Origin of the sequence: Nocardioides sp. LHD-245 (assembly GCF_030929495.1) — a bacterium.
Taxonomy (GTDB): domain Bacteria; phylum Actinomycetota; class Actinomycetes; order Propionibacteriales; family Nocardioidaceae; genus Nocardioides.
This window is the reverse complement of record NZ_JAVFWN010000007.1, coordinates 1-115,343: the sequence shown is the minus strand read 5'-3', so window position 1 is coordinate 115,343 and position 115,343 is coordinate 1. Positions and strand designations below refer to the sequence as shown.

The following is a 115,343-nucleotide window of genomic DNA, read 5'->3' as shown; positions in this document are numbered from 1 at the left end:
GGGACGCGTGCCGGTCGACTCCCGAAGGCCTGTTCTCCTGGTGCGTCGCCGCGCTCTCCTCCGCAGCGGCCGCCGGCGTGACGACCGTGCGTGACTGCGGTAGCCCGACCGGCGTCCTCGTCGAGGTGCGCAGGGCGCTGGAGCGGGGCACGATCCGTGGTCCCCGACTGGTCGTGTCCGGGCCGTGCATCACGACGACCGCTGGCCACGCGGACTTCATCGGCATGACGGCGGACGATGTCGCTGACGTCGTACGAACGGTCCGCGGCCTCTGCGCCCTGGGAGTCGACCACATCAAGGTGATGGCCGCGGGCGGCGACATGGATCCCCACACCAACCGCCGGATGCCCCAGTACTCCACGGCGGAGCTACAGGCACTGGTCGCGGAGGCGAGCCGCCTGTCCCTACCTGTTACGGCGCACGCCACCTGTACCGAGGCGATCCGGCGCAGCGTCGAGGCCGGTGTCCATACCCTCGCGCACTGCAACTGGCTCGGCGCCGAGATCGGAACCATCGACTACTCCCCCGCAGTCGCCCAGCTGATCCTCGACCAAGGGACCTACATCGACCTCGACCTGCCCAACTCGTTCGCCGACTACGCCGAGCGGGACGGCGAGGAGTTCGTCCGAACCGGCTCACCGGGCCTCGCGCGAAGTCGGTGGCAGCTGCACCGGGAGATCCGGGATCGGGGAGGCCGGATCTTCTTCTCCAGCGACGAGTTCGGCCGCAAGATCGGGAGCTTCCCAGCGCTGCTCCTCGGCGCGGTCCGGACCGGTGAGGTGTCGGTGACCGAAGCGATCCACCGGGCGACGGCAGTGCCTGCCGGAGCGGTGATGCCGTCCCTCGACATCGGCACCGTCAGCGTCGGCCAGGTCGCGGACCTGGCCCTCTTCTCCGGTGATCTCGCCGCGGATCCAACAGGTTTGATCGACTGCGAGGCTTCCTGGAGCGGCGGCCACCGGCTCCAGGTGACCGACGAGCTGACGGCACGCACCACCACCACTCGGCCGACCGGGCGACCGGTCAGTCCAGCAGGCGCGCCGCACGGATCCTCCGAGAGGCCGTGAGCAGCAGGCCCGAGAGCCGCTCCACGTCGGCGCGGCAGGAAGGCACCGTGAGCGAGAGAGCGCGCCGAGCACGAGGTCGCTGCCGCCGTGCAGCGGAACCGTGACGGTACGGCGGGATCGGCATGGACACACCACTCGTGGCGGCCTACGACGGCTGAGCCACGGGGCGCGCTCCGTGGAAGCCGACACCCGGCTTGCCGTGATCAATTCTGGATATGTGTTATCCCGTTATTCGGATGAGTCGACGTGGCGCCCGGGCGCGACCACCGATCACAGGCGGCACGCGGGTTCCGTCACCGACGGTAGGAACGTTCCATGACCGTCACGCAGACCAACCCCGAATGGCTCCACGACCCCGTCCCGTTCGGCTACAGCCACATCGCCGACACGGGCAGAGGAACCGTCTTCATCGCGGGCCGGTACGGATCGGGCCCCGACGGGCAGGTCACCTCCGACAGTTTCGAGACCCAGGCCGACCGGCTCGACACCTATGTCGCCAGGCACTCCGAGGAGCCACTCCACGTCGTCGGTGCGGCCCTGGCCCGGGTCTGGGGCGACCAGCCACCGGCCAGACGATGATCGGCGTCGCCGCCCTCACCCTCCCCGGCATGCCGTCCGAGGTCGACGGGTCGCCGTCCGCGACTGACAGGATCCTCCTCGCGGCGTAGCGCAGTCAGTCCGCCGAGATCTCCCGCAGGACCACGTCACACACCCAGGCGCGCCAAGCTTCGACGCTCCAGCCGCGCTGCGTCACCAGCAAGGCATGGCTCTCCACCGACTCGACCGCGTAGATGACGTCGGCCAAGCGCGCCCGGTCGAGCCCCTCTCCTCCCGGACAGGCCGCGACCTGCTCGGCCAGCAGCCGGCTGAACTCAGCGCGCTGGGCACGCATCGCGACCAGCAGACCGGCGACATCCGGATCGGCCTCCGCGGCCAGCATGGCCGCATAGAGCGGAGCCACCCGCGCCGTGCCGAGGTGGAGGGCGGCCAGCGCCTCCTGCCACGCCGCGGCCGGCGACGGCGCGTCACGGAGCGCGAGGAACCATGCACGCTCGGCCAGAGCCACCGGGTCGTCGTCGCCAGCCAGCGCGACATCGTGAGCAGCCCCGAGCAGCCCGACCTTCGATCCGTAGGCCTGGTAGATCGTCTGCACGGCGACGCCGGCCTCCGCGGCGATGTCCACGATCGTCGTCCCCACGAAGCCGCGTTGCTCGAACAGCGCGGACGCGGCCCCCACGATCCGCTGTCGCGCCGCGTCGTCACGCGGCCTACCCCGTCGTGCCGCCACCGTCGCCCCTCTCGCTTGCCCACGCGCAGTCTTCCAGATAGATTTCTGAATCTCATTCTAGAATCTCGTTTGGAGAATCTCATGTCTCGTATCGCTGTCATCTACTACTCCTCCACCGGCTCGGTCCACGCCCTGGCGGAGGCTTACGCGGCCGGTGCCCGGGAGACCGGGGCGGAGGTCCGCCTGCGCCGTGCCGCCGAGCTCGTACCCACCGCCGTGATCGAGAGGAACGGCGACTGGCGCGACCACCTCGCCGCCACCGCCCACATCCCGGAGGCCACCGTCGAGGACCTGGTCTGGGCCGACGGCTTCGCCCTCGGCACCCCCACCCGCTTCGGACAGCCCGCCGCCCAGCTCAAGCAGCTGCTCGACTCGACGAGTGCGGCCTGGCAGGCCGGACACCTGGCCGACAAGCCCGCGACCGGCTTCACCAGCGCCTTCGAGCGTCACGGCGGCCACGAGTCGACCCTGCTCGCGCTCTACCACACCTTCTGCCACTGGGGATCGATCGTCGTGCCGACGGGGTATGTCGACTACGACGCGGCCCACGCCGCCGGCGGCAACCCCTACGGCGTCAGCAGCGTCGGCGGGGACGGGCCTCCGGACGAGCACGTCCTGACCCGGGCCCGGCACCAGGGCCGGCGGCTCGCGGCGCTGGCCGACACCCTGGGCGGCGCGCGGACGGACCGGGCGGCATGACCGTGTCCGAGGGACCCGGGACATCCGGTGGCGCGCAGCAAGCCGGGAGGCCGGGGCGGCGTGGGCCGGACGGACGAGACATCGGCCGGTGGTGGGCGCTCGCCGCCCTGACCGGAGCCAACATGCTGGTCTTCGCCTCGGTGACGATCTTGAACGTGGCCCTGCCCGACCTCCGTACGGACCTCTCGCTCACCGCCGGCACCACCCGATGGGTGGTCACGCTCTACTCGCTCGTCTTCGGCATGCTCATCCTGCTGGGCGGGCGACTCGGCGACGTCCTCGGCCTGCGCTCCTGCCTGGTCGGCGGCCTCGTGGGCTTCAGCGCGGCGTCCGTGCTCGGCGGGCTCGCCGCGAACGCCGAGCTCCTCCTGCTCGCCCGGGCTCTCCAGGGCGGCGCGGGTGCCCTGGTCGCGGCCACGGCCGTGAGCCTGATGTCGGTCACCTTCCCGGCCGGACGCGACCGTGCCCTGGCCTTCGCTGTCCTCGGCGTCGTCATGGGCGTGGGCACACCCGGCTCCCTGCTCCTCGGCGGCCTGCTCGTCGACCTGCTGTCGTGGCGCTGGTGCCTGCTGGTCAACGTCCCGCTCGCGCTGCTCGCCGCGGTCGGCGTACAGCTCTTCGCACCGCCGGGCGAACGGCGGGCGGGGGCGCGCGTCGATGTCGCCGGAGCCGCCCTGGCCGGCCTCGGCCTGGCCGCGGTGGTGGGCGGCCTCGACCGGGCGACGGCGTGGGGCTGGTCGGACGCACGCACCCTGGGCCTCCTGCTCGGCGGTGCCGTCGCGCTGGCCGGCTTCGCGCTCGCCCTGCGCCGGGCGACCGACCCGCTGATCCCGCCGCATCTCCTGCGGCGACGGACGCGGAGCCTGGGCTATCTGGCCGCGTTCTTCGTCGGCGTGGCCATGTTCGCCGGCATGTTCGTGCTCACCGTCTTCCTGCAGGTGGCCCACGATCGCTCACCCACCGAGATCGGCATCGCATTCGTCCCGTTCATGCTCGGCGCGGTCGCGATCACGTGGGTGCTGCCCGCACTGCGCGCCTCCGTGAGCTCGAGCTCCGTGCTCGCCCTGGGGCTGGCGGCGGCCGGCGGCGCCGTGCTGACACTCGCGCTACTGTCGGCCCGGTCGACGTACGCGACCGGCGTCCTGCCCGCGATGGTGCTGCTCGGCGTCGGCGGCACCATCGTGATGATCACCGCGGCGGACCTGGCCACCGCCGATGCCGGAGGCGACAGTGGAGTCGCGGGATCGATGGTCAACTCGGCCCAGCAGCTCGGCGCCGGACTCGGCACCGCGCTCCTCACCTCCGTCATGACCACCACCACGCACGCCGAGCTCACCGGTGGCGCCGAGCCCGTGGCCGCCGCCGTCGCGGGCTATGCCCGATCGGGCCTGGTGGGAGGGACGATCGTGATCCTGGCCGCCTGCCTGGTCTGGGCGATGCGGGCACAGCCCCGCCCCGGAGCCGCCACCCGGCCCGGTGCATGACACCCCCGTCGAACCCCGGAGAGGACGCACCCATGTCCGCGTACTGGATCAACACTTTCACCGCGCTCCGCGACCACGAGCGCCTCGAACGCTACGCCGCGATCGCCGGGCCCGCCATGATCGCCGCCGGAGGGCGGTTCCTCGCCCGCGGCAACCCCGCGTTCGTGTTCGAGGACGCCACCCCTCTGCGCACCACGCTCATCGAGTTCCCCTGCGTGGAAGCGGCCCGCAGTGCCTACGAATCGCCGCGGTATCGCGAGGCTCTGGCTGTTCTCGGCGATGCCGCAACGCGCGAGATCCGGATCATCGACGGGATCTGAGCACCGCTCAGGCACGCTGGATCGCGACCACGGGTGCGGCAAGGGAGACGACGACATGACCGACGAGCTCGAACGGGTGAGCGCGCTGTTCCGCTACCCCGTGAAGTCGATGGCCGGCGAGTCGCTCGCCGCCGCCGAGGTCGGCTGGCACGGGTTGGCCGGCGACCGGCGTTGGGGGTTCGTCCGCCCCGACCACGAGGCGCACGGCTTCCCGTGGCACACGCCGCGACAGGAACCGCGGATGGTGCTCTTCACCCCACGACTCCGCGATCCGGATCGGCCGGATGCGTCCGCTGTCGACGTACGCACCCCCGAGGGCAACGAGTTCTCCCTGTCGGATCCCGCGCTGCCCGACCGGCTCGGCGCGGGCCTTCGCCTGATGCGATTGCATCGGGGCACGTTCGACTCGATGCCGGTTTCGCTGATCGGCACGGCGACGGTGGCCGAGATCTGCTCCCGCGCGGGCGTCGCCCCCGCTCCGGCCAGGTTCCGCCCGAACCTGTTGGTGACGACGCGTGTCCCGTTCATCGAGGACTCCTGGGTCGGCAACACGGTGCGGATCGGACCCGTCCGGCTGCGCGTGGACCGGCCGAACTCCCGCTGCGTGGTCATCGACATCGATCCCGCGTCCGGACACCGAACCCCGGGGCTCCTGCGTACAGTCACCGCCGAGCGCGGCGCGTGCGCGGGGGTGTACGCCACCGTCGTCACCCCCGGCCCGGTGCGGGTCGGGGACCTCGTCCACCCCGGAGACCGACCTGGGGTAGCCGGGAACAGCAACAGGGCCTGATCTGCGTTGCGCAGATCAGGGATGGATAGATGATGGATCGCCATGGCGACCTCCAAAACCAGATCGAGGCCAGACGATGTCTGACCTCGATCTCTTTGTAGCGGGGGGGAGGATTTGAACCTGCGACCTCTGGCGATCCCAGGGTCGATTCGTGCTCGCTGCCGATGATCGTGGTCAGCACCGGATAGCCGGGTTGACGTGGGCAAACGGTTGTCTTGCGACTTCTCCATGGTGCCTGACGACTCGGCGCTCTGCCACTCGTCTTGGCTTCAAAGTGGTGGATCGATGAGGACTCAGGCCCAGGTGCCGACGCCTATCCGCCCGCCTAAGATCCATCCATGTTCGTGCCCGGAACCTCACCCAACGCGCAGCTCGGGGAGCTCGAAGGAGCGCTCGGGTTGTTCTGGGACGACCAGGACTGGGGCATCGTCAATGCCGAGGGCGCCCGCCTCCACGAGTTCCTCCAGTTCTTCTCCGAGCGCTACGACGAGACCTGGTCCGTCTGGACCGTCGGAGAGTACGTCGACCTCGTCCTCGAGTCCGCTTGCGACGCCCTCCGGGCGGATCCCGACCTGGATGTCTCATGCGTCGACGACTTCGTCCGCAAGACAGCGGGCATTGCGCCGGACCGGGTCGCCTACTGGACCAAGCGCGACTGGGCCATCACCGCTCATCTGCGTCACCTCGGCGTTGACGGCCCTGACGCTTCACCTGCCTAGTCGCCAGTCTTCAGATCGGCGGCAATCGCGAGTCGGTCCAATGCTGGCTCGGCGTTGGGCACATCGAGCAGCGCTGCCCGGTCGGCGCGGATAGCCTTCACCATTGCGGTGAGCCGCTGGCGGTCCTTTTTGCTCACCGTCTCGTTCCGGAAGTCACGGGCCGTCAGCAGGGTCGCCAAGACGGCGAAGTCGCGGCGATGTCGGCCACGCCCCGCATCGCCGACATTGGACAGCGCCGCAGCTTTCCCGACGAGAGCGCCCACGAGGTTCGGTCGCCGCACGAAGCCGTCTCGACCGTCGACCCGCACCGCCACTGTCTCGGTGCGCTGGAGCGCCTGCGTGCCACCAGCCGTCGGCAGAGTCGGACTGCCCGTGACTCCCCGGCGGGAGCTGGCACGCTCGCCGATCCCGTCAGGCAGGAGTACGTCGATGGATGCGGAGTCGCGAACCCACCGGTGTTGCAACCCTTCGGCCGAGATGCCGGCCGACTCGAAACCGAGATCGGTCAGCGCCTCGGTGAATCGCGCGAGCATCTGTGGATCGGCGCGCACGTCGATCACAGTGTCAACGTCGTTGGTCGGCCTGATCGGGAACCGTCCACGCTCGGCACAGTGGAGATGGACGAGCTGACCGCCGACCAGCGTCCAACCGTCGTCGAGCTGCTCATAAAGGTCGAGCAGGCCGATCCACGACGCGGTCTGTTCGGCTGGCATCGCAGGGAGTTCGATCATCGATCGCTCCGGCCCTGGGCGAGCTCGTGCAGGAGCCCCGCGGCACGAGCTTCCTCACGCGGACCTCGATGCTCAGCGAGGTCCGCAGCCAACCTCAGACGCGAGGAGGGATAAGGATCCTGGCCGTCCGGGACCACGTGCACCACGACATTCGCTTCATCGTCGGCCGGGACGAGCAGGTAGTCCTTGATCAGGCTCTCAACGTCGGCAACCGCTAGGTAGCCCTCGACGTCGCTGGAGGCGATGCCGCTCGCGGCCGCGTCGATGACGGCTTGCCACCGCTGGTCGACTCGAAGGTCCTCCAGGTCCGTCGGCGCGGCCCGGAACAGCCGTCGCTCAGCGCGGTTGCGGAACATGGACCGCAGCACGATCGAGATATCACGCGCGGCCTCCTCGTCGACGACTCGCACGTTCCCCCGGTCGAGCAGGCTCCGTAGGCGCATTGCGGCTCGTGAACGCTCGGCGGGGGCCAGCGAACTCAGAGCAAAATCGTCGCCCTCGGACGCCGCGATCACCGCCCAGGCGGACCGGACGGACAGTGGCCGGCCGGCCCTGCGTCGCTCCGCGACCTCGAGCAGCGACCGCTCATCGACCACCCACTGGGCACCGATGCGTCGAGCGCGCAGCGAACCGTCCGCGATCCGTTGATGGATGCGCGGCACGTTCACTCCAAGGCGGTCGGCCGCCTCGGACACGCTGACCAGAGCCACTACACAATCCTAGAAGGATTTCTAGGATTGTGAAAGCCCAGAGTCCTCCTGCGAGTTCCAGTAGGCGACATGGGACCTGTGCAACCAGTCGTCGACCCACTGCCGATCCGGCTCGTCCGGAACAGCCGCGTCAGCACCTGCTGACACAAGCGCGGCCTCAGATTCGCCGATTGCCTCGAGCACATCAGGCAGTGAGACCTCGCCGCGCCGTACCGCTCGCAGGAAGGACAGGTCCGGCTCCGGCACCGGCAGCGTGATCCGTCCAGTGCGCAGCAGTTCGACACCCTGGACGCCGAGACGCAGAGCGTGCATCGCGAACTTGGTGTCGTAGCCGTGCTCGGCCACGAGTTCAGGTCGATTGGTGTGTGCACCGGTCTCACCGAGCATCGCTGCCTTCTGGCTCTGCAGGTAGCCGAGGAACCGGCCAGCCGCGAGCTTGGAGACGAAGCGGTGCGCGTTGTCGACGAGCTCCGCGCCGACGGCGTTCCGAAAGACGACCTCCTCATCCGGAACGAACAGCGCGAGCAGGACCGTCGGGTTGCCCGCGAGCGCGAGCCGGCACCACTTGCGCGCCGAGTAGATGACGACGTCGAGGTCGCCTGCGCCGGATCGGTTCGCGAGTCCGCCAGGCTTGTCCCAGACGGTGTGGCGTTGGTACTGCTCGAACTCGACTTCCGCTTCGCCATTGATGCCGCGCGGCACGCGAGCGAGGCCGGTGACGAACTCACGAGGCTCAAGACAGATCCCCATCTCGTCGCGGTCGTCCTGGCCGCTGATGGACGTGCCGTGTACTCCCGAGCCGACCTGGACCCGCAGGATCATGCCCGCCTCGGCGATCGCACGCGCTTGCTCCGAGGCGTGCGGGTGCGCGAACCCAGGCGGCAGCGACCTGTCGCCGGAGACCACTCGCACTGAAACCATGCAGCGAACCGTAGCCGCGGGACATCAGGCCGAGCGATGACTTTTCACCGGACGCCCCGCGTTGACTTCCGTCTTCTCGCGTCGCGTTGGCAGCGCTTTGACACGGTCGTGCATGCGGCGCACCGTGGCTGTATGCGCCGCTCAGGAACTCCCGTCGCACCCAAGGTTCACGAGGGACAACCCCGGCTCCGGTGACTCACCGGGACCGTGAGCGTTCGGAGCGAGGCCGACCGGCCCCGGGGAATCCCCGAGACCGTGCGATCACCGACACCTGCCGGGTCTTGCCGTCGCCGTCGCGATAGCGGGTCCGCACCTCCACGCGACCGTCCGGCAGCACCAGCGAGGTGATCGTGCCGTGCGTGCCGATCGGCAGCCGCGGCCTAGCCACGTCGTACTCCGGCCTCGTGGTGCTGCTCGAGCCACTCGGCGACATCAGTGACGGCGAACTTCAGCCGCTTGCCGAACTTGAAGGCTCGCGGCGCCGTACCAGCGCACCGCCAGTCGTAGATCGTCTGGATCGGGACGCCGAGGTAGGCAGCAAGCTCCTCGACGCCGATCAGGCGCTCCAGGCCCAGCTCGTTCATGTCCGTGACACCCAGGTACGCGCTGCCAACCAGCAGCGAGCCGAGTGGTCGCGATACGCCCGCTCGGGCCTCGCGGGCTGCTCGACCAGCGACAGGGTCGAAAGCGTTGGGTTCTTGATGGATCGCCATGGCGACCTCCAAAACCAGATCGAGGCCAGACGATGTCTGACCTCGATCTTTTGGTAGCGGGGGCAGGATTTGAACCTGCGACCTCTGGACGAGATCGGGGGTCCTGCGACAACTACTGAGTCGAGACGAGTCCTACCGGGTTCCTCGGTTTCACGAGGGAATCCTCAGTGCTTCGAGTCTCAGGGTACCCGTTGGCTACCGACTCGGGCGGAGTCAATCTGGACAGTTGATGGACACGGCTCGAATCCGTGTTCGTCAACAACTCGGTACGCCTCGGCGTAGGCGTGCGGGAGGATTGCAGGGTGGCCATCGATGAGACCTCAGCCGAGCAGCGGTTGTACGACGCCGCTTGCCGGTGGTCCGATGCGCCCGGGTACGACGCCAAGGATCTGATCGAAGGCGCCGTGCAGGCGCTCGTGGACGGGCTCGACTCGTCGGCTCTGCGCGAGTTGGCCGGGGCGTCACCGTCGGATCGGTCGGACGAGATCCAGTCGCTCTTGGACGACTCGCTCGATGAGTTGCACATCCCCCACCCGGGTGGCATCGATCCGTGGAAGCGGGTCATGAGTGGCGGCCGTATCTTCTCCCGCCTGCCGAAGGAGTCGATCCGCTTCGAAGTCGCTTCCGCTGGCAAGGAGGTAAGCGGGCACCAGCTCCTGGTGTACGTCGATGGAGTCGAAATGACGTCAAAGGGCGCTGGCATGGGCATGGACCCGTTCGATGTGCTCATCCCCGAGAACCGCCTTGAGGCCACCACGACGACCCACCGGGTACCCATTGCTCGATGCGAGTGCGGCGAGTACGGCTGCGGCGTGACCGACGTGAACATCGTCCGTGACGGGGGCGTCGTCCACTGGGACTGACTGCACGAGGTTCCGATGCGTCACGGAGTGACCTTCAACGCGGAGCAGTACGACGCTGAGGTAGCGCGTGTCGCCGCAGACCACAGCTGGGAACGACCCCAAGACACGACGGCTCGGCTCGTGATCGAAGGGGCTGAGGCTGCCGCACTCGCAGACCGAGGGCATCGTATCTCCTGGGCGGCCGCGGACTATCGCGACCCTTCGCTGTTCGTCGTCTCGTTCATGACCACGGACAACAACTTCCAGGTTTTCGTCCGAGTGCCCAGAGATGGCAGGGATCCCGACTCGGTCGCGAAGGACGTTTTCGGCCTACTTAGGAAGCAGCCTTCAAAGTGGCCGGCAACCTTCCACTCGATTCAGCCGAAGGTGACTGCGCGGCCGTCGATGGCGGGCTGGCGCTGGAAGCGAGAGCATATCGGGATCCGGTGAAGCTCAGCGGACCTGGCGCTCCCGCCCGCTCATTCCCGCCGGTCGTGACGCGAGAGCGCGGCGAATCCGAGAGGCGTCCACGGCATCGGCGAGCTCGCCGTCGAGCGCGAGGCGGCACCGGCCCCGGCCGAGCGCCCCCGTGCACGCCCGCATGGTGTCGAGAAGTGCGGCTGCGGCCACCCGAGCCGCCGCATGTGCTCCGATATCGACGGCGAGCCGCGTCTTCACCCGGCCCGGAACGGGCGCCTTCGCCACGACGAGTATCGTCGTCATCGCCCGACCTCACGGGTGATGACGAGCACGCGGAGGAAGTCCCGGGCCGCGCGCAGGGTTCCCACGAACGAGCCCGACACCTTCGAACGAGTACCGGGCGTTCGCGGGTGATAGGTCACCTCGCGCTCCACGATGCGCCAACCGGCCCTCGCGGCGCGATGGACGAGCTCGACCGGGTACCCGAAGCGCCGGTCCTCGACGCCGAGACCGAGCAGACCTTCCCGGCGCGCGACCCGCAGCGGTCCGAGGTCCTGCAACGCGATGCCGGTCCGTCGCCGCAGGGTCGCGAGCACCAGCCGGTTGCCGAGGCGGGCCGGCCAGGGTGGCTGCTCCCTGACCGCCCGCCCGCGCCGCCCCATCGCAAGGTCGGCCTCACCGTCGCGGACCAGAGCGAGCAGCGGGAGGACATCGGACGGGTCGAACGAGCCGTCGCCGTCCATGACGGCGACGTAGGTCGCCGTCGCGGCCGTCACCCCGGCGTGTACGGCGGCGCCGTAGCCCGGTCGCGGTTCGTCGACCACCACGGCTCCCGCCCCGGCCGCGACCGTCGCCGTCGCGTCGGACGAGCCGTTGTCCACCACCACGACGCCCAGCCCTGCCGGGATCCGGGGCAGGAGCAACCGGAGCGCTGCCTCCTCATCACGACAGGGCAGGATCAGCTGACAGTCGAGCACCTCTCCAACCTAGGGACTGCACAGCTCCGCCGGACCCTCCAGTCCTTACGGTCCGGTGACGACACGCCTCCGGGGCGGCGGGCCGACCTAGGGTCGCAGTCATGGCGGAGAGGGGTCCGACAGGTGTTCGGCGGGCGGCCCTGTGTGGCGCCGGGGGCGCGCTCCTGCTGGTAGCAGCGTCCGTGCTGGTGCCCCTGCTCACCGGATGGGACGTGCGGGAGCGCGCCGACGAGATCGCCGGCGTTCCGCCCTTGCATGGCTACCTTGACGTCAAGGTCGGTCCCGGAACGCCGCTGGCCGTGCTGGTCGGTGCCATGGCGGTGATGATCGGGCCAGCCGTGGCAGAGCGCCTCGGCTGGCGGCGACTGCTTGTGGTGAGCTGGGTGGTTTCGCTGGCCTGGCTGCTCGGGCTCGCGCTCGTCGACGGCGCCTCGGGCCTGTCCCGGGTCCTCGGCAACCGGCACGAGTACCTTCCGACCGCACGTGCCGTGGCCTCGGTGCCCGACCTGCTGGCGTCGTACGTCGAGCACATCCCCTACACCTCGCCGGACAACTGGCCGACCCATGTCGCCGGTCACCCGCCGGGGATGCTGCTGTTCTTCGTGCTCCTCGTGCGTCTCGGGCTGGGTGGGGACCTGGCTGCGGGCGTCGTCGTCACCGTCGTCGCCGCGACTCTGCCGGCCGCCGTGCTCGTGACCGTACGTGCACTGGGGCGCGAAGACCTCGCACGCCGGGCGGCGCCGTACCTCGTGGTCACGCCTGCCGCCGTCTTCCTCGCCGTCTCCGCCGATGCGGTGGTCGCTGCCGTGGTGGCGTGGGGGTTGGCTGCCCTGGCTCTCGCGTCCCGGGACTCGCTCCGAGCCGGCTGGCCCTGGGCCGTAGCGGCCGGCCTGCTGCTGGGATACGCGGTGCAGATGTCCTACGGCATGCCGCTGGCCGGCCTTCTCGCGCTCGCCGTGCTGGGGGCCAACCACCGCTGGTGGCCGGTCCCCGTCGCAGCGCTGGCCGCGCTCGCTGTCGACCTCGTGTTCGCCGCACTGGGATTCTCGTGGCGGGCGGCCCTTCCGGTCCTGCGGGAGAGGTACTGGGACGGCATCGCGGCCGAGCGGCCAGCGGCGTACTGGCTCTGGGCCGATCTCGGCGCGCTGCTGCTCTCCGGCGGCCTGCTCCTCGGGAGCGCGGTGGGAGCGGCCTGGGCGGCCCGCCGCTCCGAGCCGGTCGTCGCGTTGGTGGCAGGAGGAGCGCTCCTGGCAGTTCTGGCCGCGGATGCGACGTTGATGAGCAAGGCCGAGGTAGAACGGATCTGGTTGCCGTTCATGCCCTGGCTGACCCTCGGTCTCGCGGTCCTGCCGGCCCCCTGGCACCGACCTGCGCTCGCCGTGCAGGTGCTCACCGCGCTGGTGGTGCAGCACCTTCTGTACACGACCTGGTGAGCTCGTCAGGGACGCAACGGCGCGGAAGCGAACTCCGGCAGGCCCTCCTGGGGACTGGTCGCTGCACGGAAGCCCAGGTCCCTGGCTGCCCGCTGCGCAGAGGCGACGACATGGCGCACGTCGCCCAGGCGGTACTCCCCCGTCACCTCGGGTGCGAGGGGACGCCCGGTCCCCTGTGCCACTAGACGGGCCACCTCCGCCACGGTCACCGGATATCCGGATGCGACGTTGTAGGGCTGGAACGATCCGGGCGGCGCGGTCGTGACGGCGGTCGCCGCGAGCAGGTTGGCGCGGGCGACATCATCGACGTGCACGAAATCCCGCCGCTGCCCGCCGTCTTCGAAGACCCGCGGCGCCTCGCCGCGCTCGAGCGCGGAGCGGAACATCGCCGCCACCCCCGAGTAGGGCGTATCGCGAGGCATGCCCGGGCCATACACGTTGTGGTAGCGCAGCGCGACGACGGCGGCGCCCGCCTGGCGCGCCCAGGCCGAGGCGTAGTGCTCCTGCGCGGCCTTGCTGGCGGCATAGGCGCTGCGGGGGGCCGCGGGCGCGTCCTCATCGACCAGGAGCGGAGCGAGCGTCTGACCGCAGGACGGACAATGCGCCTCGAAGTCTCCGGCTGCGAGGGCCTGCGGGATGCGCGCAGATGGCACGACCCGTCCGTGCTCGGCACACGCGTAGGCACCATCACCGTAGACGACCATCGACGAGGCGAGGACCAATCGCTCGATCCCCACCTCGGTGGCCGCGGCCAGGACGGCCGCCGTCCCGAGATCGTTGTGGGCGGCGTAGAGCGGCAGGTCACCGGTCGTCGTACCGGCTCCGACCACGGCCGCCTGGTGGCACACCACGTCGACGTCCGCCATCAGGTTCCGCCAGCGTCCAGCGTCGCGGACGTCGAGGACGTGCGTGTCGCATCGCGGGACCGGATCACGGTGCGCCGTCGCCAGCAGCACATCAACCCGGACCACCTCGTGACCGGCCGCGAGAGTGCGCGATCCACGGCGGACCCGATGAAGCCGGCCGAGCCGGTGAGCAGGACCCGCACGCTCAGCCCGGCACGTCGTAGGTCAGCACGACCTGGTCGGCCCAGGTCGAGCACGAGCGCTCCGAGGGACGACACTGCCGTCGTCAGCAGCTCCCCGAGCCGCGCCACGTTGTCCTCGAACCGCGCGAAGACCTCCGCCTGCCCGACCCCTTGACCGTTCTCGACGCCGGCGTCCCTGTCGGTCACGAGGGCCAGGGCGCCATAGCAGATCAGCATCTCACGCGCGAGGACCGCCTCGGGATGACCTGTCATGTTGATCAACGTGCCGCCGCCGGCAGCGTACGCACGTGACTCCGCTCGGGTCGAGAACCGCGGCCCCTCGATGACGACCATCGTCCCTCCGTCCTGCACCGAGTCGTCGGCGGCGAGGAGGGCCCTGCGCACGCGTGGGCAGTACGGGTCGGCGAACGGCACGTGGACGGCACCGGACTCGACGTAGCTCTGCACGCGCCCGTGGGTGCGGTCGACGAGTTGGTCGGGCACCACCAGGTCGCCCGGCGCCAGCCGCGGGTCCAGGCCACCGACCGCACACGGCGCGAGGACCTGGCGCACGCCGAGCGAGCGCAGCGCCCACAGATTGGCCCGGTGGTTGATCGCGTGCGGCGGGAACCGATGCGCGAGGCCGTGCCGCGGCAGGAAGGCGACCCGACGGTCGCCGACCACCCCCAGAGTGATCGGCGCCGACGGGTCACCGTACGGCGTGGGGATCTCGCGCTGCGCACCGTCGTCGATGAACGAGTAGAAGCCGGTGCCACCGATCACCGCCACCTCGGCCATCGCCCGCGATGCGACATCACGTGAAGAGGTTGCCGTCATGGTCTCCACGCTGGCAGCGCCCGCGCCACGGAGCCACCGAAACCCGCATCCGTCACAGAATGTTAAGAAGGTCGCGGCACTGACCTGCTCATCGGTTGCGCCTGTGCATATCGCGAGAACGTCTGCAGGACTCGCCGACCAGTGGTAGACACGAGTGGATGCTCGACGAAGACGACCTGCCCGAGACGTTGCCGCCCGGCTCGAAGCTCCTGCACATCGGGATGCCCAAGACGGGCACGTCCGCCGTACAGCGGGCGATGTGGCTCGCACGCGAGGATCTGGCGATGCTCGGCATCCGCCAGGTGGCAGAACACCCCCACGAGAGAGACGTGGGGCTGACCGCCGTCGGTAGCGGTCGCGAGTTCTACCGGCGCCGTCCTCGCCGGTGGAACCGACTCGCGACCGACTTCCGGGCGTCGCAGGCACGGTTGACGACCTGGTCGAGCGAAGCACTGTCCTTGGCATCGCCCGAGCGTGTCGAACAGTTGCACCGGGAGCTCGGTCCTGCCTACATCGTGACGACGTTGAGACCATTCGCTTCTCAGCTCGCGTCGCGATGGCAGCAAGGCGTGCGGCGCGGCGCGCGACTGCCCTTGGACGACTGGTTGCGGCACAGACTGACGCGTCCTCCGCGTCCCGACTGGACAGAGCCCCATCGGCGAGGCGACGTCCTGCATCGCAACGACCCTCGGCGTATCGTGGAGCATTGGGGCCGCGTCTTCGGGGAGGATCGACTCGTCTTCGTGATCCAGGATCCGCGGGACCGCAGCCTCCTTCTGCGGCGCTTCGAGGCCCTGCTCGGGGCGCCCGGGGCGCTGCCCGCCCTGGAGCAGACCAACGCATCACTTCCCTATCCCGCAGCCGAGGCTCTCCGGCACTACTCCATCGCCCATCACGCGGCAGGGCGGACTCGGCGTCGGTGGATGACCACGATCGGCGACCCACGGCGGCTGCACACACGCGCTGTCGGCCAGCAGGCGCCCACCTTCCCGGTACGTGTGCCCCGCTGGGCGGCTCAGCGAGCCAACGAGCACGCTGCGGCCTGGGCCGATGGGCTCCGGAGCTCCGACGCGACCGTCGTCGGCGACCTGGACCATCTCGTCGTCGATACCGCTTCGCATCCGGTCTCCGATGAGCGCCCCACGACGATCGACACCGCCTCCGCGGGTCTTCTCATCCAGGCTTGCGTCGACGCATCCGTCTCCCGCGACCTTCTTGACCCGGCTGATGGATCGATGGGGCGCTTCGCCGCCCAGGCCACCACGGCCGCGACGCCCGACCTGACGACCTGCTCGGACCGGCTGCTTGCCCGTGAGCTCGGCCGGCGCCTGATCGGTCGCCTCACGCGGCACCGCGACCGGGACGAGGACGAGGACTAGGACTAGGCAGGAGAGCACTTCTGGTGCTGCACGACCGACTCCTTCGGCGCCGCCGTACCCGACGATTTCGGGGGCGGAGTGGTGGGCGGCTCGCGCATGACGGCGAACGAGAGCGGAAGGCGGCCAATCCTGTCGATCGCCGGCCACCGCCGTGCACTCGGCCTACGGTGGTGGCATGGATCGCGACGCACTGACTCACTCCGCAACCGCTGATCGTCCGCATTCTCCTTGGTCGCATGCAGATTCGACTCCGCGACCGAGGCTGCTCGTCGGAGCCCTGCTCGTGGGACTCCTCCTCACAGGCATCTCTCCCGCGGCAGCTCGGGCGAAGGAGCCCGCAGGAACGGTCTCGACTGCCGTCTCGACATTTCACGGCGGTCGTACCACCACCGCCGACAGCGGTCCGGTGCTCGCGGTCGACCACCGACAGCGCCCGCTCGTCGCGACGACCTCCGGACCGTTCCTCGCGCTGGCGCGGTACACGAAGAAGGCCAAGCTCGACAGGAAGTTCTCCGGCGACGGCGTCGCCCGTGTGAAGATCCGCAAGAACCTCTCCGTGTCCGACATCGCGATCGACTCGCGCCGCCGCATCCTCCTGGTCGGCTCTTCCAACGCGAGCAGCGGCGAGCGGGCTCGGCTGATCGTGGTGCGCCTCACCAAGAAGGGAAAGCCGGACAAGTCCTTCGGGCGTCGCGGCATCGTGACCGTCGACCACGCCTCAGGCACAGCGATCACGATCGATCCCGCGGGACGACTCATCGTGTCGGGACGGAGCAGGGCTCCCTCGGCCGCGCTCGTGACCCGGCTGGGCGAGTCGGGCAGCCCGGACACCAGTTTCGGCATCGGCGGCAGCGTTCGGCTCTCCGTGTACGGCCCCCAGGAGACGGCTTCCGTCGGCACGTCCGCCGGGGAGGTGGTCATCGACGCGGCCAACAGGGTCATTGTCGAGTTGCGGGTGTTCCGCGGGATCGGTCAGCCCTCGGAGACCGGGCTGGCACGCTTCACTCCCGGAGGAGTCCTCGACGACACGTTCGGCGCCGCGGGCGGCTACACCTCGAGCACCCTCGGCCTTCCCGCGACCGGTGCGGTGAGCCGCGGGATCGTGGCGCGGTCGGACGGCGGCTTCGCCGTGGCCGGCACCACTCACGGCCAGTTCTTCCTGCAGCGTTTCGACATCGACGGCCTTCCCTCGAGTGCGCCCGTCCTGACGGACGTGACCAGCGGCTATCTGGAGGGCGGCAATGCCATGACGGCGGACTCGCACGGCCGGGTGCTCAGTGTCGGAGACAGCTTCCCGACTCTGGCAGCGTTGCGCTACCGCAGCGACGGCAGCCTCGACACGGGGTTCGCCGCCAACGGCGTCTATCGAGCGACGAAGCTGAAGGGCACCCGAACCATGTCCGCGACCGACGTGACTGTCGATGCCCGCGGCCGCATCTGGGTGACCGGCTTGGCGACGGCGAAGGGCGCACGCAGCGATCGGGTCGTGATCCTGCGCCTGACCGATGACGGCCGCCCCGACCGCACGTGGAGGTCCCGGACCCGGGACTGACGCGCGCCACGGGCGACGCCCGACGGTCCCGCACGGATACCTCGCGCTCTCCCCACGGGTTCGACTTGTCGGGCGATCCCGATGAGTAGTAGTTGCTCAGAGACCACTACTCGCCACCGGTGACATGGTCGCCGCCATGACACGCACACGACTCCCGTCACTGGCGTCCGCCGCGGTCCTCGTCGCCGCGCTCGCCTGCCTGTCCGGCTGCGGCACCGACGAGGACGGTCCCCAGGAGGCCGTCTCCAGCAACAACTCCACCGGCGGTGCGGACGGCAGCCAGAGCCTCGGCGAGGACATCGAGGATGCTCTCGACGCCGTCGGCGAGGATGGCGTCCTCGAGATCACCGCAGAGCAACTGGTAGGCGTCTTCGGTCTGACGGACTACGAGATCGACGACGGCCGATTGGTCATGCTCTCCGAGCAGGACAAGGACCAGGCCGAGGCTCAGTGCCTGCAGGCCGGGTTGGTGCTCGACGGCGTCGGCTCGGACGCCCCTCTGTCGATCAGGTATGACGACACGACCGTGAACTGCGAGGACTTCTCATGACCGCCTTCGGCTCCCTCCTCCCCCGCCTGCGCCGCGCCTCGATCGGCGGCGGCATCGCCCTCGCCGCCTTGACTGCTCCGCTGCTCGCCGTGCTCCCCGGCCAGGCGCAGGCCGCCGAGGTGACCACGACTGTGCAGTTCGCCGGCTGTGAGGTCCGGGACACCCCTTACGGCCACAACACCCAGGTCGGACCGGAGCGGACGTGGAGCCCGAGTCTCAGCTTCGCGATGCCGACCCCGATCGCCTCACACGACGAGATCACGGTCGACGTGGATCTGGGAGACCTGCCCGCGAACGTCCTGCCCGAGGATCTGACCGAGGTCTGGGTCTCCGTCTGGAAGCTGCAGTTCATCAGCGAGCATTGGAACCCGTTGAACTTCTACGACGAGTTCTACGTGGCCAGCCTGGACAAGGACGTTCCCCTGGCGTTCCCCGCCCTGGAGTACGAGACCGACTACGTCGATCCAGGCGTCTACCACCACCGGGTGAAGAGCGTCGAGCTCCTGTTCACCGGCAAGGACACGAACGGCGACTTCGCCGAGTACTCCTTCGAGTGCGACCAGGTCGTGAATCCGCAGCCGATCTTGACGACCGCTGTGTACGACCTCTCCGCGACCCCCGAACTGGTCCTCGACCGAGCCACCGCACAGAGCGGCCAGTCGGTCTCCTTCACCGGTACGAACCTGCTTGCGGCCGCACCTGCGATGCCGCGCGCCCAGGCGAGCCTGACAGTGGGCGGCATCCCCGTCGGCTCCGTCGAAGTCGACGACTCGGGCGGTGTCGCGGGCAGCTTCGCGGTGCCGGTCGGCCTCAGCGGCACGGTCGAGGTGCGGGTGAGCAACGGCCCGAAGTCAGCCAGCCAGATGCTGCAGCTCTCCGCCGGCGGATCCGGGCCAGGCGGCGTGGACGTCAACAATCCGGCCACCTGGCATCCCAACGCGCAAGGGGACGTCATCGACAATCAGGCGAGGCTCAAGGCGGCGACCAAGAAGGTCCGCTCCGGCAAGAAGGTCAAACTCGGCGGTTCCGGATTCGCACCGGGCGAGGCGGTCATCATCAAGGCGAGGACCTCGAAGGGCAAGGGCACCCGGCTCTTCACCAAGGTCGTCTACGCGAACGCCTCCGGCGCCATCAAGGCCGGCCTGAGGCTCAAGCGAGCCGCGAAGGGCAGCTGGCGGGTCACGGCGATCGGAGTCGCGAGCGGCCACGGTGGCGCGACGAAGGTCGAGGTGCGGTGAGCCGCCGCTTCCTGGCGTAGCCGCCGCGAGGGTGGTCGGTTCGGTTCTGGGGGGAGGAACGATCCCTGAACCGGCCACCCTCGGCTTCGTCGCTCACTAAGGTCGGTGGGTGCTGTTCGGACGCCAGGTGCTGCTGGAGAGGATCGTCGACCGGGCGCGGGACCGCCGCTCGACGCTGCTCGTCAGCGTCCCCGGAGCCGGCGGGTCTGCCGTGCTCACCGCTGTCGCCGCATCCCTCGGCACCTCTGTGGTGCACGGCAGCGACGCGGTCGAGGGTGTTCCCTTCGTGCCGTTCGCCAAGCTCCTCGCGTCCTCCGGTATCGATGCCAGCGACGCCCGGACGGTGTACGCGCAGCTCGCGCCATGGCTGGCTGACCAGTTCGTGGTGGTCGACGACGCGGAGTGCCTCGATCTCGCCTCGAGCGTTCTCCTCAGCCATGCCATCCGTGCCGGAGCGACGGTCGTCGCCGGGGTAGGCGACCTGGCGGCTGTGGCACCTGCCTTCCTCGACCTGACCACGACCTGGGACCGCGACGACCTCGGACCGCTGGACGACGACGCCCTGCTCGGGCTGGCCGCGCACCGCCTCGGCACCGAGCCGGACCCGTCCTGGGCCGCCGGTCTGCTCTCCCGGGCGGCCGGCCTGCCCGCCGTGGCAGCAGATCTGGTCGCCCAGGCACTCGACCACGGCCTCGTTCTCCACAGGTTCCGTCCCGGGCCGCGGTCACTGGCGTTGCGCGGCCACCGCTTCGACGCACTGGCGCCGACCGGGGCGGAGCTCCTCGCCGTGCTGGTCCTCGCCGGCCGCCTGCCACTCTCGTCGGCGGCGGCCACGGACCCCGTACTCGCTGATCTCACCGGTCGCGGTCTGGCGCGCGTCGACGATGAATCTCTGACGCCCGGCGGCGATTTGGTGATCGACGTCGTTCTGCCGCAGCTGGTCCCGGAGCGGTGGCCGCACCTGGCGGGGCTGGGGCTGACCGGCCTGCCCGACACCCGCTCCTGGGACGACGTACGGCGGCGTCTGTGCCTCCTCTCGGGGCAGGAGGACGACATGCAAGCCATCCTCGAGACCGGCTCCTGGTTCCTGCAGTGGGGTCGACCGGATCTGTGCCGTCACCTCGTCGCCGAGCGGACCGAACCCGTCTGCCTGCTCCTGCGTGCCCGAGCATACTCGGCCGCGGACGGCGACGCGGCCGAGGCGCTCGCCCTCCTGGATCGTGCCGCGACAAGCACCGACGATCCCGAACTGCTCACCTCGGTCGCGCAGGAGTGGGGTTTGCTGCTGCGCGAGCGGATGTCCGACCAGACAGCGCTGCGCACACGCATTGCCGCGGTCGCCGATCGCCTGCCCGACGGTGCAGCGCGAGCCCGGGTGCTGGCGGTCATCGAGCGAAGGCGAGCCTTCGTCGGTGAGCCGCAGCGTCCGGGCGGGGACCTGGAGACCCACGACGCGAGCACCCGCGCGCTGAGCACCGTGATGGCCGGCGAGCTGCAACGCGCTCGGCAGATCGTCGCTGAGACCCCGGCGGAGCCGGTGGGTCCGGACCCTGCCTTCGAGCGGACGATGCGCGCGCTCGTCGAGTTCCTACCCGTCGTCTACGACGGTCAGATGGCGCTGGCCCGGTCGATGGCCGAGGAGGAGTACCGCCGGGCGCGCAACGAAGGGGGCTCCGGCGCCGGCCTGTGGGGCTACAACCGCGCCAAGATCTCGCTGCACTCGGGGCAGTATCACCACACCGTCGAGTTGGCCATCGCCGCCGGGAAGCATCTGGCCTGGCGCGACGGTACCGGTCTGGCGATGCCGTGTCTCGCCCTCCAGGTGGCCGGCCTAGCTCGTCTCGGCCGTCTCGGGGAAGCCGATCGCCTGGTGGCGCGGTTCACGCCTGAGGAACGACGACTGCCGCGGATCGCGGTCGGCATCGCACGGGTCGAGGCGGAGCGCCACCGCTGGTCAGGTCACCGGGCCGCGGCGGCCGACGCGATGGCTCGGGTCGGACGTCAGGCGATCACCGACGGCGAGGCCTATTCGGGGGTTCTCGCTCTGGACGAGGCGTTCATGCTCGACCCGCGTGCCGACATCGCGGCCGATCTGGCGGCCCATGCGGATCGATCGCGCCTGCTGACCCTCTGCGCGGCGCGGGCGGATGCGATCCTCAGAGGCGATCGGCGCGCCGTGACGGCGGCGGCCGAGCAGTTGGAGTCGCTTCCGATGCCCGGGAGGGCAGCGCATCTGTGGCGGACCGCTGCGCGACTCCAGCGTGAGGCGGGCCGCGAGGCGGCGAGTCGAGCATCTCTGCGGCGAGCCGAGGCGCTGATGGAACAGTGGAGCCTGCCGCTCTGGCCCGAACCCACAACTGTATCGGCAGATCGACTGACCCAGCGCGAGTGGCAGGTGGCCCGTCGCGCCGCGAGCCGGATGCGGAGTCGCGAGATCGCCGAGGAGCTGGGACTGTCGGTGCGTACCGTCGACAATCACCTGGCTGCGTGCTTCCGCAAGCTGGGGGTCACCCGTCGCGACCAGCTGGAGGGCGTCCTGGACGTGTCAGTGGCTCCGGTCGATGTCGAGGAAGACATGCTCGACCTCTGACCTGCGGGCCAACCCCAGCTTGCGCAGGATCCGGCCGACGTGGTTGTCGACGGTGCGCACCGACAGGCCGAGTCGCGCGGCGATCTCCCTGCTGCGCATGCGCGCGGCGATGAGGCGCGCGATCTCGACCTCTCGCGTGGTGAGGGCAGCGGGATCGCCGTCGCCGGGCCACGAGCTGCATCCGGTATCAGCCAGGAGCACGGCGCCGGCGCGGCGGGCGCGGCCGGCGGCGTCCAGGTCTCCGCGCTCACTGTGCAACACCGCGGCCAAGGACCGCGCCTGCACGGCGCGCGACAGGAACCCGGCGGCCGCGAAAGTCCGGGCGGCCTGCTCCAGCGCTGAGGACTCCCGCCGGTGCCACGCATGCGCTCGCTGGGCGAACAGTGCCGCGAGCGGGCCGCCCGACGCATGGGTGTCGAGCAGATCGACCAGAGCGAGATCAGGAGACAGCATCCACGCCTCATCAATGGCCAGCACACCGAGGTGTCGATGCGACTGGGAGACGGCACGGCGTCCCGCGTCCGCCAGCACAGCGGCCGCATCATCCGGCCTGGCGGCCCGCCTGTGCCGCTCGGCGTGAACCCGGGCGACGTGGAGTGCGACCTTGACATCTGCATCGGCCTCGGCCGACAGGTCGCCGAGAGTCCGCAGGGCCGCGTCGAGAGCTCCACGGCGAGCGTCGAGCGCGGCGTGGAGGGCTCTTGCCGGCGCGCGCAGTCCGGTGAAGTCCTGCCAGGCGAGGTGGCGCCCCGCCCGACCGGCCATGCCCTGCGCCCAGTCCAGCCGTCCGGAGTGCAGACCGAGTTCCGCCGCCGCGAACTCCCACATCCCCAGCGACGGGTCCGCGGCACGGGCCGCTCGATCCCGCCGGGTGACCGCCCATTCCTCAGCAATGGCGAGCTGTCCGTCGAAGGCCAGCGCCAGGTAGTGGGACAGCCCGAGAAGCTCGACGGAATGCCCGGGAGCGTCGATCTGTTCGGCGAGCGCGAGCCCGTCGGCGACCTTCGTCAGGGCAGCATCGGGCCGTCCGTCCAGCGACGAGACCATCGCCGAGATCACCGCGACGCCCAACTGGCCATCGAGATCCGCGGCGCGCTCGGCACCCGGGAGGGGCGGCGGCTCGCGCCCTGCCATCAGGTGCCATTTGACGAGGTCCGCGTCGAGAGCGGCACGGTCGGCGCCGGTCAGTCTGTCCGCCACGACTTCGACGGCCGCGATCGCGGCACCGGGGTCCCCACGTCTCACTGCGTGCAGCAGGCCGAGCTCGAGACCGACCCGGAGCAGTACCTCCGGCGCAGCGCGGGGGTGCCGTGCGGCCGACTGGAGGAAGCGGGCAGCCGCCTCGTACTCTCCACCTCCGGACAGGGTCGCACCGCGCAGGAGCGCGAGAACCGGCTCGTCCGCAGACGTGATCGACGCGGACTCGATACCGGCGAGCAGGTCGGAGGCATCGGCCCATCGCTGGCCCTTCACGGCAGCCTGGACCGCAACGATTCCCGCGCGGGATTCGAGCACCTCGCCCGCGCGCACCCGCAGCAGGCAGGCGAGGCCGGACCACTCCGGACCGTGCGCGGCCAACTCGACGGCGAGGGAGGAGCAGGCGAGGCGCCACGACTCCACCGACAGGTCCTCGCGGACCACATCGGCGAGCAGTCGGCCGGCGATCGCGACTCGATCCCCCGTGCGCGTCGCGAGCTCAGCAGCGACGAGATGATCGAGCGCCGCGGGAGGCAGCATCGCGGCAGGCAGTTGCTCGGCGAGCGCCAGCCGGACCAGCCATGGGTGGTCGGCGGGGTCGAGAGCGCGGATCGCCGGCTCATGCAGCTCGACCAGCCGTGCGGTCACCTCCGGATGCCCGATCTCCACGCCGCCCGGACCGTGACGCAAGCTCGCTGCGGCACTGCCGAGGAGCTCGACCACGATCCCGGGTACGCCCTGACCGCGATCAAGCAGGTATGCGGCCGACTCGGCGCACAGATCGTCCCCCAGCACATCGGCCGCGAGGGCGAGGATGGCGTCATCGGGCAGTGGCGTCAGTCGGTGTACCGGCCAGTTGGCACGGACGGCCTCGTCACAGAGCGGCGCGGGCAGGTGGTGGGTCTCGGACGCCGCCACGACGAGCCGCACCCCGGCCCGCGCGAGCTGGACGAGCAGCACCCCGCCGGCGTGATCCACCCCGTCGGCGTCATCGACCAGCACGAGTGCACCTTCCGCGCCCAGATCGCCGGGGATACGGGTGTACGCGGCGATCCCGCGGGTGTCGTAGCCGAGCTGGGCGCTGACCGGTACCGCCAACCCGCCGCTCACCCGCCGTACCGAGCCGTCGATGCGGTCGGCCAACGCGTCGAGAACAGCTGTCCTTCCGCTGCCTCTCGGTCCGATCAGACACCCCGCGCCTCCGGCGCCGAGCATCTCCTCCACATGGTGCAGCAGGGACTCCCGACCGTGCAGACGCGTCATGGCGTCGACTCGACCTCCGACACCGTGTACGACACGAGCGTGTCGCCGTCGTCGACCGAGAACACCACCTGCACCACATAGGTGTCGCTGGCGTAGCCGAGAACAGCACCGTCATCGGAGCCGAAGCGACTGGCCTGCACCAGGCCAGCGCCGTCGAGCTGCGCAGCGACGAGGTCGACGGACTCCTTCACGGACGCCTCGTGGTGGATCACGACGACCCACCCGGCCGCGTCCCCAGTCGCGATCGCACTGCCCTGGCTCACCCTGCCGTCCACGAGCGGGATGTCGCTGGGGAAGTCAGCCGGCAACTCCCGAGTGACGGACAACTGGTTCTGACCATCGTCGAAGGAGACCTCGGAACCGTCACGTTCGATCGACAGGTCGTCCTCACCATCGCCGTCGGTGTCCACAGACCCCTCGCCGTCAACGATGTCGAGCACCTCTCCCGCCGAGGGAGCGCCCCCTCCCCCGCAGCCAGTCAACGACAACGCCGCGACCAAGACCGCTCCCGGGACGGCCGCGAGCCGCCGACGGCGGCTGAGGATGATCGACATGGCTGGACCTCCACGGTCGTTCCGGTGAGACCCGAACCATGCCAGCTCGGACCTGCCCCGGTCATGAGTAACAAGTACTCCGGCGCCGAGCAGCGCGGACACCCTCGCATCCGATCGTGGGTCCCTCGTCCTCTCGCGTCGAGTCCGACCCCGTCGGACGCTTCGACCGCCGGATAGGCAGAGCCGTAGCCAGCGTGGGCGGTCGCTAGCCACCGGACGTGGTTGCGGTCAGGGTTGCCGCTTCAGACTTCGCGACTCAAGGAGGCGCAGCGACGACCAATAGTCCGGCTACGCGCAGCTCGCGGCCTGCTGAGCGAGCGCGGTGCTCTGTGCTTGCGACGCGCTGCTGACAGCGAACTTGGCCTTCTTCTTCCTGACCTTCGCCTTGGCGGTCTTGGCGTTGTTGTGGGTCTTCTTGGCCTTCTTGAGCTTCTTCTTCGCCTTCTGCAACTTGGCCTTGGAAAGTTCAAGTTCGGCGGCAGCAACTGCGACGGCTGTCTGAGCGTTCACGCAAGCAGCACTGGGCGCCGCAGGGGCGACTGGGCCGACCGAACTGGAGAACGCCACGCTGCTGGTGTGGTCGGTCTTGGCGGCGTTCACCCGAACCCGGATCGACTTGTTGGCGTAGGCATTAGTGAGATTCAGCGTCGGTCCGGTCGCGCCGGGGATGTCGATCCCGTTGGCCTGCCACTGGATCGTGGTGGCGCTGTCGGACGGATCCCAGGTGCCGGGGGTAGCAGTCAAGGTCTGGCCGACCATCACGACGCCCGTGATTTGCGGGATCGTGATGTTCTCGATCGCCGGCTGCTCGCCGCTGCCGGACACTGTCAGGCCCGCGTCGATCCCCGTGACCGACTGGTCGGTGGTGGGCGTGATGTCGGCAGCTTGGTCGACGGCGGGCTTGTCGTCGTAGAACTCTTCGCCGTCGCCGTCGGGGCCTCGGAACCCGACGCGGTAGGTCCCGGCGGGGAGATTGGCCAGAGTGTAGGCGCCGTTCTCATCGGTGAAGGCAGCGTCGGGCAGCGCCAACCATTGGCCGCCGCCGGCCTGAGCCCAGACATAGGCGGTCACTTCGGCATCAGGGAGTGGGCTTCCTGTCTGGTTGGTGACGGTTCCGGAGATGGTGGCATCGAGGCCGAGTACACCGTTGACGTCTGGAGTGTCCTGACCGGCCACGACGACGACATCGCCTGCGGATTCAAGGGACGCGGCAGCAGGGTAGAACTCGTCTGCATACTGGGCCCATTCTTCTTGCCAGTAGGGCATCTCGTACTTCACCCGGTAGGTCCCGGCGGGAACGCCATAGGCCGCCCACTCGCCGTCCCCGGACATGCTGTCGAACCAGACCTCTTCCCAATCCTGGGACTGATCGTCCCAGTGCCAGATCCTGATCGAGTACGAGGGCAGCGGGTTACCAGCCTCGTTCGCGATCGTGCCGGAGATCGAACCTCCAAGTTCGAGTTCGGCATTGACGCCAGCGCGCTGCTCAAGGGCCGTCAGGGTGATCGCGCCATCAGGTCCGCCCTGCAGGGTGGTGTTCAGAACCTGATCGGGGTAGCACTCGCCGACGTAGTTTCCGCCGAGCGACCCGGCGGGGTCCCTGAAGCACACCTGGAAGGAGCCCTCCTTCACCCCGCCGACGGTGTAGCTGCCGTCGGCGCCCGTGAGGTCGCGGTTGAAGAAGTCCCAATAGCCCCCACCGAAGCCGTTGTCCTCCCACCGGTAGAGGTCAACCTCGATGCCGGCCAAAGGCGTGCTGGACTCGTCGGTGACCGTTCCAGAGATCGTAGCGCTGGGATCGAGTTCGGCGTCGAGGCCGGTGAGGGCATGGCCCGCGTCGATCGTGATCAAGGGACTGTCATTGAGGACCGCGTGGCCCCCATAGAACTCTTGGAGATGACGGTTGCTCTTGAACCCCAGGCGATAGTTGCCGGGCGCAAGCTCCCCGTCAGCCGAGCTGGAGAACAGATACGTTCCGTCGGGCTCAGTCGTGGCGTTCCAAGCCTCGTCCCACGACGTTTCATCCGGCAGATACACGTAGAGCGTCACCGTGGCGCCGGCGATGGGAGTGCCTGAACTGTCGGTAACTGTGCCGCTGATCGACTGCTCCGGATCAGCCGCATGCGCCGTTGAGATCGACAGGGTCGCCAGACAGACCGCGACCAGCAGGGCCAAGCACTTCTTCATCGCAATACCCCCCATGGCATTGACCTCAGCTCGCCATCTGGCGAGCCAGACGCCGGCACTATACCGACGCCAGCGTCGCTCGTGGGCTGCGACCATCGAGCATCACCGAGATTCACGGCCCCTGGGATGACGACGGAAGCGGTCGGCGAACGTAGCGACGAGCCTCGACACTCGAGCGCCAACCCGTCGGCGCTCGACGTCTCCTCCAGCATGTCTGGCGCGGCCCCAACGAAGGGGCAATGGGCCGGACCCGTCAGGGCTTCATCCTCGCGCTACGGGCAATGCCGGCTGCCGGCGGGTTAGATCAAGCAGATCCAGGGCCGGCCAACAGGTGACGATCCGAGGGCTCCTCAGTGCAGTTCGGCTTCGAGGTCGGCAAACGGGTAGTCCTCGGGCGCGAGGAACTCTGTTCCAGGCAGAACGCGGCCGTTGGGATCGGCGGAGTTGACGTAGTTGGCGAGGCTGCGCGGCGCCTGTCGGTAGATGAGGTCGACCTGGTCGGCGTACTTCTCTGCGAGGGCAGGGTCGTCCCAGACGATGATGTTCTGCTCGTCGGAGTGCCAGCCGAGCTGGGTCCAGTTCTCGCTGCTCGACAGGACGGCGTTGCCGTCCTTGCGTCCGTCCAGGTTGCCCTGGACGGAGAGCCCTTTGAGGTGGACGTAGCGGTCTTTGAACTTGTTGGCGGTTGCGCCGGTGATGTAGACCATCTGCTTGGCGGGAAGGCCCGCGAGGATGTTGCGGATCTTGAGCGGCATCATCATGAACACGATCCGCACATCGCAGCCCTGGTCGCGCAGTTGGCGGACCTTGCGGGCGACCTGGACACCGCGCTCGTCGCCCCACACCGCGTTGGCGATACGGACTTTGGTTCGACCAGATGGGGTGTTCGCGGCGCCCGTGCACTGCACCTTGTTGAGGACCTTCAGCGCAGGGTCGATCTCACGCCGGTGGGGCGCGAACATCGAGGTGATCGTGGCGCCCGGCGTGGTAGTGCTGGGCACGGTGAACCGCAGCGGCTTGGCGTTCTTGTCCTTCTTGGCCTGGTTCCACATCGTCATCCAGCCGTCGTAGAGCGACTGGTTCTCGGTGATCGTGGTCCAGTCGTTGAACTGCTGGACCGCGGCCGCGCCGGTGAAATTGCCGGACCCTTGCATCGCGATCCAGCTCGTCGCCCCCGACCGGCTGACCAGCATCAGCTTGGAGTGCATCGCGCCGCCCTTGCCTCGGCACGTAGCACTGCATGTGCGGATCCAGCTGCGCAGTTCCTTCGGCCGGTCCGCGTTGCCATTCTTCAGGGCGCTGCGCAACGTCGGGTAGGAGCGGCCTGGGCCCTGCCCGCGGGCAAGACCGCGGGCCATGATGATCTGCACGGACACGCCGCGCTTGTGCGCGGCGATGAACTTGCGAGTGAATAGCGGGGAGTCGAAGTTCCAGGTCATGAGCCGGACGGTCTGGCCCGCGGGGACGTTCTTCAGGGTCTTGATGATCTTGCGTTGGATCTTCCCGCGCTTCTTCCCCCGGAAGGGGTGGTTGAAGACGATGCCCGGAGTCACGACGTAGTTCGGATTCGGCGCACGCTGCGCGATCGCACGACCAGCCAGATCCTGCGTCATCGGAGCAGTGGCGGGCGCGGCTGTCGCCACAGACACCTGGGCAGTCACGACGCCCGGGTCCGGCACATTCTCGGCTTCCGCAGGAGGCGATGCCCAGGGTGCAGCGATAGCAATGGTGGTTGCGAACACGACCGTGACAAACCTCCGGCCCAGGTACGTCACCCGGCCATCCTGCGATGGATTCATCCGGTCTCGATGAAGAAGGTTCATGAACGAGGCCCCCAGTTCGACGTCACGATGTCCAAGCTCCTTCAGCCAAGTGCCGCGATGATCTTCCAACTCACCCAGTTCGTGGCGTTGCTCCCGGGTGGATCCAGCAGCGTACCCACGACCGAGCCCCGCCGTCGGGTTGTCTGACAATGCCACCGTTCCCTTCTAGAGGAGGTTCTGGGACGAGCCCGGCTCCGCTCAAGGGGACGCGCGCCGTCGAGGCGGCCGCGGGAGCGACCCGTGAGGTGATGAGGTGATGAGGTGATGAACTGACGCCGCCTCGCCGGATCCTCAGCGATAGCGTTCGACGGGTCTACAGTCGTGCGGACACCTGCCGAGTGCGCGGCGTGACGTTGGCCCGCCCCGGGGCGATTCCGACAAAGGCGCCCGAAGAACGTCGGGAATGGCCTAGGTTCGCCAGAGGCAGCGGTCGTTGTCCGGCCGGCTGCGCATCGCGCCGTGATCGATTCGTGGGGGAAGTCTGTGCGCCGAGGTGTTGTCGTTGGCTTGTTCGCGTTCTGCGTTGCGTTCGGGGGGCTGACAGTTGCCTCGGCTCCGATCGCGGCTACCACTGGTTCCGGTTCGACGATCGGGCTGATCGCTGGTCAGGTCACTGAGGAGCAGACCGGGCAGGGCTTGCCGGGGATCGCAGTCGACGTCTACCACCGCGAAGTGGCCGTCGTTGATGGCGCGGAGCGTGAGCATTGGGCGTGGTCGGCCAGCGTCGAGACCGACGGCTCCGGCCAGTACTCGGTCGAGCTCGATGCAGGCGACTATCGACTGCGTTTTGCTGACGGCGGGGACAACTCCGGGTACCTGCCCACGTGGACCGGCGGCCAGGATCTGGAGACCGCTGCGACGGTCATGGTCGGTGCTGGCGAAACCCAAACCGTTGATGTCGCGTTGACAGCGGCCGTGTCCATCACGGGCACGGTGACTGATGCTGGAGCCACGGGGACGGCGATCGCTGGTTTGACGGTGGCAGCGTGGATCCAGGACCCGGAGGAGGTCGATGGTGTCAGTCGTTTGGTCTGGCGCTATGCCGAGACGGCCGCGACTGACCGCGATGGGCATTACGAGCTCAGGGTGGCGCCTGGGGTGTATCGGGTGGGTGTCAGCGACGATGCCGGCCGCTGGGAGCCCGTGTTCTTCGGGCAGCAGGTAAGTGTGGCGGACGCATCTTCGGTCACTGTCGACGGTGCAGGTGCGACCGGCGTCGATATGGCGGTCGATGAGCTGCCGGCCATCCACGGAATCGTCACAGATGGCAGCGGGCCCGAGGAAGCAAGGCCGCTTGCCGGCATCGATGTGGTGGCTTATCAGGAGGTCCAGGGCCACGACGGTCCTACGTGGCTGAGCACACGCTCAGCCACGACGAACACGGACGGGTCGTATGACCTCTACGCACCCGCCGGGACCTACCGAATCGGGTTCCACGACCCCAAGGGCATGTGGCGACCCGAGTACGCCTCGGGAGCCGACACCTTGACGGATGCCGCCGACATCGAGGTTTCCGAGACAGGCTACGGCGACCTCGATGCCCAACTGGCGCCCGCAGCCGCGCTTCAGGGAGTCGTACGGGGCGACGGCGCTCCGCTGCCCGGGATCATTGTGGTCGGCTTCGCCCAGCAGCACAACGACCAGGACAGCACCCACAACGACGATCGGGTTGAGATCGTCGAGGGCCGCACCGACGCAGAGGGGCGCTACCGGTTGCCTGCAACTCCCGGAGCGACCTACCGCGTCGGGGCGATCGATCCGACGGGGGCGTGGGCGGACGGCTATTACGGACCGTCGGCCAGTCTCGATGAGGCAGCCGATGTGCCGGTCAGTGATCAGCCGGTGACCGGAGTCGACGTTGAGCTCGCACCGGCGCAGGTCGCCACCGTGAGCGGCATCGTCCTGCATGACGGTCTCGCAACGGCGAATGTCACCGTCACCGCGTACCGATTCTATCCAGACACGGAGAATCCGGTTTGGGCAGCCGTGCGCAGTGCGGTGACGGGGACGGGGACGGACGGGCGGTACGTGCTGCGGGTGCCCGACGGTCTGTACCGATTCGTGTTCGCCGAGGAGGACGCGACCTACCTCCCGTCCTGGTACAACGATGGGGCGACGATGGCAGACGCCCTCGACGTTGCCGTGGCAGCACCCGACGCATTGGCCGGGATCGACGCTGACCTCGTCGCCCGCGACTCCGGGCAACCGGAGGTGCTCAACCAGACACCGCCGAGCATCCCGACGGCTGCGACCGTCGGAGCTGAACTGGCCATCGACCCAGGCCAGTGGAATCCGAGCGATGCCACGCTGACATTCCAGTGGTACGCCGACGAGACACCGATCTCCGGAGCCACCCAGAGCTCCTTCACACCGACCTCCGAACAGGTGGGCCAGCAGTTGTCTGTACTGGTCGAGGCATCCAAGGACGGCTACATCAGTGCGGCAGTCGCTTCCAACGCCACGTCCGCGGTAGTGACGGGCGCCACGCCTACAGACGACCCCACGATGCCCAGCACTGGACCCGGCACACCGGCCTGTCAGAACACCACCGACAACGCCATGGTCGCAGCCGCAGCGGTCACCAAAGCTGAGAAGAAGCTGGCCAAGCTCAAGAAGAAGCTCCGCAAGGCCAAGAAGGCGAACCAGCAGGGCAAGGTTGGGAAACTCAAGAAGAAGGTCAAGCACGCGAAATCGGCACTCACAACAGTCCGGAGCGCCCAGGCGATGACGCAGGCACAACAGAAATCGGCCTGCTCGAACACAGCGAAGAGGCGATCCAGCAGGATGACGCTTCCGCCGGACACCCCCGAGACATGGGCCAACACCACTGGCTCGACAGAAGATCAAACACCAGCCGGAGAAACCACGCTGCCGGACGGTTGGATTTCGGTGGTGCAGCTCCAGCACGTTCTCTCCGCCCCATGCCAAGACATCGTGTTCGTCGGTGCTCGAGGCTCCGGTGAGGCCAGCGACAGTGCCGACGGATTCGGCACCCGCGTAGCCAACGTCTGGGAAGGCTTCAAGACGAGTCTCTCCGCCCGCCGTGTTGGCTACTACGCAGTGACTTACCCCGCTCAAGCCGTCGACGCGATCGCCGTCGACGTTGGCGATACCTACTTCGCCGGTCTACGCACCGGCGTCGAGGACGCCCGCAACTTCCTCTACCACCGCAGCCGACTGTGCCCGAGCGAGAGATATGTCCTGTCTGGCTACTCCCAGGGCGCGATGGTCGTCCACCGAGTGATGTGGGACACCGGCCTCCAGGACACTCGCCAGCTCCTCGCCGTCCTCGCGATTGCTGACGGTGACCGGCTCGCATTCGAAGGCTCGCAGAACTGGGGCACCGCGTCGCCGTCGAACGGCATCACCTGGTACCCACTCGCAGGCGTCGGCCGCGGGTCACGCGACTACGCCCGCCGGGCAGCGATCCCGGACTACATCCGCCCACGATTCATCTCAGTCTGCGATCACGGCGACTCGGTCTGCGACCCCGGCGCCATGCCCATAGACGGCGGAATGGCGATCCACGGCGACCACTACCAGAACGTCCACGATGACGCCTGGCTGGCCGGCTACGTCGCCGGTGGATGGGCCAACCAGAACACTCAACCCGGGGCGCCCATGCAGATCACCAACCAGACCACCATCAACGCGGCCACCGGCCTCGACTACGAAACCACCCTCGGCGCCCGCGGCGGCGTACCCCCGTACCGGTTCGCAGTCACCACAGGCAGGTCCGAACTGGGACTGGCTGGCATCTACGTCACCACCAGCGGCAAACTCTACGGTCGGCCAAACGCGGCAGGCACCTACGACTTCACACTCCAGGTGCGCGACGTCAACGGTCAACTCGCCCAGGTCGCGATGCGGCTGCACGTAGAGGATCCGCCCTGGGGATCAGGGACGTCAATGAGCCAAGGGCTTCCCTCGGTGAACTTCAGTGGCCGCTACATCGCCCACCGCTCGTATGAATACGTCAACGGAAATGTGCTGGCAACCATCGAGCTATGGGACCGCTCAACGGGCGCAGTCCAGCGCATCAGCTCCGCAATCGACGGGGGTTACCCGAACGCCGACTCGTGGCTGACCACAATCAGCAGCGACGCCCGATACATCGCATTCGCATCGACCGCAAGCAACCTCGTCGCCGGCGACGAGGCCGGCACCACGGACATCTTCATCTGGGATCGATACGGAACAGGAAACCGACTCACCCGAATGAACCCAGGCCCGCTCCCGCTCGTCGACGGCCCGGCACGGCTCTCCATGAGTGGCAGTGGCCGCTACCTCACTTATCCCATCAACCAACCCGACCCCGAAGACCCCAGCCACAGCCGAAGCCAAGTCGTCCGGTGGGATCGAGTCACCGGTCAGCATGTTGTGGTCTCGCAGCAGTGCGCCGACGGCTATGCCGGAGGCTGGTCCGGCCCGGACGCGATCAGCAACGACGGACGATACGTCGCCTACACGACCGGCAAGATCATCGATGGCGGGGGTAGCGTTCAAGCTATCTGTGTCTGGGACGCCACAACCGGTCAATCCACCAAAATCACCTCCGGCCTCAACGGCGCCGAACTCGACTACCCCGACGCAAGCCGGCCGGCGATCAGCGGAGACGGCAACTTCGTCGCCTTCGAGTCCTCAGCCAGCAATATCGTCGAAGGTGACGACGGCTCCAGCTGGGACGTCTTCGTCTGGCATCGAGCCGACAACACCTTCGAACGCGATCCCTACGAGGACGGCAACTGGTGCAGTCCGGAAGGCCCCGTCACCGCGACACCCACCATCAGCGACGACGGACAACACGTCGCCTGCAACGGCACCACGCTCGTGTGGGACCGCACCGAAGGAACCATCGCGCCAATCGTCACGCCTCCCGACGGATGGTTCGCACACCCCACTGACCCAGGCGGCTGGACATCCATCAGCGGCAACGGCAGCGTTCTTGCCTTCGCGTCGACCTACCTTGAGCCGAACACCTACCAGCCGCGCCTCTACGCGGGGATATCTGCCACCCACACCGCGGAGTCCCGGCCCCAGAATTAGACGGTATGTAGCGACCCGGTCGATGGAGCGTGTTGCGGACCGGGGCCCCTCGCTCACGAGATTGGACCTGCTGCACGAACGGGTGCCAGGTTGACCTGGCACCCGTTCGTGCAGCAGTGAATCGCCCCGGGTTTCGTGGGGATTCTGGTGTGTCCCGGGTTCCGCGTAGTCGAGATTCTTGGGGCCTCCACCAGACCCGGGGGCGATTCAGCAGTCCCTACCGACGCTCGGCACCGGCCAGGGACTGTGGCGGATCAAGAACCGCTCCTTCGTCGTCCAGCACCAGATGCCCGCGCCGAGCTTGAACTCTTCGACACCACCGGACGCATGACAGGAGCTCTTTAGAAGTTCCCGCGAATATCGACGGTTCGTCGCGGAACCTGAGTGTCCACTGGAGACTGCCAGTCTGCACGTGCGCTCATGTTCGCTTGAACGTCGGTCCCTCACGAGGACTCAATAGCGTCGGTCGCGCGGACGGGACGGTCCCACCGGGAGGCTCTGACGTGGCTGTGCACAGAAGTCCAAGGTGGCGTACAAGGCGTCGAGTTCGGTCGAGGGCCGGCGGATCGCGGAGAAGGTCCCCGCGTCGCTGCCGACCTGCCCAATGCCAGAGATCCGCCGGCTCGGGAAGACGCTCAAGCAGTGGCGCGAGGCCTTCCTGGCCTACTCCGACGCCGGCAGAGCCAGCAACGGCCGTCAGGTCGTCCCCGCCCGTGTAGCCCTGCGGTCGATGAGGACGAGGGGGACTGTGATGGTAGCGAGCCCGGCGCCGATCCAGGCCACGATCGTGATGGACGCACCAGCGTTGAGGACGACGCCGGCCAGGAGAGGCACGAAGCTGATTCCCAGCTGGAACGCAGACACGGTGGTGGCTCCGGCCAGGGTCGGCGCGCTGGCGGCGAGGGCGAAGACACGGCTGTAGAGGGCGGGGTTGATCAAGAAGCCGGATACTCCGAGCAGGAACACGAGCGGGATGACGGCCAGCGCCTGCGTGGCGAGGGATGCGATCAGCACCGAACAGATGGCGATCCCCGTAGATCCGATGATCAGCGTGAAGTGGGGGTGCCGATCGGAGATCCGGCCCCCGATAGCGAGTCCTAGGTAGGCGCCGATGCCGAAGAGGACGAGCACGGCGGCGATCCAGGCATCGGGGATTCGGGTGACCTGGGTCAGGACTTCGGCGAGGTAGTTGAAGGTGATCATGTAGGCCGCAGTAGTGAGCAAGGTGACCGCGTACACGAGCCAGAGGCGCGGTCGCCGCATTGTGCGAAGCTCTCGGCTCACCGACGGTCGCTCCACTGCAGCGGTGCGAGGCATCGCGGCGACGACGGCGACTGCTCCGATGAGTGTCAGCACTACGACCAGCCAGAACCCGCCCTGCCAGCCGGTGTTGTAGGCGATCAGAGTTCCGGCGGGACCGCCGAGGATCATCGCCAGGCTGAGCCCGCTGACGACCACACCGGATGCACGCGCGGCGCGTTCTGGCGGGACCATGCTGACGGCGGTGACTGCCGCGACGGCGAAGAATCCTGCGTAGGCGAGTCCGGCGAGGAACCGGGTGGCGAGCAGCGCGGGGTAGGTGCCGACGATGAGTCCGGCGGCGATGCAGGCGGCGAAGGCGAGCTGGGTTAGCACGAGCGCGGTCCTGCGCGGCCAATGCAAACTGATGACCGCGAAGGGTGGGCCGCCGAGGACAACGCCGATGGCGAACGCGGTGATGAGCCAGCCGACCGTGGCGATGCTGACCTCGATATCGGCAGCGACGGCGGGAAGCACTCCGGCGAGGAGGAACTCGGCGCTGCCCATGGCGAAGAGACTGAACGCGAGCAGATACACCCCCAGCGGCAGCACACTCGCCCGCGCTGGGGCAGCGACGGCAGTCATGAGCGGCCCCGTGGTGTGCTCGTGTCCGCCCGTTCTACCGCGGCTTCGATGTCCGTCTCCAGGAGCCACGACGTGATGGCGATCGCAGCAGCGGAGGCCTCGCCGGCGGCGGTGATGACCTGTGCGCGGGGATTGACCACGTTGCCGCAGGCCCAGACACCGGGAACACTCGTTGCGCCCGGCCCCTCGACCGCCACCCACCCGGTATCCGGCACAGTCGCGCAGCCCAATGCGTGAAGGATCGCGTCGTTGGGCCGGGGCTGGGGTGCGATGAACGCCGCCTCGCACTCCACCATTGTGCCGTCAACCAATTCGATGCCGATCAGGCGACCCTGGTCGCCTCGAAGCCGGGCGACGGTGCCATCCTTGATCCGCACCCCGAACGCCTCCAAGCGGCCGCGTTCGTTCTCCTGGATGTCCATGTCGTGGGGACAGAGGGTCACGCGGTCGCTGTAGCGGCGCAGCAGCGCTGCCTGGTGAAGCGTCATGGCAGGTGCCTGTCCGCCGATGACGACGAGGTTCCGGTCGGCGACTTCGTGGCCGTGGCAGTGCGGACAGTGGTGCACTGCCGATCCCCACAGTTCTCGCACCCCGGCGATGTCAGGAAGCTCATCAGTCAGGCCCGTCGCGTCCAAGACCGCACGAGTCGTCATCATTACGCCCGAGTCCAAGGTGACCACGAAGCCACCATCCGCGTGGCTCCGGGCGTCCACCACCCGGGCATGCACGAACTCGGCGCCGTACCCCACCACCTCTCGTCGACCGATCTCGAGGAACTCTGCGGGATCGACGCCGTCGCGTGAGACGAAGCCGTGCATATGAGCTGCCTGCGCGTTCCGTGGCGTCCCGTCCTCGACCACCAGCACGTTGGCACGCGCCCGCGTCAACACGAGCGCCGCCGACAGACCGGCTGCGCCGGCACCGATGACCACAACATCTCGATGGTTCTCCATCGCCATCACCTCCGAGATCGACGATCGCCGAGCTCCGTTCGAATCAGCAACTTTCGTTGCCGAAAACGGAACGATCTGGTGACATAGAGGTATGGCTACTCATCCCGCCATTGATGCCACCCTCAGCCAGGTCGGCGTCCGGTTGCGTCAACTCAGAGAGAAGAAAAGCCTCTCGCTCGGCGATCTCAGCGGCACCACGGGGATCTCCAAGAGCACCCTGTCCCGACTGGAGACCGGACAACGCAAGCCAAGCCTGGAACTGTTGCTGCCCATCGCTGCAGCCATGGGCGTTCCGCTCGACGAGATCGTCGCTGCGCCGCGCATCGTCGATCCGCGAATGCCCCAGAAGGCCCAACGGACCGGCGGTCGCGTCATCGTCCCGCTGTCCAGAAACCAGGGCGAACCAAAGGCCTACAAGCTCACCATCCCAGCCAGCGAATCCGCCCCTTCCACCCGCACCCACCCCGGCTACGAATGGCTCTACGTACTGACCGGTCGGCTCCGCCTGATCCTCGGCGACTACGACCTCACCCTCGGCCCAGGAGAGGTCGCCGAGTTCGACACCCAACAACCGCACTGGTTCGGATCGGCCGGGAAGGGAGACGTTGAGATCCTCAGCCTCTTCGGCGGACGAGGCGAACGCGCACACCTCAGAGCCCGAACCAAATCTCCCCCACCGAGAACAGGGCGACCCCTCCCCGGTGCTGGCTCCTGAACACTCCATCCGGCGGCGAGCGAGAGTCGGCCACCTGTCGGCACGTCCCTGTTTTGACAACGAAAGTTGTCCACTTGAGCGGAGGGCTGAGATGCTCGCTCTCCGAGGCGATGGCGACGGTGAACCTTGGGAGTCCCACCGGCCTTCGCCTATTCACTCTTGAACACTACTTACCGAAAGGGCACGATGCCTGAACGGATGAAGAACGTGTACAAGCTCGCCGTGGATGGTTATCGGGGGCTCACTGCGGTCGAGGAGTACGTCAACAGCAGTGGAATACCCAGAGGACTCCTCGAGCTCATGCGGATTCGAGCCAGTCAGATCAATGGTTGCGCGGTCTGTGTCGATATGCACTCACATAAGGCACGGTCGGTGGGAGAGAGCGATGAGCGTCTTTGGTCGGTCTCAGCATGGCGCGATACACCGTTCTTCACTGACGCTGAGCGTGCGGCACTTGCACTGACCGAGTCGATGACCCGCATCGCCGACAACTCCGCGGGCGTTCCCGACGACAGCTGGGACGAGGCCGCCGCTCACTTCGCAGATAAGGAACTGGCGGCGTTGGTGACCGCAATCGCAACGGTCAACGCGTGGAACCGAATCAACGTGTCTGCGCGACTGATTGCCGGCAGCTTCCGCTGAGCATCTCTCGGGCAACTCCGCTATTCGGAGGCGCGCCATGGCGCGTCCTCACGTCCAGGAAGGGAGGGACGCCCCCTGTTGACCGGGTCAAAGGAATGTGATGCCCACCGTCACCATCATCGTGATCAGCATCACGGTCGTCATGAATATCGTATTTGTGGTCGGGGACATCATGCGAGCCAACTTCGTAGTCGCGAACTCCAGAGAAGTCGGAGTGCCCGACGGCTGACTGCCAACCCTCGCTGTCCTCAAAGGAACCGGCGCGGCCGGGCTTGTCGTCGGCGTCGCGGGGCCCTCCTCTGATCGCAATAGCGGCCACCTTTGGCCTCTCCGCGTTCTACCTCGGTGCTCTCATCGCGCATCTTAGCGCGTGTGTTCTCCACAGCATCGCGTTCCCAGCACTCTTCTTCGCCTATGCGCTCGGATCACTCGCGCTTCTTCTAGCAGCGCATTGACCGAACCCTCCGCCGATATGCGGGACCGAACGGGACCGTCATCCCTGACGTCCCCGACCAAGAACTGTTCGGCCAGATGAGCAGAGGCACGGATGAGCGTCACGCAAAGACGATCGATGGAGGACAGGTCATGGACGTAGGTTTTCTCGCCCCCCGCCCGCACGAGGGTCGGCGAACTTGATGAGAACACTCCATCCGCGACCGCGTGGTGCACACAGGCGACTCCTCTGGGTCGGATTCATCTCAGTGCTGCCCTATGTCTCGATCAAGACGTACTGGGCCCTGGGCGGAAGTGCAGGTCTGCCGAGCGGATTCGACATGGCGCTCGAATTCGAGAAGAACGGAGCTCCTGACCTGCTGGTCTGGATGGAGCGACACAGCATCGACTTCACCGTCGTGTTGGCTCTGGCTGGGGTGGCCCTGTTGGCAATGCTGACGGGCCGCCGAAGCCCGCGCGTGCCGCGCCTCCTGTTGCTCATCCCGGCCTGGATGGGAGCAATTTTCCTGGTCCCGTACGGCCTACTCACTGCGATAACGGCCGCCTCCGGTGGTGCCGGCGAGCAGGGGCAGGTCACGGGATGGCTAACAGTCGCCGCCGTCCTGACCTTCTGCGGGCTCGGCACCTGCCTCGGTATCTGCGCCCTAAGTGGACATGTGATCAAGTCCCAAGAACCTTTCAGGCGCGGAACGCGTAGGTTCCGCGCCTGAACTTTGTAGCGGGGGCAATGTGCGATTCCAACAGACCATGAAGAACTGGCTACGAGCCCAGCCGGACCAACCCGCCACCATCGCCGAACTGCAGACCCTGCTCGACCAGTTCGTGACCGAATACAACCAGCACCGGGGACTGCTGCACGAACGGGTGACAGGTCGGGTCACGCAGCCTGAGTGGCTGGCGTGGTCATGATGGCTTCGTATTCGATGGGGGTCAATCGGCCGAGTCCGGCTTGCCTGCGGCGGCGGTGGTAGGTCCTCTCGATCCAGGTCACCATCGCGATCCGCAACTCGTCACGGGTCTCCCAGGTACGCCGGTCGAGGACGTTCTTTTGGAGCAGCGCGAAGAAGCTCTCCATGGCCGCGTTGTCGCCCGCGGCACCGACGCGGCCCATCGATCCGACCATGCCGTGGTGGTTGAGCGCGTGGACGAATTTCCGGCTTCGAAATTGAGATCCTCTGTCGGTGTGGACCACGCAGCCGGCGACGCCACCGCGCCTGGCGACGGCGTTGTTGAGCGCCGCGACCGCGAGCCGTGACTTCATCCGCGAGTCGATCGAGTAGCCGACGATCCGGTTGGAGTAGACGTCCTTGATCGCGCACATGTAGAGCTTGCCTTCAGCGGTCCGGTGCTCGGTGATGTCGCTGAGCCACAGCTGGTTCGGAGCGTCGGCGGCGAAGACGTGACGGACTACGCCGTGCTTGTCGGTGACCGCACATAGGTCGTCGTGGACCGGCGGGCCCGGCCTCTTCGTCTTGCCCCGCTTGGGCTTGCCGAATGCTGACCACCAGCCCAGGTCTGAGCAGATCCGCCACGCGGTCCGCGCAGCCATGTCCTGGCCGGCCTCCTTCGCTTCGTCGAGGAGGAACCGGTACCCGAACTCGGGGTCGTCCTTGTGGGCGTCGAACAGCGCGTTGGCGCGGTACGCCTCGACCAGGTCAGCATCGGTGACCGGCGACTGGAGCCAGCGATAGTAGGGCTGGCGAGCGATCTTGAGGACCCGGCACGCCACCGTGACGGGGATCCCGTCGACGGCCAGCTCGCGGACGAGCGGGTGCATCATTTTCCCGGCAGGTTCGCCTGCGACAGGTAGGCCGCCGCGCGGCGAAGGACCTCGTTCTCCTGCTCAAGCAGCCGGATCCGCTTCTTCAGCTCGCGGTTCTCGGCGTTCTCAGCCGCCGTCGTTCCGGGCTTCACGCCGTCCTCGACGTCGGCGGTCTTCATCCAGTTCGTCAGGCACGACTCGCTGATGCCGAAGTCGGCAGCGATCTGCTTGAGGTGAACTCCCGGCTCACGGTTCCTCGCGACACGAACCACGTCCTCGCGGAACTCCTGGGGGTACGGCTTCGGCACAGTGCACATCCTTCCAGCGGCACCTCCCGGCACCACAGATCAGATGTCACCTATTCGTGCAGCAGTCCCCCGGCCCCACCGATCACTGCCACACCGAGCCACTCCAGCCGCGCTCTACAACACCATGCCCAAGGCCGTGCCCGGCCCGCCACGAGATACCGAGACCCACGACCGGATCCGGCACGACATCGTCGACAAGTCCGGCACCGTCACCCTGCGCGCAGCCGGCCAACTCCGCCATATCGGCATCGGACGAACCCACAAGGGAACCCACGTCATCCTGCTCATCCAGGACCTCGAGGTACGCGTCATCAACGCCATCACCGGCGAACTGCTCCGCGAACTCACCATCGATCCCGCCAAGGACTACCAGCCACGAAACCTGAAATGAAGAACACCCGGACCTACGTTTCCGTAGGTCCGGGTGTCCGCGATGTCCTGAGACATCACACAGTAGCGGGGGCAGGATTTGAACCTGCGACCTCTGGGTTATGAGCCCAGCGAGCTACCGAGCTGCTCCACCCCGCGTCGGTGAACCCAACGTTAGGGCATGGACCCAAACCGCACCAAATCGGGGCGTTCACCCGGATGGAGGTGGGGGCCCCAGGCGGGGCACGGGTGCCTGCCAGCCGCGGTGGACGGCGAGCAGCCGCCAACCGATCGTGACCCCGGCGGCGGGCGCGGCCATCAGACCGTGGTCGACGCCGAGCTCCGCGCCGGTGGCCGCGATGGCGGCGCCGGCCAGTGCCGGGATGGCGTAGAGCTCGCCGAACCGGAAGATCACGGGGATCCGGCCGGCGAGGAGGTCGCGGATGATGCCGCCGCCGACGCCGGTGACCATGCCGAGCGCCGCGGAGGGGGCGGGGCCGAGGCCGTACTCCTGGGCCTTCAGCGCGCCCGCGACGCAGAACAGCCCGAGACCGAAGGCGTCGAAGACCGTGATCACCCGCTCGAGGCGGCCGACGGCGGGGTGCAGCCAGAAGGTGACCAGACCGCCAACGACGGGGACGAGCAGGTACCTCCAGTCGGCGACGGCCGGCGGCGGCACGGCACCGATGACGACATCGCGGATCACACCGCCGCCGAGCCCGGTGGCCATCGCCAGCACGACGACCCCGACGATGTCGAGCTGGTTGCGCACGGCCACCAGCCCGCCGGAGATCGCGAAGACGAAGATCCCGACCAGGTCGAGGGTCAGCAGCATGCGGCGATGATGCCGCATGCTGCCGGCCCTACGGGAACCGAGCCACCACCGGAGCGGCTACTGGCTGTCGCGCTCGTTCGCCAGCTTGACGGCCTCCTCGACCGCCTTCTGGGCGAGGTCGAGCTGCTTGGCCCACTCGGCCGTGTCGTTCTTGGCCTGCGCGTCGGTCGCCGCCTTGAACGCCTCGTCGGCGTCGCGCAGCGCCGCCGCGATCTGCTCGTCCAGGGTGCCGCTCGGCTCCGGCGGCGTCTCCCCGCCCGGCTCCTCGGGCTCCCCCGGCGTACCGGGTTCGACGGGCGGCTGCGGGGTCGGCTCCCCCGTCACGAGGTCCACGTCGAGCGCATCGCCCAGCGCCTCGGCCAGGTTCTGGCCGATGCCGACCTGCTCGCCGTACTTGACGATGACGAACTGGAGGATCGGGAACGTCGACGCTCCGGTGGTCCGTACGGCGTACACCGGCTGGATGTAGATCAGGCCGCCCTGGACCGGCAGGGTCAGCAGGTTGCCGAAGCGGGGTGGCGTCGCGCCCTGGACGCGGTACGGCGTCAGCGCGTCGACGACATCCTTCTCCTGCTGCATCTGGTTGGCCACCTGCCCGGGTCCGGGCGTGTTGGCGTCGGTCATCTCGAGCAGCCGCAGCTTGCCGAAGTTCGGCGAGTTCGCATCCGAGTTCACCTGGACGTACGACGCCAGGGTGCCCTTGCCGCGCGGCACGAACACGGAGGTGAGCGACCAGTCGTTGGTGCCGTCGACCCCGGTCGAGAACAGCCGGTACGGCGGCTGGAACACCTGGCGCTGCGCGTTCGGGTCCTCGGGGACCTCCCAGCGGTTGTTGGCCGAGTAGAACTCACCGGCGTCGGTGACGTGGTACCTCGCGAGCTGGTAGCGCTGCACCTTGAACAGGTCCTCCGGGTAGCGCAGGTGGCTCTTCAGCTCGGCCGGGATCTCGGCGTTGGGGGTGACCGACTCCGGGAACACCTTCATCCACGTCTTGAGGATCGGGTCGCTGGTGTCCCATTCGTAGAGGGTGACCGTGCCGTCGTACGCGTCGACGGTCGCCTTCACGGCCGAGCGCATGTAGTTGATCTCGTCGGTGGGGATGGTCTGCAGCCCGGTGTCCTGCTGTTGCGAGTCGTCGATCATCGCGTCGAAGGACTCCCGCTGCGCGTTCGGGTAGCGGTCCGTGGTCGTGTATCCGTCGAGGATCCACACGATCTTGCCGTCGACCACCGCGGGGTACGGGTCGCCGTCGACGGTCAGCCAGGGCGCGACCTTCTCGACCCGCTCGGTGGGCGTGCGGTTGTAGAGCACCTTCGAGTTGCCGTTGACCCGCCCGGAGAGCAGGAAGTTCGGCTCACCGAACTTGATGGCGTACATCAGCTGGTTGAAGGTGCTGCCGACCGACACCCCACCCTTGCCGTCGTAGGTGGTGCGCTGGTCGCCCTCGTCGAGGTCGGTGTTGGCGAGGCCGAGCTCCACGCTCGAGGCGTCCTTGCTGGCCTTGCCGACCACCGAGTACGCCGGGCTCTGCTCGCCGAAGTAGATGCGCTGCTCGAACTCCTCGGACTTGGTCAGGTCGCTGGCGCCGCTGGTCCCCGCGCCGCTGATGCCCTCCGCCCACACGATGCGGCCGTTGACCTCGCTGTCCGAGATCCGGTTGGCGTAGGCGGCGATCAGGCCCTCGCCGTGGGTGTAGACGGTGTGCAGGTTGGACCAGTTCTGGTCGGAGGAGTTGATGCCGGACTGGTCGAGCTCGCGCACGCCCAGGACCAACGGCACCTCCTGGCCATCGATCATGTAGCGGTCGACGTCGAGCACGGAGGCCACCGAGTAGTAGGCCCGGACCTGCTGGCGCTGCTGGAAGGTGTCACGCACCTGCTGCGGGTCGACGACCGGCGTCGTCGACAGCTGCCCGAGCACCGTGTTCGCCTCGGGCCCGGTCGGATTGTTGACCGGCGTGCCCTCGAAGCGCTCGCTCTCGACGCCGCTGAGCCCGTAGGCCTCACGGGTGGCGTCGATATTGGCCTTGATGTAGGTGTTCTCCTTGTCCGCCTCGGACGGCTTCACCTGGAAGTTCTGCACGATGGCCGGCCAGATCATGCCGAGCAGCACCGCGGAGAGGGCGAGCAGCGCGAGGCCGACCGACGGCAGCTGCCAGGTCTTGCGCCACACGTTGAGGAAGAACAGCACGGCGCAGATCAGCGCGACCCCGACGAGGATGTTGCGGGCCGGGAGCATGGCGTTCTCGGCGGTGTAGTTCATGCCGGTGAACAGCCGGTGGTCGTCGGTGACGAGGTCGTAGCGGTCGAGGAAGTAGTCGACGGACTTCGCCAGCACGAACACGCCGAGCAGCACGGAGACCTGGACCTGGGCGGCCGCCGAGAACCGGTCGTGGGAGACCTGGAGCCGGATGCCGCCGTACAGGTAGTGGACGACGGCCGTGGCGATCAGCGACACGATGGCGACGGCCATCACGAAGTCGACCACGAAGTTCCACCAGGGCAGGTCGAAGACGTAGAAGCCGATGTCCTTCTTGAAGTACGCGTCCTTGCTCCCCCAGCCCTCGCCGTTGCGCCACAGCAGGAAGGTGCGCCACTGCCCGATCGCCGACGTGCCGGCGAAGATGCCGACCACGACGCCGACGCCGGCCAGCAGCCAGCCGCGGATCGGGGTGACGGCATCGCGGTAGCGGTCGACCCCGTCCGGCCCGGCCATGAGGAACATCGGGCGGAACCGGAACGCGAGGTACATGTTGAGGACGACGATCCCGCCCATCAGCGCACCGAAGGCCAGGAACAGCCCGACCCGGGTCCAGAGCATCGTGCTGAACACGTCGCCGAAGCCGACCTCGGCGTACCAGAGGCGGTCGGTGTAGATGCCCGCGAAGGCACTGAGCAGGAAGAAGCCGACGATCAGCACCACCCCGGTGATGACCAGGGCGCGGGTACGGCGTCCCGGTCGCTCGGGTGCGGGGCGCTCCGGCTCCTCGTCGAACAGCTCACTCATCGGTCTCGTCCTCCAGCAGGGTGGCCCGGAGCAGCTCGATGAGCCCCGGGACCAGGTCGTTGCCGCCCATGACGGCACTGTCCTCGTCGTGGCTGCGCATCCGCAAGGCGCAGTAGCTCGCGCCGTGGCGGGTCACCCCGGCGACGATGCGGACCTCCTCGGCGTCGGGGTGGTCGCGCGCGAACTCCGCGGCGGCCACCGGGTCCTCGGGGACCTGGCCGTCGGCGGCCGGCGGCAGCACCAGGCGCTCGACCACGGCCGCGCAGCCCGCGACCACGTCGGGCCACTGGATGCCGGGGAGCACCTCCTCCAGCTCCTGACCGGGCGGCAGGTCCTCCTGCTCGACCGGCGTCAGCGAGCCCTGCTCCGCGGGGGCGTCCAGGCCCAGCTGCGCGGCGAGCGCGGGCTCCTGGGCGACCAGGTGGCCGGTGTCGACGAGGGCGTACAGGCGCGCCGGCCGGTCCCATCCCGCGCGGGCGTGGTGCCCCTCGAGCTCGAGTACGGCGGCGGCCAGGGCCGGGTCGACGTCCAGTTCGTAGTCCAACGGTGGTCCTTGCGTCGTCAGCAGCTGGGCAGATCGGCGTCGGGGTCCTCGACCCATGTCTCGAGGGCGACCCGCGCCTCGTGCATCGTGGTCGCCTTCACCAGGCGCAGGTCGGGGTCGAGGCCCTTGACGTCGGAGCAGTTGTCCTTCGGCACGAAGAACAGCTTCGCGCCGGCGGCCTGGGCGCCCGCGATCTTCTGCTCGATGCCGCCGATCGGGCCGACCTTGCCGTCGCCGGCCAGCTCGCCGGTGCCGGCGACGGTCGCGCCACCGGTCAGCGAGCCGGGGGTCAACGTGTCGTAGATGGCCAGCGAGAACATCAGACCCGCGCTGGGGCCGCCGACCGTCGGGTCGACGCGCAGGTTGATGGTGAAGGGGAACTCGTAGCCCAGGCCGAGCGAGACCCCGACGCGCGGCTTGCCCTCGATCTCCTCGGGCTTGATCCGCACGGTGAGCTCGCGCTTGTCGCGCAGGATCCGGAACTCGACCAGCGAGCCGTCGTCGTGCTTGCGGACCGCCTCGACGATCTGGTCCGCGCCGGTCACCGGCTCGCCGTCGACCTCCTTGAAGACGTCGCGCACGAGCAGCTTGTCCTTGGCCGGCCCCTCCTCGTCGACCACGGCGACCTGCACCGCGGTCGGCACCTGCAGGCCGAGCTCGGTCAGGGCGACCGCCTTGGCGACGTCCTGCGAGGTGGTCATCTGCACGGCACCCTCGGCCTTCTCGTCGGCCTGGGTCGTGTCGGGCGGATGCACGACGTCGTACGGGAGGATCGCCTTGTCGGGGTCGAGCCAGCGCGACAGCGCGTCGCCCAGGGAGAGCTTCTGGCCGTACGACGACGCCACCACCGTGGTGAACCGGATCTGGCCGTCGTCGTAGTAGGCGTCGTGCCCGTCGACCTGGATCACCTCGGCCTGGTCGGCGTCCTTGCCGAGGATGTCGTACGTCGGCCCGGGGCTGTAGGACGCGTACGGCAGCGGCACGACGAGCGCGATGCCGCCCAGGATCAGCACCAACGGCGCCGCGACACACGCGGCGATCAGGCGCTGGCTCATGGCGCCTACCTTGTCAGATGTGTCCAATCAGGACGCGCGCCGGTCGTCCGTCACGGACTCGTCCTCGGCCACGGGCGGCTCCGACTCGTGGCCGGGAAGCACGACGGGGCGGCTCCGCGAGGGGCGCAGGGCGACTCCGTTGTGCCGGTCCGGCTCCCGCTCGGGGGCGGCGTAGCCCGGCCGGGCGCGCTGCTCGCGGGTCAGTGCCTCGCCGAGGCGCCGGGCCGCCGTCTCGCGGTCGACCTCGCCCCGGCCCTCCCGGCCCCACCACGCGACCCACGCCATCGAGGCGAGGGTGAGCACGGCGGCCGGCAGCAGCCAGAACAGGATCTCCACTCCCCGAGGGTAGGTCGCGGCCGGTCAGGGAGCGGTCAGGACACGCGCAGCCGGGCGCTCAGGGAGACCCGACCCACTCGTCGGAGCCGTCGGTGAAGCGCTGGTGCTTCCAGATCGGCACCTCCGCCTTGAGCGTGTCGATGAGGGCGCGGCTGGCCTCGAAGGACGAGCCGCGGTGGCCCGCGGTGGTCGCCACGACGACGGCGAGGTCGCCGATCCGGAGGTCGCCGACCCGGTGCACGGCCGCGACCGCCGTGACGTCGTACTCCTCCGCGATGCGCTCGCACACCTCCCGCAGCCGGTCGAGGGCGGAGGGGTGGGCGGAGTACGACAGTCCGGTGACGCCGTGGCCGTGGTCGTGGTCGCGGACCCGGCCGACGAAGAGCACCAGGCCGCCCGACGCGGCGTCGTCGAGGCCGTCGAGCACCTCGCTCACCGAGAGCGGCTGGTCGGAGATCGCGACGAGGCGCACGGCGGGGTTCGTCATGAGGCTCACTCTAGGAGGAGGGCCGGGGTCCGGTCAGGGCTGTCCCCGACACCGCCGGTTGGCGATCGGGCGTAGTTTTGGGTCATGAGCAACGATCCGGGCACCCCGGGCGACGACCAGCCGAACCCGTTCAAGGGCACGCCGTTCGAGCAGATCTTCGGCGCCCTCGGCGGCGCACTGGGTGGTGGAGGAATGGCCGGCGGCGCGGGCGCCGGCCCGGGCGGCGGCATGGCGTTCTTCCAGCAGCTGCAGTCGCTCATGCAGCCGCACGACGGCCCGCTGAACTGGACCGCCGCCACCGACATGGCCCGCCAGGCCATCGCCCAGGAGCCGGACCCGTCCCCCTCCCGGCGCGACCAGGACCGCGTCGCCGACGCCGTGCGCCTGGCCGACCACTGGCTCGACACGGCGACCGGCTTCCCCTCCGGCGTCGGTACGACGGCCGCCTGGAGTCGCGCCGAGTGGCTGGTCGAGACCCAGCCGGTGTGGCAGGTGCTCGTCGAGCCCGTCGCCGCCCGCTCCGTGACCGGTCTGTCCAGCGGGCTGCCCGAGGAGATGAAGGCGGCGGCCGGACCGCTCGTCGGCATCATCGGCCAGGCCGTCGGCGGGATGATGGCGATGCAGATCGGGCAGGGCCTCGGCGCGCTGGGCGGCGAGGTGCTCACCGCCTCCGACATCGGCCTCCCCCTCGGGGCTCCCGGCAAGGCGGCGCTGGTGATGAGCAACGTCCGCGCCTTCGCCGACGGCCTCGACGTCACCGAGGACGACGTCGTGCTCTACCTCGCCCTGCGCGAGGCCGCCCACCAGCGGCTCTTCGCCCACGTGCCGTGGCTGCGCGAGCACCTCATCGGCGCGGTCACCGACTATGCCCGCGGTCTGGAGATCAACGCCCAGCAGATCCAGGAGCGGGTCCAGGAGCAGCTGCGCGGCATCGACCCCACCAACCTCGAGGCGATGCAGGGCCTGCTCGAGGGCGGCATGTTCGACCCGCCACAGACCGAGGCGCAGACCGCCGCGCTGTCGCGGCTCGAGATCGCGCTCGCGCTGGTCGAGGGCTGGGTCGACGAGGTCGTCGGCCAGGCCACCGCCGAGCGGATGCCCGCGGCGACCAAGCTGCGCGAGGCGGTGCGCCGGCGCCGGGCGGCCGGCGGTCCCGCCGAGCAGACCTTCGCCGCGCTCGTGGGCCTCGAGCTGCGCCCGCGCCGTCTCCGCGACGCCTCCACCCTGTGGGGCGGCCTGCGCACCCGGTCCGGTCAGGAGGCGCGCGACGGCGTCTGGATGCACCCCGACCTGCTGCCCACCGCCGCCGACCTCGACGACCCGCTGTCGTTCCGTGACGAGGCCACCCGTCCCGCCGAGCTGAGTGAGGACGAGTTCGACGTCGAGCTGCGCAAACTGCTCGACGGCCCCGGCTCCCCCGGCTCCCCCGACGGCGACTCCCCCGACGGCCCCGACGGCCCCGACGGCGCCGGCTCGCCCGACGCGGAGTGACCCTCCACGCGGACGCCCTGGGCGTCCTGACGGACTGGCGCGCCCCCGATCCCGCCGAGGAGGCACTGCGTCGCCGCTACGTCGCGCACCTCGCGTCGACGCCGGACGGCATGTGGCGCTCGTCGTACCCCGACCACCTGACCGCCGGCACCCTCGTCCTGGACGCCGTCGGCGAGCGGGTGCTGCTCAACCTGCACCGCAAGGCCGGGCGTTGGTTCCACTTCGGCGGCCACGCCGAGGAGGGCGACCCGACCCTCGCGGCGGTCGCGCTGCGGGAGGCCCACGAGGAGAGCGGGCTCGACGAGCTCGACTTCCACCCCGAGCCGCTCCAGCTCGACGTCCACGTCGTCCCCTTCTGCGACCCGCGCGGTGGGGTGAGCCACCTCGACGTCCGCTACGCCGCCCGCGCCCGACCCGGCGCCCGGGAGACGGTCAGCGACGAGTCCCTCGCCCTGCGCTGGTGGCCCCTCGACGGCCTGCCCGACCTCGAACCGGCCATGCACGTGCTCATCGCTCGCGCCCGCGCGGTCCTGGTCTGAGCGCTGGATCAGTCGACGTCCTCGCCCGGCATGACCTGCTCGGAGGGCGGCCGGTCGATCCGGGCGGCGTCGGACCAGCCGGCGAGGTAGCCCTTCGCCTTCTCCGCGGCCGGGTAGTGCGCGACCCAGCCCCAGAAGCGCTCGTCGTGGTGCGGCTCGATCAGGTGGGCCAGCTCGTGCACGATCACGTAGTCGATCACCCACTCCGGCATCCGCTGCAGCCGCTCGGAGAGTCGGATCGTGCGGTCCTTGGGCGTGCACGACCCCCACCGCGCCCGCTGGTTGCCGACCCAGCGGACCGACTCCGGCACCGCCAGGCCGCCGAGGTACTCGTCGCTCAGCTCCCGGGCGCGCTGCATCAGGTCCTCGTCGTCCCGGCGCCGGGGCGTCGCCGCCCGCCGCTCCTTGCGCTCGACCCGAGCGACCATCTTCGAGACCCAGGCCCGCTCCTCGGTCACCGAGAGGTTGTCCGGCATCAGGACCACGATCGTCTCGCCCTCGCGATAGGCCGTGACCGTACGCCGGCGGCGCTGCGACCGGCGTACCTCCACACGGGGCGTGGGCATGGCCCGACCCTACGGCGCGCTCGCCGGCAGTGGTGGGACCTCAGGGCCGGGCCCACTCCAGCAGCCGCTCCACGGGCCAGGTGTTGACGATGCGGTCCGCGTCGATGCCGGCCGCCTCCGCGCGCTCACACCCGAGCAGGGGGTAGTCCAGCTGCCCGGGCGCGTGCGCGTCGCTGTCGATCGAGAACAGGCAGCCGGCGTCGCGCGCGAGCTCCAGCAGCCGGGTGGGCGGGTCGCGGCGCTCGGGGCGGGAGTTGATCTCGACCGCCACGCCCTCCTCGGCGCAGGCCTCGAAGACGGTGCGGGCGTCGAACCGGGACTCCGCCCGGGTCCCGCGGTTGCCGGTGACCAGCCGGCCGGTGCAGTGTCCGAGCACGTTGGTGAAGGGGTTGCGCACCGCCGCCACCATCCGCCGGGTCAGCGGCTCCGGGTCCATCGCGAGCTTCGAGTGCACGCTGGCGACCCGGACCTCGAGCCGAGCGAGCATCTCCTCGGTCTGGTCGAGCGAGCCGTCGTCGAGGATGTCGACCTCGATCCCCTTGAGCAGCCGGAACCCGGCCCTGGCGAGGTGGGCGTTGACCGCCTCCACGACGCCCAGCTGCCGGGTGAGCCGCTCGGCCGACAGCCCTCGGGCGACCTTGAGCCGTGGCGAGTGGTCGGTGAGCACGAGGTAGTCGTGGCCCAGCTCCATCGCCGTCATCGCCATCTCCTCGATGGGCGAGCCGCCGTCGGACCAGTCGGAGTGGGAGTGCAGGTCGCCGCGCAGCCCGGCCCGCAACGCGGTGCCGGCGCCGTCGGCGGTCAGCGGTGCGCCGTACTGCTCCTCGACCTCGGCCAGCTTGTCCGGCATCCGGCCCGCCACGGCCTCGGCGATCACCCGCGCGGTGCTGGCACCGACGCCGGGCAGCTCGGTCAGGGTGCCGGCGGCGGCCCGCGCGGCGATCTCGTCGGGCGCCAGGGGCAGCACCGCCGCGGCGGCTCCGCGATAGGCCTTGACCTTGTAGCTGTCCGCGCGGCCGCGCTCCAGGAGGAACGCGATCCGGCGCAGCGCCGCCACCGGCGTGCCGTCGTACCCCTGCTCGGTCACGTCCGCACCGTCCTCGCCGTCCGTCGGAAATTGTCTGTCCACAGGCCGTGGATGAAGCTGTGGGCGCCATCTTCGCTGGTCACCCGACGGTACGACGCCCGCGGGGTCGCGCCGCAGCGGGGCTCCTCCACAGGCACATCCCGGTTCTCCCCCGGCCATCCACGGGTCCCGACCACCATCCACAGCTTTTTCCACAGGCCTGTCCACAGGCAGCGGCGCGCTTGGATTGACCACGACCGCCGCGATGCCTAGCGTCGTCCCCGACGAGGCCCCTGGGGCCGCAGTTCCTCGCTCGCAAGGGGAAGGCAAGCGAGGCGCTGCGGCACCGGGGGTCTCTTCTCTCTCCCGCTGCTCAGCGGCCGGTGAACACCGGGGGCCGCTTCTCCTGGGCCGCGCGGATCCCCTCGAGCAGGTCGTCGGTCGCGAGCGTGACCGGTTGCGCCAGGCCCTCCCACTCCAGTGCGCTCTCGATGCTCGCGTGCCCGTGCTGCAGGGCCCGCTTGGTGAGCCGGGTGGCGATCGGCGCCGCGCCCGCGATGTCCCCCGCCGCCGCCAGCACGCCCTGGCGGAAGTCCGCGGGCTCCCACACCCGCGAGACCAGACCGAGCCCGAGCGCCTCGTCGGCGTCGACGAGGCGCCCGGTCAGGAGCAGGTCGCGGGCCGCGGCGGAGCCGACCACCTCGGGCAGCAGGTGGGTCCCCGCCATGCCCGGGTGGATCCCCAGCCGGGTGAACGGCACGCCCATCCGGGCCCCGCGCGCGGCGTACCGGAGGTCGCAGGCCAGCGCCATGCAGAGCCCGGCGCCGATCGCGGCTCCGTTGATCGCGGCGATCGTGGGCACCTCCAGGCGCCGGATCGACAGCCAGGCGCGGTAGAACGGCAGCATCCGGGCGCGCAGGTCGGCCACGCTCGCGTCCGGTTCCGAGGCCAGCCAGGACAGGTTGCCGCCGGAGCAGAACGCCGTGCCCTCGCCGGTCACCACCACGACCCGCACGGTGGGGTCTCCGGCGAGGTGATCGACCGCCCGGACCCACGACTCGGTCATCTCGTCGCTCATCGCGTTGCGCAGGTCCGGCTGGTCCAGGACCAGCAGCGCGACCCCCACGGAGGGCCGTTCGAGACGCAGGTGCGTCAAGGCCGGCGGCTCGGGGACGTTCACAGCGGTTTCAGACATGCGGGGCACGCTACTGCGACTCCACGGTCGTGTGCCGTAGGGTCGGGGAGGTTCGGAGTGCACCTCCGGACCCCGACGGGCTTCCCCCCGTGTCCCCGTCGCGACGACCGAACGAACAAGATGAGCAAGGAGGCCGTCATGGCGGAGACCTGGAGCGGCGAGTTCTACTGCGTCAAGTGCAAGGAGAAGCGCGAGGCCGAGGGCGAGGTCAAGGTCAACGAGAAGGGCACCCGGATGGCGAAGGCCGTCTGCCCGGTCTGCGGCACGAACCTCAACCGCATCCTCGGCAAGGCCTGAGCACCCCTACGCTCAGCCGGCATTGAGCCGACTGTCACGGGCGGCCCCGCTACGGCGGAGCCGCCCGTGGCGCGTTTTCGCCGACCGGGCTGTGGAGGAGCCGCGCGCGCACCGGGTCCGTCGTGCCACGCTGCCGTCATGGCGTCCTGGTCCCGGCCCCACCTGCTGCGGCCCGGCACACCGGTCCTGGCCCGGTCCCCGGGCGTGCTCCAGGTCGGGTTGTCCGGTCCGCGGCTGCGGCTGCCCGACGTCCCCGAGGTCCGCCGCCTGCTGAGCGACCTCGGCGGGCCCGGCGATCCGAACGCTCCCGGCCGGGCCGCTCCCGATCCGGTCGACCTGCCACCGGCCGCGGCCGACGCCCTCGACCGGCTGCGCGCCGCCGGGCTCGTCGTGCCCGCGGCGGGCTCCGGCGACCCAGCGCTGGCCACGCTGCTCGCGCAGACCGGCCCCGACGGCGTACGCCGGCAGGCCGCCCGTGCCGCCCCCGGCCTGGCCGTCGATGTCCCGGACCGCCTGCACGCCGTCCTCGACCCGCTCCTCGCCGCGGCGGGCCTGCGTCCGGCCGCGGAGCCGGACGAGGTCCGGGTCCGCCTCGTCGTCGCCGACGGGCCGATCGCCCGCGACCGGCTCGACCCGCTGGTGCGCTCCTCGCTGCCCCACCTGCTGGTCACCGGCGACGCGACCGCGGTACGGGTCGGCCCGTTCGTTCAGCCGGGACAGACGGCCTGCCTGCGCTGTGTCGACGCCCACGAGTCGCTGCACGACCAGCGGCTGCCGCTGCTGGTCGCCCAGGCCGCCGTCCAGTGCGCCGAGCGGCCGCCACCGCGCGATCCCGTGCTCGACCACCTCGCACTCGCCTGGGCGGTGCGCGACCTCGCCCGGTACCTGGAGGGCGACGAGCCGAGCACCTGGTCGGCGACGGTCGACCTCGATCCGCTGGCCGCGCCGGAGCTCACCCGGTGGGGGCGCCATCCCTACTGCGGCTGCTCCTGGGACGGCTTCGTGGACCTGCCCTGAATCTGCCCTGAGCAGTGCACCGCCACCGGGCGGTGCGCTCACCACCAGTCGCTGTCGAGCTTGGCCTCCATGGCGCGCAGGTGCGCGCGCGAGCAGGTGTCGCAGTAGCAGCGCACCCGGCCACGCTCGACCGACGTGCTCCAGGTCAGCGGGAGCGCGTCGTCCTCGGCCGCGCGGCCGCAGAAGTCACAGGTGAGCGCCACGCCTCCAGCGTAGGTCGGCCCCCGCGGAAATGCCGGAAGGGCCGGCCCGACGATCGGTCGGTCCGGCCCTTCCTCATCACCCGCGATCAGGTGCCCTCCGAGGAGGCCTCGAAGAAATCCGGTCTCGCTGGTCCGCGGTGCGGACTCAGAGTGCGCGAGCGAGGGCGAGACGAGCCTGCTGCGCTGCACGCTCGGCCTTGCGGCTCAAGCGGCGGGCGCGGGCCATCCTGCTGGCCGCGCGCAGCTGCTGCGCCTCTCCCAGGCGCATGGCCATCTGGGCACGCGCCAACTCTTCGTTCATCAGGTGGGACATCTCAAGCTCCAATGGTTGTTTCGTGAAGGTTCGTTCGGACGGTTCGTCCGGGATTGCGGTGGACTACGCCGCGGCGTCCTTGCGCGGACGGCCCCGGGGACGCTTGCGCGGGATCACCACGCCGGCCAGGAACAGCTCGCCGCCCCAGACACCCCACGGCTCACGCCGCTCGAGGGCGCCCGAGAGGCACATGCTCTGGACCGGGCAGTCCAGGCACAGCGCCTTCGCGGCCTCGACATCCGACGGGGACTCGGCGAACCACAGCTCCGCGTCGTTCAACCGGCACGGCAGCAGCTCGTCCAGCGTCGGCTCGAGAACACTGGTCGTCATCTGCTTTTTCACCTCCTCAACTTCTGACCTGATCGCGTTGTCATTTCCGTGGGATCCGGGGACTTCGCGGTTCTCGGTCGGAGAAGTACGAAGGCCGCGGATCCCGGTCTATTCGGGTTCCGCGGCCTGGAGGCTGCCGAGCTGATCAGAGGTCAGATCGGTGGGCTCCAGGCGTGGAGACCCGGGAGACGGGCGGCATTGATGCCACGGTGGTCCGTGCCGGCGATGGCGCGCTCCCGCTTGGCGACATCGGTGGCCACGACGGCGAACGGCGCGCCCGCAAACGGGGCAACGGTGGTCGGAGCCGTGGCCGGACGCACGGCGCTGCCCTGGACCTGGACGGTCGCAAGGGCAGAGGCGGCACAGCCGAGGGTCGCGGACAGCGTGGGCTGCCAGGCGGACGTCATCACCGGGAAGACCGGGTTCATCGTCATGTTCTCCATCAGGGGCCACCTCCTTCGGTGCGTGTGGGCGCCAGCCGTGCCAGGGCTGTGATGCGCAGCGGAACTTGCCTGACGACCGTAATGGCCCGTCATCGACACACGCAAATCATTTATCGGGATTTTCCGAGGTTTTTTCAAACCCTGCTTCCGCGACCCCGTCAGTCGCCCTCGGCGACGAGGGCCAGCACGGCCTCGCCGTACCGCTCGATCTTGTGGGGACCCACCCCGTTGACCTTCGCCAGCGCGGCCATCGAGGCGGGCCTGTGCTCGGCGATCAGCTCGAGGGTCGCGTCGGTGAACACGACGTACGCCGGCAGCGGCTTGCCGTCCTCACCGGCCTCCCGCGCCGTCTCGAGGCGCCATGCCTTGAGCCGCTCGAAGAGCGCCTCGTCGTAGCGCACCGGGTGATGGGCGCAGCGTCCCCGCTTCTTCTCCGCAGCGGTCGACAGCGGCTGGAGGCAGTCGCGGCAGCGAGCGACCTTGGTGCGGCCGCGGGTCTGCTGCGGCTGCTGGCCGGCCGGGAGCATCGGCACGATGAACCGCGAGGGCTGGCGCCGCGGCGCCTGCCCGGGGTTGCGGGCGGCGGACCACGAGACCATCAGCTCGCGCCGGGCCCGGGTCACGCCGACGTAGAGCAGGCGCCGCTCCTCCTCGACCGCGTCGGGCCGGGCACCGCCCTGCTCGGCGTAGACGATCGGCACGGTGCCGTCCTGGACGCCGCAGCAGAAGACCGCGTCCCACTCCAGGCCCTTGGCGGCGTGGAAGGTGGCCAGGGTGACCCCGTCGGCGCTCGGCGCGTGCTGCTCGGTCGCGCGCCGGTCGAGCTCCTCGACGAAGCTCGTCACCGAGGCCTCGATGCCCCGCTCGGTGGCGAACTCCTCGGCCTGGTCGGCCAGCGCCTGGAAGGACTCCCACCGGTCGCGGACCTGGCCCCGGGACGTCGGCGGCTCGGCCGTCCAGCCCATCCCGCCGAGGACCCCCTTGACGACCTCGAGCCACGGACTGCCGTCGCCCTCCCCCGACCGGGCGGCGCCGCGCAGCCGGGTGACGGCCTCGAGCACCTCGCGCCGCTCGAAGAACCGGGCCGCACCTCGCACGATGTAGGGGATCCCACGGTCGGCCAGGGCGTCCTCGAAGGTCTCGGATTGCGCGTTGATCCGGAACAGCACCGCCATCTCGCCGTACGCCGTCCCGGCGCGCTGCAGCCGCAGGATCCGGTCGGCGACGGCCCGGGCCTCGGCAACCTCGTCGGGCTCTCCCACGAACCGGACCGCCGAGCCGGACTTCTGCTGCGAGCGCAGGTCCACCCCCGCGCTCGAGGTCCCCGAGAGCAGGGTGTTGGCCGTCGCGACGACCTCCGGCGTCGAGCGGTAGTTGCGCACCAGCTCGATGGACGTCGTGTCGGCGTAGCGCTTCGGGAAGTCACGCAGGTAGGTCGCGTCGGCACCCGCGAAGCTGTAGATCGTCTGGGCGGGATCGCCGACGACACACAGCTCGTCGCGTCCCCCGAGCCACAGGTCGAGCAGGGCCGACTGCAGCGGCGAGACGTCTTGGAACTCGTCGACGACGAACCATTTGTACTGCCGCCGCACCTGCGCCGCGACCCGCTCGTCGGAGGCCAGCACGCCGGCGGTCAGCAGGAGGACGTCCTCCATGTCCATCCGGCCCTGGTCGCGCTTGACCTGCTCGTAGGCCGCGATCACCCGCCCGATCGTCTCCGGCGTCTGGTCCGCGACCGAGCGGCCCTTGGCCGGCGCGATCCGCGGGTAGTCGTCGGCGCCGACGTTGCTGACCTTGGTCCACTCGATCTCGGAGGCCAGGTCGCGCAGCAGCGCCTGCTCGGCGCGCAGCCCCAGGGTGCGGCAGGCCGCGGCCAGCATCGGGATCTTGGACTCGGTCAGGGTCGGCAGCTCGGTGCCGTGGACGTGGGGCCAGAAGTAGCGCAGCTGGCGCAGCGCCGCGCTGTGGAAGGTCCGGGCCTGCACGCCCGGCGCGCCGAGCTGGCGCAGCCGCTGCCGCAGCTCGCCGGCGGCCCGCGTGGTGAAGGTGACCGCCAGCACCTCCGTCGGCGCGTAGACCCCGGTCATCACGCCGTGAGCGATGCGGTGGGTGATCGCCCGCGTCTTGCCCGTCCCCGCCCCCGCCAGCACGCGCACCGGCCCGCGCAGCGTCTCCGCCACCTGTCGCTGCTCCGGGTCGAGCGCGGAGAGGAGTCGTTCGATGGACTCGGACATGGCGGGGGAACATCTCCTTCACGGGCGTGGTTGGGTGGACGCACAGACCCTAGACGGCGGAGGCGACACAACGATGAGCTCGTTCACGATGTACACCACTCCCTGGTGCGGCTACTGCAAGCGGCTCAAGAGCCAGCTGGACCGGGAGGGCATCGCCTTCGACATCGTCGACATCGAGCAGCAGCCCGAGGCCGCCGCGATCGTGGAGTCCGCCAACAACGGCAACCAGACCGTGCCGACGCTCGTCTACACCGACGGCACCGCGCAGACGAACCCCAGCGTCGCGCAGGTCAAGGCCAAGCTCGAGGAGCTGGAGCAGATCGGCGCCTGAGCGGAGTCGGGCTCACCAGCTGCCCGGGAGCGGGCCGCCGTACCAGTCCTCGACGAGCGAACGGCTGATCGAGACCCCGCCGGGCAGGACCAGGGTGCCGTCGGCGGCCTGCTGGCGCATCTCCTCGCGGGTGAACCACCGCGCGTCCTCGACCTCGTCGTCGTCCAGGCGGATCTGCTCGGAGACGGCCCGCCCGTGGAAGCCCAGCATCAGGCTCGACGGCAGCGGCCAGGGCTGGTTGCCGAAATAGGTCACGTCGCCGACCGCGACACCGGTCTCCTCGAGTACCTCACGGCGTACGGCGTCCTCCAGCGACTCCCCGGGCTCGCAGAACCCGGCCAACGTCGAGAACCGCCCTTCGGGCCAGCTCCGGTTGCGCCCGAGCAGGCACCGCTCGTCGGGCGCTCCCGGCTCCCCCGCCGCGATCAGCATGATCACCGCGGGGTCCGACCGCGGGAACTGCGGCTTGCCGCAGTCGGCACACACCAGCTCGTGCCCGGCCGCCCGCGGCACCAGCGTTCCGCCGCAGCGGGGACAGAACCGATGCGCCCAGTGCCACTCGGCCAGCCCGATCGCGTGGAACACCAGGGGCGCGAGCCCCGGCCCGTCCCCCGCACCGCTCCCGAGGAAGGGGAGCAGCCCGCGCAGCGGCAGCCAGCGGTCGGGCTCGGCCTTCGCGATCTCGCCGGGCACGATCACCGCCCACCAGGTCACCTCGCCGCGCGCCCCCAGCAGCACCCGGACGCCGTCCGGCGCGTCCGCCGTCGAGACCCACTCCAGCCCGTCCGGGCCGGGGCGGACCCGCGTCCCGGCGATCACCAGGACCTGCCCGGTCGGGTCGGCCCAGCGCTCCGCCAGCCACGCCTCGTCGGTCCGGAGCAGTCCGAGTCGGTCGTGTGGATCGGCGACCAGGGACAGGTGCGGGAACGTCACGGAACCGAGCCTAGTGTCGTGTCTCGGAAGTTGTTGGTCGGTTGGCGTGCTCAGGGTGCGTGCATCGCAAGGCGCCGGCGCGCAGCCATACCGGGTCGTCTCGCAAGCGTCGGCAACGCCGCGAGGGGCGTGCTCGGGGTGCGCGAAGCGTTCAAGAACTTCCGAGGTGCGGCACTAGCCACGGCTAACCTGAGTCATGGACGCCAGCACCCTCCGGGCCGCGCAAGCACCGCTGAAGGAGCGCTACCGCTCCGACCCGGCGACGGCACACACGCCCACCACCGCCACCGGCGACTACCGCGCGCCGGACGTCACCGCCACGATCGACGGCTTCGCCGGCCCGGTCCGCGCCGGACTCCACCCCGCCACCGGGGGTGACGGCACCGACGCCTGCTCGGCAGACCTCCTGCTCCAGGCCGTCCTCGCCTGCGCCGGCGTGACCCTGCGAGCGGTTGCGACCGCCATGGGAGTCGAGATCCGCACCGCCCGGCTCCGGGCCGACGGCTGGTGGGACGCCCGCGGCACCCTCGGCATCGACCGCGACGCACCCATCGGCGTCCAGGACATCGTGGTCACCCTCGCTGTCGACACCGATGCGGACGACGCCGCCCTGGACCGCCTCGCGACCGCCACCGAGCGCTACTGCGTCGTCGGGCGCAGCCTCGCCCGGCCACCCGAGATCCGGGTGGTGCGCGCCTGACCGGTCCACGACGGCGTCCGCCACGTCCTCACCGGAGGAGGGCCTCCACCTCCGCCCTGCCCGGCAGCCCGTCGGGCTCGACGAGCTCGCCGGTGCGGACGTAGAAGAAGCCCGCCCGCACCCGGCCGGGGTCGACACCCTGGAGCTCGGCCCACGCCAGCCGGTAGAGCGCGAGCTGCAGCGGGTCGGCATCATGGCGGGTGCCGGTCTTCCAGTCGACCACGAGGAACGAGCCGTCGGGCTCGGCGTAGACCGCGTCGATCCGCCCCCGGACGACCTGACGCGAGCCCTCGCCCGTGCCCAGGACGAGTGCGAAGGGCGCCTCGACCGCGTGCGGCTCACGGCTGCCGAACGGCCCCTCCTCGAAGCGGGCGACCAGCTCCTTGAGATCGGCCTCGTCGTCGATGCCGGCGTCGGCGCGGCCGGCGAGCTCGTCGGGATCGAAGAGGCCCTGCTGGCCGAACCGCGCCTCGACCCAGGCGTGGAAGCGGGTCCCGAACCGCGCGGCGGGAGCGGGCGGGCGCGGCATCGGCCGCGCCAGCTCGCGGGCGAAGGTCTCCGGGTCGTCGCGCAGCCGGCTGAGCGCGGTGGCCGAGAGCGACGACGGCAGCGGGACGACGACCTCGCCGCCGGCCCCCGACGCGAGACGGGCCTCGGCGAGCAGCTGGTCGATCTCGGCGTCCCACTCGGCGACCCGGGCCGCCGTGACGATGTCGAGCCCGGAGTCGGGCACGGCGGGGTCGGCCGCAGCCACCCGGGCCGCCGCGGCGAGGCGGCGGCGCGCCTCCTCCCCCAGGGCGTCGACCGGCCAGGGCCGCGCCGGGTTCTCGGCGTCATAGGGGTTGGCCGCGCCCTTCTCGGGCCGGGTGAGCCACGGCTCGGGCGCCATGCCCCAGGACGTGAGCGTCTCGCGCACCGACTCCTGGAAGGCCGAGGGTCCGTAGGGCGTCTTCCGCGGTCCCCACTGGTAGGACGACACCGCGAGCCGGTGGGCGGCCCGGGTGAAGGCGACGTAGCCGAGCCGCAGCTCCTCGTCGGCCTCGTGCGCCTTCGACCGCCGGCGGTAGTCGTCGAGCGCCGCCTTGTCGAAGCCCTCGAGCTGCGGCAGGTCTCCGGCGTCGCCACGCAGCGGCGCCGGCAGCACCGCGGGCGACGACATCCACAGCGTCCGGCCCTGGGCGGACGGGAAGCGGGACTCGCAGACGCCGACGCAGAACACCGTGTCCCACTCCAGGCCCTTGGCGCGGTGGACGGTGAGCAGCTTGACCGAGTCGGCCTCGGTCGGCGTCGCGACGTCGAGCCCGTTGCCCTGGTCGTCCTCGGCGGTGAGGTAGGCGAGCAGGGCCGGCAGGGAGACGTCGCCGTCGACGGCCTGGAAGTCGGCGACCGCCTTGACGAAGAGGTCGAGGTTGTCGCGGCGGGCGGCCGCCGCCGGACTCACCGCGGAGGCCAGCTCCACGTCGGTGCCGGTGACGTCGATGATCCGCCGCACCAGGTCGAGCAGCGGCTCCCCCACGGCGGAGCGCAGCAACCGCAGCTCGTCGCGGAGCAGCCCGAACCGGGACCGGGCCTCGTCGGAGTAGGCGGCCTCCCCCGGATCGGCCAGTGCGTCGTCGAGGCACGGGAGCTCCGCCGGGTCGATGCCGTCGGCGATCGCGACGAGCTGCTCGGCCACCGACACCTGCTCGACCGCCCGTCCCCGACGACCGGCCAGCTCGCCGGCCCGCTGTCCGAGCAGGCGCAGGTCGCGCGGCCCGATCGCCCACCGCGGGCCGGCGAGCAGCGTGAGCAGGGCGGCGTTGTCGGTCACGTCGTGCAGCAGTCGCAGCATCGCCACGATCTCGGCGATCTCGGGCAGCCTCAGCAACCCGGACAGGCCGACGATCTCGACCGGGACGCCCGCAGTCGTCAAGGCGTCGAAGACGAGCTCGGCATGCGCGTTGTCGCGGGTCAGCACGCCGATGCCGGCCCAGTCGCCGGGCTCGCCGCCGTGGGCGCCGCGCACCGCCTCCGCCAGCCAGGCCAGCTCGTCACGCTGCGTCTCGAAGGTGCGCGCCTCCACCACGCCGTCGGTGGCGCCGTCCGGAGCACGCAGCCGGGCGACGCCCGCGCCGCGCACCTCCAAGGCGTCGTACAGCGGCTCGGCGAGGTGGCTGGCGACCGCGAGGATCCGCCGGTCGGAACGCCGGTTGACGGTGAGCGCGTAGGTCGTGGACGTGCCGTCGACCGCCGGGAAGGTGTCGGCGAAGTTGAGGATGTTGGCGACCGACGCCCCGCGCCAGCCGTAGATCGCCTGGTTGGGGTCGCCCACCGCGGTCACCGCGTGCCCGAGCCCGCTGTCGGGATCGGGCCCGGAGAAGAGCCGGGACAGCATGATCGCCTGGGCCACCGAGGTGTCCTGGTACTCGTCGAGCAGCACCACCTTGAACCGGCCGCGCTCGACGGCACCGACCTCGGGCCGCTCGGCGGCGAGCCGGGCGCCGAGCTCGATCTGGTCGGAGAAGTCCATCAGTCCCAGGTCGCGCTTGAGCCGCCGGTACGCCGCCACCAGCTGCAGCAGCTCGGCGCGCCGGTCGATCGCGTTGATCGCCTTGTCCCCGGCCTCGACGTAGGTCTTGCGCGCCTTGCCGGCCAGCTCCTCGTCGCGCGCGCGCTCGAACCCCCGACGGGCGTCGGCGTCGTGGGCGAGCACCCGCTCCGGGGTCACCAGGTGCTCGCTCATCGCCGAGTCGAGGGCCAGCAGGTTCTGGATCGCGGTCTCGGGGTGGTCGGTGAGCAGGTCGATCTGACCGGTGAACCGGTCGACGGCCCGGGCACCGAGCTGGTAGCGGGCGGCGTCGGTGACCACCCGGGTGTCGGGCTCGTGACCGATCCGCAGGCCGTGGTCGGTGAGCAGGCCGGAGGCATAGGCGTTGTAGGTCGCGACGGTCGGCTCGAGCACCTCGTCGGTCTCGTCGCCGGCACCGAGCCCGCCGGGACCGCCGGTCTCGTCGAGGGCGCCGGCGTCGCGCAGTGCCGTCCGGATCCGCTGCCGCAGCTCGGCGGCGGCCTTGGTCGTGAAGGTCAGACCGAGCACCTCCTCGGGCCGGACCTGGCCGGTCAGCACGAGATAGACGACCCGGGCCGCCATCAGGGTGGTCTTGCCCGACCCCGCGCCGGCGATGACGACGGCCGGACGCAGCGGCGCGCTGATCGCGGCCCACTGCTCCTCGCTCGGCGGGAACGGCGCCTTCATGGCCCGCTGCAGGTCGGCAGGTGTCTCGATCGCCATCGGGATCCGAGCGGCGGCGGTCATTGGGCCACCACCGCCCCCGCGCTCTTGGCCGGGCACAGCGACACGAAGGTGCAGGCGCGGCACTGCTGGCCGGCGACCGCCGGGAAGTGCTCCTCGCGGATCAGGGTGGCCGCGTGCGACAGGCGGGCGCGCAGCTCGTCGCGCTCCGGGCCGTCGTCGGCATGGACCGGCTGACGCTGGACGGTCGCGTCCGGCCCGCCGTCCGTCAACCCGAGCTGGACCAGCTCGGCCCCACCCGCCTGGCGCGGCGCCGTGGCCGGCTCCCCCGGCGGCGGGTCGAGCGCGCCGTGGTCGACGGCGTACTGGTAGAGCGCGAGCTGGACATGCGTCTTGACCGAGACGTCGCTCGGCTTGGAGCGGCCGGTCTTGAGGTCGACCACGACGACCCGGCCGTCGGTGTCGAGCTCGACCCGGTCGGCGTAGCCCGTCACCTGGACCTGCTCGCCGTCCACCTGGACCACCGTCGAGAACCGCTCCTCGAGACCGACCAGCTCGCGCGGGTTCGCCTCGTGCCAGTCGACGAACCGCTCCAGGGCCGCCCGGACCCGGTCGTGCTCGCGCTGCTTGGACCACGGCGTGCGGAAGTCGAGACGGTCCCACACCTCGTCGACGTAGGCCATGAGAGCGGCCGGGTCGGGCGGCGCGTCCCCCGCCGCCACCCGCTCGGCCAGGGCGTGCACCAGCTCCCCGAGGTTGGCCGACTGATGGGCGCGTCCGACTCCGCCCGCCTCACGGGTGAGGAACCACTGGGTCGGACAGACGGCCAGGGAGTCGAGCATGCTCGCCGACACCGGGACCGGCCGGTCCTCGTCGCGGATCGGCGCCACGGACCGGCTGGGCGCGCGGGTGCCCCACCACGTGGCCGGGTCGGCGGCCGGCACCGCCGGCCGCCGGCCGACCCGCTCGCCGGCGAGGCGGGCCAGGCGCCGCGCCGCGGCGTCCTGCAGGGCGGGGTCGGCGTCGGGATCGGCGAGGGTGCGCCGCAGCTCGGCCACGAGCCCGTCGAGCGACAGCGGCCGCGGCGGGCGCCCGACGACGTGCTCCACGGTGGAGCCCAGCTCGTCGAGGAAGCGGGACGGCTGCTCCCCCTCGTCCTCCGCCGAGCGGACCGCGGTCACGACCAGCCGCTCGCGGGCCCGGGTGCACCCGACGTAGAACAGGCGACGCTCCTCCATCAGCAGCTCCCGCGCGGTGAGCGGCGGGACCACCGAGCCGACCAGGCCGCCCTCGGTCGTGGGGCCGATCCGGTCGGCCTGGAGCAGCGTGGACCGGCGGCGGAGGTCGGGCCAGCCCTCCGCCTGCACGTGGGCGAGGACGACCAGGCGCCACTCGAGGCCCTTGCTGCGGTGCGCGGTCAGCAGGCGTACGGCGGCGCCGCGCACCCCCTGGTCCGCGAGTGTGTCGGCCGGGATCTCCTGCTGGACCAGGCCCTCGAGGAAGGGCGCCACGGCGAGGTGCTCGCGGCGCTCCCCGGCACGCACCGCGACGTCGAACAAGGCACAGACGGAGTCGAGGTCGCGGTGCGCCCGGCGCGCCGCTCCGCCCCCGATCTCGACCGAGCGCCGCAGTCGCTGCGGCCAGGAGGTGCCGGACCACAGCGTCCACAGCAGCTCCTCGGCGCTCGCGCCGGCCTCGAGCTCGGCGCGAGCCCGGGCCAGGAGCTCGGCGAGCCCGCGCGCCCGGGCAGCCTCCGGCGCCTCGATCGCGGCGAGGTGGGAGGCGTCGAGGACCGCGAGGCGGACCAGCTCGCGCGAGCTGCGGGGCGTGCCGCCGGTCTCCTGGCAGCGGTCCTTCTCGCGGTGGCGCAGCAGCCGCGCCAGCCGGCGGACGTCGCCGGCGTCGAGGCCGCCGAGCGGTCCGGTCAGCAGCGCCTCGGCCCGGGCGGCGTCGACGTGCTCGACGTGCTCGGGGTCGTCGTTGTCGAGGTTGACGACCGCCCGCAGCCCGTCGAGCAGCGGGAGCACCGCGGGGTCGCGGACCAGCGGCACCTCGTCGCGGGCCACCTCCACGGGCACGCCGGCGGCGCCGAGCGCGCGGCGCAGCGGCGCGATGCTCGCGCGCCCCGACCGCACGAGCACGGCCATCTCGTCCCAGGGCACGCCATCCTCGAGGTGGGCTCGTCGGAGCAGGTCGGCGAGGTGCTCGGCCTCGGCCCGCTCGGTGTCGAAGGTGCGGACCTGCACCCGCCCCGGCGCGTACGCCGACACGTCGGCCTGCGGAGCGAGGAACCGCTCGCGTGCCTCGGTGGGGATGGTCCCCCGCAGCCCGATCCGGCCCGCGACCCGCTGCGCCGGCGCGAGGATGCCGGGGCCGAACCGACGCACCGTCCGCAGCGCCACGACGTCGGCCGGCGCGCCGTCGGCGCGCGCGAACTCCGTCGGGAACTCCAGGATGCCGCGCACCTCGGCCCCCCGGAAGCCGTAGATCGACTGATGCGGGTCGCCGACGGCGACGAGGTCGCGGCCGTCGCCGGCGAGCGCCCGCAGCAGCGCCACCTGGCCCGGGTCGGTGTCCTGGTACTCGTCGACGAACACGTGGCGGAACTGCTCGCGCAGCTCGGCGCGATGGACCTCGGCCTCGATCCGCGCCCGCCGGATGAGGTCGGCGTAGTCGGTGGCGCCGACGGAGTCGAGGGAGTCGAGGTACTGCTCGAGGAAGAGGCCGGCGGCGACGTACTCCTCGATGCCCTCGGTCTCCCCCAGCCGGCGCAGGGCCTCGCCGTCGAGCCCCTTCTCGCGCGCCCGGCCGAGCACCGCATGCACCTCGCGCGCGAAGCCGCGGGTCGCCATCGCCTGCCGGAACCTCTCGGGCCAGCGCACCGACTCGGGGTGGTCGGCGAGGAGCTCGCGCAAGATGACGTCTTGCTCGGGCGCGGACAGCAGGCGCAACGGCGCCTCGTAGAGGCCGGCCGGCGCGTAGCGGCGGACCAGGGCATAGGCGAACGAGTGGAAGGTGGAGCTCAGCTGGGTGCCGGTCGTGCGGCCCATCCGCGCCGTCACCCGGTCGCGGAGCTGGTCGGCGGCCTTGCGGGAGAAGGTCAGCGCCAGCACCTGGTCGGGCCGGGCTCCGCGCCGCTCGATCCGGTCGACGATCGCCTCGACGAGCGTGGTGGTCTTGCCCGTGCCCGGGCCGGCCAGCACCAGGAGCGGACCGCCCGGGTGGTCGACGACCTGTCGCTGGTGCTCGTCGAGGACCGGCACGGCCGCGCCCGCGGCCGGCGGGGCGAAGCGGTAGCTGGTCGCTGTCGAGGAGTCCACGGGCGCCACCTAACCACCACCGCCCGACAGAAATGGACGAAGGGCCCCTCGCGAGTATGAGTCGCAAGGGGCCCTTCTGGTGACCGGTACTGGTGACGCTCCCGATCGATCATCCGGCTGCTGTGATCCCGTGAGCCTCGTCACCCGGCTCACGCGGCCAGCGTCTCCGTGAGGAGCCGCCTCGCCTCGACCCGAAGGTCTCGGCCGGCCGGTCGGATCGTCGCCTTCCGGCTGATCCCGCTCTCCCGGAGGAGTGCGTGGGAGAAGTTCTACGCCCGTTCACCCGCGGGTGGCAAGGGGTTTCGCCAGTTTTTTCGAGGGTTTTCCGTCATCCACCGGACCTCGGCGTGTCGTCCACAGGAACGCCGGTTCTTCTCCACAGGCCAGCCCCTGCCATCCCCAGGTGGCCGGCCTTCCTGTGGAGGACGCGCCGCCGGAGGACCGGGCTGAGTATCCGTGCTCAGCCGGCTCTGAGTGGTGTCCCGCTGGCGGCCGGCGCCAACAGATGACGGAATGTACCCATGCGCTACGCCGACCCGTCGCTCTGTCCCGACTGCCGCTCCGCCCTTCCTGCCGGTGTCTCGGTCTGCCCGACCTGCGACCTGCTCGTCCGCCACCCGGTCGCCGTCGACCTGTTCGGCGCCCTCCAGCGCGCCGACGGACTGCTCACGCGGCTGCGCTCCGCCAGCGACGCCTTCCACGACCGGCCCGCCGCGGTCGCCGCGCCGGGTGGCCTGGGCGGTCCGCTCGCTCCGCCGTCCGCGCCGATCCCGCCGAAGCGCGCGACGACGACCGGCCTGCCGTCGTACCCCGGCCCGGTTCCGCCGCCGCCCGCACCACCGCTGCGCCCGGCCTCGACTCTCCCCCCGCCCCCCGGCGGGGTCTCGTTCGCCTCGGTCCCGAAGATCCTGCTCGGGCTCGGGGCGTTCTGCCTGCTCGTGGCCGCGGTGATCTTCCTGGCCGTGTCCTGGTCGACGCTGGGCGTGGGTGGCCGCACCGCGGTCCTCGCCGGCCTCACGGTGAGCGCCGGTGCCGCCGCCGTGCTGCTGCACCGGGTCGGGCTCCGCATCGCCGGTGAGTCCCTCGTGGTCGTGGCACTCGGCCTGCTCGCCCTCGACGTCGTCGGCGCCGGGGCCGCGGGCTGGTTCGGCGACGGCCCCGACGGCGCGATCGTCTGTGCCGCCGGCCTGGTCGTCGCCCTGGCGGGCGCCGGCCTCGGCCTGCTCCGGGTGGGCGGCCAGCCGCGGCTGGTGGCGCCGCAGGTGATCGCCGGCATCGGCCTGTTCACCGGGTACGCCGGCGCGGCCAGCGCCACCGACCACTGGTTGATCGCCGGCCACGTCGTCACCGCCCTCGCGCTCGGCGCCGTGCTGCTCGGCCGGCGCGCCGGCGCGCCGGCCCTGCTGTGGAGCGCCGCCGGCGCCGCCGGCCTCACCTGGGTCTGCACCACCGGCGCCGCGTTCGTCGAGTCCCTCGTGACGCCGGACCTGCGTCAGCTCTGGGTCGACGGCACCGGCTGGTCCCTGCTCGTCAGCGCGGCCGTGCTGCTGGCTCCGGGCGCCATCGCCCGGCACCGCGACCTGCTGCTCGCCGGCGCGAGCGGTGCCGCCATGCTCACGACCGTCGTCCTGACCCTGCCGTCCGTCGACACCGACGCCCGCACCGTCGGGCTCGTCGCCCTCGGTACGACGGCCGCCTGGGTGCTCGCCCTCGGCGTGCTCCCCCGGACGGCCCGGATCATCGCCATCGCGCCGGCCGGCACCGGCAGTCTGGTCCTCGTCGGCCTGGCACTGCAGGCCACGGCCGACGTGCTCGACCGCTGGTCGCGGATCGCCGACGTCTTCGACCGGTCGTTCGGCGTCCGGCTCACCACGCCCGCCCCGGTCACCGAGCCCGCCCTGCTGGTCCCGTCGCTGCTGACCGTGCTCGCCTGCGTCGCCCTCCTCGACCGCGACCGCACCCGGCGCACGCTGCCCGTCTGGGGCCGCATCACCGGCCTGGTCACCGGCGTCGGGCTCGCCATCACCCTCGCGTCGTACGACGTCCCGCTGGCCGTGCCGCTCGCCGTCCTGACGCTCGTGGCACTCGGCGCCGCGGCCCTCGCCCTGGCGACGAACGGTGCGGAGGCCACGATCTGGGCCCTGCTCGCCGTGACGGCCGGGACGGCGGTCGCGATCGGCGCCCTGCCCGGCGACGGCCTGCTCCTGGCCCACCTCTCCCCGATCGCGATCGCGCTGGTCGCCGTCGCCGTCCTCGGCCGGCAGCAGGCGACCCGGGTCGTGGCGGGCCTCGCCGCACCCGCCGCGCTCGGCCTGGCGACGTCGGCGGCCGTCCTGGTGATCGGCGACGACGCCGCGTGGGTCTCGATCCCCGTCCTGCTCGTGGTGGGCGTGCTCGCCCTCGCCGTGCCGCGCATCGACGTCGAGGGCGCGGCGATCACGGTCGCGGTCGTCGCCCTGCTCGTCTCGCTCTCGACGACGGCCGACGTCGGCGGCTACGCGGCGCTGTGGCTGACGGTCGCGGGCTTCCTGGCGTCCGGCACGGCGCTGCTGCACGAGTCGCGCCGCGGCTGCGCATTCGCGGGTGGCGCCCTCCTGCTGCTGGCCAGCTGGGTGCGGCTGGCCGACCTCGACGTCACCGACCCGGAGCCGTACACGCTTCCCCTGGCGGCGGCGCTCCTCGCCTTCGGCCTGTGGCGGCTCCAGCGGTCGGCGGCGGTCGGCACCCTCGAGGCGCTGCTGCCCGGCCTGCTGCTCGCGACCGTGCCGTCGCTGATCTGGGTGCTCGGCGACCCCGTGTCGCTGCGGGCGCTGGTCCTCGGCGGTGCCTGCCTGGCCTTGACCGTGGCCGGGGCGGCGATGCGCTGGAGCGCTCCGCTGATCGTGGGCGCGGGCGTCGGCGCCACGGTGGTGCTGCGCGAGCTCGGCCCCTACGCCGGTGAGTTCCCGAAGTGGGTCTGGATCGGTCTGGCGGGAGCGCTGCTGACGGTCGTCGGGATCACCTGGGAGCGGCGGCTGCTCGACGTACGCAAGGCCGCGGGCTTCCTCGGCCGCCTCCGGTGACGGATGCCGTACGGGCACCTGCTAGACAAGGCACATGGCTACCACTGCACTCGGGGGGAACCCCGTCCAGACCGTCGGCGACCTCCCCTCCGTCGGCTCCTCCGCCCCGACCTTCGAGCTCGCGGGCGCGGACTTCAGCAGCATCACCCTCCCCGACGGCCAGCGCGCCGTCCTCAACATCTTCCCCAGCATCGACACCGGTGTCTGCGCGGCCAGCGTGCGGAAGTTCAACGAGCTCGCCGCGGGCCTCGACAACACCACGGTCATCAACGTCTCCCAGGACCTCCCGCCGGCCCTGGGCCGCTTCTGCGGCGCCGAGGGCATCGACAACGTCCAGGTCGGCTCCGGCTTCCGCTCGTCCTTCGGCGAGGACTACGGCGTGAGGATGACCGACGGCAAGCTCGCCGGCCTGTTCGCCCGCTCGGTCGTCGTGGTCGGCGCCGACGGCTCCGTGCTGCACTCCCAGCTGGTCCCCGAGATCGCGAGCGAGCCCGACTACGACGCCGCCATCGCGGCGCTGTCCTGAGCTGAGACTCCCGGCCTAGTCCCCCGTCGCCGGGTCCCAGAAGGCCCGGCGCATGTCGAGGGCCCCGCTGCCGTCGCGCAGCGGGGTGCCCTCGGCGAGGTACGCCGCGCGGGCCCGGTCGTCGTGGCTCGGCGGGAGCGTGCCGTCGGCACGCACGACCCGCCACCACGGCACCGGGCCGCCGTACCTCGCCATCACCGACCCCACCTGACGGGGTCCGCCGCCGACGACGGCCGCCACAGAGCCGTACGTCGTGACGCGCCCCGGCGGCACCTGCTCGACCAGCTCGAGCACCCGCTCGACGTACCCCTCGTCCACGAGGTCGATCATGCCCTGAGCCCCGGACAACGCCGAGGGCCCCGTCCGGCTGGACGGGGCCCTCGGGTGCTCCCTCGGTGCGGTGAACGCATGGATCCGATCGGTGCGGGCGGCCGGAGCCGCTACGTCGGGACCAACGACGACGCCGCGTCGCGGTTACGTCGCGGCGTCGTCCGGCTCAGTAGCTGGGCTGGCTCGGGTCGATCTGGTTGACCCAGGCCACGACGCCACCGCCCACGTGGACCGCGTCGTCGTAGCCGGCGCCCTTCACGATCGCCAGGCACTCGGCCGAGCGCACACCGCTCTTGCAGTGCAGGACGACCTGGGTGCCGGAGTCGACGGTCGGCAGCTGGCCGAGGGCGGTGCCGTTGAGGAAGTCGCCCTTGGGGATGAGGACCGCGCCGGGGATGTGGTTGATCTCGGCCTCGGCGGGCTCACGCACGTCGATCAGGACGAAGTCGCGGCTGCCCTCCTCCTTCTCCTTGATCATCGACGCGAGCTGGGTCACCGAGATGGTCGCGTCGACGGCGGCGTCGGCTGCCTCCTCGGAGATCGCGCCGCAGAAGGCCTCGTAGTCGATGAGCCCGGTGACGGTGGGGTTCTCGCCGCACAGCGCGCAGTTGGGGTCCTTGCGGACCTTCAGCTTGCGCCACTCCAACTCGAGTGCGTCGTAGATGACGAGCTTGCCGATGGCGGGCTCGCCGGCGCCGATGAGCAGCTTGATGGCCTCGTTGACCTGGATCGAGCCGATGCTCGCGCACAGGACGCCCAGCACGCCGCCCTCGGCGCACGAGGGGACCATGCCCGGCGGCGGGGGCTCCGGGTAGAGGCAGCGGTAGCAGGGCGCGTCGTCGGCCATGGTCGGCGCGAAGACGGAGGCCTGACCGTCGAAGCGGTAGATCGAGCCCCAGACGTAGGGGATGCCGAGGAAGTACGCCGCGTCGTTGACCATGTAGCGCGTGGCGAAGTTGTCGGTGCCGTCGACGATGAGGTCGTAGCCCCTGAAGACGTCCATGACGTTGTCGTTGTCGAGGCGCGTCTCGTGGAGGATCACGTTGACCAGCGGGTTGATCTCGAGGATCGACTCCTTGGCCGAGAGACCCTTCGACTTGCCGAGGTCGGACATCCCGTGGATGACCTGGCGCTGCAGGTTGGACTCGTCGACCTCGTCGAACTCGGCGATGCCGAGCGTGCCGACGCCCGCGGCGGCGAGGTAGAGCAGCGCGGGGCTGCCGAGACCGCCGGCGCCGATGACCAGCACCTTGGCGTTCTTGAGGCGCTTCTGACCGGCCATCGCGACGTCGGGGATGATCAGGTGCCGGCTGTAGCGGCGGACCTCGTCGATGGTCAGCTCGGCGGCCGGCTCGACCAGCGCGGGAAAGCTCACGGCGTTACTCCTCGGGTACTGCAGATGGGATGGGGGCTGTCCAGGGCCAACGCGGTGCCGGCCCCGACTGTTCCCTCGGCCCTTCCATGGTCCCCGTCGGCGCCAAGGGCGCGGCGCGCCGTCCCGGCATCCGGACCCCGGCTACCAACGAGTAGGCTCCATGCTGTGGTGACCGAGCAGTTCAACCTCGACGCGCCCCGACCGCGCGGCGTACGACTCCCGCGGCGCGAGCGGCGCGCCCAGCTGCTCGCCGCGGCCCTGGAGGTCTTCGTCGCGCAGGGCTACCACGCCGCCGCGATGGACGACATCGCCGAACGGGCCGGAGTCTCCAAGCCCGTGCTCTACCAGCACTTCCCGGGCAAGCTCGAGCTCTACCTCGCGATCCTCGACGTCGCGTGCGACTCGATCATCGCCAACTGCCGCCGGGCCCTGGAGTCGACGCAGGACAACAAGCAGCGGGTTGCGGCCGCGATCGACGCGTTCTACGCGTACGTCGGCCACGACACCGGCGCGTTCCGGCTGGTCTTCGAGTCCGACCTCACCAACGAGCCCGCGGTCCGCGGCCACGTCGACCGGGTCACGACCGAGTGCGCCGCGATGATCGCAGCCGTGATCGAGGACGACACCGCGCTCCCGGCCGCCGCTTCGCAGTTGCTCGCCGTCTCGCTGGTGGGAATGGCCCAGGTCAGCGCCCGGTTCTGGCTCACCGAGACGGACGGCGCCATGGCGGGCCTGAGTCGCGACGACGCCACCGCCCTGGTGGCGGGCCTGGCCTGGCGCGGCATCCGCGGATACCCCCTCACCGAGGACCACGCCGAGTCCTGAGGCCGGCCTGACTAGGCTTGCGCCATCCCCACGAACGAGGAGTGTGACCATGACCGTCGAGGTCAAGATCGGTGTGCAGAACACCGCCCGAGAGCTCGTGATCGAGACCGACGAGTCTCACGAGGCCGTCGCGAAGCAGGTGGCAGCCGCGATCGCGGCTGCCGACGGCGTGATCACGCTGACCGACACCAAGGGCAAGGTCACCGTCGTCCCGACCGCCAAGCTCGCCTACGTCGAGATCGGTCGCAGCACGAGCGGCCAGGTCGGCTTCCTGCGCTGACCCCTTCGGGGAACTCCGGCGCCCCTCCCGGGCGTTGACCAGGTACGACCCGGGAGGTGAGCACCGTGCTGCAGTTCCGCTTCGCCGCGCGCAGCGAGACCGGCCGGGTGCGCACCAACAACGAGGACGCCGGGTTCGCCGGGCCCTATCTCCTCTGCGTCGCCGACGGGGTCGGCGGTGCCGAGGCCGGTGAGGTGGCCTCCGCCACGACGGCGTACGTCGTCAGCGCCCGTGCCCTGGCCCATCCCGGCCACGAGCCGGCCCGCCTGCTCGGCGCGGCCGCCCGGGAGGCGCACGCCCAGCTGGTCGCCGGCATCGCGGCGGACCCGCGGCGCACGGGGATGGCGACGACGCTGACGGCCGTGCTGACCGACGGGATCCACACCGCGCTCGGCCACGTCGGGGACTCGCGCGCCTACCTGCTGCGCGACCGGGAGCTCAGCCAGCTCTCCCACGACCAGACCCTGGTGCAGTCGATGGTCGACAGCGGCCAGTTGACGCCGGAGCAGGCCGCCGCGGCGCCGTACCGCAATGTCGTGCTGCAGGCGGTCGACGGCGAGCACGTCCCCCGACCCGACCTGATCCTGCTGGCCCTACGCCCCGGCGACCGGCTGCTGCTGTGCAGCGACGGGGTCAGCGACGTGCTCTCGGCCGCGGCTCTCGGTCGCATTCTCGGCCGTGGCAGCCCTGGCCTGGCGGTCGACCGGCTGGTGCGCGACGCCCTGGACGGCGGGAGTCGCGACAACGTGACCGCGATCGTCGCCGACGTGGTCGACGCGCCGGCGATCGCGGCCAATGGCGTGGTCCTCGGGGCGGCGTTCGACCTGACCAACGTGGTCGACCCGGCCGCTGTTCGGCCGTTGCGCTCGGCCTGACCCCCGATCCGGTCCTACACTGGGCGGGTGAGCGCGAAGCGGTCGTACGAGTACGCGCGCCTGTGGGTGCCGTTGTACGACGCCGCCGCGCTCGCCGTGACCCGGCCGGTCTACCTCATCGAGGCCGCCGACGGCTTCGAGGGCATCGCCGCCGAGAAGAACACCACCCTCATGGGACTGTTCAACGAGCTCGGCCGGGCCGGCTGGCGCATCGACGCGGCGGCGCAGCGGGTGGCCCACCCGGCGCCGGAGTTCCAGATGCTCATCGACGCCACCCTCGACGAGGCCGATCACGCCGTGTCCCCCGACGAGGTCGCCCACGCGGTCGGCTCCGGCGGTGACCCGGCAGGGGCGGTGACGCAGTTCGACGTCTACCCCATGCGCCGGCGCGTGACCTGACGATCGAGACCGCGCGGCAGCGTGGCGCACGCGCGAAGCGCGTCTGCAGCAGTCTTGCCGCCAGGCCCGGTCTGGACCCACGAAAGCCCACCGCGTGCGCGGCAGCGTGGCGCACGCGCGAAGCGCGTCTGCAGCAGTCCTGCCGCCAGGCCCGGTCTGGACCCACGAAAGCCCACCGCGTGCGCGGCCGCGTGGCGCACGCGCGAAGCGCGTCGTGCGACGCCCGCGGGCCGAGCGGAGCGAGCGCCCGGGCGGCGAGCACGGCATGCGACACGCTCGCGCCGTCAGACACCGAACAGGTCGCCGAGCTCCTCGACGCGGTCGAGGACCTGGGTCGGCGTGAACTGGTCGAGACCGAGCGGATCCTCGGCCCCGGCGGCCACCTCGTCCCAGCCGACGGGCGTGGCGACCTGGGGGCGCGGTGTCCCCCGCAGGGAGTACGGCGCGACGGTGGTCTTCGAACCGGCGTTCTGCGACCAGTCGAGGAACACCTTCCCGCGGCGCCGGGCCTTGGTCATGGTGGCGGTGACCAGCTGCGGGTGAGCGGCCTGGAGCTCCTCGGCGACCTGCTTCGCGAGCTCGCTGGTCTCGGCCGACGGCAACGGCTCGGGCAACGGTGCGTACAGGTGGAGCCCCTTGCTGCCGCTCGTGACCGCCACCGCGTCGAGGTCGCGTGCGGCGAGCGCCTCCTGCACGTGCAGCGCGACCTGGCAGCACTCGTGCAACCCGGCTGGCTCCCCCGGGTCGAGGTCGATGACCAGCCGGTCCGCGCCGACCGGCTCGTCGTCCGCGTCGACGGTCCACTGGTGGACGTGGAGCTCGAGCGCGGCGAGGTTGACCGCCCAGACCAGGGTGGGGAGGTCCTCGATGATCGGGAAGACCAGCGTGTCGCCGTGCCGGCTCGGCCCGCGACTGCCCGTCGTGGGCACCTCCGCGGTGCGCACCCAGCTGGGCGTGCCCCGAGGGGCGTTCTTCTCGAAGAAGCTCAGGTCGCCGACGCCGTGCGGCCAGCGGATCCGGGTCACCGGACGACCCTCGAGGTGCGGCAGGAGCACCGGCGCGACCCGGACGTAGTAGTCGAGCACCTCGCCCTTGGTGGTGCCGGTGCTCGGGTAGAGCACCTTCTCGAGGTTGGTGAGTCGCAGCGTGCGGCCCTCGACGTCGACATGGACCTCGGTCTGGGGGTGATCACCCTGCTTCGGCATCAGGCGTCCTCCGTGACGAGGTCGTCCGGGGTCAGGTCCGCGCGCACGCCACGGTACGACGGCTGCCGCAGCCGCTCGTAGCCGAGCCCGTGGGTGTCGACGTCGACCACCACGACCGGCTCCACCCAGGTGGTGCCGTCCGCGTCGACGCGCGGCACCTCGTCGCCGAACGGGCTGGCGGCGCGGGACAGCGGCGCGAGCAGCTCGGCGAGCAGCCGGGACTGCTTCGGGCCGATCCCGCTGCCGACCCGGCCGCGGAAGGCCAGCCCGGCGGCGGTCGGCTCCCCCACCAGCAGCGCGGCCAGCCGGTCGCTCGTGCCGACCTGGGGCCGCCAGCCGCCGACCACGAACGAGCCGCGGTGGCGGTGCGGGAGCTTCAGCCAGTGCGAGCTGCGCTCACCGGGCCGGTAGGTCGAGTCGCGCCGCTTGCTGACGATGCCCTCCAGTCCCTGCGCGCGCGTGGCCTCGTGGAGCATCTCGCCGTCGTCGTACTCGACCGGGACCTGCCAACCGGCACGGGCGAGGTCCAGCCCGGCGAGCCGGCGGCGGCGCTCGTGGAGCGGTAGGCCGCACAGGTCCTCGCCGTCGAGGCGGAGCAGGTCGAAGACCATGTACGTCGCCGGGATGCGTGCGGCCAGGCGGGCGACCGTCGGCGGGTTCCGGACATGCATCCGCTCGGCCAGGACGCGGAAGTCGGGTACGCCGCGCTCGTTGAGCGCGATGATCTCACCGTCGACCACCAGGTCGCCGGCGCCCGCGGGCGGGGTGACCAGCTCGGGCCAGGCCCCGCTGATCCGGTTGCCGTTGCGGCTGGTCAGCGTGACGGCGCCCGCCGCCACGGCGCCGATGGCGCGCACGCCGTCCCACTTGACCTCGTGGCACCACTCCTCGCCACGCGGCACGTGGGTGCCGGGGGTGGCGAGCATCGGGCGCAGGTCGGGCACGAGTCCATCATGCCGTCCGGACGGGGCCGCCAGCGCGTAGGCTCGTCCCATGCGTGCGATCTGGAAGGGTGCCGTCTCGTTCGGCCTCGTCAGCGTCCCGGTCAAGCTCTACAGCGCCACCGAGAGCCACGACGTCTCGTTCCGGCAGGTGCACGCCAAGGACGGCGGCCGGATCAAGTACCAGCGGATCTGCGCGATCGACGGCGAGGAGGTGCCGTACTCCGACATCGCGAAGGGGTACGAGACCGAGGACGGCGAGATGGTCATCCTCACCGAGGACGACATGGCGAACCTGCCGACGACGTCGTCGCGGGAGATCGCGGTCGAGAAGTTCGTCCCGAGCGACCAGATCGACCCGCTGCTGTTCGAGAAGTCCTACTACCTCGAGCCCGAGGGCACCGGCGCCAAGCCGTACGCGCTGCTGCGCCAGGCGCTCCTCGACGCCGACCGGATGGCCGTCGTCACGGTCGCGCTGCGGCAGCGGGTGACGACCGCGGTGCTGCGGGTGCGCGACGACGTGATCGTGCTGCAGACGATGATGTGGCCCGACGAGATCCGCACGCCCGACTTCAGCGTCGAGTCCGGCGAGGTCAAGGACGCGGAGGTCAAGATGGCCCACATGCTCGTCGAGACGCTGTCGGGCGACTTCGACCCGGCCGCGTTCGAGGACGACTACGCCGACGCGGTGCAGGCCGTGGTGAAGGCGAAGATCGAGGGCGGCGAGGTGCAGCGCACCGAGACCTCGGCGAAGACCGGAGGCGAGGTGGTCGACCTGCTCGCGGCGCTGCAACGCTCGGTCGAGGCGGCCAAGACGTCGCGGGGCGAGACCGAGCCGAAGCCGGCCAAGAAGGCGGCCGCGAAGAAGACGACCGCCAAGAAGACCGCCGCGAAGAAGACCGCTACCAAGAAGGCGCCGGCGAAGAAGACCACGAAGAAGGCGGCAGCCAAGAAGGCCAGCTGACGTCTGTCGTCGGGTCACGCGGCGACCCCGGTGGTTGAGGAGGTCGCGCAGCGCCCGTCACGAGACCCCGGTGGTGCTGCCGGAATTGTCCGTGGGCTTCGGCCGCGTAGTCGGTTGCGTTTCAAGCGGCAGCGACGAGAGCGTTGGGGAGGTGGCTGGGTTCGGCGGTCGGGCTGCGGTTCGCGGGTTGGGCGGTTGGGGCGCTTGTGTCGCTGAACGTGACGTTGGTTGTCCACACCCCGCCGTTCGGGTTTCCCTAGTCCACAGGCGGGTTTGCGGCGCTTTGAAGTGTCGTGGGTGGGTGGGAGAATCCAGTCATGGATCTCGCCACCGACGCCCGTTCGACAGCAGTGTTGCTGTCGCGTGTCGGCGAGCGGATCCGGTCCCGCGAGACGTTGATCGTCGAGGAGTGGGAGGACATCGCGACCTGGGCGAGCGACCACGTGGTCACCGGTCCTGAGGGTGCGGCGACGATCACCGAGGGCTACCTCGACACCGGGGTCCCGATCGCCGGTGACGGCGCTCCACTGGTGTCGGAGTTCGGGTTGATGGAGCTCATCGCCGTGCTGGGCCGGTCTCCGGATGGCGGGAAGGCGTACGTCGGGCGGGTCATCGAGTGCGCCTGGCGACTCCCCCACGTCTACGCCGCCGTCACCACTGGTCGGTTGGCGCCGTGGCGGGCCGAGCGGATCGCCGACCTCACCCGGAGTCTGTCCGCCGACGCCGCCGGGTTCGTGGACCGACAACTCTTCGACGCCTCCGGAGTCGGGTGGGCCCAACTCGAACGACTCGTGACGGAGGCGGTGCTCCGGTTCGACCCCGAAAAGGCAGAAGCAGAGCGTGTGGAGGCCGCCGACCAGCGTCGGTTCGACATCGGCGCCGTCGATGAGCACGGTCTGGTCCACCTCGACGGGCTCCTGGATGCCGCCGACGGCCACGACCTCGACCTCGCGGTCGCCCGCCGAGCCGAGGTCCTGGGCCGGCTCGGTGACGACTCGACGCTCGATGTGCGCCGCTCGAAGGCCGCCGCCGAGCTGACCCGCCAGGACCTCGCCCTCGACCTGCTGATCCCCGACCCCGACACCGGAGAGATCGTCGCCACCAGCCCCGGTCGCAAGGTCGTGCTGAACGTGCACATCACCGACACCACCATCACCGACACCACTATCACCGGCACCACGGCCGCCGGGGACAACCCGTTCGGGAACCCGGTGGGTCGGTGGGACGAAGGCCGCTGCCCGATCACCTCGGCACAGATCCGTGAGTGGCTGCGGACCAAGGACACGACCGTGATCGTCCGCCCGGTCATTGGTCTGGCCGACCATGTCCCCGTCGGCTCCTACGAGATCCCCGACCGCCACCGCACCCGCGTGATCCTGCGGGACCAGACCTGTCGGTTCCCGCACTGCACCCGCCCCGCCACCCGTTGCGATGTCGACCACGCCCGCCCCTACGGGAAGGGCGGAGTCACCTGTCCGTGCAACGAGGTCGCCCTATGCAGACGGCACCATCGCGCGAAGACCCACTCCACCTGGCGCTACGACATCGTGATGCCGGGGACCTATGTGTGGACCAGCCCGACCGGCCACCGGTTCCGGGTCGACCACCGCGGCACCCACCCCATCCGGGTCGAAAGGCACCGGTCGAGCGACACCACGGGCGACCCCAGCCCACCCGACGAGTAGCCACCCCGCCCCACACCCCGCAGCAAGCAGGACTCTGCGGGGGCCTCTGCATGCTCAGTCGGTCGCGTCCTCGGCCTTCTCGATCAGCTCCTTGACCACGTCGATGGACCGGATCCGGCCGCTGGTGACGGTGGACCCCTCGGCGGCGAACAGCGAGGTCGGGATGCCGATCAGCTCGCCGTCCTCGTCGATCGCCATGCCGCCGGAGTTGCCGGGGGCGATCCGGGCGTCCGTGTCGAGCTCGGAGCGCGGGCCGAGGTCGGGATCGTTGAGGACGGTAGAGACGACCCCGGTGGTCACGGTGATCGACTCACCGTCACCGGCCACGGCTGGGAAACCGAGCACGGTGATCCGGTCGCCCGCGCGCAGGTCGCCGGAGCTGCCGATCGGGACGGTCGGGAGGTCCAGCTCCCCGTCGAGCTCGCCGCCGTCGGCCGTGGCGTAGATCTGCACGACGGCGACGTCGAGCTCGCCGTCCGCCTCGACCACGCGGGCGCGGTAGGCGGCGCGGGCGTTGGTGTCGGTCCGGCCGTCGGTGAGCGAGACGAGCAGGTAGTCGGGGTCCGCGAGGCGGAGGTCGTCGCCGTACCTGTCCGCGAGCCCGGGCGACTCCGGGGCCGCGACGTGGGCGTTGGTGAGGATCAGGCCGTCCGAGCGGATGATCGAGCCGGACCCGTGGTAGGTGCTGGCGGGGGCGTCGATCCGGTGGCTCTCGGCGGTGATCTTGACCGTGGCGGCCTTCGCCCGGTCCAGGACACCGTCTCCGCCCGAGCGGCGGCCCGGGTCGTCGCCGCCGGCCACGAGCGCGACGCCGACCACGACGGCGACCAGCGTCAGCGCCGTTGCCACGCCGCCCACGACGGCGAGGCGCCGGCGGAGCCGACGGCGGGCGATCCGGTGCTCCTCCTCGGCGGCCGACAGGATCGGGACGAGGGTGAGCTCGGGACCGGCGACGGGATGGCCGAGGCGCAGGGCGACGCGCCCGTCGAAGGCGCGGGTGGCGAGCCGGCGACCGTCGTGGAAGGTGCCCTCGTTGGAGAGGTTGGTGTAGGTCCAGCCGCCCGGGACCGGGTCGATCCGGCCGTGCAGCCGCGAACAGGCCGGGTCGCCCAAGACGACCGTGCAGTCGCTGCGCCTGCCCACGGTGATCTCGGCCGGGTGCCGGAACCGATGCTCGCGGCCCTCGGCGACCAGCAGCAGGTCGGGGCCCGTGCGCGGCGCGGTGGGACCGGCTCGGACCGTGTCCGCGATGTCGGCCGGGCGGTGCGGCAGCGCGAGGACCTGAGTGGCGTCGTCGCCCGAGACCGGCTCCGGATCCGCCGCCGACGATGCCGCGGGCGGGGTGGCCGCCGCGACGTCGTACTCGTCGGCGGGGACGACGACCAGGGTCGCGCCGGTGGAGGGCGGGCCGCAGCGGACCAGGATCCGGCGTTCGACCGGGTACTCGGTGACCCGCTCGTCCTCGACGTAGGTGCCGAACTGGCTGTCGTTGTCGACGAGCACCCAGCCGTAGGCCGTGGCCTGGAGCTCGGCGTGCTGACGCGACACCGAGCCCGCCGTCAGGACGACGTCGGCCTCGACCGCCCGGCCGATCCGGTAGACCTGCTTGCCGTCGAGGCGCACCACCCGGCCCTCGACCTCGACGACGAGTCCGGCGGCGCGGCTCACTCCGCCCCGCCCGGCTCGGGACGGCGCACCTGCACCGCGGCGTTGCGGATCTGGATCCGTGCGCCGGCCACGAGCTCGATGGTGCGGTCCGGCTCCAGCAGGAAGTTCTGGCCACCGGGATAGGCGACCGGCCAGGAGAAGTCGGAGGCGTTGTACAGGCCCCAGCGGTCGGGCGCGTCGGGATGGCGGCGGACCTGGGCGAGCACCTGGGGGTGGTCGACGCCGGAGGTCAGGTGGTCGGAGCGGATGGCGGCCTGCGGGCTGACGGCCACCGTGCGCCGCCCCACGTGGAGGAGGTACGGCGGGCGCACCGGGGTGCCGTCCTGCCAGCAGGTCACGCTGTCGTCGGCCGAGCTCCAGAAGTTCGTGGTGCCGCAGGTCGGGCAGGAGAGCATCCCGTCGCGCAGCCGGTCGAGCGCCTTGATCCACTGGCCCTCGGTGACCCGGGCGCCGGGGTTGTCCATGCCCTCGACGAACGCCTGGACGAACAGGTCGCGCAGGAACTGCGGGTAGATGCCCCAGTACTGCTGCACGATCCTGGCCGGCCGGTTCTCGGCGCGGGTCGGATGCATGCAGAACAGCGGATCCGCCCCGAAGTGGGTCATCAGCCAGTCGGCGTCACGCATGCCGGCATCGGTGCGCTCCCCCTCGAGCGGGTGGCCCAGGAAGAGGGCGTAGAAGAGCAGCACGGCCAGCGAGTGCCGGTCGGTGTCGGTGTTGGGCAGCGTGCGGTAGGTCGTGTCGCGGACCACCTCGGGCGCCATGAAGTACGGCGTGCCCAGCACCCGTCCGGTCCCGTTGTCGATCCCGACGTTGTCGTTGTCGCAGATCAGCACGTCGCCGTTACCGGGGTCGAAGAAGACGTTGCCGAAGGAGATGTCGCGGTAGCACAGGCCCCGCGCGTGCAACCGGAGGAAGCTGTAGCTGAGCTGGCGGCACAGCTCGATGATCGAGGCGAAGGAGACGTCCAGCGCCTTGCCGTCGCGGTCGGCGTTGAGGAGCAGGTAGCTCAGCTCGAGGAAGCGCGGGTGGCGCAGGTGCATCACGTAGCCGAAGCTCGGCTCGGTGCCGACGCGCGCCATGCTCAGCGGCCACAGGAACCGCTGGTGCGGTGAGCCGATCTCGACGAGCTGCTGCATCTCGTCGTACTGCCGGGCGGTGGCGCTCTCGGGCTTGTACCACTTCAGGGCGAGCGGCTCCCCGGCGTCGCGGCGCACCTCGAAGACGTAGCCCTGGCCGCCCTGACCGAGCAACGAGGTCACCCAGGCACGCCCCAACGGACCGAGGTCGACCTCGACGCCCTCTGCCAGCACCATGGCTGTGCCCGACCTCCGTACTCGCGTTCCCCGTGTTCGATGAACCGTGCCAGGCTATAACCTGAGCTGTTCGGGGAGAGTTGAAACCCGACGGCTTCGTAGACCGGTGGAAGGAGGCCGCGATGAGCGATCGGCTCGGGGGTGCGCTGGCGCGCAAGCCGCTGCACTTCATCTTCGTGCTGGACGTGTCGGGGTCGATGCTGCGCGGCGGCCGGATCCAGGCCCTCAACAACGCCATCACCGAGGTCCTCCCCCATCTGCGGGACGAGGCGCGCGCCAACCCGCACGCCGAGCTGCTGGTCCGAGTCCTGGCCTTCGCCAACGAGCCGCAGTGGATCATCGAGGAGCCGACCCCGGTCGACCAGATCCACTGGAAGCGGCTCGAGGCGGTGCCGCGCGGCTTCACCGAGCTCGGCAGCGCCCTGCAGAAGCTGGCCGGCGCCCTCGATCACCTCGACGAGAGCCACAGCGCCTTCCCCCCTGCGATCATCCTGGTCTCCGACGGCCGCCCCACGCAGAGCAGCGGCGTGACCTTCGCCGAGGGCCTGCAGGCGCTGCTCAACAACCGCTGGGGCGCCACCGCCGTCCGGCTCGCCCTGGGCGTGGGCCGCGACGCCGACATGCACTCCCTGCGCCGCTTCATCGGCGACGAGGACGTGCCGCTGCTGCGGGCTGACAACCCCGAGCAGCTCGTCGAGTACATCGTCTGGGCGTCGAAGGCCGCCAGCAAGGTCGCCTCGCGGCCCGTCGTCGGTCCCGGCTCCGGGGTGACGGCGGTGCCGCCGAGCCCGATCGGCGACCCGATCTGGAGCACGCTGGGATGACGGACCGGCCGGAGTCCGATCCGGCGTGGACGACGCTGTCCGGTACGACGATCGGCTCGGTCCACGTCCGGGACCGGCTGCCGCTCCAGGACGCCGTACTCACCTGGGCCGACGCGGGGCAGGGGCAGGCGGTGGTGGCCGTCGCCGACGGCCACGGTCACCACTACCACTTCCGCAGCGACACCGGTGCCGCGCTCGCCGTCGTCAGCGCGGTCGAGGAGCTGCGCCGGGCCCTCCCCGACCTGAGCGCGGCCGACGACGACGCCCGCGACCGCCTCGAGCGTGCTGGCGCCGCCATCGTCGCCACCTGGACCGCGAAGGTCCGCCACCACCTCGCGGCCAACCCCTACTCGGCCGCCGAGGACGAGCTCGGCGCGTCGGCCGACCCGCTGCGCGCGTACGGCTCCACCGTCCTGGCGACCGCCGTCACCGGCGACGTGATGGTCCTGCTCCAGATCGGCGACGGCGACACGGTGCTCGTGGCGTCCGACGGGTCCACCTCCCGCCCGCTCCCCGAGGATCCCGACCTCGACGGCCTGCACACCAGCTCCCTGTGCCAGCCCCGGCCGCTGGACGCCTTGCGGACCGCGGTCGTGGACACCGGGGCCGACCGGGTGGCGCTGGTGTTCCTGTGCACCGACGGCTTCGGCCGCTCCCGCGTCGACGCCGACGGCTGGTGGCGCCAGACCGGCGAGCAACTGCTGGAGTTCTGCCGGACCCGGGGTGTGGAGTGGGTACGCGGGCAGTTGCCGGAGTGGCTGGCCGAGCCCGCCCTCGTCGGCGGCGACGACACCACGATGGCGCTGCTGGTGCGCGGCCAGGGCGTGGCGGGCGGGGTGCGCCCCGACCTGATCGACACGGTGCCGACCCCCTGACCGGACCGCCGACGGGACGCAGAGCTCAGTCGTCCGAGGGCCACCAGGACTCGAGCGCGCCGAGGTCGCCGTCGAAGCTCCATGCGACGCCGTAGCAGTGGCAGTCGCGGGAGTCCCAGTCCCAGTAGAGCGTCGCGGTCTCGCCGGAGCTGTCCAGGTAGGCGTAGTAGCCGCCCTCGGGGTCACCCTCGCCGAAGCGCCAGGTGCCGCCGTCGCCCCGGGTCGTCGCGTCGTCGTACTGCCCCTTGTAGTACCTGCGGTCGGCCTTCAGCTGCTTGCGGGTGGAGTAGCGGCCCACGGTGACGACGATGTCGTCGACACCGGCCTCGCAGCTGCTCTCCTCGGTCTCGCCGGAGAAGTAGGTGCGCTGGCGCGTGCAGGTCGCGACGTCCATGTTGACGTCGATGAACTCGCGCAGGACGGGATGGGCCGGCGCCGTCGGCTCGGCCACCCGGGGCGCGGTGGCGGTGAAGTCGCCGACGACCGCGTCGATGGTGGCCGTGCCCTCCCCCTCCAGCTGGGCCGACTGCAGGGCAATGCGGCTGTCCCAGTAGACAACGGCCGGGTCCGAGGTGCCGCCCCGCTCGGGGTCGAACTCGTAGAGCGCGGTCGTGTCGTTGTCGGCGGTCATGGTGCCGGCGCGGTAGTCGAGGCGCGCCGAGCGGGCGGCGACGAGCGCGCCGTCGTCGGCGTAGGTGACCAGGCGCAGCGATCCCGTGCTGACCGTGCACCGCACGACCTCCACCTCTCCCGCGCCCGGCTCGCCGGCCGCGCAGTCGGTGGCACCCGCGGTGATCGTGCTCGACAGCGCGCCGTAGCGGTCGTCGAGTGCGCCCGGGTCGACGTCGACCGCGGGCGTCGTGGGGCCTTCGGAGGTCCGCGTCCGTGGACGTGGATCGTCTCCGCCGGACAGGGCGACGACCGCGGCGACGCCACCGCCGACCAGGACCACGCCGGCGACGGCCGCGGCGATCCACGGCGCCACGGCGCGCTTCCGGGGCGGCGCGACGCCGGGGCCGGCGGCGGGCATGGCATAGCCGCCCGGCGGATAGGCCGCCGCGGGGGCCGGGTACGCCGAGGCCGGCGGAATGGCCGGCGGAATGGCGGGCGCGGCGGGCGCCGTGGGCGGGGCCGGCCAGGCGGTGGGCGGAGGCAACGGACCTGTCGTGGGCCGGCTGGACCGGTGCCGCAGGACGACGGCGGCGGGCACCCGGCCCACGGCGTACCCGAGCACGGCGGCCGCCCAGCTCGAGGCGGCCAGGTCGTCGCCGCCGCGGTCGCGGGCCAGCCGGGCCCCGGCCTCCTCGACGGCCCGCGCCGGGTCGGCACCGCCCGCGAGCAGCTCGCCGAGGGGCACCAGGACGCCGAAGCGCACGGCGTCGACGAGGAGGTTGATGTCGCCCGTGCTCGCCTGCTCCTCGGTGAGGACGTCGTCGAGGATCCCCCGGAAGCCGGCGGCGTCGTCGAGGATGCCGGGACCGTGCTCGGTCACGAGCGCACGCAGGGCGTCGTGCAGCTCGCTCGCTCCGGTCCCGGCCGCACTCACGTGGTCTCCCAGCGGAACAGCTTGGCGGCCAGCAGGGTGATCACCATGGCGAAGGCGGCCAGGATCAGCAGCGGCACGACGGCCGCCCCCGGCCCCTGCCCCCGCACCATGACGTCGAGCATCCCCTCGTTGAGGTGCTTGAGCGGAAGGATGTCGGAGAACCGCTGCAGCCAGGTCGGCGAGGCGTCGAGCGGGAAGAACGACCCGCTGAGGAAGGCCATCGGCAGGACCAGGAAGTTGGCGAGGTTGACCGCGCCCTCGACGGTCTTCGCCACCGCGCCGGCGAACAGGCCCAGGGCCATGAAGCAGAGCGTCCCGACGATGATCAGCGGCAGCGCCATCCACCACGAGCCGGACAGCTGGAGCCCGAACGCGGCCGCTCCCAGGCCGATGAAGAGCGCGAACTGCATGAGCGCGACTGCCAGGGTCACGGTGATCCGGGCCGCGACGACGGTGCCCGTACCGACCGGGGCGAGCTGGAGGCGACGCAACAGCTTGGACTGTCGCCAGCCCTGCAGCGTCGCGGCGGCACCGAAGGCGGCGCTCATCGCGATCGCCCAGCCCAGCAGCCCCGGGGTGACGAACTGGATGGTGGTCAGTGAGTCGTCCTCGACCTGCTCGGTGACGAGGCTGAACTTCGGCGGAGAGCCGCTGACCGCGACGTTCGTGCCGTCGACGAAGGCGCGGAGCGTGCCCTGGGTGACGGCCGCCTTGACCTGCTCGGTCTGGGTGTAGTGAGCGATGATCTCGTCGCCGCGCTGCTCCAGTGCGACGTCGGCGTCGCCCTTGCGGACCTGCTCGATGGCGTCGTCGAGGTCGTCGCTGTGGGTCACCTCGAAGGTGTCCGCGAACGCCTCGTCGGCGCCCTCGGGCAGCTGCTCGATCAGCGGCACGCTGCCGACCTGGATCATGTCGACCTTCGACTGGTCCTGGCTGGAGAACAGCCCGCCGAAGAGGACGAGGAACATCAGCGGGAAGATCACCGCGAAGAAGACCGAGGCCCGGTCGCGCAGGAAGCCGCGCAGGATGGCGATCGAGAGGGCCCAGAACGGAGACTGGCGGTTCATGCGCGGTACTCCCGTCCGGTGAGGGAGAGGAAGACGTCCTCCAGGGTGCCCGTCTGGACCGTCACGCCGTCGAGATGGTCGCCCGCGGCGAGGACGCCGATGACGCCGGCCGGATCGCGCGTCACGAGCACGACCCCGTCGGCGTCGTCGCGGGTCTCGATCACGCCCGCGATGGCACTCGCCTGCTCGACGGTCAGCGAGCCGGGCGCGACCCGGATCCGGGCGGGTGCGTCGAGACCGCGGACCAGCGCGGCCGGGCTGTCGAACTGGAGGATCCGGCCGTGGTCCATGACCGCGACCCGGTCGCAGAGCACCTCGGCCTCGTCCATGTAGTGCGTGGTGAGCACGACGGTGCGGCCGCTGTCGTTGATGGAGGAGAGCAGGTCCCACAGATTGCGTCGTGCCTGGGGGTCCAGCGCCGCGGTCGGCTCGTCGAGGAACACCAGCTCCGGGTCGTGGACCAGGGCGCACGCGATGGACAGGCGCTGGGCCTGGCCGCCGGAGAGGTCCTCGACGCGGGTGTCGGCCTTGTCGGTGAGCCCGACCCGCTCGACCCACTCGTCGGCGGTGGCCTGCCCGACGCCGTACAGGCTGGCGAACGTGCGGATCTGCTCGCGCGCCGTCAGTCGCTCGAAGAAGGACGACGCCTGGAGCTGGACGCCGATCCGCGGCTGGAGCCGGGGGTTGCGCGGCCACACGGCCTCCCCCAGCACTTCCACGCCGCCGGCGTCGGGCCGGCGCAGGCCCTCGACCATCTCCAGCAGTGTGGTCTTGCCCGCGCCGTTGGGTCCGAGGACGCCCACGAACTCGCCCTCGGCCACGTCGAGGCTCACGTCGTCGACGGCGACCAGGTCGCCGTACCTCTTGGTCAGTCCGGTCACATGGATGGCTGTAGTCATCGGGACCGACCCTAACCGTCGGCTCAGGCCAACAGCCCCCGCACCACGCGCAGGCCGACCGAGACCTTGGCGATGTCGGTCGGCTCGTCGGAGCAGACCGCCGCCAGCGCGCCGATCGCCTTGTCGACGACCCCGCCGGCCTCGGTCTCCCAGGTGGACACCCGGCGAGCGGCCGCCTCCAGGGGATCGTCCGCGCCGGCGACGTCGCCGGTGGCCCCGAGGACCTGCGCGGTGAGCTGGGCGTGGACGGTGTAGAGGTCGTCACGCAGCGCGGCGCGGGCCATCGTCTGCCACTGGTCGGCACGCGGCAGGTCGACGATCCGGCGCTGCAGCACGGTCAGGCCGAGCCGCTCGCCCAGCGCGAAGTGGACCCGTGCCACCTCGGCTGGGGTGAGGTCGTGGCGGTCGGCGATCTCGACGACGTTGAGCAGGGTGTAGGCGACGTCGAAGGACGCGACCCGGGCCGCGAGGTCCTCGGGCACGTCCTGGTCGACCAGCAGCGTCCGCCGGGTCTCGTACGACGCGAGCTCGGCGCCGGTCAGCAGCCGGGGCAGGTCCAGCATGGTCTCCTGCACGGGCCTCGCGAAGAACTCGACGGTGCCCTGGCTGTCGAGCGGGGGCCGCCGGTTGGTGACCAGCCAGCGGGAGGCCCGCTCGACCAGCGTGCGCATCTCGACCCGCATCCGGGTCTGCACCGCCGCGTCGAGCACGTTGTCGTACTGCTCCAGCTCCCGGCGCAGATCGAGCGAGCCGAAGATCTCTCGCGCCACGAAGTTGGCGCGGGTCAGCTCGGCGGCACTGGCGCCGGTCTCGCCGGCGAGGCGCGGCCAGTAGGTCATGCCGGCGCCGTTGACCAGGTCGTTGACGACCTGGGTCACGATGATCTCGCGGCGCAGGGGGTGCTCGCCGATCTGCTCCAGGAACCCGGCCTGGACCGGCTCCGGGAAGTAGGACCGCAGGTCGAGGGCGAGGTACGGGTCCTCCGGGAGGTCGGAGGCCAGCAGCTCCTCGGCCAGGACGATCTTGGTGTAGGCCATGAGCACCGCCAGCTCGGGCTGGCTCAGCACGCCCCCGGCCTCGATCCGGCGCTGCACCTCGCGCTTGGCCGGCAGCGCCTCGAGCTCCCGGTCGAGGAGGCCCTGCGTCTCCAGGTCGCGCATCCACTGCTCGTGGACGTGCAGGAGCGAGACGGCGTTCTTGGCCGCGTTGGCCAGCGCGAGGTTCTGGTCGTAGTTGTCGCGCAGCACCAGCGCGGCGACCTCGTCGGTCATCGACGCGAGCAGCTCGTTGCGCTGCTTGCCGGTCAGGTCACCGGCGGCGACCACCCGGTCGAGCAGGATCTTCAGGTTGACCTCGTGGTCGGAGGTGTCGACCCCGGCGGAGTTGTCGATGAAGTCGGTGTTGATCCGGCCGCCGGCGACGGCGTACTCGATCCGGCCGCGCTGGGTGAAGCCCAGGTTGCCGCCCTCGCCGACGCAGCGCACCCGCAGCTCGCCGCCGTCGACCCGGATGGCGTCGTTGGACTTGTCGCCCGCGTCGGCGTCGGTCTCACTCGCCGCCTTCACGTAGGTGCCGATGCCGCCGTTCCAGAGCAGGTCGACCGGCGCCAGGAGGATGGCCCGCATCAGCTCGGCCGGCGTCAGCTTCCGCACGCCGTCCGCGAGTCCGAGCACCGCGCGGACCTCGGGGCTGATCGGGATCGACTTGGCGCTGCGCGGGTACACGCCGCCGCCGGCCGAGATGAGCGTCTTGTCGTAGTCCTGCCAGCTCGACCGGGGCAGCTCGAAGAGCCGCCGGCGCTCGGCGTACGACGCGGCGGCGTCGGGCTGGGGGTCGAGGAAGATGTCGCGGTGGTCGAAGGCGGCCACCAGGAGGATGTGCTCGGAGCAGAGCATGCCGTTGCCGAAGACGTCACCGGACATGTCGCCGATGCCGACGACGGTGATGTCCTCGTTCTGGCAGTCGACGCCCATCTCGCGGAAGTGCCGGCGCACCGACACCCAGGCGCCCTTGGCGGTGATCCCCATCGCCTTGTGGTCGTAGCCGACCGAGCCGCCGCTGGCGAAGGCGTCGCCCAGCCAGAACCGGTAGTCGGCCGAGACGCCGTTGGCGATGTCGGAGAAGGTCGCGGTGCCCTTGTCGGCGGCGACCACGAGGTAGGAGTCGTCGGCGTCGTGGCGCACGACATCGGGCGGCGGCACCGTGGCGCCGCCGACGAGGTTGTCGGTCACGTCGAGCAGGCCGCGGATGAAGGTCGTGTAGCAGGCCACTCCCTCGGCCAGCCAGGCCTCCCGGTCGGCGCTGTCGGGCAGCTGCTTGGCGTAGAACCCGCCCTTCGCGCCCACCGGCACGATCACGGTGTTCTTCACCATCTGCGCCTTGACCAGGCCGAGGATCTCGGTGCGGAAGTCGTCACGCCGGTCCGACCAGCGCAGACCGCCGCGCGCCACCGCGCCGAAACGCAGGTGCACGCCCTCGACCCGGGGGCTGTAGACGAAGATCTCGAACTTCGGCCGCGGCTCGGGGAGGTCCGGGATCGCCGACGGCTCCAGCTTGAGCGAGAGGTACGGCTTCGGGGCACCGCCGTCGGTCTGGAAGTAGTTGGTCCGCAGGGTGCTGCAGATGTGGGTCAGGTAGGACCGCAGGATCCGGTCGTGGGCGAGGCTGACGACGTCGTCGAGCGCGGTCCGGATCTTGTCGGCCAGGGCTTCCTCGCGCGCGGCGCGGTCGCCCTCGGCGGCGGGGTCGAAGCGCACCTCGAAGAGCGCCACCAGGAGCTGGGCGAGGTCGACGTTGTCGACCAGCGCCTGCTCGATGGAGTCGACCGCGAAGGGGCTGCTGCCCTGCTTCATGTACTTCGCGTAGGCGCGCAGCAGCATCGCCTGCCGCCAGGTGAGCTGGGCGCGCAGCACCAGCCGGTTGAAGCCGTCGGTCTCCGTGTGCCCGTCCCACATGGCGCGCATGGCGGCGGAGAACAGCTCGCGGGCGTGGTCGGGCAGCGCCTCGTCGTAGCGCAGGCCGAAGTCGTAGATGTGGGTGCGCCGCTCCAGGCCGGCCAGCGCGTAGGGCCGCTCGTCGACGACCTCGACGCCCATCGACGACAGCATCGGCAGCACCGCGCTGAGGGAGAGCGGATCGCCGATCCGGAACATCTTGAGGCGGGCCTCGCCGTCGGCCGCGTCGACCTCGGCGTAGAGCGACTGGTCGCGGCCCTCCTCGCCCTGGATCCCCTCGATCCGGCCGAGGTCGACCGCGGCGGTGCGCGGGGTGAAGTCCTCCTTGTAGGCCTCGGGGAAGGCGTCGAGGTAGCGGCGGCCGAGCAGGGCGCCGGCCTCCTCGCCGTACTCCGCGACGACGGCCTGCAGGAAGTCCTCCTGCCACGAGCGGGACGCCTCGATCAGGCGGCGCTCGAGGTCGGCGGTGTCGATGTCGTCGGGGATCAGCTCGCCCTTGGGCAGATGCACGACGAAGTGCACGCGCGCGGTCGTCGACTCGTTGATGCTGACGTTGAACTCGACCGCGTCGGGACCGATCCGGCCCTTGCCGATCTGCTCGATGAGGATCTGCACGAACCGGTGGCGCACGCCGGTGTTGTAGCGGTCGCGCGGGAGGTAGACGAGGACCGAGAGATAGCGCGCGTAGGTGTCGCGCCGGATGAACAGGCGCACGGCGCGACGCTCGCGGGCCCGCATCGCCGCCTCGACGATCGGGGCCAGCTCGTCGACCGGGGTGTGGAACAGCTCGTCGCGGGGGTAGGTCTCAAGCGTGTCGAGGAGCGCGGCGCCGTCGTGGCTGCGGGCGTCGTACCCCCCGCGGGCGAGCACCTCGTCGACCTTCTCCCGCAGCAGCGGGATCCGCAGCAGCGACTCGGTGTAGGCGGCACTGGACAGCAGGCCGAGGAACCGCCGCTCCCCCACGACCTCCCCGTCGGGACCGAAGGTCTTCACGCCCACGTAGTCGAGATAGGCCGGGCGGTGCACCGTGGAGCGGGAGTTGGCCTTGGCCAGGACGAGGAGCCGCTTCTCGCGGGCCTTGGCCTTCACCGCCTCCGGCAGACGGCTGAACGCGATCGAGGTGTCGCCCTCGGCCGGGTTCTCGCGCAGGATGCCGAGTCCGGTGCCCGGGACCGGGCGCAGCACATCGTCCTCCGGCTCACCCGCGACAGCCACCCGGTCGAGGACGTACTCGCGGTAGCCCAGGAAGGTGAAGTGCTCGTCGGCGAGCCAGCCGAGGAGCTCGGCGGCCTGCCGGACCTCGTCGGCGTCGAGCGGCGGCGGGTCGGCGGCCAGGCCGGCGACGACCTCGGCGACCCGCTCCTGCATGGCCGGCCAGTCGTCGACGGAGGCGCGCACGTCGCCGAGCACCCTGCGGCAGTCGGCCGCGACCTGCTCGGGGGTGTCGTCGCCCTCGCCGCTGAGCCGGCCGATCTCGACGTGCATCCAGGACTCGCGGACCAGGCCCTCGGCCGGCGCCGTGGACCCGGACGCCACCGGCTCCGCCGAGACCAGGCGACCCGCCTCGTCGCGGCGTACGTCGAAGGTCGGGTGGACCACGGTGCGCACCTCGTGGAGGCCCCGGGAGAGCTCCATGGTCAGCGAGTCGACCAGGAACGGCGTGTCGTCGGCGACGACCTCGACGACGGAGTGGCCGCCGGCCGACCAGCCGTTCTCGGCCACGGTGGGCGTGTGCACCCGGACCTTGGCCTGCCCCGGCGCGCGCTCGAGCGCGAGATGGTGGTGAGCGGCGAAGGCGCCGTAGACGTCGAGATCGCTGCGGCTGGCGAGCTCCTCGGTCGCGACGTGCCGGTAGTAGGCCGGCAGCAGCGCGGGGAGCGCATCACGGGGCGGCGCCCCGGGCCCCTTGGCCGGTCCGGCCGCAGCGGCGGCCTGCTCGAAGATGCGGTCACGGTCTGCCCCCTGTGCCGAGGGCGGCGGCGTCGTCATTGACACACCTCGACCCTAGGACCTGGCCATGACCGCTCACAACCGGGACATGCGCCATGATGTCTCGTATGCGACACAGTCGAGAGCTCCCCTACGACGCCGCCCCGGACGAGGTGTTCGCCATGCTCGCGGACCCCGCCTTCCGGGAGAAGGTCGCTGCCGCGCAGGAGGTCGTCTCGATCGAGGTGAGCGTCACTCCGGCCGGGTCCGGTTTCTCCCTGGTCAGCGACCAGGTGCAGAACACCGCCGGACTGCCTGCCATCGCGAAGAAGATCGCCGGCGACACCACCCGCGCGGTGGTCCGCGAGGAGTGGGCCGACGCCACATCCGGCACGATCGAGATCACCGCGCCCGGCAAGCCGACCAGGGCAGTTGGCAGCCTCCGTCTCACGCCCTCCGCGGCGGGTACGACGTACGTCCAGGAGCTCGAGGTCACCGTCAAGGTCCCGCTGGTGGCCGGCAAGCTCGAGAAGCTGATGGTCGACAACATCGACGCCGGTCTCACCGTGGAGCACGCGGTGGGCACGGCCTGGTTGAAGGGAGAGCGCTGAGATGGCGACCCGACTGGTGCACGAGATGACCTACGACGCCACCGCGATCGAGGTCGCGGCGATGCTCACCGACCCGGTCTTCCGGGAGACGGTCTGCCGCAACCAGCGCGCGACGTCGTACGCCGTCGAGATCGAGGGCAATGTCGACGCGAAGGCCGTGCGGATCGAGATGGAGCAGCCGACCGACAAGGTGCCGGCGTTCGCGAAGAAGTTCATCGGCGCGACCACCACGATCGTGCAGACCGAGACCTGGTCGAGCCCCCATGCCGCGACCATCACGGTGGGCATCCCGGGCAAGCCCGGCGAGATCAACGGCACGGTCCGGCTCAACGAGTCCGACGGCGTCACCACGGAGACCGTCGAGCTGGAGATCAAGGTGAAGATCCCGCTCGTCGCGGGCAAGATCGAGGAGTTGCTGGCCAAGCTGCTCGGCAGCGCGCTGCGCGCCGAGGAGCGCACCGGCAAGGAGTGGCTCAGCCGCTAGCCGGGGTCGTGCGGCTCGGGGCGGCCCGGACGTGGGCGCGTTCGCCCTGCTTGCCGATCAGGCTGAGGTACTCCACGGGGCCTGCACTGGTGGCCGCGGTCCAGTGCGGGGTGCGGGTGTCGAACTCCGCGGCCTCGCCGGGCTCCAGGATGAGATCGTGCTCCCCCAGCACGAGTCGGAGCCGTCCGTTGAGGACATAGAGCCAGTCGTACCCCTCGTGGACACGCAGGTCGGGCTCGGCGTCGTCGCGACCTGTCGGGAGCACGAACTTGTAGGCCTGGATCCCGCCTGGCCTACGGGTCAGGGGAAGGATCGTGGATCCGTCCGCGCACGAGATGGGGCGCAGGTTGACGCGGGGGTTCCCGGTCGGTGGTGCGTCGACCAGCTCGTCGAGGGTGACGCCGTAGGCGCGGGCCAGGGGCAACAGCTGCTCCAGGGTGGGTCGCCGTAGGCCGGCCTCGAGCCGGGACAGGGTGCTGGTCGAGATCCCGGTCTCCTCGGCGAGATCGCTGAGGGTGATGTCGCGCCGCTGGCGCAGCTGCCTGAGACGCGGTCCGACGGCGTCGAGGGTGCGGCCGGTCGTGTCGTCCATGCCGCCAGTTTGCCATTCGGCAACAACGTTTGCGAATCCGCCCGATGCGGCTCACGATCGAGATGCAGGCATGAGACACGTGAGGAAGGCCGCGATGACGCACTCGTTCGACAAGGACTACTGGGACCAGCACTGGCGCAGCGAGCGCACCGGCGCCCCCGCGACCGAAGCGGTCGCTCCGCCCAACCCGCACCTGCTGCAGGAAGTCGGTGACCTCGAGCCCGGGACGGCGCTCGATGCCGGATGTGGCGCGGGTGCGGAAGCGATCTGGCTCGCGTCGCACGGCTGGCAGGTCACCGCCGCGGACATCGCGGACCGGGCGCTGGCCCGTGCGGCCGAGCGGGCCGCCGCGAGCGGCGTCGCGGATCGGGTCCGGTGGGTCCACGCCGACCTGTCCCGCTGGAAGCCGGACACGACCTACGACCTGGTCACCACCCACTACGCGCACCCAGCCCTGCCCCAGCTGGCGTTCTACGACCGCGTCGCGGCCTGGGTGGCCCCCGGCGGCACCCTGCTGATCGTCGGGCACCTTCACCACGACCACGGACCCGGACGCGAACCAGGCCGGGAGGAACCTCCGGCCGCGGCGTCCGTGACGGCCGCCGAGATCACGGCTCGACTCGATCCGACCGAGTGGGACGTCGTCACCGCCGAGGAGTCACACCGCGCGGTGACCGGCCACCCCGCGGGCGCGGTCACCCTGCACGACGTCGTCGTTCGGGCGACCCGGCGCCGCTGACCCGGCTGTCCGGCTCGCCGCTGCCCGGTCCGGGCACCGGCGCGTCCTCGTCCCGCCTCTGGCGGACAGAAGGGAATCCCCATGAGCACGAACCCCTCGTCGGCCACCGCCGACGCCCCGACCATCCACGACGCCCGACGGCGCCGCGCGATCCTGATCGCCGTCTGCATCGCGCTGATGGCCGTCATCGCGTCCGTCACCGGTCTCAACGTCGCCCAGCCCGAGCTCGCCCTCGAGTTCGACGCCTCGCAGAGCACCGTGCTGTGGTTCATCAACCTCTACACGATCAGCCTCGCCGCACTGCTCCTGCCGCTGGGTGCTCTGGGCGACCGGGTCGGCCGCAAGCCGGTGCTGCTCGTGGGCCTGGCAGTCTTCGGCGGCGCGAACGTGGCTGCCGGCCTGGCGTCCTCGTCGGAGCTGATGCTCGCCTCCAGATTCGCGGCCGGCGTGGGCGCGGCCATGATCATGCCGGTCACCCTGGCCGTGATCACCTCGACCTTCCCCGAGGAGGAGCGTGCCAAGGGCATCGGCGTGTGGACCGGAGTCGCGGGTGGTGGCGGCATCCTCGGCATGTACCTGTCCGCCCTGCTCGTCGATGTCGCCAGCTGGCGTTGGCTCTTCGTCCTGCCTGTCGCACTGGTCCTCGTCGCGGCCCTGATGGTCGTCCGGTCGGTGCCCAACTCCCGCGAGCGCACCGCGCACCCGTTCGACATCGTCGGCTCGACCACGTCGGCCCTCGCCGTGCTCGGGCTGATCTTCGCCCTCCACGAGGGGCCGGTGCACGGGTGGACCGAGCCCGCCACCCTCGTCGGCCTGGTCGGAGGCCTCGTCGCCGCGGGCGCCTTCGTCACGTGCGAGCTGCGCCGGATGGCACCGCTGCTCGACGTACGGCTCTTCCGCGAACGCGGCCTGGCCAGCGGATCGGTCTCGCTGCTGGCGGTCTTCGGCGTGCAGGCCGGGATCTTCGTGGTGCTCTTCCCGTTCCTCCAGGCCGTGCTCGGCTGGTCGGCGCTGCGCGCCACGCTGGCGATGATGCCCATGGCCCTGCTGATGATGCTCGCCTCCGGACTCGCCCCGCAGCTCGCAGCGCGGGTCGGCGCCCGCGCCACCATGGCCACCGGCATCCTCCTCGGTGGCACCGGCCTCGCCCTGATGGCCGGCCTGGTCTCGGTCGACGACGGCTACGCCGCGGTCCTGCCCGGCATGCTCGCCATGGGCGTGGGCATGGGGCTGTCGATGACACCCTCGACCGAGGCGATCACGAGCTCGCTGCCGCGCGAGCGCCAAGGCGTCGCGTCCGCGCTCAACGACGTCACCCGCGAGTTCGGCACAGCCCTGGGCGTCGCCCTGCTCGGCGCGATCCTCTCGGCCGGCTATCGCCATGCCATCGACGACCAGCTCGACGGCGTCCCGAAGGACATGGCCGACGCCGCGCGCGAGGGCGTAGCGAACGCCGTCGCCGCCGCCGATCCTGCCGCTCCGCAGTCGCACGCGCTGGTCCGCGCCGCGCAGGAGTCGTTCGTCGAAGGCTGGCAGCACGCCATGTGGGCAGGAACCACGGTCATGGGCGTGCTGTTCGTCTACGTGCTCGCTCGCGGTCCCGTCCGCTCCGCCCCGGCTGCCCCGGCTGCCCCGGCTGCCCCGGCCGTCACCGGGGCAACCTGATGCCCCGACCAGGCTCAGCCGTGCTCGGTGTCGGCCGGGGTGTCAGCCGGGGTGTCGGCCGGGGTGTCGGCCCGCGCCTCCGCGCGGCGGCGGAAGAAGATGACGATCCCCAGGACCACGAACGGCCCGAAGGCGAGCACGATCGTCGCGATCTGCTCGACGGGATGCAGGGCACCGAGATGCAGCGCGATCATGACTCGTCCTTCGCCGGGCCCTTCCTGGCCGTCGTACGGCGCCCCCGGGGCGCACGCTGTCGGGTGGCCGAGGACAGGTCGATCAGCTCGTCGAGCGCCTCGCGCACGCAGGCACCCAGGAGCTCGGCGTCGGGGATCCAGTCGCGGTCGGCGGTGATGCCGTAGAACACCCCGCCGTCGTACGACGTCACGCCGATCGCCAACGGATGGCCGGGCGTCAGCGGCGGGACCGGGTAGCTGGCGAGCATCCGCGCGCCGGCGGCGTACAGCGGGGCCTGGGGGCCGGGGACGTTGGTGACCGAGAGCTGGTAGCCGCGGCGCAGCTCGGCCGAGGCCACGCGCGACCCGATCGCGTGGAAGGTGGTCGGCGCGAAGCCGGCGATCCCGGCGAGCCGGTTGGCGGCGACGCTGCGGCCGGTGTCCTTGTGCGCCTGGAAGGAGTAGGAGACCTGGTGCAGGCGCACGACCGGGCTCGGCTCCCCCACCGGCAGGTCGACGAAGTGCGCGGCGATCTGGGTGCCGAGCGAGGTGGCCTCGAGCTCCTCGTCGATGACCGAGACGGGGACGACGGCGCGCACCTGGCGCAGGCCGCCGAGTGACTCGGCGCGGGTCATCAGCCAGGCCCGCAGGGCGCCGGTGACGGTGGCGAGGATGACGTCGTTGACGGTGCCGCCATGGGCCTCGCGGATCCGGCGGTAGTCGGCGAGGCAGGTCTCGATGGTGACGATCCGGCGCTGCTGGGAGAGCGGTCCGTTGATGACGCCGCCGGTCTTGGGCCGGCGGCCGGTCGCGGCCGCCAGGAAGGAGCGGGCCCGCTCGCTGCGCCGGTCGGCGGTGCGCGCCAGGGCGCGCGAGCCGGTGCGGACGGTGTCGATCAGCTCACCGGGGTCGGTGAGGTTGTCGCGCACCGCACCGCCCAGCAGGTGGGCCGGGTTGGGTGGGCGCCGCGGCGCCCAGTCGTCGGGATCGAGCGCGCGGGCCTCGGGCTGGAGGTCGAGCAGGAGCTGGCCGAGGTCGACGGTGTGGACGCCGTCGACGAGCGCCTGGTGCGCCTTGGAGAGCAGCGCGACCCGGCCGCCCTCGAGGCCCTCGACGAAGTAGATCTCCCACAGCGGGCGGCTGCGGTCGAGCGGGCGGGACACGATCCGCGCGACCAGCTCGAGGAGCTGGGCGGACGTGCCGGGGCGCGGGAGCGCGGAGCGGCGTACGTGGAAGCCGAGGTCGAACTTCTCGTCGTCGACCCACACCGGGTTGGCCAGATGGCCGGGGATCGCCTGCAGCCGCTGCCGGTAGCGCGGCACGAACGCGATCCGGTCGCGGACCAGCGCCACGAGGCGGGCGTGGTCGAACGCGTCAGGCCCCTCGCCGGGATCGAAGATCTCGATGGTCGCGTTGTGCTGCGGCGTCTGCGGCGACTCCTGCTCGAGGAACGTCAGATCGCGTGGACGCACCCGATCGACCACGTCGTACTCCCGCCTCTGGACGGATCCCCGGACGATCGGCGACCGGCCCCATCGGGTCGCCTTGGGATCACATGAGATTCTGGCAGACGACACCGATCATCCGCGGATTCGTCCGCGGGTGTTCTGCGATGAGGAGGAAGCATGCAGCGGCTGCGCATCGTCGGCGCGGCGCTCGCCGGGATCATGCTCCTCGGGACCGCCACCGCGTGCGGCTCCGGGGACGAGGCGAGCACCGACGAGAAGGTCGTCGTCGACATCACCGTCAAGGACGGCGAGATCACGCCGAAGGGCGACCGGGTCAAGGTCTCCGCCGGCCAGCCGATCGACCTCGTCGTGACCGCCGACACCGCCGGCTCGCTGCACATGCACTCCGACCCGGAGCAGGAGTTCGCCTACGACGTCGGGACGAAGACGTTCCCGATCTCGATCGACCGGCCCGGCGTCATCGAGGTGGAGTCGCACGACCCGGCGCAGATCATCGTGCAGCTCGAAGTCCGATGAGCCCCGCCTCCGGCACCGTCGAGGCCCACGGCATCGGCGGCCAGGCCGACCTGCCGATCTCGCTCGAGCTCGCGGTGTCCGGCGCCGTCGCCGCGCTCGTCGTCTCCTTCACCGTCCTGGCCGTGGCCTGGCGGCGCCCCCGGTACGACGCGGGCACGTTCCCCGGCATCCCGGCGCCCCGCTTCCTCGACGTCGTCACCGCCTCTCCCGCCTTCCGGATCGCGCTGCGCGTGATCGGCATGGTGATCGCCCTGTTCGCCGTGTTCACGGCGGTCTTCGGCCAGGACAGCCTGACGAACCCGTTCTTCGGGATCGTCTACGTCTGGTGGTGGGTCGGCCTGATCTTCGCCTCGGCCGTGTTCGGCCCGGTGTGGCGGGCGATCAGCCCGGTCCGGACGATCAACGCGGGCATCGCCCGGCTCTCGGGCAGCGACCCCGACGAGGGCCTGGTCGACTACCCCGCCTGGCTCGGCTACTGGCCGGCGGCGCTCGGCCTCTTCGCGTTCGTCTGGCTGGAGCTGGCGTCCAGGACCCCGACCGAGCTGGGCTCGGTGCGCCTGTGGTGCGCGATCTACGTCGGCGCGATGCTCATCGGCGGCGCGATCTTCGGCAACCGCTTCTACGAGAGCGCCGATCCTTTCGAGGTCTACTCGTCGCTCATCGCCAAGCTGTCGCCGTGGGCGCGGGTGGACGGGCGCCTGGTCCTCCGCAGCCCGCTGGCCAACCTGGCGACGATCCCGTCGACGCCCGGCCTGATCGGCGTCGTGGGCGTCCTGTTCGGCAGCACCGCCTTCGACTCCTTCGCGGAGTCGTCCTTCTGGGTCAAGACCTACCAGAACGCGTCGGTGAGCAAGTTCCTGCTCGACAACGTGGCGCTGGTGGTGTTCTGCGTGGCGGCGGGACTGCTGTTCAGCATCGGCAGCGCGCTCACCCCGTCACGCGAGGGACTGTCGCGGCGCGACCTGCCGCGCCGCTACGCCCACTCGATCGTGCCGATCATCCTCGGCTACATCGTCGCGCATTACCTGACCCTGTTCATCGACGTCGGGACGCAGACCCTGGCGCGGGCCAGCGACCCGCTGGGCAAGGGGTGGGACATCCTCGGTACGGCGGCAATCGAGCCGTCGTACTGGTTCTCGTATCACCCGGAGGTCCTCGCCACCATCAAGGTGCTCGCCGTCGTGGTCGGGCACGTCGTGGCGGCCGTGGCGGCGCACGACCGGGCGCTGAGCCTGCTTCCGCCGCGCGACCAGATCACCGGACAGCTCCCGCTGCTGGTCGTGATGGTCGGGTTCACGGCCGGCGGGCTGTTCCTGCTGTTCAGCGCCTGACCGGCACCCGTCCCCGGGACGCCGGCATCGACTGCTCTGCTGGCGTATGAGCGTTCAACGATCCTGTAGGTCACTCGAACCTTGTCACCGATTGGTGCAGCAGACCCAACTCTGCCAGCCCCAGGTCAGCCGCGGCGAAGACTTGCAGGGCACTTCAACCAGCGCAGGTGGACTTGATCATTCGCGCGGTTCCCAACCCAGCCCTCGCAACTGTTCGTAGATAGGCCCCGACGTCGGCACCCGAAGCCACCACCAGCCGGCCTTAGACGGCCCTCCCGCGAGCTCGGCCCAACTCCCGTCGGACTCCTCGGTGAACGACTGCAGCATTGCATCCGCCAGCCTGACCGAATGAGGCGGACGTTGCTCAATGCTCGCCATGGCACGGTCAATCCGATCACGGATCAGATACGCGGCAACGAGGTCGTCAATCCCCCATAGATCGCGAGTCCGGTCGTCCCAGTGCTGGTCACACTCGTCATAGAGACGAAGAACGTGACCACTCCAACTATCCACTAGATCGGCGAGCGGTAGGCGGTCTTCACCGCAGGGAATCTTCGCGGCATCGGCCATCGTCAACCGTCGCCTAGCCTCCATTGCGCACCACTGCCGTGCTACGCCAAGGCATAGATTCATTGATGATCACGCGGACTCCGTCAAGATCGAATTGGACTGCGTCATCCCGGATGCGTGTCGGTGTCCCGCGTTGCATCACCCTCGCAATCTGGTCCAGCGCTGGCCGTCCGGCAAGATCGCCCTCACCAACGTGTTGGTAAACGAACTGGGCGAGCTCGTCGTCAGAGAAGTTGGCTGCCTCGCCACCGAACTTATAGCAGTCGTTGTGGACCAGAACGCTTGAATCGCCGACGTGGTAGGTGTGAACCCCGGATATCGAGAGGTTGTAGGCGAGCGCCGCGCGTTCGGTACCTCGACGGAAACCGTACACCGTGAGCTGACGGCCACCATCTCCGAGCGCGATCGTGCCAGCCGCGAGCTCGTCCGCTCGCTCGAAGCGCTGGTCGGTCACGGACCAGAACAGATGGTCCTCAGTCGTCGTGATCACTTCGCCATCGACGACAAGGTCAAGGACCTGGTCGTCGTGGACCCAGACGCGGGTGACCTTCCTAGCGACGCGTTCGCCGGTCTCAGGATCGGTGGCGATGACGTCGTCGCCGACCTCAATGTCCTGGATCGGCTTCTTTGAGCCGTCGGCCATAAGCACCAGCATGGTGCCGCCGAACGACTTCAGGCACGACCGTGCCCCCGTTCGTCCTGCGTTTGCGGCTCGGTCCGCCATCTGATCCGAGACCTTCGCTGCGTCCGCGAAGAGCTTCCCGACACCGAGACTCGCCGCATAGAGCCCCACATCGACACCAATACCGACACAATCCGACACATCAAAGCGGAAGGCGCACCCGGACCACGTGTCGAACTTGTCCTTGGCGATCCCCACGACAAGATCGATCGGCGTAACCTCCGCGCACCGAACATTGCCGACACCGAGGTCGGAACAGTACGCAGCCGCGACCTTGTCATAGCCCTCGAACCTGTTGTCGAAGTAGGTGTCCAGCCACCACTCGTAGGCCAAGCGAGAGGCCTCCTCTGGGGTCTCTCCCGCGGAACGAGCCTCCCCGTACACCCCGTAGTACCCCTCTGACCCAGCTTCCGTACCCGACGGGAACGGTGCCGGCGTCTTCGGCGGCGGCTTCGGCTTGACATCGGAGAACGTGCCCTTCGGACCCACCGTGTACTCGTGGGTGCCCTCATCGACGAACCTCGGCTTGTGGCCATCGGAGTCCATCAGATTGATCGGGTTGCCGTTGACATACGTGTACGTGTTGGACGTCAGCGGGTCGACGCTGACGCTCAGGTCGGTGGCCGAGGACGACACCCGATACGAGTCCGGCGTGGTGAATGCCGCCTTGGCCGGGTCATAGGTCCGGGTCCCCAGCTGGTAGTTCCCCGTCGAACCGTCCCGCACCTGACCCCGATACCAGACCGCGTTCCCCGTGACCTCCGCTGCAGGACTGTCGGTCTTGCACACCCCGTTCCCATCACCCCGCGACCCCGGGTCCGGATGACTCGCCGGCCCCGACGGGGCAGCATCCACCGGCGTCCCGAACGGGTCATAACGCACCGCACACGCCACCACATGATCCCCACCGCCACTGCCGGTGGCGAAGGACGTGATCGCGGTGACATCGCCCCGACCGTCGGTATCCAGGAACGCCTTGCCCCCACCCGTGCTCGCCCCACCCGGACCAGACTGCGCGTACGCAGTCGCGGTGCCGCCGGGATCGAGCTGGTACAACACACTCGGCCCGTCGTTGTCACCATTGACCGCACCGACCTGTCCCACCAGGCTCGTCGACAACCCGTCGAACACACTGCGCGTGGCCCGGTTCGCAGCTGGCTTGGCCGCCGACGACACCGTCACGATCCGCTGCCGGTCCAACCCGTCATAGTCATACGTCGTGGTCCGCCCATTGCTGCCACACACCGTGGAACCGCTGGTGACCTGCTTCTCGACCCGGTCGAACGCGTCATACGAATAGGTGTTGCACCCATCCGCGGTCAACAACCCGAACCCGTTGTACGCATACACCCGATCAGCCGCACCAGGGGTCTCGACCTTCGCCACCGAGTTGTCCCAGTTGTACGACGTCTCCGACGCCAACACACCGTCGACCGTGACCGAGGTCCGGTTGCTGTTCTTGTCCCACGTGTACGCCGTCTCCTGGGCCGTACCCCCACCAGCCGTGACCTGGTGATCCCACGACAGCAACTGCTCGCTCGGCGCATACGTGTACTCGTTGACATAGCCACCCGTACCCGACCCACCATCACTGGTCACGGTCTGCTTGGTGACATTGCGGTTCTTGTCGTACAAGTACTCGTACTTCCCCACCACCACCTCAGACCCAGAGATCCGAGCCGTGGTCTGCGCACCCGCCAACGCATTGTTCGGATGCCACGACCACTCCGCGCGATGCAGACCCGAGGCCGTCGTCGTCGACGCACTGCTCAACCGACCGGCCTCGTCCCAGTCATAAGCCGTCACGACCCCACCTGCCGAGGCGGGATCGAGGACCTGCGAAGCCATCCCCGCCGGCAGACCCGCAGCGTTGTACCGATACGACGTCGTCAACGTCTCGTCATCCGTGACCCCGGCCGCACCCGTGCGGTCGGTACGGACCGTGACCGCCCCAGCACCGTTGTAGGCATACGTGTTCGTGTTCCCGACATTCCCGCCGCCGCCAGCACCGACCCCGGACTCCGCAACCCGCCGCTGCGTTCCGTCGAGGTAGTAGCCCACGCTCAACGTGATGTCACTGGAGCCGTCGATGATCTGCGCCGGACCACCATGCTGCGCATACGTCGTCGTGATCGACTTCGTCGGCGTCTCGTCAGACTTCCGGTCCCTGCCCATCTGCGAGCTCAGGCGACCGTTCGCGCCGTAGTTCAGCTTGACGAAACCGGCACCCTCGTAATCGTCGTTGCTCGGCACGCACGCCGTCGGCACGTCCGACTTGCACTCCGCGGTCTGGGTGACCGTCTTCATCCCCGCCGGCGCATAGTCATAACGCACCGACCGATACACCGTCACCGGCACCTCCGGCGGCGTCGGCTCGGTCAACCTCACCGGCGTATGCGTCGCCGCGAGCAGATTGTCCTTCGTGAACTCGTTGTAGATCGGCGGCCGATCATGACGCACCGCCTCCGGCTGCCACACCTCGGTCGCGTTCCCGACCTTGTCGTAGCCGTACCTCGTCTTCGCCGTGCCCTGACCACCACCCGGCCCCGGAGCCTCGATCTGAGCCAACAGGTTGTCACTAGTCCACACCTGCGTCGTGGTCTTCCCCTCCGGGTTGACCATCGAGACCAGATTCCCCGCCCCGTCATAGACGAACTGCGTCTTCTCGTCCTGCGACGGCAACGGACCCACGGCACCATCCGGGTCATAGGCCTGACCCTCGGTCTCCTCCACCAGACCATCCGCGAAGTACGACGTCCGCGTCACACTCCCCTTCGCATCCGTCACCGACACCAACCGACCCACACCGTCATACACATTCGTCGCCGCGACCACCCGGGCCCCGGACGCCGGGTCAGGCCCATCGACGTTCTGCACCAGACCGTCGTCGGTGTACGTGTAGTCGAGATAGCCCTCATCCCCCGCACTCGCCCCACCACTCGAGCTCGGCAGCCACGCCCGCGCGATATTGCCCACCGGGTCATAGACCGTCCGCGTCCTACACACACCCACCTGCGCGCCATACGCCGACGGCAACGCGGCACCCGCCCCCGACAACCCCGTCAACGCCAGATCCAGCACCCGCCCCGTCGCGCACTGCGCGACCTGCTGATCGACGCTCCCGCCACCGTCGTTGCCCGAACCGACCGACGCCGTCGGACTCCCCGACGCGTTGTCATAGCGCGGGCTGTACGCCGCCACCGGCCGACCATCCAGGTCATAGTCCAGACGCCGAGCCGTGTTCAGATTCGGCGCCATCAACGACGCAACATCACTGAACGCCTGCGGCGGCACCAACGCCACCACCCGACCATCCGCGTCGTACGCCGTGCGCGACCGGGTGTTCTCGAACCCGTTCGCGTCCGGCGCCGCGTACGCACTGGCATCGAGAGCCGGATCGGCCTGCACCGTCTGCGCACCCTCGATCGTGTCGACCGGCCGGTTCGCGGCGTCATAGGACACCGCGGTGATCATGTCGCCACGCGTCACCTCCACACCCGCCGGCGCGTTCGTCACGTCCTCGCCATCGATCCGGATATAGCCGACCGCGCCGTTGCCACCATTCCGGTTGCTGACACCCGCGCCGCCGGCGCCACCCGTCACATCGAGCACCGACGGAGCCGCGAGCTCGATGGTGGGCGCGGCCAGCCAGATCCCGCCGCCCGCGCCGCCACCAGCACCGGCGGACTGGCCGGTCCCGGAGACCCCGTCGGCTCCGGACGCGTCGATGGTGCCGTTGACCACGATCCGTCCGGCTGTGAGCCGGAGATAGCCGCCACCGTTGCCGCCGGTGCCCCCGGCGCCGGTGAGGGCCTTGCCGCCCCCGCCGCCACCGCCGCCAGAGCCCAGCAGGTAGTCGACGCCCACCGTGGCGAAGTCCGCAGTCCCCGAGGCCAGGCCGGGCAGCCCGGGTCCGCTGCCCCCGGTCCCGGCGGCGCCGCCGTCGGTCTTGTGACCGCCACCGCCACCACCGGACGGCGACAGGCCGAGCAGGCCGCCCCGGCCGCCCTTGCCTCCGTTGCCGGGGTTGGGGTTGGCCGCGTCGCCGGCGTGACCATTGCCGCCACTACCGGCCGCGCCACCCTGGTAGCCCTTGCCGGCGACGGTGATCGAGCAGGTGGCGCAGACCGTCACGGTGCCGCTCGCGTAGAAGAGGAGGCCGTTCGCGGCGGCCGACGTCACGTGGGCGCCGTTCTTCAACGTCACGTCGCGGTACTGCGCACCGTCGGGGATCTGGAACGGGTTGCCCACGCCGTGCGCGATGCCGTCCGTCGACTCCGAGGGCGTGGTGCCGTCGACGACGAGATGCCCGTCGGCCCCCGACCCGGTGTTGATCGACCCGGGCGCCAGCACCGCGGTGACGTTGCCATTGGGGTCGTAGCGCCACGTCGTCGTGTTGGTCTTCGTCCCGCGTCGCGGCACCTCCATCGACGTACGCCGGCCCTGCCAGTCGTACGCCGTCGTGGTCCGGTTGCCGTTGGGATCGGTGACCGCGGTCGTGTTGCCGTCCGCGTCGTAGTCGTAGCCGGTCGTCAGCTCGGGGTTGGCCGCGCCGAAGCGGTACCGGACCTGCTTGGTCGTGTTGCCGGCCGCGTCGTAGGCGAAGTGGGTCGCGTGGACCCCGGTGCTGGCGCAGCCGGCCGCCGTGTTCGGCGTATCGCCGTCCTCTGCCTCCACGAACTGTCGCGGTGAGCAGGCGTCGAGCACCCGTCCCTCGCGGTCGTAGTTCCAGCGCGACGTGAGCATCTCGGTGCCGCCCTCGGTGCGCGGCGTGTCGACCCGGCGCTGGCGACCCGCGGCGTCGGAGTGGGTCGTGGTGACCTGACTGTTCGCATCCGTCGTGGTGAGCACCCGGCCGACGCCGTCGTAGGTCGTCGATGTCACGCAGACCCGGTGGTCGTTCTGCGCGCTGGTCCACTCCGCGGCCGCGGCGGTGCCCGGGCAGGATCCCGGAGCGACGGCATCCGGGGTCCGGGTCACGTGGCTGGTGAGCTGCCGGTTCAGCGCGTCGAAGGTCGCCCGCGCGGCGACACCGCGCGCGTCGATCGTCTTGACCGGGTTGCCGAACGGGTCGTACGTCGTCCGGGCGACGGTGTCCGGGGAGCGATGCTGGGCTCCGCTGGACGAGACCGGCCGGCCGGCGGCGTCGTAGCCGGTCATCCGGTCGTAGGCAGACGTCAGGACGTCGTTGCCGCGACCGGAGCGGGCGCGGCGGGGCTGGCCGAGGCGGTCCATGGTGGTCGTGACCAGGTTGCCGGTCGCGTCGCGGCTGCCCTGGACGCCCCACAGCGCGGAGCGGTAGGGCGAGATGTCGATCCCGGCCGGTGCGGGGGTCGCGGTGGTGGCCGGGTTCGTATTGTCGGCCCGCTGGTTGTTCGCGGTCGATCCCCAGACCCGGATCCGGCCGGCCTGGTCGGCGGTCGCGATCGTCGCCCAGCCGCCCGCGACCGCGACCTGCCCGGTGAGGTTCGGCACCTGCGTGGGTGTCGACACCGTGGCCGCGGCCGATCCGCCGCCCGACTGCCCGGCGTTGTTGATGCCCCACACGCGGACCGTGCCGTCGCGCAGGAGGGCGATCGCGCTCCTGTCGGCACCGACGACCTGGCGGACCGGGCCGGCGTTGGAGCCGGGGCCGAGCGTCGTGACCTTGACCGGGCTGGTGCGCTGGGTGGTGGTGCCGTCGCCGAGCTCACCGGACGCGTTGCCACCGAAGGCCCACACGGTGCCGTCGCGCCCGATCGCATAGGAGGACCCGAAGCCACTGGACACCTGGCGGATCCCGGCGTCCTTCAGCGCCGTCACCTGGGTCGGCGTGGTCCGTCCCGCGGTGTCACCCAGGCCGAGCTGACCGGTGCTGTTCGCACCCCAGGCCCAGGTCGTTCCGTCCGTCTTCACGGCCAGCGAGCTGAGGTTGCCGCCGGCCATGGTCGACACGTCGTCGAGAACCTTGACCGGCGTGCCGACGGAGGAGGTGGAGCCGTTGCCGATCTGCCCGGAGCCGTTGGCTCCCCAGGCCCACAGTCCGCCCTCGGAGTCGAGCGCGAGCAGATGGCAGCCGCCGGCCGCGATCGAGAGGATGCCCGACGGCAGGCCCGTGCGCCTCTCGGGCCGGGTCGTGCCGGCTCCGGTCACCCAGACCTCGCCGCCACCGGTCAGGTAGACGGTGGACGCACACCCGGAGGTCGTACCCGTCGCGGTCTGCACGACCTGGACGGCATTGGTCATCGGATCCGCACGGACGGGGGTCTTCCGGTTCGACGTACTGCCGTCGCCGAGCTCCCCGCTCGCGTTGCTGCCGGCACCGGTGACGGTGCCGTCGGGGGCGATGGCGACGAGGGCGGTGTTGGAGACGCTGAGCGCGTCGGAGGTGACCGGGTTGGCGGAGACGGTGTCGACGAAGCGCGTCGTGGGCGGCGCGGTCGCGTCGGCCCAGGCGGCGGTGAGGTCCTTGCCCTGGGCGGCATTGCGGTCCCAGGTGCGGGCGACATTGCCCGCGACGTCGTACGCGTAGACGATCTTCTCGCCCTCGGGGTCGACGACCGCCTTGAGCCAGCCGCCGGCGGACCCGGATCCGGACAGGTCGCAGGCCTTGCGTGCCTCGCCGGTGCAGGTCGTCACCACCGGGTAGTAGCGGTACTCGGTAGCCGGCTTGAGTGACCCGGAGCTCGACGCCGCGTTCGCCTTCGGGGTGCGCATCAGGCTGCGCTGACCGAGGTTGGTGTACTCGTAGGTCGTGCAGGAGGAGGCGTACGACGGCGACGGGGTCGGCGCGGTCGGGCTGCCGACCGGCAGGTTGCTGGTCGGCAGCGCGCACACGCCCCGCGAGACGCCCTCGGCCGCCGGCGCGTCGACCTCGCACACCAGGCCGGTGTTGCCGCGCACCGCCGTGCCGCACACCGAAGATCCGGCCACCTTGTTGGTCGAGCTGAGCACGCCGTCGCCGGGCAGGTCCCGGCGGATGGAGGTGAGGTACTCGCCCCACTTGCCGGCGTTGGCCGACTCGTTGCCCCGCGGCGACAGCTCCTGGATCTCGTCGACGACCGCGTAGAGCGTGTCCGCCTTGACCCGGGTCGCCCCGCGGGCCGCGCTGTAGTGCGCCTCGATCCGCGCCCCCGACAGCGTGGTCGGGTAGACCGCGACCTCGTCGAGCGTGGCCCCCGCATTGACGGAGTAGCCGAGGGTGCCGGCGGAGAGGTCGGTGGAGAATGAGCCGGCCAGGGTGTCGGAGTAGGTGACCGTGGGTGCCTGCTGGCCGTCGATCCAGATCTGCACCCCGGACGCGGATCCGGAGCCGTTGTAGCGGTACACGACGTGGTGCCACGCGTCGTCGGCGACCGAGGTCGGGGTGTAGACGACCAACGACTCCCCGGCGAGCAGGTTGGAGTAGAGCGCGACGAACGGCAGTCCACCGGAGACCCGGCCGACGCTCGCGTACGCCGTGGACGACGCTCCCCACTGGAAGGCGTACTCCGCGCCGGTGTTCGCGGTCTTCATCCAGGTCTCGACCGTGAAGTCGGAGCCCGACGCCGAGGTCCCGTGGGCGAAGCCGTTGAACGGGGACACCAACCCGGTCCAGCCCGCGACCCGCTCACCGACGGCGGCGTTGCCGTGCACCACGCCCGGTTCGCCGTAGGTGATGCCGGGGCCGTACACCCCGTGCTTGGTCCCGGTCTGGCTGGTCATCGTCGTCCCGCTGGCCTCGTCGAGCCGCCAGTACGCCGCGGGGTTGTCCTGCATCACCGCCTGCCGGTAGGTGCCGCCGCCGGCGCTCGACTCGACCTGCCCGTCGCCGACGACATGGTTGTTGAAGGCCCGTTGCCCGGTGCCCGCGTCGAAGTACTGCTCGTGACTGCCCCACGTGGTGATCGCGGAGTTGGCGTCCGTCCACGGCTGGGTGGCGTCGAGCAGCACGCGTTCGCGCAGTCGCTGGCCGAAGTCGCCGTACAGGTAGTCGGTCGCCTGGTCGTGCACGGCGACTCCCGACAAGGTCCCGGTGCCCACCTCGCCCGGCACGAACGGCTCCTCGGTCGGCTCCGCACGCCGGATGACCTGGCACAGGTTGTGGTTCATGGTGACCGTCGGCTGCGAGCACGACGCGATGCCGCCGCCTTCGGCGTCGCCCATGCCGTCCCAGAAGTAGCCCGTCTGCGCGGCGTACATGCCACTGCCGGGATCGTTCGGGTCGGTGCCGCCGGTGGTGCCCTCGGCGATCTGACCGACGCGGCCCCACCTGTCGATGTCGCTGTAGCGGATGCGGTGACAGGTCGTGCCACAGGACGACAGATCGTCCGGCGCCGCCATGTCGGCCGTCGCGAGGTAGGTGCCCGGGTTCTCCCGACTGCTCGAGTCGGTCCAGGTGTACTTCGTGGCGAGACCGTGGGCGTCGCCGCCGCTCGCATTGGCGCGGCGGTCCTTGACCATCGCGATGCGGTCCGGTCCGGCCGGCGCCTCGACGTAGGAGAACGTCGTCTTCTCGCCGTTCGCGTCGGTGACCGAGCAGAGCTGACCGGACGTGATGGTGCCACCCACCGAGCCCGCGCACGGGTTGCCGGCCGAGGCGTAGGTGTAGGCCGAGGACGGCCGCGCTCCCGCGGTCGTGGTGTACGGGTTGCCCGGTTCCCAGACCTCACGCAGCAACGGCAGGGTGAGATCTCGGGACACGACGTACGTCGTCACCCGGCCCGCGGTGTCCTTCACCTCGACGAGCCGGTCCGTGGAGAGCGGCGTCTTGTCGTAGGCGATGGTGACCTTGGGGCACGCGGCGCCGGTCTCGCACGACGACGTGACGATGTCGGTCGGGCCGTACTGGAAGCTCGGGTCGTAGACGAGCTGCTGGCCGGCCGGATCGGTGACCCGGACGAGATCGCCGCCCTGGTTGAAGTCGTAGCGCATCCGGTTGGGGTGGATCAGCGACCAGCCGAGGGTCAGCTCGCCGCTCTGGGCGGGCGTCGTGCAGTTGTTGTTGCCCATCCCGATGTAGCGGAACAGGAACATGTTGGATCCCGGCGGCCCGGTGTAGGCCTTGTCGAGACACAGGTTGGTGTAGGCCAGCCCCTCGACGATCGACGACAGCGCGTACGGCAGGGTCGCCGGGTTCAGCAGGCCGAGGATCGAGTCGAGCAGCCCCTGCTGGCCGGTGAGGTCGATGGGGAGGCTGAGGTTGCCGATCGACGCACCCAGCGACCGGAGCTTGAAGACGTGCCGGGTGCCGTCGCGGTCGACGTACGTCATCGACAGCGGCCGCTTCACGTTCTGCAGGTTGGGCAGCTTGAGGCCGGCGATGCCGAAGCCGGTGGCCGTGGCGCCGGTGCCGCCGACGTCGAACTGCCAGCCGGCACCGATCGGCCCGCCGCCGGACATCAGGTCCTGCGAGTTGTAGACCCGGCCGAGACCGATGGCCAGCTGACCCGGCGCCTGCACCGGGTCGGTGTCGTACTGCTTGACGACGAGGTTGCCGTTGGCGACGTTGACGCTGGCACTGCCGCCACCGCCCAGGTCGGTGGTGTCGTAGGTCCACCAGTCCTCGAGGCCCAGGCCGCCGCCGCAGACGGTGATCGGCTTGGCGACCGGCGCCGATCCGCCCAGCAGCGAGGAGGCGATCGCGGGGATGTCGACGAGGTGGCAGCCCTTCGGTCCGCCGGTGACGGCGGCGAGGAACTCGCCCACCCGCAGACCAGCGGGCGGGATCTGGATGTTGCCGATCGTGGCGGTCAGGTTCTCGACCAGCCCGCAGACGGCGGTGACGCCGGAGCCACAGGCCCCGATCGTGCTCAGGCTTCCGCTCGCACCCCACCGGAAGTCCGTGCCGGCCGCCAGCACGTCCTCCTGGAGCGCCGAGACGACCGAGACCTGGTCGCCGGCGTCGATGCTGTCCACACCGGCGTTCGCGGCCGTGATCTGGACCCGGATGGTGTCGCCGGTCCAGATGTCGTCGCCGGGGCGCGACGGGTCCGAGGCCCGCTCGACGTCGATGCCGAGGACGGGGAGCGCGGCGTTGTAGCTCCAGGTCTCGTCGAGGTACGACGCGCCGCCGGCGTGCCCGCCGTACTGCACGACCTGGCCGCCGGGCCCGGCCGCGAGGGCCGATCCCGCCCGGCCCGTCGGCGAGGCGATGCCGACCGCCTCGGACCAGTCCGCCCCCGTCCAGGCCCAGGTGTCGCTGCGTAGCACCAGGCTGCTGCCGCTGTAGTCGGCGCCGCCGAACATCACCACGGCGCCCAGGGCGGGGTCGAAGGTCATCGCGTGGCTGGCGCGTGCCGGCGGGACGTGGGTGGGCGACTGCGACGTCCAGGACGACGCCCCCGTCCCCAGGGTCCAGGTGTCGCCGAGGATCGAGCACGCCGTGGTGCACGGCGGCGTCGCGCCGCCGAAGAGCACGAGCTGGCTCGTCGAGGCCGAGTAGGCGAGCCGGTGGTCCATCCGGGCGGCCGGCGCACCCGACGCCCCGGCGGCCTGGATCTGGGTCCAGGCCCAGCCGGACCCGGGGTTCTTCAGCTGCCAGGTGTCGTTGACCACCGTGGTCGACGACGTCTGCCCGCCGAACACCACGAAGGCTGAGCGGGCGTTGTCGTAGGCCATGGACGCGCCGGTCCGGGCCGACGGCGGCGTGCCGGTCGCGGAGACCGACGCCCAGGTCGTGCCGTCCCAGGCCCACACCTCGTTGACCGGCGTCGCGCCCGCCGTCTGGCCGCCGAACATGACGACCTGCTGACCCACCGGGTCCCAGGCCATCGTCGCGCGGGTGCGGGCTCCCGGACTCGTGGCCGGGGTCCGCTGCGTCCAGGTGACGCCGTCCCAGGTCCAGGTCTGGTCGCTGTAGCCGCCCGCGGTCAGGGTGCCGCCGAACAGCACCACCTGGCCGCGCGCCTCGTCGTACGCCATCGCGGGGTAGGTCAGCGCGGGCGGTCGGGTCGAGGTGGCCGCCTGCACCCAGTTCGGGGACAGGTACTCCCCCGCCGGCGGCACGGCCGCGGCCGCTGCCCGCCGAGACGACGACGCCGGCACCTGCTGCGATCGACTCACAGCGGGCACCGGCGTCAGGACGCGGTCGAGGTCGGCCGGGGAGCCGCGGGCGGCGGCGGGCCGCACCCGGCCGGCGTCCTGACCCACCACGGTGTCGTCGCTGCGCGCCCCACGGGAGGACTCCTGCGTGGGGCTGGGCGCGGGGACGTCCTCGTCGGGCTGGTCGCTCGCGGGCGGTGTCTCGGTGCCCGGCTCGTCGGCCGGCTCATCGGTCGGGGTCCCGGCAGGAGTCTCGGGCGGGGTCGCCGCTGCGGGTCCCTCCGCCTGGTCCTCCGTGGTCGCGGGTGCGGGTGCGGGTGCAGCCACCGCACCGTCCGCCAGCGCCAGGGGCACCGCGTCCACCAGATCCTCGGCCTGACCGGTCTCGGAGTAGGCGCAGACCTCCTCGGCCTCGGCGAGACCCGCCAGCACGTCGCCCAGCGCACCCTTGGCGGCGTCCGGGCCCGGGACCTGCTCCGGCGCGGCACACTGCTTCTTCGCCTGGGCCGGCTTGATCTCGTCGCGCCCCGGGCCACTGTCGGCCGGAGCCTCGGGCTCGCCCAGATCGACACCCTTGGCACCCGCCGGGCGCTTCATCGGATCGATCGGGTCGGCCTCGGTGTCGACGCGCTTGCCGGCCACGTCGAACGGCGTCCACGGCTCCTCCCGATCCGCCGTCACCGCGACGACCGCGACCACCGAGGTGACCAGCACGGCCGCGACGATCAGCGCCACCAGCCCGCCGCGTCGGCGCGCCCAGCGCACCACGAACCCGCCTGATCGAGTCGTCCTGTGCTCTGCCATGGCCCACCTCCGGGAACGCCGAGACGTCGATCACACGCCACGGTCGACACGAAGGCCACAGCCCATCGGAACCATTTTTCACAGGACTCGCCAAGAGTCGGGTCCCGCATCCAGGCGCCGATCGGGTCACCGGGGCAGGGCGAGCACCCCTCGGATCCCGCGATCGACCTCGTCCATCAGGTGGTCCGCGAGTCGCCCCACCGGACGGGTGTCGAGGTCGCGACGGTCAACAGTCGCGAGGGTGGTCACGTTGACCACGGAATCCTTCGACAGCCCGGTGTCCGGCGCAGGGAGGAAGACATTGCCGGGCATGGCGGCCAACGCGGTGTTCGAGGTCAGCGTCGTCACGATCGTGGTGGCGAGCCGGCTCCGGTTGTAGTCGTCGGACTGGACCACCACGACGGGACGCCGCTTGGCCGGGCCACTGCCGACCGGGTCCCCGAAGTGGCACCAGTACACGTCGCCACGGTTCACCACTCGTCCTCGTCCTCCATCCCGGCGAGCAGCCGCTCTCCCGCTGCCACTGCGAACAGGGTCGAGCCATCGACGTTGGCCTCATCGACCACCGCGTCGATGGCAGCCGTGACGTCCCTGGACTCCAACTCGTCGGCGTACCTGCTGGCCGCCGTCGCGTAGAACTGCGAGCGGTTCATCCCGTGTCGCGCCGCCACCCGCTCGGCACGGGCGAACACGTCGTCAGGAACGGAGATGGCCGTCTTCATGTCACCAGTATAACTCGGTATGACTCTCATGCGACGACGCTCGCGATCGCGTCGAGCACGCCGGCGATCGCCCGGGTGAGGGCACCGTCGCCGGTCTCGACGAGCAGCCGGCCGGCGACGAGGGCGCGGTCGACGGCCGCCTGGTCGTCGGGCAGGAAGTGCACACCGAGATGGTCGCCGAAGCCGGCGAGCATCGCGACGACGTCGCCCTCGCGCCAGCCGAGCGTCGGGCGCATCCGGTTGACCACGATCCGCACGCGCGGGTCCGGCACCAGCTCGTGGACCTCGGTCAGGGCCCGGGCCAGCCGAGCGAGGCCGACCGGGTCGGCGGAGCCGACGAGGACCAGCTCGTCGGCGACCTCCACCGCCTCGCGGGTGAGACCGTTGCGCTCGGGACGTCCGGTGAGCTCCCCGAGATCGGGCTCGAGGCTGAAGCCGGTGTCGAGGACGACCTGCCCGTCCCGGCGGGCGCGGTCCACGATCGCCGTGAGGGTGCCCGGCCGCAGCTCCACCCAGCGATCCGGGCGGGGCAGACCGGTCAGCACCCGCAGGTGGTCCGACAGACGGCGCTGGGCCGTCGTGAAGCGTTCGTCGAGGGTGCCCGCACCGACCAGGCGGGCGGCGGCGAGCAGCCCCGAGACCTCGTCGAGGATCCCGAGCTGCTGCGCGACCGCGCCGCCGTGGGGATCGGCGTCGACCAGCAGCGTGGTCAGCCCGCGGCGCGCCAGCTCACCGGCGAGGCAGCTCGCCACGGTGGTGCGTCCGGGTGCGCCGCCGGCTCCCCAGACCGTCAACACCCGGCCCGCCGGACCGCCCGCCCGCGCCGGCGCGGACTCCGGCGCGTCGGGCAGCGACCGGTCGTCGTACGACGAGGCGGGCTGGGTCGCGTCGGCAGGAAGGCGGGCGACCAGGTCGGCCAGCTCGCCCGCGCGGTCGGCGGCGAGCACGGTCGTGATGCCGATCCGCCCGGCCCGGGGCCGGGTGAGCTCGGGGTCGGCGGCGACTCCCACCACGCGGACGCCGTGCTGGACCAGATCGTCGACGGCGCCCTGGTCGAGGCCGGGGAGATCGGTGGCGACGACGGCGGCATCGGCCTGACCGGTGCGGGCGGCGGCGAGCAGGTCGGCGACGTCGACGCAGCGCCGGAGCAGGACGGTGCCGGAGTGCTCGTTGAGCGCCGTCAGCGCCCGCGACTCCCAGGCCGCCCCCGAGGACACCAGCAGGACGACGCTCACGCGCGGCATGCGCGCCTCACGATCGCTGCAGGATCCGGATGACCGGGTCCTGCAGGGCACCGAGGAGCCGCTCGAACTCGGCCGCCCGCTCGTCGTCGACAGCGACGACGAGCTGCCGCGCGCCGGTGACGGCGAACGCGTCGTCGTAGGCCGGGGCGGCCACGACGGTGACGCCGCTGAGTGCCGGCCCGTCGTCGTCCTCCTTGCCGGCGGCGCCTCGGCCGGTGCCGGGAGCGGAGTCGGGCGCGGAGTCAGGGGCGGTGTCGGGCGGAGCTCCCACCGCGGCGCCGTCGGTGAGCCAGACGTCGACGATCGAACCGGTCGCGACGTCCGGGGGAACCCGGTGGGGGGCGACCTCGAGCGGCACCCGCAGCACCGCCTCCTCGCCGGCCGGGCCGACGGCCGAGCGGGCCAGCAGCTCACCCTCGCCGACGCCACGGACCAGGATCAGGTCGTCGGGCACCGGCTCGTCCGCGGCGAAGTAGCGCTCCAGCATCCCGTCGTCGGCGAACCGCACCCGTCGCACGGTCAGCGCATCGGCGGCGACCGGGGTCCCGGCACCGCGATCACCGGTGAGCGCCCACACCGTCACCGTGTCGTCGGCGGCCGCGAGCAGCCGGGCCCCGACGACGACCGAGCCGGTCACGAGCAGCACCCCGAACCACAGCCTGGGGTCGCGCCAGGCCGGACGCACCACCCGCTGGGCGGGTGGTGGAACAGGCGTGCCCGTCGAACTCCCGAGATCCCGAGTCACCGGGTCATCATGCCGGGCGATCACCGGCGACGTCACCTGCTCATCCACAGGATCACGGTGTCGCCGACCGCATCCGGCGCCCCCGGATGCGACGATGGGGCCATGCCCGACAGCCAGGACGGACCCCGCTTCCTGACGCTCGCCGACGTCGCCGAGATGCTCAACACCTCCAGTGCGCAGGTCTACGCACTGGTGCGCCGCGGGGAGCTGCCGGCGATCAAGATCGGTGGCCGCGGGCAATGGCGCGTCGAGCGCAGCCGGCTGGAGGAGTACATCGCCCAGCAGTACCGGCACACCGAGCAGTACGTCGCCGAGCACCCCTTCGTGGAGAGCGAGCCGGAGTAGGGGCGCATGGCCGGACCAGTTCCTCCACAGGCCGAGCCACCCCTTGCGCGTTCGAACAGGTGTTCGAACAGATGAGCGCATGACACCTCCCGGAGCGCTCGACACAGCCACCGCTGTGGTCGCGCATGCCCAGGAGCTGGCCCAGACCCCATGGGACGACCTGACCGGTGCCGAGGCGATCGAGATCGC

At 70.7% G+C, this 115,343-nt stretch carries 97 protein-coding genes and 1 tRNA gene (1 of these 98 running past the window's edge); 45 read left to right on the top strand and 53 right to left on the bottom strand.

The annotated features are described in order from the left end of the window. Both RB608_RS12710 and RB608_RS12705 read left to right on the top strand, forming a co-directional pair. Window positions 1–1,067, top strand: the 3' portion of a protein-coding gene (locus RB608_RS12710) for an amidohydrolase family protein (RefSeq protein ID WP_308088305.1). It extends 253 nt beyond the left edge of the window; only the last 1,067 of its 1,320 coding nucleotides appear in the window; its start codon lies off the left edge, out of view; its stop codon occupies window positions 1,065–1,067. Window positions 1,068–1,382: 315 nt separating this feature from the next. Then, window positions 1,383–1,646 (top strand): hypothetical protein, encoded by a 264-nt coding sequence (locus tag RB608_RS12705; RefSeq protein ID WP_308088304.1) that lies wholly within the window; start codon window positions 1,383–1,385, stop codon window positions 1,644–1,646. Between the two features lie 94 nt (window positions 1,647–1,740). On the opposite strand, the gene RB608_RS12700 is transcribed toward RB608_RS12705, so the two are convergent. Continuing rightward, window positions 1,741–2,355, bottom strand: coding sequence for a TetR/AcrR family transcriptional regulator (locus RB608_RS12700; RefSeq protein WP_308088303.1), 615 nt, complete (start codon window positions 2,353–2,355; stop codon window positions 1,741–1,743). A gap of 81 nt (window positions 2,356–2,436) precedes the next feature. Between RB608_RS12700 and wrbA the strand changes: the two genes are divergently transcribed. From wrbA to RB608_RS12675, 5 genes are all read left to right on the top strand, one after another. Then, window positions 2,437–3,054 carry an NAD(P)H:quinone oxidoreductase gene (wrbA, locus tag RB608_RS12695; protein WP_308088302.1) on the top strand — a complete coding sequence of 206 codons (618 nt, stop codon included), beginning with the start codon at window positions 2,437–2,439 and terminating at the stop codon, window positions 3,052–3,054. Then, entirely contained in the window at window positions 3,051–4,538 is a 1,488-nt protein-coding gene (locus RB608_RS12690) for an MFS transporter (protein ID WP_308088301.1), read from the top strand. The genes wrbA and RB608_RS12690 overlap by 4 nt, the downstream gene beginning before the upstream one ends. Before the next feature lie 32 nt (window positions 4,539–4,570). Continuing rightward, window positions 4,571–4,858: a DUF1330 domain-containing protein gene (locus RB608_RS12685; RefSeq protein ID WP_308088300.1), complete on the top strand. Its 288-nt coding sequence runs from the start codon at window positions 4,571–4,573 to the stop codon at window positions 4,856–4,858. 55 nt (window positions 4,859–4,913) lie between these two features. Then, window positions 4,914–5,648, top strand: coding sequence for an MOSC domain-containing protein (locus RB608_RS12680; protein ID WP_308088299.1), 735 nt, complete (start codon window positions 4,914–4,916; stop codon window positions 5,646–5,648). 338 nt (window positions 5,649–5,986) lie between these two features. Beyond that, window positions 5,987–6,367 (top strand): hypothetical protein, encoded by a 381-nt coding sequence (locus tag RB608_RS12675; protein WP_308088298.1) that lies wholly within the window; start codon window positions 5,987–5,989, stop codon window positions 6,365–6,367. Here RB608_RS12675 and RB608_RS12670 read toward each other — a convergent pair. The 4 genes from RB608_RS12670 to RB608_RS12655 form a co-directional block, all read right to left on the bottom strand. Beyond that, window positions 6,364–7,098: a hypothetical protein gene (locus tag RB608_RS12670; protein WP_308088297.1), complete on the bottom strand. Its 735-nt coding sequence runs from the start codon at window positions 7,096–7,098 to the stop codon at window positions 6,364–6,366. The two genes, RB608_RS12675 and RB608_RS12670, sit on opposite strands and share 4 nt — an antisense overlap. Then, a complete protein-coding gene (locus RB608_RS12665) occupies window positions 7,095–7,808 on the bottom strand; it encodes a helix-turn-helix domain-containing protein (protein ID WP_308088296.1) in 714 nt (237 codons plus the stop codon). Before RB608_RS12665 ends, RB608_RS12670 begins: the two co-directional genes overlap by 4 nt. 21 nt (window positions 7,809–7,829) lie before the next feature. After that, entirely contained in the window at window positions 7,830–8,729 is a 900-nt protein-coding gene (locus RB608_RS12660; RefSeq protein ID WP_308088295.1) for a DNA polymerase beta superfamily protein, read from the bottom strand. 380 nt (window positions 8,730–9,109) lie between these two features. Further along, window positions 9,110–9,313 carry a helix-turn-helix domain-containing protein gene (locus tag RB608_RS12655; RefSeq protein WP_308088294.1) on the bottom strand — a complete coding sequence of 68 codons (204 nt, stop codon included), beginning with the start codon at window positions 9,311–9,313 and terminating at the stop codon, window positions 9,110–9,112. Window positions 9,314–9,744: 431 nt separating this feature from the next. Here RB608_RS12655 and RB608_RS12650 point away from each other — a divergent pair, with 431 nt between their 5' ends. Both RB608_RS12650 and RB608_RS12645 read left to right on the top strand, forming a co-directional pair. Further along, entirely contained in the window at window positions 9,745–10,305 is a 561-nt protein-coding gene (locus RB608_RS12650; protein ID WP_308088293.1) for a hypothetical protein, read from the top strand. 27 nt (window positions 10,306–10,332) lie between these two features. Next, window positions 10,333–10,734 (top strand): hypothetical protein, encoded by a 402-nt coding sequence (locus RB608_RS12645; protein ID WP_308088292.1) that lies wholly within the window; start codon window positions 10,333–10,335, stop codon window positions 10,732–10,734. A 3-nt stretch (window positions 10,735–10,737) separates the two neighbouring features. Here the strand turns inward: RB608_RS12645 and RB608_RS12640 are convergent, their stop codons facing one another. Both RB608_RS12640 and RB608_RS12635 read right to left on the bottom strand, forming a co-directional pair. Further along, a complete protein-coding gene (locus RB608_RS12640; protein ID WP_308088291.1) occupies window positions 10,738–11,007 on the bottom strand; it encodes a hypothetical protein in 270 nt (89 codons plus the stop codon). Beyond that, window positions 11,004–11,681, bottom strand: coding sequence for a glycosyltransferase family 2 protein (locus RB608_RS12635; RefSeq protein WP_308088290.1), 678 nt, complete (start codon window positions 11,679–11,681; stop codon window positions 11,004–11,006). Before RB608_RS12635 ends, RB608_RS12640 begins: the two co-directional genes overlap by 4 nt. A 182-nt stretch (window positions 11,682–11,863) precedes the next feature. On the opposite strand from RB608_RS12635, the gene RB608_RS12630 reads away from it, so the two are divergent. Then, window positions 11,864–13,114, top strand: a complete 1,251-nt coding sequence (locus RB608_RS12630) for a hypothetical protein (RefSeq protein ID WP_308088289.1) — start codon at window positions 11,864–11,866, stop codon at window positions 13,112–13,114. 5 nt (window positions 13,115–13,119) lie between these two features. On the opposite strand, the gene RB608_RS12625 is transcribed toward RB608_RS12630, so the two are convergent. Both RB608_RS12625 and RB608_RS12620 read right to left on the bottom strand, forming a co-directional pair. Then, window positions 13,120–14,070 carry an NAD-dependent epimerase/dehydratase family protein gene (locus tag RB608_RS12625; RefSeq protein ID WP_308088288.1) on the bottom strand — a complete coding sequence of 317 codons (951 nt, stop codon included), beginning with the start codon at window positions 14,068–14,070 and terminating at the stop codon, window positions 13,120–13,122. Further along, on the bottom strand, window positions 13,980–14,978 hold the full coding sequence (locus RB608_RS12620) for an S-methyl-5'-thioadenosine phosphorylase (protein ID WP_308088287.1): 999 nt from the start codon (window positions 14,976–14,978) through the stop codon (window positions 13,980–13,982). The genes RB608_RS12625 and RB608_RS12620 overlap by 91 nt, the downstream gene beginning before the upstream one ends. Before the next feature lie 158 nt (window positions 14,979–15,136). Between RB608_RS12620 and RB608_RS12615 the strand changes: the two genes are divergently transcribed. The 5 genes from RB608_RS12615 to RB608_RS12595 all read left to right on the top strand — a co-directional run bounded on the left by RB608_RS12615 (window position 15,137) and on the right by RB608_RS12595 (window position 22,287). After that, on the top strand, window positions 15,137–16,357 hold the full coding sequence (locus RB608_RS12615; RefSeq protein ID WP_308088286.1) for a hypothetical protein: 1,221 nt from the start codon (window positions 15,137–15,139) through the stop codon (window positions 16,355–16,357). A 283-nt stretch (window positions 16,358–16,640) separates the two neighbouring features. Continuing rightward, window positions 16,641–17,909 carry a hypothetical protein gene (locus RB608_RS12610; protein ID WP_308088285.1) on the top strand — a complete coding sequence of 423 codons (1,269 nt, stop codon included), beginning with the start codon at window positions 16,641–16,643 and terminating at the stop codon, window positions 17,907–17,909. Window positions 17,910–18,045: 136 nt separating this feature from the next. Beyond that, a complete protein-coding gene (locus tag RB608_RS12605) occupies window positions 18,046–18,459 on the top strand; it encodes a hypothetical protein (protein WP_308088284.1) in 414 nt (137 codons plus the stop codon). Then, entirely contained in the window at window positions 18,456–19,697 is a 1,242-nt protein-coding gene (locus tag RB608_RS12600; protein WP_308088283.1) for a hypothetical protein, read from the top strand. Before RB608_RS12605 ends, RB608_RS12600 begins: the two co-directional genes overlap by 4 nt. 109 nt (window positions 19,698–19,806) lie before the next feature. Beyond that, a complete protein-coding gene (locus RB608_RS12595; RefSeq protein ID WP_308088282.1) occupies window positions 19,807–22,287 on the top strand; it encodes a LuxR C-terminal-related transcriptional regulator in 2,481 nt (826 codons plus the stop codon). Here the strand turns inward: RB608_RS12595 and RB608_RS12590 are convergent. From RB608_RS12590 to RB608_RS12575, 4 genes are all read right to left on the bottom strand, one after another. After that, entirely contained in the window at window positions 22,243–24,747 is a 2,505-nt protein-coding gene (locus tag RB608_RS12590) for a LuxR C-terminal-related transcriptional regulator (RefSeq protein WP_308088281.1), read from the bottom strand. The two genes, RB608_RS12595 and RB608_RS12590, sit on opposite strands and share 45 nt — an antisense overlap. Continuing rightward, on the bottom strand, window positions 24,744–25,301 hold the full coding sequence (locus RB608_RS12585; RefSeq protein WP_308088280.1) for a hypothetical protein: 558 nt from the start codon (window positions 25,299–25,301) through the stop codon (window positions 24,744–24,746). Before RB608_RS12585 ends, RB608_RS12590 begins: the two co-directional genes overlap by 4 nt. A 288-nt stretch (window positions 25,302–25,589) precedes the next feature. After that, window positions 25,590–27,476 (bottom strand): carboxypeptidase regulatory-like domain-containing protein, encoded by a 1,887-nt coding sequence (locus RB608_RS12580; RefSeq protein ID WP_308088279.1) that lies wholly within the window; start codon window positions 27,474–27,476, stop codon window positions 25,590–25,592. Window positions 27,477–27,838: 362 nt separating this feature from the next. Continuing rightward, window positions 27,839–29,467, bottom strand: coding sequence for a phospholipase D-like domain-containing protein (locus RB608_RS12575; RefSeq protein ID WP_308088278.1), 1,629 nt, complete (start codon window positions 29,465–29,467; stop codon window positions 27,839–27,841). Between the two features lie 351 nt (window positions 29,468–29,818). Here RB608_RS12575 and RB608_RS12570 point away from each other — a divergent pair, with 351 nt between their 5' ends. Continuing rightward, window positions 29,819–34,357 (top strand): cutinase family protein, encoded by a 4,539-nt coding sequence (locus RB608_RS12570; protein ID WP_308088277.1) that lies wholly within the window; start codon window positions 29,819–29,821, stop codon window positions 34,355–34,357. A 696-nt stretch (window positions 34,358–35,053) separates the two neighbouring features. On the opposite strand, the gene RB608_RS12565 is transcribed toward RB608_RS12570, so the two are convergent. After that, a complete protein-coding gene (locus RB608_RS12565) occupies window positions 35,054–36,241 on the bottom strand; it encodes an MFS transporter (RefSeq protein WP_308088276.1) in 1,188 nt (395 codons plus the stop codon). Next, on the bottom strand, window positions 36,238–37,194 hold the full coding sequence (locus tag RB608_RS12560) for an NAD(P)/FAD-dependent oxidoreductase (protein ID WP_308088275.1): 957 nt from the start codon (window positions 37,192–37,194) through the stop codon (window positions 36,238–36,240). Before RB608_RS12560 ends, RB608_RS12565 begins: the two co-directional genes overlap by 4 nt. 91 nt (window positions 37,195–37,285) lie before the next feature. Between RB608_RS12560 and RB608_RS12555 the strand changes: the two genes are divergently transcribed. The 5 genes from RB608_RS12555 (at window position 37,286) to RB608_RS12535 (ending at window position 39,913) form a co-directional block, all read left to right on the top strand. Then, a complete protein-coding gene (locus RB608_RS12555; protein WP_308088274.1) occupies window positions 37,286–37,909 on the top strand; it encodes an XRE family transcriptional regulator in 624 nt (207 codons plus the stop codon). Window positions 37,910–38,107: 198 nt separating this feature from the next. Next, window positions 38,108–38,551: a carboxymuconolactone decarboxylase family protein gene (locus tag RB608_RS12550; protein ID WP_308088273.1), complete on the top strand. Its 444-nt coding sequence runs from the start codon at window positions 38,108–38,110 to the stop codon at window positions 38,549–38,551. Between the two features lie 100 nt (window positions 38,552–38,651). After that, entirely contained in the window at window positions 38,652–38,780 is a 129-nt protein-coding gene (locus RB608_RS12545; RefSeq protein ID WP_308088272.1) for a hypothetical protein, read from the top strand. A 472-nt stretch (window positions 38,781–39,252) separates the two neighbouring features. Then, a complete protein-coding gene (locus RB608_RS12540; protein WP_308088271.1) occupies window positions 39,253–39,714 on the top strand; it encodes a hypothetical protein in 462 nt (153 codons plus the stop codon). A gap of 37 nt (window positions 39,715–39,751) precedes the next feature. Next, entirely contained in the window at window positions 39,752–39,913 is a 162-nt protein-coding gene (locus RB608_RS12535) for a hypothetical protein (protein WP_308088269.1), read from the top strand. Here RB608_RS12535 and RB608_RS12530 read toward each other — a convergent pair. Continuing rightward, a protein-coding gene (locus RB608_RS12530) for an IS3 family transposase (protein ID WP_308088267.1) occupies window positions 39,882–41,074 on the bottom strand; the annotation gives its coding sequence in 2 pieces (ribosomal slippage) (window positions 39,882–40,787 and window positions 40,790–41,074; 1,191 coding nt in all). The two genes, RB608_RS12535 and RB608_RS12530, sit on opposite strands and share 32 nt — an antisense overlap. Before the next feature lie 124 nt (window positions 41,075–41,198). Between RB608_RS12530 and RB608_RS28295 the strand changes: the two genes are divergently transcribed. Further along, window positions 41,199–41,465: a hypothetical protein gene (locus tag RB608_RS28295; RefSeq protein ID WP_392390997.1), complete on the top strand. Its 267-nt coding sequence runs from the start codon at window positions 41,199–41,201 to the stop codon at window positions 41,463–41,465. 63 nt (window positions 41,466–41,528) lie between these two features. On the opposite strand, the gene RB608_RS12520 is transcribed toward RB608_RS28295, so the two are convergent. The 7 genes from RB608_RS12520 to RB608_RS12490 form a co-directional block, all read right to left on the bottom strand. Further along, a tRNA-Met gene (locus RB608_RS12520) sits at window positions 41,529–41,602 on the bottom strand. A gap of 52 nt (window positions 41,603–41,654) precedes the next feature. Further along, entirely contained in the window at window positions 41,655–42,278 is a 624-nt protein-coding gene (locus tag RB608_RS12515; protein WP_308088266.1) for a trimeric intracellular cation channel family protein, read from the bottom strand. Between the two features lie 57 nt (window positions 42,279–42,335). Further along, window positions 42,336–45,284 carry a UPF0182 family protein gene (locus RB608_RS12510; RefSeq protein WP_308088265.1) on the bottom strand — a complete coding sequence of 983 codons (2,949 nt, stop codon included), beginning with the start codon at window positions 45,282–45,284 and terminating at the stop codon, window positions 42,336–42,338. Beyond that, window positions 45,277–45,828 (bottom strand): PPA1309 family protein, encoded by a 552-nt coding sequence (locus tag RB608_RS12505; protein ID WP_308088263.1) that lies wholly within the window; start codon window positions 45,826–45,828, stop codon window positions 45,277–45,279. The genes RB608_RS12510 and RB608_RS12505 overlap by 8 nt, the downstream gene beginning before the upstream one ends. Window positions 45,829–45,845: 17 nt before the next feature. Beyond that, window positions 45,846–46,883, bottom strand: a complete 1,038-nt coding sequence (locus RB608_RS12500) for a S16 family serine protease (protein WP_308088261.1) — start codon at window positions 46,881–46,883, stop codon at window positions 45,846–45,848. Window positions 46,884–46,910: 27 nt separating this feature from the next. Continuing rightward, window positions 46,911–47,219, bottom strand: a complete 309-nt coding sequence (locus RB608_RS12495) for a hypothetical protein (RefSeq protein ID WP_308088259.1) — start codon at window positions 47,217–47,219, stop codon at window positions 46,911–46,913. A gap of 58 nt (window positions 47,220–47,277) precedes the next feature. Next, window positions 47,278–47,706: a molybdenum cofactor biosynthesis protein MoaE gene (locus tag RB608_RS12490; RefSeq protein ID WP_308088257.1), complete on the bottom strand. Its 429-nt coding sequence runs from the start codon at window positions 47,704–47,706 to the stop codon at window positions 47,278–47,280. An 84-nt stretch (window positions 47,707–47,790) separates the two neighbouring features. On the opposite strand from RB608_RS12490, the gene RB608_RS12485 reads away from it, so the two are divergent. Together RB608_RS12485 and RB608_RS12480 are read left to right on the top strand one after the other, a co-directional pair. Beyond that, the gene (locus RB608_RS12485; protein ID WP_308088256.1) at window positions 47,791–49,197 is read left to right on the top strand and encodes a zinc-dependent metalloprotease; all 1,407 of its coding nucleotides are present in this window, start codon (window positions 47,791–47,793) and stop codon (window positions 49,195–49,197) included. Then, entirely contained in the window at window positions 49,194–49,736 is a 543-nt protein-coding gene (locus tag RB608_RS12480) for an NUDIX domain-containing protein (RefSeq protein ID WP_308088255.1), read from the top strand. Before RB608_RS12485 ends, RB608_RS12480 begins: the two co-directional genes overlap by 4 nt. An 8-nt stretch (window positions 49,737–49,744) precedes the next feature. On the opposite strand, the gene RB608_RS12475 is transcribed toward RB608_RS12480, so the two are convergent. The 3 genes from RB608_RS12475 to RB608_RS12465 all read right to left on the bottom strand — a co-directional run bounded on the left by RB608_RS12475 (window position 49,745) and on the right by RB608_RS12465 (window position 52,563). Continuing rightward, complete coding sequence (locus RB608_RS12475; RefSeq protein ID WP_308088254.1) at window positions 49,745–50,302, bottom strand: M48 family metallopeptidase; 558 nt, start codon at window positions 50,300–50,302, stop codon at window positions 49,745–49,747. Between the two features lie 40 nt (window positions 50,303–50,342). After that, window positions 50,343–51,389 carry a PHP domain-containing protein gene (locus RB608_RS12470; protein ID WP_308088253.1) on the bottom strand — a complete coding sequence of 349 codons (1,047 nt, stop codon included), beginning with the start codon at window positions 51,387–51,389 and terminating at the stop codon, window positions 50,343–50,345. Between the two features lie 352 nt (window positions 51,390–51,741). Then, window positions 51,742–52,563, bottom strand: coding sequence for an enoyl-CoA hydratase/isomerase family protein (locus RB608_RS12465; protein WP_308088252.1), 822 nt, complete (start codon window positions 52,561–52,563; stop codon window positions 51,742–51,744). Between the two features lie 138 nt (window positions 52,564–52,701). Between RB608_RS12465 and RB608_RS12460 the strand changes: the two genes are divergently transcribed. Together RB608_RS12460 and RB608_RS12455 are read left to right on the top strand one after the other, a co-directional pair. Next, window positions 52,702–52,860 (top strand): DUF5679 domain-containing protein, encoded by a 159-nt coding sequence (locus RB608_RS12460; RefSeq protein ID WP_238408271.1) that lies wholly within the window; start codon window positions 52,702–52,704, stop codon window positions 52,858–52,860. A gap of 138 nt (window positions 52,861–52,998) precedes the next feature. Beyond that, a complete protein-coding gene (locus RB608_RS12455) occupies window positions 52,999–53,877 on the top strand; it encodes a hypothetical protein (RefSeq protein WP_308088251.1) in 879 nt (292 codons plus the stop codon). Between the two features lie 38 nt (window positions 53,878–53,915). Here the strand turns inward: RB608_RS12455 and RB608_RS12450 are convergent, their stop codons facing one another. The 5 genes from RB608_RS12450 to RB608_RS12430 all read right to left on the bottom strand — a co-directional run bounded on the left by RB608_RS12450 (window position 53,916) and on the right by RB608_RS12430 (window position 57,400). Beyond that, on the bottom strand, window positions 53,916–54,080 hold the full coding sequence (locus RB608_RS12450) for a hypothetical protein (RefSeq protein ID WP_308088250.1): 165 nt from the start codon (window positions 54,078–54,080) through the stop codon (window positions 53,916–53,918). 145 nt (window positions 54,081–54,225) lie between these two features. Next, a complete protein-coding gene (locus RB608_RS12445; RefSeq protein WP_282400394.1) occupies window positions 54,226–54,393 on the bottom strand; it encodes a hypothetical protein in 168 nt (55 codons plus the stop codon). 63 nt (window positions 54,394–54,456) lie between these two features. Next, entirely contained in the window at window positions 54,457–54,723 is a 267-nt protein-coding gene (locus RB608_RS12440) for a WhiB family transcriptional regulator (RefSeq protein ID WP_141003398.1), read from the bottom strand. 152 nt (window positions 54,724–54,875) lie between these two features. Continuing rightward, window positions 54,876–55,166 (bottom strand): hypothetical protein, encoded by a 291-nt coding sequence (locus tag RB608_RS12435; protein ID WP_308088249.1) that lies wholly within the window; start codon window positions 55,164–55,166, stop codon window positions 54,876–54,878. Window positions 55,167–55,324: 158 nt separating this feature from the next. Next, window positions 55,325–57,400 carry an ATP-dependent DNA helicase UvrD2 gene (locus RB608_RS12430; RefSeq protein ID WP_308088248.1) on the bottom strand — a complete coding sequence of 692 codons (2,076 nt, stop codon included), beginning with the start codon at window positions 57,398–57,400 and terminating at the stop codon, window positions 55,325–55,327. Window positions 57,401–57,473: 73 nt separating this feature from the next. On the opposite strand from RB608_RS12430, the gene RB608_RS12425 reads away from it, so the two are divergent. Beyond that, entirely contained in the window at window positions 57,474–57,731 is a 258-nt protein-coding gene (locus tag RB608_RS12425; protein ID WP_308088247.1) for a mycoredoxin, read from the top strand. Window positions 57,732–57,743: 12 nt separating this feature from the next. Here RB608_RS12425 and nudC read toward each other — a convergent pair whose 3' ends face one another. Then, entirely contained in the window at window positions 57,744–58,664 is a 921-nt protein-coding gene (nudC, locus tag RB608_RS12420; RefSeq protein WP_308088246.1) for an NAD(+) diphosphatase, read from the bottom strand. Between the two features lie 196 nt (window positions 58,665–58,860). Between nudC and RB608_RS12415 the strand changes: the two genes are divergently transcribed. Then, complete coding sequence (locus tag RB608_RS12415) at window positions 58,861–59,364, top strand: OsmC family protein (protein WP_308088245.1); 504 nt, start codon at window positions 58,861–58,863, stop codon at window positions 59,362–59,364. A 28-nt stretch (window positions 59,365–59,392) separates the two neighbouring features. On the opposite strand, the gene RB608_RS12410 is transcribed toward RB608_RS12415, so the two are convergent. Continuing rightward, the gene (locus RB608_RS12410) at window positions 59,393–62,659 is read right to left on the bottom strand and encodes an ATP-dependent DNA helicase (protein WP_308088243.1); all 3,267 of its coding nucleotides are present in this window, start codon (window positions 62,657–62,659) and stop codon (window positions 59,393–59,395) included. After that, window positions 62,656–65,916, bottom strand: a complete 3,261-nt coding sequence (locus RB608_RS12405; protein WP_308088242.1) for an ATP-dependent DNA helicase — start codon at window positions 65,914–65,916, stop codon at window positions 62,656–62,658. The genes RB608_RS12410 and RB608_RS12405 overlap by 4 nt, the downstream gene beginning before the upstream one ends. Window positions 65,917–66,437: 521 nt before the next feature. Between RB608_RS12405 and RB608_RS12400 the strand changes: the two genes are divergently transcribed. Beyond that, window positions 66,438–68,978 (top strand): SCO7613 C-terminal domain-containing membrane protein, encoded by a 2,541-nt coding sequence (locus RB608_RS12400; protein ID WP_308088241.1) that lies wholly within the window; start codon window positions 66,438–66,440, stop codon window positions 68,976–68,978. 34 nt (window positions 68,979–69,012) lie between these two features. Continuing rightward, window positions 69,013–69,504, top strand: coding sequence for a thiol peroxidase (tpx, locus tag RB608_RS12395; protein ID WP_308088240.1), 492 nt, complete (start codon window positions 69,013–69,015; stop codon window positions 69,502–69,504). Window positions 69,505–69,519: 15 nt separating this feature from the next. Here tpx and RB608_RS12390 read toward each other — a convergent pair whose 3' ends face one another. Continuing rightward, window positions 69,520–69,834, bottom strand: a complete 315-nt coding sequence (locus RB608_RS12390; RefSeq protein WP_308088239.1) for an MGMT family protein — start codon at window positions 69,832–69,834, stop codon at window positions 69,520–69,522. Between the two features lie 166 nt (window positions 69,835–70,000). Further along, the gene (gene moeZ, locus RB608_RS12385; RefSeq protein ID WP_308088238.1) at window positions 70,001–71,209 is read right to left on the bottom strand and encodes an adenylyltransferase/sulfurtransferase MoeZ; all 1,209 of its coding nucleotides are present in this window, start codon (window positions 71,207–71,209) and stop codon (window positions 70,001–70,003) included. A gap of 165 nt (window positions 71,210–71,374) precedes the next feature. Here moeZ and RB608_RS12380 point away from each other — a divergent pair, with 165 nt between their 5' ends. The 4 genes from RB608_RS12380 to RB608_RS12365 are packed head-to-tail and all read left to right on the top strand — an operon-like array spanning window position 71,375 to window position 73,588. Further along, window positions 71,375–72,034: a TetR/AcrR family transcriptional regulator gene (locus tag RB608_RS12380; protein ID WP_308088237.1), complete on the top strand. Its 660-nt coding sequence runs from the start codon at window positions 71,375–71,377 to the stop codon at window positions 72,032–72,034. A gap of 49 nt (window positions 72,035–72,083) precedes the next feature. Then, a complete protein-coding gene (locus RB608_RS12375; RefSeq protein WP_308088236.1) occupies window positions 72,084–72,314 on the top strand; it encodes a DUF3107 domain-containing protein in 231 nt (76 codons plus the stop codon). Between the two features lie 56 nt (window positions 72,315–72,370). Then, on the top strand, window positions 72,371–73,189 hold the full coding sequence (locus RB608_RS12370; RefSeq protein WP_308088234.1) for a protein phosphatase 2C domain-containing protein: 819 nt from the start codon (window positions 72,371–72,373) through the stop codon (window positions 73,187–73,189). A gap of 27 nt (window positions 73,190–73,216) precedes the next feature. Continuing rightward, window positions 73,217–73,588, top strand: coding sequence for a hypothetical protein (locus tag RB608_RS12365; protein ID WP_308088233.1), 372 nt, complete (start codon window positions 73,217–73,219; stop codon window positions 73,586–73,588). Window positions 73,589–73,872: 284 nt separating this feature from the next. On the opposite strand, the gene ligD (RB608_RS12360) is transcribed toward RB608_RS12365, so the two are convergent. Further along, window positions 73,873–74,793 carry a non-homologous end-joining DNA ligase gene (gene ligD, locus RB608_RS12360; RefSeq protein ID WP_308088232.1) on the bottom strand — a complete coding sequence of 307 codons (921 nt, stop codon included), beginning with the start codon at window positions 74,791–74,793 and terminating at the stop codon, window positions 73,873–73,875. Further along, the gene (ligD, locus tag RB608_RS12355; RefSeq protein WP_308088231.1) at window positions 74,793–75,737 is read right to left on the bottom strand and encodes a non-homologous end-joining DNA ligase; all 945 of its coding nucleotides are present in this window, start codon (window positions 75,735–75,737) and stop codon (window positions 74,793–74,795) included. The genes ligD (RB608_RS12360) and ligD (RB608_RS12355) overlap by 1 nt, the downstream gene beginning before the upstream one ends. A 49-nt stretch (window positions 75,738–75,786) precedes the next feature. On the opposite strand from ligD (RB608_RS12355), the gene RB608_RS12350 reads away from it, so the two are divergent. Both RB608_RS12350 and RB608_RS12345 read left to right on the top strand, forming a co-directional pair. Next, complete coding sequence (locus RB608_RS12350) at window positions 75,787–76,698, top strand: Ku protein (protein WP_308088230.1); 912 nt, start codon at window positions 75,787–75,789, stop codon at window positions 76,696–76,698. 317 nt (window positions 76,699–77,015) lie between these two features. After that, window positions 77,016–78,383 (top strand): DUF222 domain-containing protein, encoded by a 1,368-nt coding sequence (locus RB608_RS12345; RefSeq protein ID WP_308088229.1) that lies wholly within the window; start codon window positions 77,016–77,018, stop codon window positions 78,381–78,383. A gap of 54 nt (window positions 78,384–78,437) precedes the next feature. Here the strand turns inward: RB608_RS12345 and RB608_RS12340 are convergent, their stop codons facing one another. After that, entirely contained in the window at window positions 78,438–80,051 is a 1,614-nt protein-coding gene (locus RB608_RS12340) for a trypsin-like peptidase domain-containing protein (RefSeq protein WP_308088228.1), read from the bottom strand. Continuing rightward, complete coding sequence (locus tag RB608_RS12335) at window positions 80,048–81,367, bottom strand: hypothetical protein (protein WP_308088227.1); 1,320 nt, start codon at window positions 81,365–81,367, stop codon at window positions 80,048–80,050. The genes RB608_RS12340 and RB608_RS12335 overlap by 4 nt, the downstream gene beginning before the upstream one ends. Window positions 81,368–81,489: 122 nt before the next feature. Between RB608_RS12335 and RB608_RS12330 the strand changes: the two genes are divergently transcribed. Beyond that, window positions 81,490–82,191, top strand: coding sequence for a VWA domain-containing protein (locus RB608_RS12330; protein WP_308088226.1), 702 nt, complete (start codon window positions 81,490–81,492; stop codon window positions 82,189–82,191). Further along, window positions 82,188–83,066, top strand: a complete 879-nt coding sequence (locus tag RB608_RS12325; RefSeq protein WP_308088225.1) for a protein phosphatase 2C domain-containing protein — start codon at window positions 82,188–82,190, stop codon at window positions 83,064–83,066. Before RB608_RS12330 ends, RB608_RS12325 begins: the two co-directional genes overlap by 4 nt. Window positions 83,067–83,091: 25 nt before the next feature. Here RB608_RS12325 and RB608_RS12320 read toward each other — a convergent pair whose 3' ends face one another. Genes RB608_RS12320 through RB608_RS12305 form a run of 4 tightly spaced genes read right to left on the bottom strand, consistent with a single transcriptional unit; the run spans window position 83,092 to window position 91,521 of the window. Further along, a complete protein-coding gene (locus RB608_RS12320) occupies window positions 83,092–84,612 on the bottom strand; it encodes a hypothetical protein (RefSeq protein ID WP_308088224.1) in 1,521 nt (506 codons plus the stop codon). Next, on the bottom strand, window positions 84,609–85,679 hold the full coding sequence (locus RB608_RS12315; protein ID WP_308088223.1) for an ABC transporter permease: 1,071 nt from the start codon (window positions 85,677–85,679) through the stop codon (window positions 84,609–84,611). Before RB608_RS12315 ends, RB608_RS12320 begins: the two co-directional genes overlap by 4 nt. Beyond that, a complete protein-coding gene (locus RB608_RS12310) occupies window positions 85,676–86,578 on the bottom strand; it encodes an ABC transporter ATP-binding protein (protein ID WP_308088222.1) in 903 nt (300 codons plus the stop codon). The genes RB608_RS12315 and RB608_RS12310 overlap by 4 nt, the downstream gene beginning before the upstream one ends. A 23-nt stretch (window positions 86,579–86,601) precedes the next feature. Next, window positions 86,602–91,521 (bottom strand): NAD-glutamate dehydrogenase, encoded by a 4,920-nt coding sequence (locus RB608_RS12305; RefSeq protein ID WP_308088221.1) that lies wholly within the window; start codon window positions 91,519–91,521, stop codon window positions 86,602–86,604. A 68-nt stretch (window positions 91,522–91,589) separates the two neighbouring features. Between RB608_RS12305 and RB608_RS12300 the strand changes: the two genes are divergently transcribed. Both RB608_RS12300 and RB608_RS12295 read left to right on the top strand, forming a co-directional pair. Next, window positions 91,590–92,072 (top strand): DUF2505 domain-containing protein, encoded by a 483-nt coding sequence (locus tag RB608_RS12300; RefSeq protein ID WP_308088220.1) that lies wholly within the window; start codon window positions 91,590–91,592, stop codon window positions 92,070–92,072. 1 nt (window position 92,073) lies between these two features. Continuing rightward, window positions 92,074–92,556 carry a DUF2505 domain-containing protein gene (locus RB608_RS12295; protein ID WP_308088219.1) on the top strand — a complete coding sequence of 161 codons (483 nt, stop codon included), beginning with the start codon at window positions 92,074–92,076 and terminating at the stop codon, window positions 92,554–92,556. Here RB608_RS12295 and RB608_RS12290 read toward each other — a convergent pair. Continuing rightward, window positions 92,546–93,148: an XRE family transcriptional regulator gene (locus RB608_RS12290; protein ID WP_308088218.1), complete on the bottom strand. Its 603-nt coding sequence runs from the start codon at window positions 93,146–93,148 to the stop codon at window positions 92,546–92,548. The two genes, RB608_RS12295 and RB608_RS12290, sit on opposite strands and share 11 nt — an antisense overlap. 94 nt (window positions 93,149–93,242) lie before the next feature. On the opposite strand from RB608_RS12290, the gene RB608_RS12285 reads away from it, so the two are divergent. Continuing rightward, window positions 93,243–93,887, top strand: coding sequence for a class I SAM-dependent methyltransferase (locus RB608_RS12285; protein ID WP_308088217.1), 645 nt, complete (start codon window positions 93,243–93,245; stop codon window positions 93,885–93,887). Between the two features lie 81 nt (window positions 93,888–93,968). Beyond that, window positions 93,969–95,552, top strand: coding sequence for an MFS transporter (locus RB608_RS12280; RefSeq protein ID WP_308088216.1), 1,584 nt, complete (start codon window positions 93,969–93,971; stop codon window positions 95,550–95,552). Between the two features lie 14 nt (window positions 95,553–95,566). On the opposite strand, the gene RB608_RS12275 is transcribed toward RB608_RS12280, so the two are convergent. Together RB608_RS12275 and RB608_RS12270 are read right to left on the bottom strand one after the other, a co-directional pair. Then, window positions 95,567–95,746 carry a hypothetical protein gene (locus RB608_RS12275; protein ID WP_308088215.1) on the bottom strand — a complete coding sequence of 60 codons (180 nt, stop codon included), beginning with the start codon at window positions 95,744–95,746 and terminating at the stop codon, window positions 95,567–95,569. Beyond that, on the bottom strand, window positions 95,743–97,209 hold the full coding sequence (locus RB608_RS12270) for a wax ester/triacylglycerol synthase family O-acyltransferase (RefSeq protein ID WP_308088214.1): 1,467 nt from the start codon (window positions 97,207–97,209) through the stop codon (window positions 95,743–95,745). Before RB608_RS12270 ends, RB608_RS12275 begins: the two co-directional genes overlap by 4 nt. A 141-nt stretch (window positions 97,210–97,350) precedes the next feature. Between RB608_RS12270 and RB608_RS12265 the strand changes: the two genes are divergently transcribed. Then, a complete protein-coding gene (locus RB608_RS12265) occupies window positions 97,351–97,710 on the top strand; it encodes a hypothetical protein (RefSeq protein WP_308088213.1) in 360 nt (119 codons plus the stop codon). Continuing rightward, the gene (locus RB608_RS12260) at window positions 97,707–99,041 is read left to right on the top strand and encodes a hypothetical protein (RefSeq protein ID WP_308088212.1); all 1,335 of its coding nucleotides are present in this window, start codon (window positions 97,707–97,709) and stop codon (window positions 99,039–99,041) included. Before RB608_RS12265 ends, RB608_RS12260 begins: the two co-directional genes overlap by 4 nt. Before the next feature lie 177 nt (window positions 99,042–99,218). Here RB608_RS12260 and RB608_RS12255 read toward each other — a convergent pair whose 3' ends face one another. The 6 genes from RB608_RS12255 to RB608_RS12230 form a co-directional block, all read right to left on the bottom strand. Beyond that, window positions 99,219–99,611, bottom strand: a complete 393-nt coding sequence (locus RB608_RS12255; RefSeq protein ID WP_308088211.1) for a hypothetical protein — start codon at window positions 99,609–99,611, stop codon at window positions 99,219–99,221. A gap of 13 nt (window positions 99,612–99,624) precedes the next feature. Further along, entirely contained in the window at window positions 99,625–112,098 is a 12,474-nt protein-coding gene (locus RB608_RS12250) for a polymorphic toxin-type HINT domain-containing protein (protein WP_308088210.1), read from the bottom strand. 126 nt (window positions 112,099–112,224) lie between these two features. After that, window positions 112,225–112,572 carry a type II toxin-antitoxin system PemK/MazF family toxin gene (locus RB608_RS12245; protein WP_308088209.1) on the bottom strand — a complete coding sequence of 116 codons (348 nt, stop codon included), beginning with the start codon at window positions 112,570–112,572 and terminating at the stop codon, window positions 112,225–112,227. Continuing rightward, window positions 112,569–112,820: a hypothetical protein gene (locus RB608_RS12240; RefSeq protein ID WP_308088208.1), complete on the bottom strand. Its 252-nt coding sequence runs from the start codon at window positions 112,818–112,820 to the stop codon at window positions 112,569–112,571. The genes RB608_RS12245 and RB608_RS12240 overlap by 4 nt, the downstream gene beginning before the upstream one ends. 26 nt (window positions 112,821–112,846) lie before the next feature. Continuing rightward, window positions 112,847–114,055: a hypothetical protein gene (locus RB608_RS12235; RefSeq protein WP_308088207.1), complete on the bottom strand. Its 1,209-nt coding sequence runs from the start codon at window positions 114,053–114,055 to the stop codon at window positions 112,847–112,849. A gap of 16 nt (window positions 114,056–114,071) precedes the next feature. Then, the gene (locus RB608_RS12230) at window positions 114,072–114,809 is read right to left on the bottom strand and encodes a hypothetical protein (protein ID WP_308088206.1); all 738 of its coding nucleotides are present in this window, start codon (window positions 114,807–114,809) and stop codon (window positions 114,072–114,074) included. A gap of 102 nt (window positions 114,810–114,911) precedes the next feature. Between RB608_RS12230 and RB608_RS12225 the strand changes: the two genes are divergently transcribed. Further along, entirely contained in the window at window positions 114,912–115,154 is a 243-nt protein-coding gene (locus RB608_RS12225) for a helix-turn-helix domain-containing protein (RefSeq protein WP_308088205.1), read from the top strand. Window positions 115,155–115,343: the final 189 nt, after the last annotated feature.

What these genes read in the sequence shown, in the direction of transcription:
- RB608_RS12225 (WP_308088205.1), top strand. Translation starts at nt 114,912, where the DNA reads ATGCCCGACAGCCAGGACGGACCCCGCTTCCTGACGCTCGCCGACGTC.
- RB608_RS12655 (WP_308088294.1), bottom strand. Translation starts at nt 9,313, where the DNA reads ATGAACGAGCTGGGCCTGGAGCGCCTGATCGGCGTCGAGGAGCTTGCT.
- ligD (WP_308088232.1), bottom strand. Translation starts at nt 74,793, where the DNA reads ATGCCGAAGCAGGGTGATCACCCCCAGACCGAGGTCCATGTCGACGTC.
- RB608_RS12485 (WP_308088256.1), top strand. Translation starts at nt 47,791, where the DNA reads ATGAGCAACGATCCGGGCACCCCGGGCGACGACCAGCCGAACCCGTTC.
- RB608_RS12585 (WP_308088280.1), bottom strand. Translation starts at nt 25,301, where the DNA reads ATGTCGATCATCCTCAGCCGCCGTCGGCGGCTCGCGGCCGTCCCGGGA.
- RB608_RS12490 (WP_308088257.1), bottom strand. Translation starts at nt 47,706, where the DNA reads ATGACGAACCCCGCCGTGCGCCTCGTCGCGATCTCCGACCAGCCGCTC.
- RB608_RS12535 (WP_308088269.1), top strand. Translation starts at nt 39,752, where the DNA reads ATGAAGAACTGGCTACGAGCCCAGCCGGACCAACCCGCCACCATCGCC.
- RB608_RS12285 (WP_308088217.1), top strand. Translation starts at nt 93,243, where the DNA reads ATGACGCACTCGTTCGACAAGGACTACTGGGACCAGCACTGGCGCAGC.
- RB608_RS12400 (WP_308088241.1), top strand. Translation starts at nt 66,438, where the DNA reads ATGCGCTACGCCGACCCGTCGCTCTGTCCCGACTGCCGCTCCGCCCTT.
- RB608_RS12600 (WP_308088283.1), top strand. Translation starts at nt 18,456, where the DNA reads ATGACCGCCTTCGGCTCCCTCCTCCCCCGCCTGCGCCGCGCCTCGATC.
- RB608_RS12265 (WP_308088213.1), top strand. Translation starts at nt 97,351, where the DNA reads ATGCAGCGGCTGCGCATCGTCGGCGCGGCGCTCGCCGGGATCATGCTC.
- RB608_RS12660 (WP_308088295.1), bottom strand. Translation starts at nt 8,729, where the DNA reads ATGGTTTCAGTGCGAGTGGTCTCCGGCGACAGGTCGCTGCCGCCTGGG.
- RB608_RS12255 (WP_308088211.1), bottom strand. Translation starts at nt 99,611, where the DNA reads ATGGCCGATGCCGCGAAGATTCCCTGCGGTGAAGACCGCCTACCGCTC.
- RB608_RS12325 (WP_308088225.1), top strand. Translation starts at nt 82,188, where the DNA reads ATGACGGACCGGCCGGAGTCCGATCCGGCGTGGACGACGCTGTCCGGT.
- RB608_RS12280 (WP_308088216.1), top strand. Translation starts at nt 93,969, where the DNA reads ATGAGCACGAACCCCTCGTCGGCCACCGCCGACGCCCCGACCATCCAC.
- RB608_RS12565 (WP_308088276.1), bottom strand. Translation starts at nt 36,241, where the DNA reads ATGACTGCCGTCGCTGCCCCAGCGCGGGCGAGTGTGCTGCCGCTGGGG.
- RB608_RS12475 (WP_308088254.1), bottom strand. Translation starts at nt 50,302, where the DNA reads ATGCCCACGCCCCGTGTGGAGGTACGCCGGTCGCAGCGCCGCCGGCGT.
- RB608_RS12275 (WP_308088215.1), bottom strand. Translation starts at nt 95,746, where the DNA reads ATGATCGCGCTGCATCTCGGTGCCCTGCATCCCGTCGAGCAGATCGCG.
- RB608_RS12250 (WP_308088210.1), bottom strand. Translation starts at nt 112,098, where the DNA reads ATGGCAGAGCACAGGACGACTCGATCAGGCGGGTTCGTGGTGCGCTGG.
- RB608_RS12415 (WP_308088245.1), top strand. Translation starts at nt 58,861, where the DNA reads ATGGACGCCAGCACCCTCCGGGCCGCGCAAGCACCGCTGAAGGAGCGC.
- RB608_RS12290 (WP_308088218.1), bottom strand. Translation starts at nt 93,148, where the DNA reads ATGGACGACACGACCGGCCGCACCCTCGACGCCGTCGGACCGCGTCTC.
- RB608_RS12435 (WP_308088249.1), bottom strand. Translation starts at nt 55,166, where the DNA reads ATGGAGAACATGACGATGAACCCGGTCTTCCCGGTGATGACGTCCGCC.
- RB608_RS12545 (WP_308088272.1), top strand. Translation starts at nt 38,652, where the DNA reads ATGCCCACCGTCACCATCATCGTGATCAGCATCACGGTCGTCATGAAT.
- RB608_RS12670 (WP_308088297.1), bottom strand. Translation starts at nt 7,098, where the DNA reads ATGATCGAACTCCCTGCGATGCCAGCCGAACAGACCGCGTCGTGGATC.
- RB608_RS12455 (WP_308088251.1), top strand. Translation starts at nt 52,999, where the DNA reads ATGGCGTCCTGGTCCCGGCCCCACCTGCTGCGGCCCGGCACACCGGTC.
- RB608_RS12510 (WP_308088265.1), bottom strand. Translation starts at nt 45,284, where the DNA reads ATGAGTGAGCTGTTCGACGAGGAGCCGGAGCGCCCCGCACCCGAGCGA.
- RB608_RS12240 (WP_308088208.1), bottom strand. Translation starts at nt 112,820, where the DNA reads ATGAAGACGGCCATCTCCGTTCCTGACGACGTGTTCGCCCGTGCCGAG.
- RB608_RS12640 (WP_308088291.1), bottom strand. Translation starts at nt 11,007, where the DNA reads ATGACGACGATACTCGTCGTGGCGAAGGCGCCCGTTCCGGGCCGGGTG.
- RB608_RS12410 (WP_308088243.1), bottom strand. Translation starts at nt 62,659, where the DNA reads ATGACCGCCGCCGCTCGGATCCCGATGGCGATCGAGACACCTGCCGAC.
- RB608_RS12620 (WP_308088287.1), bottom strand. Translation starts at nt 14,978, where the DNA reads ATGACGGCAACCTCTTCACGTGATGTCGCATCGCGGGCGATGGCCGAG.
- RB608_RS12705 (WP_308088304.1), top strand. Translation starts at nt 1,383, where the DNA reads ATGACCGTCACGCAGACCAACCCCGAATGGCTCCACGACCCCGTCCCG.
- RB608_RS12375 (WP_308088236.1), top strand. Translation starts at nt 72,084, where the DNA reads ATGACCGTCGAGGTCAAGATCGGTGTGCAGAACACCGCCCGAGAGCTC.
- RB608_RS12685 (WP_308088300.1), top strand. Translation starts at nt 4,571, where the DNA reads ATGTCCGCGTACTGGATCAACACTTTCACCGCGCTCCGCGACCACGAG.
- RB608_RS12305 (WP_308088221.1), bottom strand. Translation starts at nt 91,521, where the DNA reads ATGACGACGCCGCCGCCCTCGGCACAGGGGGCAGACCGTGACCGCATC.
- RB608_RS12590 (WP_308088281.1), bottom strand. Translation starts at nt 24,747, where the DNA reads ATGACGCGTCTGCACGGTCGGGAGTCCCTGCTGCACCATGTGGAGGAG.
- RB608_RS12425 (WP_308088247.1), top strand. Translation starts at nt 57,474, where the DNA reads ATGAGCTCGTTCACGATGTACACCACTCCCTGGTGCGGCTACTGCAAG.
- RB608_RS12500 (WP_308088261.1), bottom strand. Translation starts at nt 46,883, where the DNA reads ATGAGCCAGCGCCTGATCGCCGCGTGTGTCGCGGCGCCGTTGGTGCTG.
- tpx (WP_308088240.1), top strand. Translation starts at nt 69,013, where the DNA reads ATGGCTACCACTGCACTCGGGGGGAACCCCGTCCAGACCGTCGGCGAC.
- RB608_RS12295 (WP_308088219.1), top strand. Translation starts at nt 92,074, where the DNA reads ATGGCGACCCGACTGGTGCACGAGATGACCTACGACGCCACCGCGATC.
- RB608_RS12330 (WP_308088226.1), top strand. Translation starts at nt 81,490, where the DNA reads ATGAGCGATCGGCTCGGGGGTGCGCTGGCGCGCAAGCCGCTGCACTTC.
- RB608_RS12675 (WP_308088298.1), top strand. Translation starts at nt 5,987, where the DNA reads ATGTTCGTGCCCGGAACCTCACCCAACGCGCAGCTCGGGGAGCTCGAA.
- RB608_RS12680 (WP_308088299.1), top strand. Translation starts at nt 4,914, where the DNA reads ATGACCGACGAGCTCGAACGGGTGAGCGCGCTGTTCCGCTACCCCGTG.
- RB608_RS12345 (WP_308088229.1), top strand. Translation starts at nt 77,016, where the DNA reads ATGGATCTCGCCACCGACGCCCGTTCGACAGCAGTGTTGCTGTCGCGT.
- RB608_RS12560 (WP_308088275.1), bottom strand. Translation starts at nt 37,194, where the DNA reads ATGGAGAACCATCGAGATGTTGTGGTCATCGGTGCCGGCGCAGCCGGT.
- RB608_RS12460 (WP_238408271.1), top strand. Translation starts at nt 52,702, where the DNA reads ATGGCGGAGACCTGGAGCGGCGAGTTCTACTGCGTCAAGTGCAAGGAG.
- RB608_RS12350 (WP_308088230.1), top strand. Translation starts at nt 75,787, where the DNA reads ATGCGTGCGATCTGGAAGGGTGCCGTCTCGTTCGGCCTCGTCAGCGTC.
- RB608_RS12515 (WP_308088266.1), bottom strand. Translation starts at nt 42,278, where the DNA reads ATGCTGCTGACCCTCGACCTGGTCGGGATCTTCGTCTTCGCGATCTCC.
- RB608_RS12335 (WP_308088227.1), bottom strand. Translation starts at nt 81,367, where the DNA reads ATGGTGCTGGCAGAGGGCGTCGAGGTCGACCTCGGTCCGTTGGGGCGT.
- RB608_RS12445 (WP_282400394.1), bottom strand. Translation starts at nt 54,393, where the DNA reads ATGTCCCACCTGATGAACGAAGAGTTGGCGCGTGCCCAGATGGCCATG.
- RB608_RS12440 (WP_141003398.1), bottom strand. Translation starts at nt 54,723, where the DNA reads ATGACGACCAGTGTTCTCGAGCCGACGCTGGACGAGCTGCTGCCGTGC.
- RB608_RS12615 (WP_308088286.1), top strand. Translation starts at nt 15,137, where the DNA reads ATGCTCGACGAAGACGACCTGCCCGAGACGTTGCCGCCCGGCTCGAAG.
- RB608_RS12390 (WP_308088239.1), bottom strand. Translation starts at nt 69,834, where the DNA reads ATGATCGACCTCGTGGACGAGGGGTACGTCGAGCGGGTGCTCGAGCTG.
- RB608_RS12430 (WP_308088248.1), bottom strand. Translation starts at nt 57,400, where the DNA reads ATGTCCGAGTCCATCGAACGACTCCTCTCCGCGCTCGACCCGGAGCAG.
- RB608_RS12555 (WP_308088274.1), top strand. Translation starts at nt 37,286, where the DNA reads ATGGCTACTCATCCCGCCATTGATGCCACCCTCAGCCAGGTCGGCGTC.
- RB608_RS28295 (WP_392390997.1), top strand. Translation starts at nt 41,199, where the DNA reads ATGCCCAAGGCCGTGCCCGGCCCGCCACGAGATACCGAGACCCACGAC.
- RB608_RS12690 (WP_308088301.1), top strand. Translation starts at nt 3,051, where the DNA reads ATGACCGTGTCCGAGGGACCCGGGACATCCGGTGGCGCGCAGCAAGCC.
- wrbA (WP_308088302.1), top strand. Translation starts at nt 2,437, where the DNA reads ATGTCTCGTATCGCTGTCATCTACTACTCCTCCACCGGCTCGGTCCAC.
- RB608_RS12315 (WP_308088223.1), bottom strand. Translation starts at nt 85,679, where the DNA reads ATGAACCGCCAGTCTCCGTTCTGGGCCCTCTCGATCGCCATCCTGCGC.
- RB608_RS12465 (WP_308088252.1), bottom strand. Translation starts at nt 52,563, where the DNA reads ATGTCTGAAACCGCTGTGAACGTCCCCGAGCCGCCGGCCTTGACGCAC.
- RB608_RS12260 (WP_308088212.1), top strand. Translation starts at nt 97,707, where the DNA reads ATGAGCCCCGCCTCCGGCACCGTCGAGGCCCACGGCATCGGCGGCCAG.
- RB608_RS12310 (WP_308088222.1), bottom strand. Translation starts at nt 86,578, where the DNA reads ATGACTACAGCCATCCATGTGACCGGACTGACCAAGAGGTACGGCGAC.
- RB608_RS12550 (WP_308088273.1), top strand. Translation starts at nt 38,108, where the DNA reads ATGAAGAACGTGTACAAGCTCGCCGTGGATGGTTATCGGGGGCTCACT.
- RB608_RS12605 (WP_308088284.1), top strand. Translation starts at nt 18,046, where the DNA reads ATGACACGCACACGACTCCCGTCACTGGCGTCCGCCGCGGTCCTCGTC.
- RB608_RS12300 (WP_308088220.1), top strand. Translation starts at nt 91,590, where the DNA reads ATGCGACACAGTCGAGAGCTCCCCTACGACGCCGCCCCGGACGAGGTG.